This window comes from Corynebacterium sp. 401_CJEI (assembly GCF_001076435.1).
Classification (GTDB): Bacteria; Actinomycetota; Actinomycetes; order Mycobacteriales; family Mycobacteriaceae; genus Corynebacterium; species Corynebacterium jeikeium_D.
Genome location: NZ_JVIP01000041.1, coordinates 1 through 115343 on the forward strand (window position 1 = coordinate 1; position 115343 = coordinate 115343).

The window sequence follows — 115343 nt, forward strand, 5'->3', positions numbered from 1 at the left end:
CATTTCCCCCACATCAGCCAACCAAACACATAAACTGCCTGGCCACGCTGACCTCCGAATACATTACACACACCCGACCCAAAGACACAAAACCCCAGGTAGATAGATCTGATCTAGGGTTTTCCTGTGCAGTAGAGCGACTTGCCAGAAGCTGCCAGTCCTCTCCTTTGATGAAACCCAAGAAGAGCTACAGCTACTGTCCACGAAGTCTTCGGTGATAATCCTCGAAGGCTTCTCTGGAAGAATGTATTCGCTCCTTTCGCTGACTGTCCGTGGTTTTCCTGACAATGACTTCACGGTCGTAAAAATTCCGCTGGAATTCATCCTCCAGTCCGACCATGTCGGAAAGGCCACCGATGAAGGCATCATATTCACGGATAACGATTTCGTTTTGCCTATCTTCAACGGTGTAGAACACATTTGGGTTTTCAACCGTCAATCGGCCTGGCGTGCTCTGCGGGCTCACCCGCCGAGAAGCAACCTCACCCTGAAAATCGTGGGCTTGTTCGGAGCCCGTTTCTGACGCACGCTGAGACTTCTTCGAGAAACGCGCGATAATCCGACCCATCAACGAGCCTCCCCGTCCAGCACGGTTTTCATGTCTTGGACTCATCGCTACCACCTTTGCTTCGGCTTCTACGCTCCCTTTAAAACAACTAAGGCTCCAAGCTGACCAGGAGCAGATGATTCTGAAATCATCAATCCCCTAGCCTGCCCGGAGCCCTAGCCCAGCTACCTAAAAGGAATCAAGCTGCATAAACACCAATTAATCGAGAGATTAGCAGCGCGCCTACACAAAGACCAACCAGCGCCTACACGAACTTCACACCGGCGAAGTTCTTCTTACCGCGGCGCAGCACAATCCACTTGCCGTGCAGCAGGTCCTCGGCAGCCGGCTCCCACGCTTCGTCCTCGATGCGCTGGTTATTGGCGTACGCGCCACCTTCCTTAATGGTGCGGCGTGCCTCGCCCTTCGACTTGGCAAGACCCGCGGCGACGAGAAGGTCGACAACAGTACGCGGCTCGCCCTCAGCAATCTCCGCAACCTCAGTCTCCGAGACGGCACCTGCCAGGGTGGCCTCGTCCAGCTCGGTCAGCTCAGCACGCCCAAACAGGGCCTGCGCTGCCAGCTCAACTGCCTTGGTGGCCTCTTCGCCGTGAACCAGGTTGGTCATCTCCTGAGCCAGACGACGCTGCGCCTCACGCTTGAACGGACGCTCCGCAACAGCGACCTCGTACTCAGCAATCTCTTCCTGAGACAGGAAGGTGAACCAACGCAGGTAGTCAATAACAACCGAGTCACCAGCGTTGAGGAAGTACTGGTACCAGGAGTACGGCGAGGTCTTTTCAGCATCCAGCCACAGTTTGCCGCCACCGGTAGACTTACCGAACTTCTGACCCTGCGCATCGGTCACCAGCGGCACGGTCAGGCCGTGCACCTTGGCGCCGTCGATACGCCTGTTCAAATCGACACCAGAGACGATGTTGCCCCACTGATCACCGCCGCCAATCTGCAGCACGCAATCGTAGTTGCGGCGCAGCTGCACGTAGTCGTTGGACTGCAGCAGCATGTAGGAAAACTCGGTGTAGGAGATACCGTCAGACTCGAGGCGACGCTTCACAGTGTCGCGATCGAGCATGGTGTTGAGGGAGAAGTTCTTGCCGACATCGCGAAGGAAGTCAATGACGGACATGTTCATAGTCCAGTCCGCATTATTGACCATTGTCGCCGGGGCATCGCCCTCAAAGTCAATAAAACGACGCAGCTGGCCCTTGATGGCCTCCAGGTTGTGCTCAATGGCGTCTTGGCTGAGCATCGAACGCTCACCGACATCACGCGGATCGCCGATGAAGCCCGTGGCGCCACCGGCCAGCGCAATTGGGTGGTGACCGGCCAGCTGGAAACGACGCAGCATAATCATCGGAACCAGGTGGCCCGCGTGCAGCGAATCGCCAGTTGGGTCAAAACCGCAATACAGAGTAATGGGGTTTTCGCACGCCTCGCGCAGCGCGTCAACATCGGTGGACTGATTAATCAGGCCACGCCACTGTAGTTCGTCGATAATGTTCTGTTCAGTCACGTCCCCTATCGTAACGTCTCGCTTGCCGACGTTCACCGCGAGGGTGACCTAGAACTCCTCAACGGCCTTCTTGTGGCGACGATAGGCTGAGACGGAATCGTCCGGAAGCCACAGCCGCCACGGCCGATTCGCCGCTCGCCGAACGCCCACACGCGGGCCTGCGTGGACATCTTTATCCGGGTTGATGCTCTCTGGCTGCGCCACGAACACGCGTGACGACGGATCCAGCGCATCTGCCCCATAGTCATTTAAGTCAAGGCCAAGCGCCTGACCAACATTGCCCGGACCACGTCCGAGACCCGCAACTGCTGGCTTTTCACCGCGGCGACGGCGCACCGCATCCAGGCCCTGCTCAATGCGTACGGAACGGACCAATACTCCCCCGCCCGTGCCGTCCGTAGCGCTGGTGATATTGGCACAAAAGTGGATGCCGTAGGAGCGGTAGATATACCAATGTCCCGCCGGGCCAAACATGGCGCGATTGCGTGCGGTTGGCCCCATGAAGCAGTGCGCGGCCGGGTCGGGATAGCGCTGGTCAACTGGGCCACCATAGGCCTCGACCTCCGTGATGGTGGCGATAACATGCTCAGCGGGGATGACAATTACGCGGCCGAGCAGTGTCTTCGCAGCCTCAATGGGAGCTCCCGACAGCACAGTGCGGTCGAGGGCGCTGTAGCCGTCGGGAAGCGGGAAAGGCAATTACTTGTCCCAGGCGATAGCTTCGTCGGAAAGCATGACCGGAATGCCTTCGTCGATGCGGTAGGCGATCTTCAGGCGAGGATTGACCAGCACCTGCTCATCTTCGAGGTATTCAAGCGGCCCCTTGTCACGCGGGCAAGCGAGGATATCAAGGAGTTTCGGATCAAGGCTCATAGTCCACTACCTTACCGAACTGAATTGCCAGGGTGTCACGCTGACCTTCCAAAGCAATCAGGTTGTCCTGACCGATTGCATCCTGGATCTTCTGAACCGCGGAATGCAGCAGGTCGATGGATTCCCGAGCCGGATTCTCGGCTTTGTGACGCAGACGCTCCGGGACCGCGAGGTAGGAGTTGACTGTCTGCGGCAAGTACTCCTGGATAATGCCGCCGATGACCACCTTCTGCTCGGGATAATCTTTGAGATACTTCCACTCGCTCAGGACGGATTCCAGCGTCGCACCCAGGTCATTTGCGGCGTTGCCAAGAGCTTCGCCAGGCTGGGCATCGAAAAGCCTGCCCAATGTCCGGTGAAGATTCCTACGCAGCTCAGATGGATTGAGCGGGCGACGCTGTGGGATCTCAGGCTTCGGCGCCGAGCTAACGGACTTCTGCGCCCCTTTGCTCTGCCTCGGCAACAGCGCAACAGATGCTCCCCACGCCGCAATCGCAACAACCGGCCACAGGAAACCAAGCCCCACGGTCAGGTGCAGCAGCACGACGGCGATGGCAAGGATGAGCCCGACAATGTTGGCGGGACTGTTGAGAAAGCCACCGCCAGAAGAAGTGCCGGAGGATTTACTGGTAGCCACGAATCTCCTTGAACACATCAGCAAGCTCGGTCTCACGGGATTCAAAGACCTTACCACCAGTCAGGTTCGCAAGTTCCTGCATTTCTCCCGGATCCGCCTCTCCATAGCGGATGACGAATACCGGCGGCAGATTCCCGCCCTTGGACTGGTAGAAATCACGGAATTCCGCAAAGCTCTTGCCCGACGTCACCTGACCATCGGTCAACACCACGATAGACGGGATGGAGTTCTTATCCGAGCTGCCGAGAAGGTCGAAGGCCTGAATCAGTGCGTCGTAAAGCGCCGTCTCGCCCTCTGCGTACAGACCATCGACGGCGGCGGTGAGCTGCGCGCGCGATTCCGGGCCGTCAATTGTCGTGGTCGTGGGCTCGCCGACGCTCGTACTGAACGGCAGGATCGTCGCGATCTCACGGTTTCGCAATCCCACGCTTCCCGTTTCGGTGCGTGCACTGCCGTCGACGATTGCGCGCATTGTCGCCTGTAGATCAGCGATGCGCTCCCCGAACATTGAACCGGAAGTGTCGAGAACAAAGACCGACTCTCCGGGCACGCGCAAGTCGTTGTCGTACGCCTCAATGAGACGATCCGTGACTGCGCGATCACCCGGGAAAGGCAGCTCGATGATCACGCTGTTGGTCATGCTTTCCGGCAGGTTGGCGTCATCGGAGACCGGGCGCAGGAAGTGGTCGGCGAGAACCTGCGAGTTTGCTTCCAGCCACTGTCCGAGTGCCTCCGTCTGCCGCGCGGCGAGATCATTAGCGGGCTGTGCTAGTGGCGTCAGCGGGTAATCCGCACTGATGACACCGTCGCTCGGAACAACAACTTCCAGGTCAGCGCCCTCTTTATTCATCTGCTGCAACACAGCTTCATAGTTGATGAGCGCATCGACGGAGTCCGACTCATCCAGGAACTTGTCACGCAGCCACCCCGACGAACCCGAGGTCATCTTCTGCCCCTCGAAGAACTTCTGCAGTTCAGGCGTGGTGCGGTTGATATCCCCCGTAGTCAGCGCCGATCCGGTGTCGGCGAACGCGGTCGCAACCGACACCACACCGGAAAAGCCCGAGTTCGATTCCGCGGGGTTGGTCATGCCGTAGGTCAATTTGCCTGACGACGCAGCCTCCGCGATCTCAGCCCACGTCGGCTGCTTGGTATCCCAACCGAGCTCCCGAGCCTTCGCCGAATGGATACCAAAGGCTACCGGCGAGGTGGCGACTTTCTTGGCTTCGCCCAGCTTGTCAGCCCCACCGAGCAGATCAACGTACCGGTTGGTAGCAAACCAAGTGGCATCAAATTGGTTGTCGAATTCGTCTGCGACAAGGGCGTGGCTGTTCTTCACGGTGCCGTCGACAAGCTCGAGGTTAATCGTAAAACCGAGGTCGTCGGAGGCCTTTTGCATCAGTGGCTGGAGCTCTGCAAGCTCCGTGGCCCCGGCGATACGCATGGTCGAGCCCTTGAGGTCAGAATCGACGTCGACTTTGTTGGTCTTCTCCTCGTCGGAGCCCAGCGGCAGGTTCAGGCCACCGTCGGAGCAGGCCGCGACAGCGAAGATGCCGAGCACACCGACGAGGCCAAGAAGCATTTTGCGGAGGGCAGTTAGTGCCTTATACATGTTCATTCGGCTTTACCCCTCTTCCGTTTCCGGCCTCGGCGGGCTCTGGTATCCACGGGAAACACCCTCAATAAGCTGCTCGAGGATGTCGAAACTCGGCGGATCAATGGAGTCCACAAAATCGGTGGAAACCTCCTGGCCCGTCTTCAACTGCGTCTGGAATTCCTCCATCGCCTCAGGCTGGCTGGAGCGGTAACCGTGCTTGGCCGCCAGCTTCTGAAGCTCAGGGTCTTCGGCGAGGAGCCGTGCGACCGCAGCTCCATTGTCGTTAAAACCCAGCGCCACGTGAGTACTCAGAATCGTCGGCGATGGATACGCCAGGCGCATTTCCGGCTTCAACCGGCTGTTCGGGGCACTGTTCTCCCCCAGGAACTGCGACTCGTAAACCATCACCATTGGCTTCGAACCGACACCCTGCGAGAGGTAGTCCGAAAATGGACCAGCCGACGAGGATTCCGTGTACCCCTGGCCGGTGAACAGAGGGGTGAGCTCCGGCAAGACCGCATTGACCTGCCCACTGTCAGACACAATCCGGCCTTCATTGGTAATCCAAGACATGAGCGACAAGTACATCGCGGCCGAGTTCGACGAACGAATGTCCGTCGTGGACATCTGCACCGTGCGCGGCGACGGATAATCGTTCTCCGCGAAGTCACGCCAGCGGACATTGTCGTGCTGCATCGTGGCCAGCGCTGCCATATCTACCTGCCACGCAGTGCCCTGTTGACGAGCAACATTTTCCCGCGCCAATGCCTGCAAGATGTTGTCGAAAGTAGCGATCGCCATCGGTGTGTAGAAGACGTCGTACCGCTCAGCGCCGCTCATTTTCTCGGCAATTTTCTCCGCTGCCGGTGCCGACGACGGGAATGCCAAGTCGAAGGAATCCAGATCCACATCCGTGGCCATCCGACGCGAACCCGCCGTCTTTACTTCCACCACATAGCCGTGAGAGGCAAGAGCCTTCTGGACCTCTTTGTCTTCGAAGAAGGGCTTTTTCTCAGAGCCAACAATCGCCTTGACGACGGTCTTTTCACCACCGAAGAAATCACGGTTTCCTCCGGAGCTGCCACCAGAAAAACCTGGAATACTACCGCCGCGACCGACATAGACTGCAACAGCCGCGATGACAATCAAAATGACTGCAAGAATTGCCCCCGGGCCCATGCACCCTTTCTTGCTACCACTCTGATTTTTATTTTTATCTCGTGAGCTGCGATTTCCACCGCTCGACCGCGTACTTTCCGCCATGAAATTATGGTAAGAGACCCGGCCAAACCTGGCAACAGATATAGAAATAATCAGTAATCTGCGTCACTTCGGGGGGGGCACCCTGGCATTACAAGGTTACTGGTGGCGTCGGATCGATCCGAGTTACTGACTGCGTTTATGACTGGCGGCGGCGGGTCGAGCCGAGTTACTGACTACGTTTATGACAAAAATGGCCCGAAAAATGGCCTGAAAGTGTCATAAACTTACACAGTTTCACATTTGCAGCCCGTATTCGCACGTGGAGCCCGTAATTTTTCGGGTTGCTAGTTACCGGGTCATCAGTTGTCGGGTTGCTGGTTTTTCTACTCTCCCCCCCCCGGGCTGTAAAAAATCGGCGTGCGGTCGATTGACCGTACACCGATTAATTAGCTGCGTTAGCTGAGCTAGCAGGTTGCCAGCTTTGCCAGTTTTAGCCGCGAACCGGCTTTTCAGCCCACTGCTTTAGCTCAGTGTTCTTCTCGTCGACGCGAGCGAGCTGCTCTGCAACACGGACACCCGCAGTGCCGCCGCGAGTATCGCGGGAAGCCACAGCGCCGTCGATAGTCAGCACTTCACGGACCTTCGGAGTCAGTGCCGGGTGGACACCGGCGAGGTCCTCGTCGGAAAGCTCGTCCAGACCGATACCGCCCTTGGACTCTGCGATGCGGACACACTGGCCGGATGCCTCGTGAGCGTCGCGGAACGGTACGCCCTCGCGGACCAGCCACTCAGCCAAGTCCGTGGCCAGGGTGTAGCCAGCCGGAGCGAGCTCGCGCAGACGGTCTTCGTGGAAGGTCAGCGTTGCCACTAGACCGGTCAAAGCCGGAAGCAGTAGGGTTAGCTGCTCGACCGAGTCCACCAGAGGCTCCTTGTCCTCCTGGAGGTCGCGGTTGTAGGCCAGCGGCTGAGCCTTCAGCGTGGCCATGAGCCCTGCAAGATTACCGATCAGGCGACCGGTCTTACCGCGGGTCAGCTCTGCCACGTCCGGGTTCTTCTTCTGCGGCATGATGGAGGATCCAGTCGACCAGGCATCAGCCAGAGTGACGTAACCGTACTCTGGGGTGGCCCAGTAGATGATTTCCTCTGCCAGGCGAGACATGTCCACGGCAATCTGGGCGAAGACGAATGCCGCCTCAGAGGCGAAGTCACGCGAAGAAGTGCCGTCAATGGAGTTGTCCGTGGCAGAGTCGAAGCCGAGCTCTTCAGCAATGGCTTCCGGATCCAAGTGCAGCGAGGACCCTGCGAGCGCACCAGAACCGTACGGGGACACAGCCAGTCGACGGTCGAGATCGCGGATGCGGTCCAGATCGCGCAGCAGCGGATGCGCGTGAGCCAGCAACTGGTGGGCCAGCAATACCGGCTGCGCTGCCTGGGAGTGGGTCTTGCCCGGCATGATGGCATCCGGATGTGCCTTGGACTGAGCCACCAGGGCGGCAACCAGGTCAGTGACATCCAGTGCAACGCCGCGCACGGCATCGCGCAGCCACATGCGGAACAGAGTTGCCACCTGGTCATTGCGGGAACGACCAGCGCGCAGGCGACCGCCGACCTCCGGGCCGACGCGATCAATCAGACCGCGCTCCATGGCACCGTGGACGTCCTCATCCGTCGGCTCTGGACCAAATTCGCCGGAGGCAACGTCGCGACCGAGCTGATCAAGGCCTTCGATCATGGTGTCAAAGTCGGCATCGCTGAGCAGCCCACGGGCATGCAGAACTCGGGCGTGAGCCTTGGACGCAAGAACGTCGTAAGGCGCGAGCACCCAGTCAAAATGGGTGGACTTGCTCAATGCGGCCATCGCCTCGGACGGGCCACCGGCAAAGCGGCCGCCCCACAGGGAGCCTTCGTTGGTACCGTGCTTTTCGACCATTGTTTTTTCCAATAGGCCTTTCGCTCTAGTCGCTCTGGAGAATCTTTACAGTTTGAAGTCGCGCTTTGCGGCCATCTTCGAGGACAGGCCGTGCAGCTCGACAAAACCGCGAGCCAGGGTCTGGTCGAAGGTGTCGCCCTCGTCGTAGGTAGCCAGGTTGAAGTCGTACAGCGAGGTGTTCGAGCGACGACCGTTGACGTTGCAGTGACCTGCGTGCATGACCATGCGGATGTCACCGGAAACGCCCTTCTGGGACTCCTCGATGAAGGCATCCAGCGCGCGCTTCAGCGGCGAGAACCACAGGCCGTCGTAGACCAGGTTGGCCCACTCGCCCTCGACCTGGCGCTTGTAACGAGCCAGCTCACGCTCAACGGTGACGTCCTCGAGCGCTGCGTGTGCGGTCATGATGGCAATTGCGCCCGGAGCCTCGTAGATCTCGCGGGACTTAATGCCGACCAGGCGGTCTTCAACCATGTCCAGACGACCGATGCCCTGAGCACCAGCGCGGCGGTTCATCTCTTCGATGGCCTCAAGCACGGAAACCTTCTTGCCGTCGATGGCAGTCGGCTTACCGTCCTCGAAGGAGATGATGACCTCGTCCGGGGAGCTGAAGTTCAGGGTCGGATCCTCGGTGTACGCGTAGACATCCTTGGTCGGTGCGTTCCACAGGTCCTCCAGGTAGCCGGTCTCAATGGCGCGACCGAAGAGGTTCTGGTCAATGGAGAACGGAGAGGACTTGGACTGCTCAATTGGCAGACCCTTCTCCTCAGCGAAGGCAATAGCCTTGTCGCGGGTCCAAGCGAAGTCACGAGCCGGTGCAATAATCTTCAGATCCGGGGCGGTGTTAGCGAAACCAACCTCGAAACGGACCTGGTCATTGCCCTTACCGGTGCAGCCGTGTGCGACGTGAGTGCCACCAAACTCCTCTGCGGCCTTCGCCATGTGCTTAACAATCAGCGGGCGAGACAGTGCAGAAACCAGCGGGTACTGCTTCATGTAGAGACCATTGGCCTTAATGGTCGGCAGGCAGTACTCCTCGGCAAACTCGTCCTTAGCGTCGACAACGACAGCTTCGACAGCGCCGGCGTCCAGAGCGCGCTGACGCACGGACTCCATGTCCTCGCCGCCCTGTCCGACATCGATGGAAACTGCGACGACCTCGCCGTCGGTCATTTCCTTGAGGTACGGAATAGCAACGGTGGTGTCGAGGCCACCAGAGTAAGCAAGAATAACCCGGTTGGTCATAGGGTAAGCGCTCCTTTAATCGGTGCTTTAAAGCATTTCGTGGAATAGTTTACTGGTTCGTTCCGGCGGCTAGACGCTGGGCTAGGTCAGCGCCGGAAAGTGGTTCTCTAGCCAGGCACATTACGGTGTCATCTCCCGCAATTGTGCCAACGATTTCTTTGAGTCCCGCACGGTCAATCACACTGGCTAGATACTGTGCGGCTCCCGGTGGTGTACGCACAACCGCGATGGTGCCCGAATGATCAATGGAGACCAGCAGCTCGTCTAAAACGCGCCGCATCCTGGCCACTGCCCCGCTGGAGACAGCGAGTGCATCTTCGACGATGGAATACCGCGAACCGTTGGCTCCATCGCGAATCTTTCGGGCTCCCAGCTCATCGAGGTCTCTGGACAACGTCGCCTGCGCAATCTCAATGCCTTCGTCGGCAAGCAGCTCGACGAGCTGAACCTGACTGGACACGTGATGCTGCGCCAGCAGGTCAGCGATGCGCGTCTGCCTAGCTGTGCGAGAACCTGGTTGTGCTGCGGTCATGACCTTACTGCCTCTCCACCAGCCAGGTCAGCAACGCCTTCTGAGCGTGCATGCGGTTTTCCGCCTCGTCGAAGACTACCGACTGCGGGCCATCGATGACCTCGGCGGTAACTTCGTTGCCGCGGTATGCCGGCAGGCAGTGCAGGAAGATGGCATCCTCATTTGCCTTGGCCATCAGCTCAGCGTTGACCTGGTACGGCAGGAACGGAGTACGCCGATCCAGGCCGTCGTTCTCCTGCCCCATGCTGACCCAGGTATCGGTGATGACAACGTCGGCACCGGCAATGGCCTCATCGACGTCCGCGGTCACGGACACGGCCGCACCGGTCTGCTCCGCGACCTTCTTGGCACGGTCGACGTAGACCTGCTCCGGCTGGAAGTCCTCCGGTGCACAGATGGTGACGTCCAGACCTGCGGTGGCGAAGCCCACGAGGTAGGAGTTGGCCATGTTGTTGGCACCATCGCCGAAGTACACAGCCTTCTTGCCACGCAGTCCCGTCTGGCCTTCCTCCGGGCACTTGTGCTCGATGATGGTCTGCAGGTCAGCGAGAATCTGGCACGGGTGGAACTCGTCGGAAAGCGCGTTGACAATCGGCACCGTCGCGGTTTCAGACATGGCCTCCAAACCGGACTGCGCGTAGGTGCGCCAGACAATTGCCGAGACAAAGCGGCTGAGCACAGCAGCGGTGTCCTGGTAGGTTTCGCCCTTGCCCATCTGCGAGTTACCGGTTTCGACCACAATCGCGTTGCCGCCCAGAGCTGCGATACCAGCGTCGAAGGAGAAACGGGTACGAGTCGACGTCTTGTCGAACAGCACCGCAACCGACTGTGGCCCCTCAAACGGACGTCGGGAGTACGGCGCTACCTTCAGCTCTGCAGCCAACTGCAGCACCTCAGCCTGCTCCTGTGGAGTCAGGTCATCATCGGCGAGAAAATGACGGAGCATCAGTTCCTAATTCCTTCCTTTGTTAGCGACAGCCTCGGCGGCGTCGTTCAGGCAGGCATCAATCAACTCGACGGCGCGGTTGACTTCCTCATCACTGAGGTTCAACGGAGGCACAATACGCAGCACATTCGCCTGCGGAGCGTTCAGAATGACACCACGCTCATAACCGGCGTTAACCGCTTCCTTCGCCAGGTTCTCGCACAGCACCAGTCCAAGCATGAAACCGCGACCACGCACGTGATCGACATGGCTTAACGACGCAAGCTTGCGAGCCAGGACCTTGCCCTTCTCAGTGACTCGGTTGAGCAGCTTTTCCTCTTCCAGCGTCTCGATGACGGCCAGGCCGGCAGCGGCACAGACCGGATTGCCACCAAAGGTGGTGCCGTGCGCACCAGGAGTGAACAGTTCCGCTGCGCGGCCGTTAGCGATGACAGCACCCAGCGGCAGGCCGCCGCCGAGCCCCTTCGCCAGGGTCATAACGTCCGGCACGATGCCATCGTGCTGGTGGGCAAACCACTGGCCGGTACGGCCAATGCCGGTCTGTACTTCGTCGACAATCATGAGAACGTCGAAGCGCTTGGTCAGTTCGCGGACGGCAGCGAGGTACCCCTCTGGCGGTGCGACCACACCGGTCTCACCCTGAATTGGTTCCAGAATCACCGCGGCGACACCCAACGGATCGGATTCGATGGTCTTGGTGAGGAAATCAATGTCACCGTAGGGCACGAACTCGACTCCACCCGGCATCGGTTCGAACGGGGTGCGCTTGTCCGGCTGACCGGTCATGGCAAGTGCGCCCATGGTGCGGCCATGGAACCCGTGGTGGGTCGCGATAATGCGGTTGCGTCCCGTCAAACGTGCCAGCTTGAACGCGGCCTCATTGGCCTCGGTGCCGGAGTTGCAGAACATAATCCGGGTGTCATCAGTGTCCCAGCCAGTGAGCTCAATGAGCTTCTCGCCCAGTGCCAGCGGCGGCTCAGAGGCGAAGATGTTGGACACGTGCCCCATCGTGGAAATCTGCTTGGACACAGCTTCCACGATTGCCGGATGTGCGTGACCCAACGCGTTGACTGCAATACCGGCGAGCAGGTCCAGGTATTCCTTGCCCTCGAAATCCGTGACAATAGCGCCCTTACCCTGCACAAGCTCAATGCGCGGCGTGCCGTAATTGTTCATCATCGTGTGTTGCCACTGCTGCTTGAAGTCGCTCATGTCGTCTTTCGACCTGCCTAACGTGTGTAGCTAAATTCTTGTCAGTCTTTTCTGCCTTATCCGGGCTCTACCATTGTGCCGATACCGCCGGAAGTCATCAGCTCCAGCAGCACCGAGTGTGGCTGGCGGCCGTCGATAACGTGGGCTGCAGGCACTCCCCGATCTACTGCGTTCAGGCAGGACTCCATCTTCGGAATCATTCCGGAATCCAGCGTCGGAAGGATTTCTCGCAGATGCGAAGTGGAAATCTTCGACACCAGCGAATCGCGGTTCGGCCAATCCGTGTAGAGACCCTCGACATTAGTCAGAATCACCAAACGGTTCGCGTTAATTGCCGATGCCAGTGCGCCTGCTGCCGTGTCGGCGTTGATGTTGTAGACCTCTTTGCCATCAGCGGACGGCGCAATCGTAGAGACCACCGGAATACGTCCGGCATCAATCAGGTCCAATAGCGTTTCCGAGTGCACCTCGGTGATATTGCCAACCAGCCCGATATCTGTCTCCTTGCCACCGACATTTACCGTGCGTCGAGTACCGGTGAACAGGCCACCGTCCTCACCAGAGGTACCCACTGCATAGGGGCCGTAGGCGTTGATGAGGTTCACCAGTTCGCGGCCGACCTGCCCGAAGAGCACCATGCGGACAATTTCCATGACCTCCGGAGTCGTGACGCGGAAACCGCCTCGGAACTCTCCTTCCAGCCCCAGGCGCTTGAGCATCGACGAAATTTGGGGGCCGCCACCGTGGACAACCACCGGCTTCACCCCCACGGTGCGCAGAAAAACCATGTCCTGCGCGAAGGCCTTCTTCAGTTTCAGGTCGGTCATCGCGTTACCGCCGTACTTGACCACCACAATCTTGTCGCGGTGGTGCTGCAGCCACGGCAGTGCTTCCGCCAGCACATGTGCCCGCTGTTCGAAGGACAGCCCTTCGGTCAACTGGTGAACCATTGCAGAGTCTCCTCAAAACCTTTACGACGAATATGCCGAGTTGATGTGAACGTAGTCGTGGGAAAGGTCAGTCGTACGAATCGTGGCCTCTTCCGGATTACCAGTACCGAGGTCAACCTCCACGGCAATGTCCTTGCCGGAGAGATCCACTTCACGAGCATCAGGCGTGCCACCGGTATCGCGACAGACTACATGACCGTTGAAGGAAACAGTGATGTGCTCCGGATCCATATCCACCGGTGCAGTGCCGACAGCCGCCAGCACACGACCCCAGTTCGGGTCCGAACCGAACATCGCACACTTGAAGAGGTTGTCGCGGCCGATGATTCGAGCAGCTACCAGGGCATCTTCCGCGCCACCGGTGCCACGCACGGTCACGGACACACGCTTGGTCACACCTTCGGCGTCCGACTGCATCTGGCGTGCGATGGAATCACACACACTGAGCACTGCCTGGTCGAGCTCCTCCTGCGAGGGCTTCACACCAGAGGCGCCGTTAGCCAAGATGATGACGGTGTCATTGGTGGATGTGGAGCCATCAATATCTAGGCGGTTAAACGTAACCTCGCTCGCCTTGGCAATAGCCTCGTGCGCCATTTCTGCGCTTACCGACGCATCCGTCGTAATCACACCGAGCATCGTGGCCATCGACGGGCTAATCATGCCAACACCCTTGCCCATAGCGCCGACAGTGAATCCGTCACCATGCGCAACGGCCTGCTTTGCCACCAAGTCAGTGGTCAAGATGGCTTCTGCTGCAGCCGTACCTGCGGCGGCATCGCTGCCCAGATTCTCACAAAGCTTCGGCACACCTGCCAGAACAATGTCCATCGGCAGCCGGTCACCAATCAAGCCGGTGGAGCAGGTACCAATCTCGGTAACATCGACGCCGAGCTCATCTGCGACCTTCTGGCAGACTTCGAGGGCGTCGGAAATACCCGGCTGACCATTGCAGGCGTTGGCATTGCCCGAGTTCAGCACCACAGCGGACAGCTTGCCGTCAGCGATGTGCTTCTTGGATACCGTCACCGGCGCAGCCTGGACACGGTTGGTAGTAAAGACAGCCGCGGCAGTCTTCTCCGGCCCCTGGTTTACGATGAGCGCCATGTCCGGGTTTCCGCTGACCTTGATGCCTGCAATGACACCACTGGCCACGAACCCCTGAGGTGCACATACGCCGCCTTCGTCACCAGCGACGTTGACGAGACCTTCTTTTTCTTCCTTCATCATGGGGCAACTCCTACCAATGGAAGTCCTGCAGTTTCATTCTGTCCAGTAACCAAATTCATGCACTGAACTGCGGCACCACCGGTGCCCTTTGTCAGATTGTCAATCGCCGAGGTCAGCACCAGACGCTTGGCGCGTTCAGCTACCTCAACCTGAATCTGAACCAAGTTAGAGCCAATTACCGACTGCGTCTGCGGCTGCAGCCCTTCGGCCAACACCTGCACAAACGGCTCACCCTTGTAGAACTCGAGGTAGGCCTCCCGTGCGGTTGCCTCCGTCACCCCGTCGACAAGCGGAGCGGTGATGGTGGTGAGAATGCCGCGCGACGTCGGAGCGAGCACCGGCGTGAAGCTGACGGTGAGAGCCTCTGCGTACGGCTTGAGGTTTTGTAGGAACTCTGCGGTGTGGCGGTGCTTGCCCGCAGTGTTGTAGGCGCGGAGATTGCCCATGACCTCGGACCCGAGCAGGGGCACAGCTGCCTTCTTGCCCGCACCAGAGGTACCGGTGATAGAAACAACGGACAGATCCGGCTCGACCAGGCCCTTTGCAACTGCCGGCAGTGCCGTAATAGTCCCGCCAGTGGGGAAACAACCCGGCACAGCAATACGCTTGGAAGCAGCCACTACTTCCCTGTTGCCCGGCAGCTCCGGAATACCGTAAGTCCAGGTACCGGCGTGCTCCGAGCCGTAGTAGTGCTCCCACTCGTCGGCATCCTGCAGGCGGAAATCCGCGCCGCAGTCAATAATCACCGTGTCATCGCCCAACTGCTCTGCAATCGCAGCCGAATGACCGTGGGGCAGACCGAGGAACACCACGTCATGCCCAGCGAGTGTGTCACCATTAGTCGGCTCAATACGGCGGTCAGCCAAAGGTGCCACATGAGGCATAATATCGCCCACACGAGCACCCGCGTTGGATGCTCCCGTTAGTGCGCCGATGGTCAGTTCGCCGGAAAGATACGCCGGGTGCGACAACAGGAGGCGGAGGATCTCTCCTCCTGCGTAACCGGTCGCACCAGCAATGGCAACGGAAATACTCATGCCAAACATTCAACACTTTTATTCACTGCGTTGCAAGATATTCATAGAATTCGTTGCCAAAGTGCTGGAATTCTATCGATGTGACGTGAGTGAATTATGAATATAACGCCGTCGTCGGTACATACATCTGGTTCGCCGAGCCGGCCATTCAATCAGCGCGCCGGATTACTCAACGCCGGACTATTCAACTACGACGCTTGGCACCTGACTCATCACGCCATCTGCCCACTGCGCCACCGATGACGTCGTGGTGTAGAGATAGTAACCCGACTCCTCCGGTGCCACGCTGCCATCAAAAGCCACCGCGCCCGAGAACACCGCCGCTAGCTGGCCGTCGATAAAAAGCGGTCCGCCCGAATCGCCCACCTGCAACGCCGCGGGGCGCTCCATGCGCGCCAACACGGAGTCTTCCCGCACGCATTGTTGATACTTCACCGGACACATCGAAGCGGTGACGGTCGCCGACGGCAGCGTGCCGTCCGCAACATCGCCGAGCAGCGATCGCCCATAGACCGTGCCTGCCGTTTCTTGCTCCGAAAACGCTTGACGACGTTCCATTGCGGGATACTCCGGAAGAGCTGCGTCGCCCGCAAGGTGAACAAGCGCTACGTCACCGGTGGGTGCAATCTCCCAGCGATCAATCGGTACACGCCGGGCATCCGGACCGAAACCGACCTCGACTTCCCCAACCTGCTGCGGGACATCACGCACGCAGTGGGCTGCGGTCATTACCCACTGCGGGGCGATTGCAGTTCCCGTGCAAAAGTTTCCGGTATGGGGACTGGTCTGGACCATGATTGACACCACGGAGTCCGCCGCCACACTAGGCGCAGCAGCCTCCCCGCCAACCAGCGCAGCCGCACTCGGCACGCCGGTGAGCAACAGACCTGCCGTGACAGCAGCTGCCGCCACAGTCGCCGCAGACTTCGCGCTGCTCACCGCGCACGCCCCAACGCGCTGCTCTCGCACCTCTGCGCTATCCAGCCTGTTGTCGCGGTGCCGCAAGTTGCCAATCATGGGTATCTCTCCCCGGGGTCTCCCCTTTTAGCCGCGCAGCTGAGCGCCGTGACGGGTAGTGGCCAGCTCAATGGCCGCCTCGCGAGCTGCGGAAGCTTCCTCTTCCTTCAGCGTACGGTCCGGCGCGCGGAAACGCAGGGAGTACGCCAGTGAGCGAACGCCTTCGCCCATCTGCTCGGAACGGTAAACATCGAAGATACGAATGGATTCGAGGAGCTCACCGGCACCCTCCACCAGAGTCTTCTCCACCTCTGCGGCGGAGACCTCATCGCTGACAACAAGCGCGACGTCCTGGTGGACAGCCGGGAACGGGCTGAGTACCGGCGCCGGCAGATGCTCAGTAACTGGCAACGCATCGAGATTAATCTCCATCGCGCAGGTGCGCTCCGGCAGACCAGCGTCCTTGCATACCTTCGGGTGCAGCTCACCGGCGTGGCCGACGACGTGACCGTCGACAAGCAGCTCAGCGCAGCGGCCCGGGTGCCACGGCAGCACCTCAGCATTGCGGATCTCCAGCTCGACATTGGCAGCGCGGGCAACAATGCGCGCGGCTTCGATGGCGTCCGCGACGGTGTACGCGGCCTCGTCACCCCACGGGCTATCCAGGCGGATACGACCGCAGGCGACAGTGGCGACGTGCAGCGGCTGCTCCGGCAGCGACTCCAGCAGCTCGGCGCGCTCGGCCTCGCTCGGCAGACCCGCGGTAGACGGCATCGGCGAGACACCGTTACCGCGCTCGATGGAAACCTGCTCCACACCGTAGAGCGACAGGTCGACCTGGCCGCGAGCAACATTGCGCTTCAGCGATTCAAGCATGGACGGCAGCAGAGTCGTGCCCAGCTGAGCGTGGTCGGACTCCAACGGGTTGATGACCTTGACGGTGTTACGACGCGGGTCATCAGCGTCCAGGCCCCAGACGTCGAAGACATCGTTGGCAATGAACGGTGTCGGCAGAATCTCCAGGTAGCCATTGTGAGCCAGCGCGTGACCGACGAAGCGGCGACGCAGCTGACGCTCAGTCAGACCGCGACCGGCCGGGGCGATTGGGAGGATAACCGGAATGTCTTCCAGACCTTCCAGACGCAGGATTTCCTCAACCAGGTCAGCGGACATGGTCAGGTCCGAGCGCCAGGTCGGCGGAGTGACAGCCAGGCGGTCACCGTTGTCGACGACCTCGCAACCGACCTCGCGCAGGCGTCCAATGACGGTCTCACGCGGGTAATCAACGCCCGCAACTTCGCTGGCGCGGTTGACGGCAAAGTCAATAGTCGGCATGGCGGCAACCTCACCGAGCAGGGTGCGACCAGTGTCGATAGTGCCGCCGGCGATGTCAGCGAGCAGCTGGCAGGCCAGATCCAAAGCCGGCTCGACCAGAGCGGTGTCCACGCCGCGCTCGAAACGTCGTGAAGCCTCAGAGCTCAGCTTGTGGCGGCGACCACTGCGGAAGACGTGCAGCGGCGACCAGTTGGCGGCCTCGAAGACAACATCGGTGGTGTCGTCGGCGATCTCGGAGGTGAGACCACCCATGATGCCGGCCAGCGACTGAATACCGTTGTCGTCGCAGATGACAACGTCCGCCGGGTCGAGCTTGCGGTCCACGTGGTCGAGAGTGGTCAGAGTCTCGCCGGCCTTAGCGTTGCGGATGTGCAGGCCACCAGCGATCTTGGAGCCGTCAAAAGCGTGCATCGGCTGACCGAGCAGCAGCATCACGTAGTTGGTGACGTCCGTGGCCACGTTGACCGGACGCTGACCAGCCAGCAGCAGGCGGCGGCGCATCCACCACGGGGTCTCTGCGTTCGGGTCGATGCCGGTGACACGGCGCAGACCAAAGCGGCGGGTGTCGGTGTCCTCGTCGATGGTGACGTTCAGGACCTCTCCTTCCACCGGCAGCTCGTTGACCTTGGCCGGATCGGCGAAGTCGAGGTTGAAGGCGGAGCAAATCTCGCGGCCCAGACCGCGGGCCGACAGCGCGTAACCGCGGTCCGGAGTGATGTTGACCTCGAACTTCTCGTCATCGAGACCGATGAACTCCTTGGCGCACGAACCCAGCTCAGCTGGGGCCGACGGCAGCGTCAGAATACCGGCGGAGGAATCGGTCATACCCAGCTCAGCTTCGGAGCAGAGCATGCCGTTGGAAACCTTGCCGTAAGTCTTCCGTGCGGAAATCTCGAACCCACCCGGCAGCACGCAGCCCGGCAGCGCGACGATAACAATGGAGCCCTCTTCGAAGTTGCGGGCACCACAAATAATCTCCTGCAGCTCGCCGGTGCCATTGGCATCACCGACATTGACCTGACAGAAGCGAATTGGCTTCTTAAAGCCCTCGAGCTCCTCAATGTGGTCGACGCGACCGAAAACCAGCGGCCCCTCGACCTTCTCCAGCGGCTCGTGCCCCTCGGTTTCAAAACCAACGCGGACAAAGCCCTCATCCAACTCGTCCGGGGTAACGGACCAGTCCGGGTTGATGGTGTTCTCTGGGCCGCGAACGATTTCAGTGACCCACGACTGTGGAATGAACATGTAAGTAAAACTCCTATCTGTAGGTCAGTGAATTAGCCGCGGATACCGAACGGCTGCGTGAAGCGGACATCGCCTTCGACCATGTCGCGCATGTCGGTCAGGCCATTGCGGAACTGCAGGGTGCGCTCCAGGCCCATGCCGAACGCGAAGCCCGAGTACACCTCCGGGTCAATACCGGAGGCACGCAGCACGTTCGGGTTGACCATGCCGCAGCCACCCCACTCGATCCAGCCTGCGCCGCCCTTCTTATTCGGGAACCAGACGTCAACCTCAGCGGACGGCTCAGTGAACGGGAAGTAGTTGGTGCGCATGCGGGTCTTGGTCTCCGGACCGAACAGCGCCTTTGCCATGTGATCCAGCGTGCCGCGCAGGTGCCCCATGGTCAGCCCCTTGTCCACAGCGAGTCCCTCCACCTGGTGGAAGACCGGGGTGTGGGTGGCGTCGAGCTCATCGGTGCGGAAGGTACGGCCCGGGCAGATAACGTAAATCGGCAGGTCACGTGACTGCAGAGTGCGAACCTGGACCGGCGAGGTGTGCGTACGCAGTACCTGCTTGGATCCTTCCGGCGCAATGTGGAAAGTATCCTGCAGAGTACGAGCCGGGTGATCCGGCAGGAAGTTCAGCGCGTCAAAGTTGAAGTATTCGGCTTCCACCTCCGGACCCTCGGCAACTTCCCAGCCCATGCCCACGAAGATGTCACCAATCTGCTCGGACAGGATGGTAATTGGGTGCATACCGCCACGCTGACTCTGCGTGGTGTCCACCGACACGTCGATACGCTCCGCGACCAGGCGACGCGCGTTTTCCTCTTCCTCCAGCACTGCAAGACGCTCAGCATAGTGCTTTTCGACGGCTCCGCGAACAACATTTACGCGACGACCAGCATCCTTGCGCTCAGCCTTCGGAATGGAGCCCAGCGCGCGGCGAGCCTGCGGAATGTAGCCTTCATCCCCCAAGTGCTCACGGCGGGCGGCAGAAAGCTCATCCAGGTTGCCGGCAGCATCAAAGGCACCCGTGGCCTTCTGCGCAGCCGCCTGGAGGGCGTCCTCGGAAAGATCGATAGGATTTGGCGAATCGCTCACGTGTCAACCACTTCTATATAGGACTATCAGTTCTTGTGATGGAACAATCATAGTCGAGGATAACTGCACACGTGCACGCACCTCACCATCGAGGTTTCCTACTTACCCCGGACCGTCTCCCACAGGCACATGGCCGCTGCGGTGGCGAGGTTCAACGACTCTGCCTCGCCCTTAATCGGGATGGACACACTTGCCCCCGCCGAGGCCGTAATCTCCTCCGACAGGCCATGGGCTTCGTTGCCGAAAAGCCAGGCGACGGGACCGTCGGGAAGCGCATCAACGCCGAGCGTGAGAGCGCCATCCATCGCCGTGGCGAGGGTGGTAAAGCCCGCTTCCCTAACTTTCTCCATAACGACGTCAATATCGCGCTCGCGTGCGACAGGGGTATGAAAAACAGAACCTGCCGAGGAACGCACGGCCTTAGAATTCAACGGGTCAACCGAATCGCCAGCAAGGATAACCGCGCCAGCGCCGAGAGCATCAGTCATACGCACAATCGTGCCGACATTACCCGGGTCATTGCACTCCACCGGAATCACCAAACAGCCGGACTGCTTTCCAACCTCAATCGCCTCTTCCAACGAAGTGGACACCGCATTGGTGTCGCAGACGGCGAAGAGTCCGGTGGTGGTGACAGTTTCGCTCAAAGAGCGGGCGGCGGCGGCGTCGATAAGCGAAACAGACTTACGCTGCGTCCCCGATTCGAGATACCCCGTGAGCAGCTCGCGGAACTGCTCGGCGGCGGCAGCGGTGACGAAAATTTCTACGACAGCCTCTGAGCGGATAGCCGCATCGACGGAATTGAAGCCCTCGATGAGGAAGCGCCCGGCCTTCTTCCGCTTGGCCGCACGGTGGAGCTGAATAGCCGCCGAGACTCGCGGGGTGCGAGGAGTAAACGGCTCGTCGTTGAAGTACAGCGCAGAGTTCATAGTGATTAATCCTAGTGATGCGGCTCGGGATTCATAACCGCCAGCAGGCCAGTGCGGATACGAAAAACCACCGTCGAGGTTATTCGTTAACCCAATCGACGGTGGTTTTTCAAAGATGTTGGCAGGCGCACTGCCGGTCGCAGGCGCTTGCCGACGCTACGTACGAGTTACCTCGTAGCTGCTTTACTTAGCAGCAGGAGCGTTGACGTCCTCCGGCAGAGCATCCTTAGCGACCTTGACCAGAGCAGCGAATGCCTGTGGGTCGTTGACAGCCATCTCAGCCAGGTTCTTACGGTCAACCTCAACGCCAGCCAGGTTCAGGCCCTGGACGAAGCGGTTGTAGGTGATGTCGTTAGCGCGGGCAGCAGCGTTGATACGCTGAATCCACAGACGACGGAACTGACCCTTACGGTGGCGGCGATCGCGGAACTCGTAGGTCTTGGAGTGGAGCATCTGCTCCTTGGCCTTGCGGTACAGGCGGGAGCGCTGACCACGGTAGCCCTTTGCGGAATCGAGAACTTCGCGACGCTTCTTCTTAGCGTTAACAGACCGCTTCACACGTGCCACGGTGATACTTCCTTTTCGTTGTCTTTAAGAACTAGTGAAATTAAGAGGGCGATTGCCCTGGGACGAGGCTTGAAAAACTAAGCCTTGCCCAGCAGACGCTTGACGCGCTTGACGTCCGACTTAGCAACGTCCGTGGTGCCCTTCAGGCGACGGGTACGAGTGGACGGCTTGCCCTCCAGGAGGTGGCGGCGATTAGCCTGCTCGCGGCGCAGCTTGCCGGAACCGGTAACCTTGATGCGCTTTGCGGTGCCCTTGTGGGTCTTCTGCTTCATGTTAAAACTCTCCCCTACCGATCTTTGACGCTCGTGGCGCAAAAATCTCGTTTACAACCATTTCTGGTCAGGTCGGTTACTTCTTACCCTTATTCCGAACCGGCCCCAGGACCATAGTCATGTTGCGACCGTCCTGCTTCGGGCGAGACTCGACGGTGCCGTACTCTTCGACATCGGCGGCCAGACGCTCCAACAGGCGGAATCCCAGTTCTGGACGAGACTGTTCACGGCCACGGAACATAATCGTGACCTTGACCTTCGAACCCTTCTCCAAGAAACGAACAACGTTGTTCTTCTTGGTTTCGTAGTCGTGGTCATCAATCTTCGGACGGAACTTCTGCTCCTTGACCACAGTCTGCTGCTGGTTCTTTCGAGCCTCGCGTGCCTTCTGGGCTTGTTCGTACTTGAACTTGCCGTAGTCCATAATCTTGGCGACCGGCGGCTTTGCTCGCGGAGCAACCTCAACCAGGTCAAGGTCTGCTTCGTAAGCGAGCTTGAGTGCGTCACCGGTGCGGACAACGCCCACCTGCTCACCATTCGGTCCTACAAGGCGGACTTCCGGTACTCGAATATCCTCGTTAATACGAGCTTCAGCGCTGATGTGGCCTCCTAGGTTGAACCTGAACAATCTTCGTTTCAAACCGCGATAGCAAGCGGGAAAGGAAGAAAAGCCACGCGTCTACAGCGGATTACTACACACTGTATAAGGACGCCTTCCAATCGTGCGATGTGACATCACCGATTAGGGTGGACCCCGGCGCTACCGTAATTCTTTGGCGCACCTAGGGTGGGACTTAAATCCTCTTCGCTGCCGAATGCAACTAAATGCTCCCCGAAGGCAGCAAGCATCGCATTCTGGCGGTCGTAGACGAGATGTTAACACAGCTGTTCTCGCATACCAAAACCGGCTCTCACTCCGGGTTATTCACCATCGGCACCCGACGCGATACCAAGCGTCAAAAAGTGCAATCCGAATTGTAATCAGATTGGTAGATTCTCTCCATAGTTTTTAGGCCAAACACGATTAAAGTCGTCACCATGAATACTGGCTCCAACGGCTTTGGCCCTAAAGCCGAGAACACCGATCCTAATCAGCATTCCGCCCGATACGACAAGCCACCGACCGGCGATTTTGTCCTGACCGGCGACTCCGTCTCAGAGCTTTCCCATGCTCTGGCAGATTTGGAGGCCAGCTCGCTTCGGCTGGCTCAGCTCACCCGTACTTGGCAGGTGCGCCTTTCTCAGGCAAGCGGGCAAGCGCCGACTGGACCGCACGCGCCTCACACTACGGGAGCGGAATCTGCGCCGGTACCTCAAGCGCCGCCCCATGCTGCACCTCAAGGGGCACATCAACACAATCCGCAACCGCCGCCAGCGCCCAGTCCGCCACTAGAGCAGGCACCTCCTCCCCGTTGGGAACCGCAGGCTGAGCAGACGCTCGCCACACCGCAGTATCCCCAGCAGTCTCAGCAGATACAGGTGCCACCACCGCCAACACAAGCGGACTGGCGGAATCAACCGGCTCCCCTGCCACAGAGCGACGCAACTGCGCAGCCGATGTTCGGCTTCCCCTCTGCCCACCAGTGGCGGCGGGATTCGAAGTCGCCGCAGTCTTCTCCCTCGCCGCAGTCTTCCCCAACCGGCTCCGCCCCGCCGCCGAAGCTGCCGGAGGCACCGCGTGAACCTCGCGAGCCCTGGTGGCGCAACGAGAAGGCAATCATCAAGATCATTGCCATCTTCGGTGGTCTCATCACCGCTGCCGGTATCGCGTTCTTCGTCGCGGTTGCAATCCAATCCGGCCTGATTGGACCGGCCGGTCGTGTGGTTCTGGCTTACTTGTTGGCCGCCGTGCTCGCGGTCGCGGCTGTGCGAGCGCACCGTCGTCAAGCACCGCCTGCTGGCGTAACGGCATTGATTGCGACATCGCTAGCCGCTGCGCACCTGACAACGATGTCGATGTCCTACCTCCTCGACTGGATTCCGGTGGCGGCGACGCTGGTCATCATGCTGCCTTTCGCCGCCGTCGGCCTATACGGCGCGCGATGGACAAAGTCGAGCGCAACCGCCGCGTGGGCCATCACAATCAACACCGGATTAATGCTGTGGGCGACGATCGGCCTCAACTTCCACGCCCGCCCGCTGAGCTCTTCGCTCGCGCAAATCACCCTTCAACTGATGGTTATCGCCGCTATCGTCTGCTTCCTGAACATCCCCTTCCGGAAGTACGTAGTCGCATTCCTGCTCGGCGCAAACGTTCTCATCGGCGTAATCACGACCAACAATGCACTGGTGATGCCTGCAATCGCCGCACTCACCATTGCCCTTTTCGTGTTTGCCCAGTTCGGCCCGCTGGCGTTGGCTCGCCAACTCACTCCCGAGCTTGACGACGAGCCTTCGGAGACCAGCACTTGGGAAGACGATCTGGTCACCATCACGTCAGTAGTTGCCTTCTCGACTCCGGTTGTAGCCGCAGTCCCAACGGTCAACGCCACACAGTCCACCTCCAGCCTCTGGTTGCTGTTCTACGGCGGATTCGTGCTGTTCATCGCAATTGCTGCGGTACTTCTTTGGAACCGTGCCATCTTCCGCTATCTCGCCCCAATGGCCTTGGCCACGGCAATTCTGCCCTGGCTTGCACTCGCGGTGGCGGGCCCAGAAGGGGACGCAGGAGCCGGTACTGGACCCCACACCTGGGGTCTCATCCCAATCTCCATCGGTGCCGCGCTCTTTGTCTGGGCGCTGGCCACAGCACCGAAGCACGGTGCGATTGGCGCACGACTACAAGCTCCTGAACCAACGCGGGATGCCGTTGCACCCTATACAAAGATTGCGGCACTGACCTGGCTGCTCGGCGCAACGGTAGTACACCTCTACATCCTGCCCGCAGCGTTGAATGCCGGTGCTGCGGCTGACTACTCGGCAACGTGGGCAGAAATGCTTTCGCTGTTGTTCCTGCTGTGCGCCGACGTCGGCCTGGCCGTGACGGCGGCGAGGTCGCAGCTACCGCCAGCTTTTGCACTGATTGGCCTGGCTGCGCTGGGTATGCCATTTATCGTGCTGCTCACAACTATTGGCGTGAGCTTCAACGCTGCACACATGTTGCTGAGTATTTTCTGGGCCACGATAGCTGGCATGCTGGTGCTATCGAAGAGGTTCCACCACATTCCGGCGCGACTTGCAGCGGGTTTGACGATTGCGGCGCTGTCTATCGTCAAGCTGATCTTCTACGACATGGCAACACTAGATGGCGTTATCCGTGCCTTGGCGTTCCTCGGCTGTGGTCTGATTCTACTGGCCATGGCGGTCTCCGGAGCAAAGCAGAAGAATGCCGAGGAACCAGCGGCATCGGACCGTGACGGCACCGCCAGCGATTCTGACGCTGCCACCGCTGCCGCAGATGCCGATGCTGCCGATGCCGACCCCGCTGCTGACAGACTGGAAGGCATCACCCGCACCGACGGTCCAGGAATTTCCGACGGAAACGACCCGACTACCTAAGCTACTTAAGCAGCGGCTTCAGGTACTGCCCGGTGTGGGAGCCGGAACAGTTCGCGACATCCTCCGGCGTGCCCTCTACAACCACGGTGCCACCGCCGGAGCCGCCTTCCGGCCCCATGTCGATAATCCAATCCGCAGACTTGATGACATCCAAATTGTGCTCAATGACAATGACGGTGTTGCCCTTGTCCACCAGGCCCTGCAACACCAGCATGAGCTTGCGGATATCCTCAAAATGCAGACCCGTCGTTGGCTCATCCAAGATGTAAACGGTGCGGCCCTTAGAGCGCTTCTGCAGCTCACTGGCCAGCTTCACGCGCTGAGCCTCACCACCCGAGAGCGTGGTTGCCGCCTGTCCGAGACGGACATAGCCCAAGCCGACGTCGACAAGCGTATTGAGATAACGCGCAATCGACTGAATCGGCTCAAAGAACTCCGCTGCCTCGGAGATGGGCATGTCCAGCACCTCAGCGATGGTCTTGCCCTTGTAGCGAACCTCCAGCGTTTCGCGGTTGTAGCGCGCACCATGGCAAACCTCGCAAGGCACATAGACGTCCGGCAGGAAGTTCATCTCAATCTTGATGGTGCCGTCGCCCTTACACGCCTCACAGCGACCGCCCTTGACGTTGAAGCTGAACCGACCCGGCTTATAACCGCGAACCTTTGCCTCTTGCGTCTCTGCGAAGAGGTTGCGGATCTTGTCGAACACACCGGTGTACGTCGCTGGGTTGGAACGTGGAGTGCGACCAATCGGCGACTGGTCAACCTGCACCAGCTTGTCCAGGTGATCCAGCCCCTCCACGCGGCTGTGTCGACCCGGCACCTGACGAGCACCGTTGAGCTCGTTGCTCATCACCTTGGCCAGAATTTCGTTGACCAAGGTCGACTTGCCTGATCCGGAAACACCCGTGACACAGGTCAGCACACCGAGAGGGAACTTCACGTCGATCTTCTTCAGGTTGTTTTCGCGAGCCCCCTTGACCGTCACCATGCGCGACTTATCAATCGCACGCCGGTTCTCCGGCACTGCCAATACCCGACGACCCGAGAGATACGCACCTGTCAGTGATTCCTCGCAGTCAACAATGCCCGACGGGTCACCCTGGTAGACGATCTGGCCGCCGTATTCACCGGCCTTTGGCCCAATGTCGACCAGCCAATCGGCCTCGCGAATCGTGTCCTCATCATGCTCGACCACAATCAGGGTATTGCCCAGGTCGCGCAGATTTTTCAGAGTTTTGATTAGACGATTGTTATCGCGCTGGTGAAGACCAATCGACGGCTCATCCAAGACATAGAGCACGCCGGCGAGCCCCGAACCAATCTGGGTGGCCAGACGAATTCGCTGCGCTTCGCCACCGGACAGCGTTCCCGCCGAACGCGACAGGGACAGATAGTCCAGCCCCACATCCAGCAGGAACTTCAGACGAGCCTGCACCTCACGCAGAACGCGACCGGCAATCATTTCCTCGCGCTTGCCCAAAGTCAGCGAATTCAGGAATGCCGAGCCATCGTGGACCGACAGCTCTGTGAGCTCAGCAATATTCTTCTGCCCGAACTCCGCCGAATCCAGCGTCACCGAAAGAATTTCCGGACGCAGACGAGTACCGCTACATGCCGGGCACGGCACTTCACGCATGTACCCTTGGAAACGCTCCTTCTGAGAGTCACTCTCTGCCTGCGACAGCTTGCGGTGCAGGTACGGCATCACACCTTCAAACGGCGCGGTGTACTGGCGAGTACGGCCGTACCTATTGCGGTAACGCACCGTGACCTTGTGGCTGGAACCATGCAGCAGGGCCTTACGCTGCGGCGCTGTGAGATCCTCGAAAGGCGTGGTCGGGTCGAAGCTCATCTCGGTGGCGAGCCCCTCGACCAGCTTTTCAAAGTACTTCTTGTTCAGCGTTTGCCGCCACGGCGCAATCGCCTCAATCGTCGGCAGCGACGGATCTGGAATGACCAGGTCTGTGTCCACCTCCAGCTTTGTGCCGATGCCGTCGCACTCCGGGCAGGCACCATACGGCGAGTTAAAGGAAAACGACCGTGGTTCCAGCTCATCGATAGCAATGCGGTGCCCATTCGGGCAGGCCATTTTCTCCGAGAATCGCTGGGTTCGACGCGGGTCGTCCGCCTCCAGCCCGACTGCGTCGATGACCACGACGCCGTCGGCAAGCAGAAGCGCCGTTTCGACAGAATCGGTGAGCCTGCGCTGCTGCGACTCCTTCACCTGGAGACGGTCAATAACCACGTCAATGTCATGCTTGACCTGCTTCTTCAGCTTCGGCGGATCCGTCAGACGATGCATTTCGCCGTCGACGATGACACGCGCGTAGCCCTCGGATGCGAGGCGTTCAAACAGGTCGACGAATTCGCCCTTGCGCGTACGCACGACGGGTGCGAGGACCTGGAATTTGGTGCCCTCCGGCATCTCCATGACCTGATCGACAATCTGCTGTGGAGTCTGTGAGGAGATTACTTCCCCACAGGTCGGACAGTGCGGAGTACCGGTGCGCGCGTAGAGCAGACGCAGGTAGTCATACACTTCTGTGATGGTTCCGACGGTCGAGCGCGGGTTGCGGTTCGTCGACTTCTGGTCGATCGACACCGCCGGCGAGAGCCCCTCAATCATCTCTACATCGGGTTTTTCCATCTGCCCCAGGAACATGCGCGCATAGGAGCTCAGCGACTCCACGTAACGGCGCTGGCCCTCGGCGAAGATTGTGTCAAATGCCAGTGACGATTTACCCGACCCCGACAGACCGGTGAAAACCACCATCTTGTCTCTGGGCAAATCGATGTCAACACCCTGCAGGTTATGCTCGCGGGCGCCTCTGACCACTAGACGTTCAGCCACAGTGGGAAACCTCAATTCGTCGACGATTCACTGCCGACCAGTCTACAGTCCATAACCAATTTTTCGCACATGTGTTCAGAGACTCGCAGTTAAGTCGCGTTCCTAGCGCACCGACAGACACCTCATTACCCTGGGGCGCATGAACGACGTCATTACAATCAGCCCCTACTCCAACTCGCCGAACACGCGCGGCGTTGAGCGCATTGACTACGGCAATGTCACTATTTATAAGACTTCCGTCGGACCGATGGAAAACAACGTCTACCTTTTGGTCGACTCCCGCGAGCCCGAAAATTCCCTACTTATCGATGCCGCCACCGACGCCGACCACTTAATCCGCCTGGTTGAGCGCGTCGGCGCGCAGGTCCGCACGATTGTCACCACGCACTCCCACGGCGATCACGTTCAGGCGCTCGGCGAGCTCCTGCAGGCATTCCCGGCCCGCCACATCACGTCAAGCCTCGACGCTGCAGACATTCCCGAACCCGCCGACCAGCAACTCGACGGCGGCGAGACCATTACTTTCGGCCAGGGCATCACGCTTCCCACGTTCATCCTGCGCGGGCACACCAAAGGCGGTCTCTGCCTCGACCTGTCCGCCAAGGAAGCCGGCGCGCTTTCCGACGACACCCCGTCACACCACCTCTTCGTCGGTGACAGCATCTTCCCAGGCGGTGTCGGCAAAACGTACTCGCCCGAGGATTTCACGCAGCTTATCGACGATGTCGAGAGCCGCCTCTTTCACGTCTACCCCGCCGACTCGGTGATTCACCCCGGCCACGGCAAAGACACCACAGTTGGTGTCGAGAGCCCCGAGGTCGAGAACTGGCGCCAGCGTGGTTGGTAGCGCTGGATGAGCGTGGTCGGTAGTGCTGGATGAGTGTGGTTGGCAGCGCTGGATGCAGCCGGAGCTTCTGAAAAACTCGTCAATCCCGCGACATAAATAGGCCGGGCTGCGTAGGATTAATAGTGAATTACAGCGACCAGATGGCCAAAAACACGGTTTCACCTGGACGACAAAGGAGATGGAATTTAGATGATTCGCAAGTTTGCCCGACCAATGCTGGCCTCGGTTTTCGTTGCCGACGGTGTCGACACGCTGATGAACCAGAAGGATCATGAAGAGGGCGCACGCGACCTGATTGCCCGCGTCCGCTCCGTAACCCCGAACCAGTACAACAAGTACGTGCCAAATAGCGAGAAGCTGGTTGTCCAGGTCGTCGCTGGCACCAAGGTTGCTGCGGGTTCCCTCTACGCTCTGGGTAAGGCCCCACGCCTGTCCGCCACCGCTCTGGTCGCTGCACAAGTTCCGACGATGCTCGCTCGCCACGCATTCTGGGAAACCCAGGATTCGAAGGAGAAGGCGGCTCGCCGCACTGGTTTCCTGACCGACATCGGTTTGCTGGGCGGCCTCTTCCTGGCTACTGCTGACACCGACGGCAAGCCGGGTGTCGCTTGGCGCGCTGAGAAGGCAGGCAAGCAGCTGAACAAGAAGGTTCAGGCTGCCCTGCCGACCAAGTCTGAAACCGAGCAGCGCACTGAGGAAATCAGCGCAGCCTTCGCTTCCGCCGGCGAGAACGTCCGCGAAAAGGCCGGCCTGCTCCGCGACCGCGCTTCTGAGGCCACCGATGGCGCTCGTGAATACGTCGAGGACAACAAGGACGGCTGGCGCGAGCAGCTCACCGACGCCTTCGACACCGCTAAGAGCTACGTCGAGGACAACAAGGACGACTGGATTGCCAAGGCCACCGAGCTCGCTGAGGACGCGCGCGACTATGCCGAGGACCTGGGCAAGGATCTCAAGAAGGACACTCGCAAGCAGCGCAAGGAACTGCGCAAGCGCGCAGCCAAGGCTTCCAAGGAGGCCAAGAAGTCCGCAAAGAAGGCGCAGAAGCGCCTGCAGTAAGTTTGCTGCCGCAGTTAAAGCGGTATACTTAAACGCTCCCCACGCCACTACGCGTGCGGGAGCGTTTTCATATTTTTATATTCATTCAGCACATCAGTTAGCACTAATTTTGCGATTCGTTGAGGAGACCAGGTTGGCGTCGCGCGCATCCGAGCCCGGGCAGGACCAGACAGGCCGCATTGGCCACACTGGCCAGGCAGGTCTGCCGGACCAGGCAAGTTCAGCACCACAGCGAGAAGAAGAAAGCATCCTTGCTGCCGAACAGGCCTACGTCGACCGTGCGTTCAGCTTCCTCGACCGGGCACGCGAGCGCGACCAAGAGTACCTGCGCCAGGTCATGCTCATCGACGACCCAGACCCGCAAGCCCGCGTTGAACGCGAGGTGGAATACCACCGACTACAGGCTAATCTGGACCGCTACCGCTCAGCCGAGATCGGCCTGGTCTTTGGTCGAATCGATATCGATGACACAGATCCCGACAATCCTTTGGCAGAGGAAGGGCCGGGGGCGACCGTCGATAAGCGATACATCGGGCGAATCGGCCTGTCCGATGAAAACGACGACTACCGCACGGTCATCATGGATTGGCGTGCCGACGGCGCGCGCCCGTTTTACCTGGCCACGACCGCGCATCCCGAGGGAGTCAGCCTGCGCCGACACCTGCGCACGCACGGCCGGAAGGTCCGCAGCATTGACGACGAATGGCTCTCCGGCGAGGAAGCCGACAGCGCACACGAGACCGAAGTTGAAGCGGGCGTCGGTGGCGAATCGGTGCTGCGGGAGGTCATGAATCAAGCGCGCACCGGCCATATGCGCGGCATTGTGGAGACCATTCAGCGCGAGCAGGACCTCATCATCCGCGACTCCACCCGCGGCACCCTGGTCGTCCAGGGCGGTCCCGGCACGGGCAAGACGGCGGTGGCGCTGCATCGCGTCGCGTGGCTTCTCTACACCTACCGCAATCAACTGGCGAAAACCGGTGTCCTCATCATCGGCCCGAACACAACCTTCCTCGACTACATCTCGCGCGTGCTGCCGAGCCTCGGCGAAACGGGCGTGGTACTGACCACCATTGCCGATCTCTACCCCGGCGTGCGCGGTTCCAACGCGCTTATCGACGGACACAACCCCGAACCCCTGGTTGCGCAGGAAGTTAAGGGCTCGATTGAGATGCTCACTATCCTGCGCGAAGCCGTGCGGGCCTACCAGGAGCTCCCCGCGGAACCTCTTGAAGTCCGGAAGGACAACATCACCCTGACGATCACACCTGACATGGTGAAAGCTGCACGCACGCGTGCGCGGCGGACTCGGAAACCCCACAATCTGGCCCGGCCGATTTTCCGCGATCACGTGGTGGAGCTCCTGGCCGCGCAGATGGCCGAGGTCATCGGTGCCGATCCGCTGGGCGGCGAAAACCTCCTGTCCGTGACCGACATTGCCGATCTACGCGACGAAATCGACGAATCCGGAGCAGTTGCCGACATCCTCGATGAGCTGTGGCCTGCGCTTACGCCCGAGCGGGTGCTGTCGGAGCTGCTGAGCTCTCGCGAGGCCATCGACTACGCCGCCACCGATTACGACGAGCTGACGCGCGAGGCTCTCTACCGGCCGGAAGGCACCGACTGGATGCCTTCCGACGCCCCGCTTCTCGACGAGCTGGCGGAACTCCTCGGCCCAGTTGGTGACGCGGAGGCCGATGAAGAGGATTGGCAGGCCCGCGTCGAGGAAGCGCAGGGCGCGTTGGATACCCTGTCCAGTTCTGCGTCCCAGGATCTTGACGACGGCTTCGAGGCCGAGATCTTGTCAGCGTATGACGTCATCGATGCCGAGGCACTGGCCGAACGCCACCGTGAGCGCGACCTGCGATCCACCGCCGAGCGGGCGGCGGCGGATCGCCTGTGGGCCTACGGCCATGTCATCGTCGACGAGGCTCAGGAACTCTCCGCGATGGCCTGGCGAATGCTGCGCCGCCGCAGCCCCAACGGCTGGATGACCCTCGTCGGCGACGTGGCCCAGACGGGCTCCCCCGCAGGTGCCGCGACCTGGGATGATGTGCTGGAACCCATCATCGGCTCGAGGTGGCATCTCCACGAGCTGACCGTCAACTACCGCACCCCAGCTGAGGTGATGGAGGTCGCCGCCAGCGTCCTGGCCGAGATTGATCCGGAGCTGGAGGCACCGCAGTCGATCCGCGCGACCGGCCGCAAGCCTGTCCAGGCTCGCACCGTGACGGAGGCTCTGGCGCATGTGGAGCAGGTTGCGCAGCCGGACCGCCTGGTCGCTGTGATCGCGCCCGCCGAGTTGCTCGAAGCCACGCGCGCGGAGGTGCGGGATTTTCTCGGTGGTGGAGCTGATGGAGATGGTGACCCTGATGGTGCTGGCGGGGCTAGTGCCGCCGATGACGCACCTGCTACTCGCCCCAGCAAACTCACCAACTGCGCGGTCTACGACATCACGACCTCAAAAGGCCTGGAATTCGACGAGGTCATCGTCGTTGCGCCCGACCAGATTGTGGCGCAATCCCCACAGGGGCTACAGGACCTGTACGTTGCACTGACTCGTGCGACCCAGGGGCTAATTGTTGTGGCGCCTCAGCAGTCGGGCGTTTTGCCGGAGCTGCAATGGTTAGAATGACGAGGATAGTGCCGTACAGAATGAGTGAGACATTATGTCCCAAAACTATCTACCTCAGCTAGCTGAACTTCGCGCACGCCGTCTCATTGCCCAGGGGTTAGCTGCAAGTCAAGCACGCAGCGATTGGAATACAAACCTCAACTCGCCTGCATTATCAGCAACGCATGGCATGGTCGCTCTACAAGGGCAGAATTATTCGAACGGTGTTAATGCCATCGCCCTACGCAGTGGCAGCACCACCGACGATGTTTTAGCAGCCATTTCTTCTTACGACATCGTTCGCTGTTGGTCTCAACGAGGCACCCTGCACTTTGTTTCAGCGCAAGACGCGCGAGCAATTATGAGGTTGACGAATCCGCGCATCGAAAAGGCAGCAGCAAGACGTCGTACGACACTCGGGCTTTCTCAAGATGATGTGCAGACCGCAAGGGCAGCATTTCATTCCGAATTGCGCTCACGTGGCCTGTCCGACCCGCTGACTCGGACTGAAGCCTATGAGGTTTTCGCAGATCATGGAATAGACCCCACGGAACAAAGAGGTCCTCACCTACTGCGCACATTCGGCGGCGAAGGCGCTGTCGTCCAAGGGCCACGAAAAGGATCCGAAGATACCTTCGTCCTGCTTGCCGACGTAACTTTCAAAGGCGGCCTCTCAGCAAATACCACGGAGGGCTCCAGCACAGAACACTCAGCTGAATCCACGCTGGCCGACATTGCCTGGCGCTATGTTAATTCCCGCGGACCTATCTGTGTAGCTGACTTCGCGTGGTGGCTGGGGCTGACGAAAACTCAAGCGAAAAAGGCCCTTAAGCTTATCGACCACTTAATAGCTCCTTTCTCCCTCGATTCCTCTGCCTCTCCGCACACGCCAACTGACACAGAATTCATCGGCGAAAATCTCGCGCAAAATGAGTACTTCATGCCGGCATGGCAGCAGAACGTAACTGAAGCCGAGCTTGAAGCCGCGCTTTCACTGACGCTTCGACTGCCCGCTTTTGACGAGTACCTCATGGGCTACGGCAGCCGCACCGAAATTCTTCCTGAATCCCTTCGCAACCAGGTCTTAACCAGAAACGGAATTAGCTGGCCTTTTGTAGTTGAAGAAGGGATTATCACCGGCCGACAATAGAAAAACCGGCACCTCAACTAAGAGATGCCGGTTTAAAACGAAAGCTAAATTGTTAGCTGACGGTCTTACTAGCTCACCGTTTTGTTAGCTCACAGTGTGAACAATCATGACGTCACAGTCCGACTGACGAGCAACATCAGCCGGCACGGAGCCCAGCAGACGACCAGTCAGCGAGTTAATACCGCGGTTGCCAACCACCAGCAGGTCAGCGCGACGGTCAGTGACCAGAGACATCAGAGCCTCAACCGGGGAGCCGGAACGAACCTCGGTCTCAACCTTGGTAGCGCCGACGGCCTCTGCGGCCTCCTTAGCAGCAGCCAGGTTCTTCTGAGCCGGGTCATCACCGAGGACCTGAACCGAATCCTGGCGCAGGGTCTTGGACGCATCCTCTGCAGTCTCGTAGTAAGCGCAGCCGATAACCAGGGTGGCATCGAAAGCCGCGGCAATCGAGGCAGCGCGCTCTACTGCGAGCAGCGACGACTTAGAACCATCCGTGCCGACAACAATGGTCTTGTAATCACTCATGAAAACTATCCCTCACTGTGGAAGTTGCATTAAAACAGTTCATCGTGCGTAACGCCGTCGTTGCCCCGAACCCACTGGCCAGAGGCACTTTCGCGAATACACTGTTTTACTTCCCACAACAGTAGCAAAAAACTACTCGACACCGGCCTCAATCATCCCCTTTAGTTCCTTCTTGAGGTCGAAAATCTCATCGCGCAAGCGCCCCGCGAGCTCGAACTTCAACTCTCGCGCAGCCGCGGCCATCTGCTCCGACAAATCCGCGATAAGCGCCTCGAGCTCCGCCCTCGGCATCTGCTTACCGCTAGCACCACCGGCCGCGCCCGAGCCGTCGGCACGCGAGAGCAGCGCATCAGCGGCCGCACCGGTCTTGCCTTCGTAATCGGTGTCAGCGTTGTCGTAGACCTGATCCAGAATGTCCGCAATCTTCTTGCGCAGCGGCTGCGGATCGATGTCATGCTCAGTGTTGTACGCGATCTGCTTTTCGCGGCGACGCTCCGTCTCATCGATGGCGAACCGCATGGAATCGGTGATCTTGTCGGCGTACATGTGCACCTCGCCGGAGACGTTTCGCGCGGCACGACCAATCGTCTGAATCAACGAGCGCTCCGAACGCAGGAACCCCTCCTTGTCGGCGTCGAGGATTGCCACCAGCGAAACCTCGGGCAAGTCCAGCCCCTCGCGCAGCAGGTTAATACCGACCAGCACGTCGTACTCGCCGAGACGCAACTGCCGCAGCAACTCAACGCGCTTGAGCGTATCAACATCCGAGTGCATGTAGCGCACCTGCACGCCATTTTCGAGCAGGTAGTCGGTCAGATCCTCCGCCATCTTCTTCGTCAGGGTGGTCACAAGAACGCGCTCGTCACGCTCGGTGCGCTTTCGGATCTCGCCGATCAAATCATCGATCTGCCCCTCAGTAGGCTTAACGACGATCTTGGGGTCCACCAGCCCAGTCGGACGAATAACCTGCTCCACATACTCGCCACCGGTCTTTTCGAGCTCATAGTCACCCGGCGTTGCGGACATGAACACGACCTGGCCCACTCTGGCATCGAATTCGTCGAACGTCAGCGGGCGGTTATCCAGCGCCGATGGGAGGCGGAAACCGAAGTCGACGAGGTTGCGCTTACGGGAAGCGTCGCCTTCGAACATGCCGCCAATCTGCGGCACGGTGACGTGCGACTCATCGATGATGGTGAGGAAGTCCTCCGGGAAATAGTCAATGAGCGTCGCGGGGGCCGAGCCCGGCGCGCGACCATCGATGTGGCGCGAGTAGTTCTCAATGCCGGAGCAGAAGCCGACCTGTTCAATCATTTCGAGGTCGTACTCCGTGCGCATGCGCAGACGCTGTGCTTCCAGCAACTTGCCCCGGTTTTCCAGATCCGCCAGGCGTTCGGCGAGTTCGGCCTTGATGTCCGCGACGGCCCGTTCCATCCGCTCCGGGCCTGCGACGTAGTGCGTAGCTGGGAAGATGCGCAGCTCAGGGACTTGGTCGATGACGTCGCCTGTGACTGGATTGAGGTAGTACAGCGAATCAATCTCGTCGCCGAAGAACTCCACCCGCACGGCCTTTTCTTCGTAGGCCGGGATGATATCGACCACGTCACCTTTTACTCGGAAGGTGCCGCGGGTAAAGGCAATGTCATTGCGGGCGTACTGAATGTCCACCAAAAGGCGCAGGAACTGGTCGCGGTCGACTTCCTCGCCCTCCTTCAGCCACACCGAACGGTCGAGGTATGACTGCGGGGTACCCAGGCCATAGATGCAAGAAACAGAGCTGACGACGACTACGTCGCGACGCGACAGCAGCGCTGAAGTAGCCGAGTGGCGCAGGCGCTCCACGTCCTCGTTGATGGAGGAATCCTTTTCAATATAGGTATCGGTCTGCGCGATGTAGGCCTCGGGTTGGTAGTAGTCGTAGTACGAAACGAAGTACTCGACCGCGTTGTTTGGCAGCAGGCTGCGGAGCTCATTGGCCAGCTGGGCCGCAAGCGTCTTGTTCGGTGCCATGACGAGGGTTGGCCGCTGCACCTTTTCGATCAACCACGCTGCGGTGGCTGACTTACCGGTGCCCGTGGCACCCATCAGGACTACCTCGCGCTCGCCTCTATCTAGGCGCTCCGACAGTTCCGCGATTGCCTGCGGCTGGTCGCCCGAGGGCTCGAACTCGCTGATGACCTCGAAGTTTCCCTCAGCGCGCTCGACTTCACCGACGGGACGGAACTCCGAGTGCGCGAGGACGGGTTGCTCTGCTGCAAATGCCATAGTTCCCAGCGTAGCGAAGGCTGTCTTGAAAGCGGCTGGTTACGTTACTTCCTGGGGCTTTGGGCTGTCCAGGGCTAGGGTCCAGAGCCTAGGAGCGGCTGTCGAGTTCCGGACCAACATTAAAATCGGTACAGATTTGGACAAGGCTGGCATAAAGTCGGTGCCAGGCCAGCAAAGGCGGGTTCCGCTTCACCAGCTGGCCCTTAGTGCGCATGGACTGACTCCTGGTGAAGCGCAAGCCGTCTTATCGATGGTCCGCGGCTGCGGCTGCGAGGCTGCAAGGCTGCAAGGCTGCGGGAGGCCTGGGTTATCCACACCCTGAAAGTTGTCCACAGATTGGACGTGGAGCCTCTCTCACAGAAAATCCCCTGGGCCGAAAAAGCTTAGAGTCCCGACCATGGGAAGTTTCACCACGGCCGAGTTGCGTGCACTCGGCATCGGAGAGAAAAAGACCAGAGCCCTCCTACAACAAGGCAGGCTAATTAAATTGGTACGTGGCCTCTACATTGACGACCACTCTCCCGCCTCAGTCGCCCGAGCAATCACGGGGCATTACAAAAGCATTGCGCTAACCGGTAAAAGCGCAGCTCAAATCCACTTGAGACTTCCCCTGACACTTCCTATCCAGGCAGAAGGCGCGGGATCAGTTCAGGCCGAGACCTTCTCCATTAGGCACAGCCGCCTACCGTCCTACACCAGCATCAATGGCCTCCCAGTTGTCGAAGCACTCTGGGCAGCACGAGCTTCAAAAGACTATGCACGCAGAATCCTGGAAACACACTACGCCGGCCGGGACGGCGAGAAGCGACTCAACCACGACCTCAGCCGGATGCGGAAAGTTCCCGCCTGGCTGCGTGAAACCATCGCCACCACGCCAATCGGCTCATGCAGCGAACTCGAGCGCAAGCTGGCCCGTCCACTAATCAAGCGCGGGTACCGCATCCGAATGAACCAGTACATCGGCCCCTACTGCTTCGACATCCTGCTTGACCAGTGGAAAATAGCTATCGAAGTCGACTCAGAGACGTACCACGCTAACGAGGACTCGTTCATCGCAGATCGCTGGAAGGCCAACTCCGGCACGCTGCACGGCTGGATAGTCCTGCGGTTCACAGACTCATGCATCAATTGGAATCTCGACAGTGTCCTCGACGAAATCGAGCAGGCAATTCGATGGGTGCAAAAGCGCCGTCCCCGCGTGGACTATAAACCAGGATGGCCTGCCTGTCAGAAAGTTTGGGAATGGAATCCAACGGTTGGCTACGCCAATAAGCAGCGATAAACAGCCGATATCGCAAAATAAACCGCCATCCATTTGCCGAATTGTTATTTATTTTGTAATGAAAACTGCCCGCACAGCAACTAGCCTGGCGCCTATGAACACCTCGCGCCGCACACCAGTCCACACGCACGCTACGACTCGCCCAGGTTCCACCACTCGAAAAGCAACCTCACACCGAGCCCTTGTGGCCGGTATCCTCGCCACCACCGCATTGGCTTTCACCGCCTGCTCAACACAGGAAACCGAAGCAGCGTCCGAATCTGCTACTCCGGTTGAAACCACCACCGTTACTCAGACCGAGGATGGCGTATCTGACAAGGGTTCGGGCAACACGCCTAACCCAACCGGTTCCGCACCGGACCAGGGAGGCGACACAACGACGGCGGAGACTGGTGGCACGTCGACGTCGTCAAGCGAAAGCGGCGACAACGGCGACGGGAGCGAGCTTCGTCAGGACATGACCGCTGAGATCTACAACAACCCCTCGCCGGGATCCACCTTCATGGCGGCCGGCGAACAGGCAACCACCTGCATCTACGGCGATGGGTACGGCCTCAACCTCATCGCGGCGGGCCCGAATACCAGCTGCGACTTTGCGAAGGCCGTTTTCAACCAGCAGACCGAGGGGCTTAACGCCTCGGAGGACAATATCCGCGACCACCTGCAGCCAAACATCAAGGCCAAGAGTCCCGCGACCGGGAAGACCTACGACCTCAGCTGCAGCACACAAGACGACGTTGTCGTGTGCACCGGCGGCAACAACGCGAAGATTTACATGTACTAGCGCACCAGGTGGCGGTCGGCAGTCGGTGCAACTGCTGGCCGCCAGCCGCGATTCGCCGATGGGGAATCGCAACAAGCCCGCAAACTCCCGCCTACAGTGAAACCATGACTGTTTCCCGCTTGCGCCCCTTCGGCGAGACCATCTTCGCCACCATGTCCCGCCTCGCTACCGAGCACGAGGCAATCAATCTTGGGCAGGGCTTCCCGGATTGGGATGGGCCGGACGAGGTGCTCGCGGAGGCGCGACATCAGATAGCTGGAGGAAACAACCAGTACGGCCCCGGCCGCGGTATGAAGGTGCTCCGCGAGGCTATCGTCGCCGATCGCGCCCGCCGCACGGGGCAGGTCTACGACGCCGACGCCGAATGCCTCGTCACGGTCGGCGCCACGGAGGCGATTGCCGCCACCGCCTTGGGGCATCTCGAACCCGGCAGCCACGTCATCGTCATCGAGCCATACTACGACTCGTACAAAGCCGCCATCGCACTGGCTAACTGCACATATACCGCGGTGCCGCTCATCCCCGCAGCTTCCGGCACGGCACGCTCCTGGTCGCTCGACCGCAGCGCGCTTGCCGATGCCGTCACCGCCAAAACGGCCATGATCATCATCAATTCGCCGCACAACCCCACCGGCACCGTCCTCGCGGACGAGGACTTGCAGGCCATCGCCGATGTCGCCATCGCAAACCATCTACTCGTGCTTGCCGACGAAGTCTACGAACGCCTGTACTTCAACGGATTGTCACACTCTTCCATCAGCGCTCTGCCCGGCATGCGCGAGCGGACCATTGTCGTGTCCAGTGCCGCAAAAACCTTCAACGTCACCGGCTGGAAGATTGGCTGGGCGCTCGCCCCGACTGAGCTACTCGATGGCGTCGTCAAGGCCAAGCAGTTCTTGAGCTATGTCGGCGCCACTCCCCTTCAGCCCGCAGTCGCCCGTGGCCTGCAGGAATGTGCCCCATGGGTGGACGAGCTGGCGGGTCAGCTCGAGGGCAACATGCGGCTCCTCGCCGATGGGTTGGAGGGCCTTGGCGCCGACGTCTTCACGCCGCAGGCAGGGTATTTTGTCGTCGCCGATGTCTCGAGCTGGGGGCTTGGCGACGCCCTGGAGACCTGCACCCGCCTGGTCAAGGAATGCCGCGTCGCAGCCATCCCCGTCACCGCTTTTGTGGATGACCCAGAGTCAGAAAAGTACCGCTACCTGGTGCGGTTCGCTTTCTGCAAGCGCGCCGAGGTGATTGAGGAGGCTATCATCCGGCTGCGGGATTATCTTGCTGCCCGGCCTGCAGCTGACGAATCTGATTCAGCGGCTGAATAATCCGCTCCCAAATCCGGTCGACCTGGCGCACGAGGTCCTCCTCGGTGCCTGAGTTTTCCAGAACTACGTCGGCGAACTGCAGGCGCTTATCATCGCTGATTTGCTTAGCGATGCGCTGCTTCGCATCCTCTCGGTCTACACCGCGGCTTTCCACCAGACGGTCGAGACGGACCTCCACCGGGGTATGCACAACTACGACGAGGTCCTGTGCTTCCGACTGCCCCATTTCAATCAACAGCGGAGAGTCAAAAACAATGATGGCGTCACCTGCCGCGTTGAACTGCTCTTCGGTGCGCTGCTCAATACGCGGATGGGTGATGGAGTTCAGCAGCTCCGTCTTCTCCGCGGATACGAAGGCGCGCTTCGCAAGCTCGCCGCGGTTGAGGGAGCCGTCGTCAAGCAAAATGCCCTCGCCGAAAGCTTCGGCGAGTTCGGCAAGCGTCGGTTCCCCGGGTTCGACGACGTCGCGAGCGATCTGATCAGCGTCGATGATGACGGCACCGAGCTCGGCAAACCTACGGGCGACCGTAGATTTCCCACTGCCCATGCCGCCGGTTAATCCTACTTTGAGCATGTCTCTAAGGGTACGTGGACACGCCCCCGCACGTTAGTGCTTTACGACGAGATCCTCGATGCGGTGACCCTCTTCAACGGGATCTGGGTTGACTGGGACCGGGGCGGTGCCGTTACCGAATGGGCTGCTACCAAGGGCCTCACGGCCGTGCGGCTGGAGCAGGTCAGAGAGCTCCGGCCCCTTCGGGACAATCCCTAAAGGATTGAGGTCGCGATGGACTTCGTAGTAGTGGCGCTTGATATCGACGAAGTCAGTGGTGTCGCCGAAGCCCGGAGTCTGAAAGAGATCACGCAGGTAGTTGTATAGAACCGGCATCTCGGAGATCTTGCTCCGGTTGCACTTGAAGTGGCCGTGGTAGACGGCATCGAAGCGGATGAGGGTTGTGTAAAGGCGAATGTCGGCCTCAGTGATGTGGTCGCCCATGAGGTAACGGCGGGTCTCCAAGCGCTCAGAAACCTTGTCTAGGGCATTGAACAGCCGGTCGTAAGCCTTGTCGTAGGAGTCCTGCGAGCCTGCGAAACCACAGCGGTAGACGCCGTTGTTGATCTCGGTGTAGATGAACTGCATAAGCTCATCCATTTCCTCGCGCATCTCCACCGGGTAAAGATCCGGGGCGCCTTCGCGGTGGAACTCGGTCCACTCGGTAATGAAGTCCAAGGTGATCCAGGGAAAGTCATTGGTCACGACCTCGCCCGACTCGATCTCGACGATGGCCGGAACAGTAATGCCGCGCTGGTAGTCCGGGAAACGCTTGAGGAATGCCTCCTGGAGGCGCTCGTAGCCTAGTACTTCGTCACGGCCACCTGGTCCCTTGTCGAATGCCCAGGAGCGGGCATCGTGCACTGGCCCTGGAATTCCGACTGAAATTGCATCTTCCAGGCCGAGCAGCCTGCGAACGATAAGCGTGCGATGCGCCCACGGGCAGGCGCGAGCTGCAACAAGGCGGTAGCGACCGGCTTCAACGGGCCACGTCTTAATTCCGTCGCCTACCTCGCGACCGTTCTTAACAATGCGGTCGTTGATATAGCGGGTGTCGCGGTTAAAGTCCTTGCCCTCCTGGGAGTACACACCACCGGTGGAGTGGGAGGAATCCTCTACCTGGTTAGCGTTATCTACCTGCTTGGCTTCGTCCTTTGTTGTCATGTCACCAATCATATGGGTAGAAAGATAGGCTGTCAACGGCAGTAAGGACAGCCAGAGCCACCAAAATCGACAGGGCCACCAGGTCATTAGAGCCATTAGGGCCAATAGGAGGGCTTGCGCTTCGCCAGCAGCCGGTTACTGTGCAGCAAACTACTTCTGGTGAAGCGTAAGCCCGCCCTAGACAACAGCGGCACCACCCTCATGGCCCAAAGCCCCATCACCCGGACCAAGGATGCAGCAAGCCCTCAAGCCGCCGATATAAGAACAAGGCCGAGCAGGTGCCCGTCGTAAAGCAAAGAAGGCACGAAAAAGCCCCAGCGAGGAAAACCTCGCCGGGGCGATTTCTCAAAGGGACGTGTAAGCCCTTAGCGGCCTAGCTTAGTTGCCAGCCAGCTTCTCGCGCAGAGCAGCGAGCTGCTCGTCGGAAGCCAGGGTGCCGCCTGCGTTGTCTGCAGCCGGTGCGGCCGGAGCAGCCGGGGCTGCCTCGCCGGACTCGGAGGAGTAGTTCGAAGCGGTCTCTGCAGCCTCGGCAGCTGCAGCGCGGTGACGCTCGATCTGGGCAGCGTGCAGCTGGTGGTGACGCTCTGCCTCTGCGTAGCGAGCCTCCCACTCTGCGCGCTGGGTCTCGAAGCCCTCCATCCACTCGTTGGTCTCCGGGTCGAAGCCCTCCGGGAAGATGTAGTTGCCCTGCTCGTCGTAGGAGTCGCCCATGCCGTACTTGGTCGGGTCGAACTCTTCGGTGAAGTCCTCGTCAGCCTGCTTGAGGGACAGGGAGATACGACGACGCTCGAGGTCGATGTCGATGACCTTGACCATGACCTGCTCGTCGACGGAGACGATCTGGTCCGGAACGTCGATGTGGCGGGAAGCCAGCTCGGAGATGTGAACCAGGCCCTCGATGCCCTCCTCGACGCGGACGAACGCACCGAACGGAACCAGCTTGGTGACCTTGCCCGGAACAATCTGGCCGATTGCGTGAGTGCGGGCGAAGACGCGCCACGGATCTTCCTGAGTAGCCTTCAGGGACAGGGAAACGCGCTCGCGGTTCAGGTCGACCTCGAGAACCTCGACGGTGACCTCGTCGCCAACCTGGACAACCTCGGACGGGTGGTCGATGTGCTTCCAGGACAGCTCGGAAACGTGAACCAGGCCGTCAACACCGCCGAGATCGACGAATGCGCCGAAGTTGACGATGGAGGAAACGACACCCTTGCGGACCTGGCCCTTCTGCAGCTGGTGCAGGAACTCAGAGCGGACCTCAGACTGGGTCTGCTCGAGCCATGCACGGCGGGACAGAACGACGTTGTTGCGGTTCTTGTCGAGCTCGATGATCTTGGCCTCGATCTCCTGGCCGATGTACGGCTGGAGGTCGCGGACACGACGCATCTCGACGAGGGAAGCCGGCAGGAAGCCGCGCAGGCCGATGTCGAGGATCAGGCCGCCCTTGACGACCTCGATGACGGTACCGGTAACCGGTTCGTCGTTCTCCTTGAGCTGCTCGATGGTGCCCCAAGCACGCTCGTACTGAGCGCGCTTCTTGGACAGGATGAGGCGGCCTTCCTTGTCTTCCTTGGTCAGGACCAGCGCGTCGATCTCATCGCCAACTTCGACCACTTCGTCAGGGTCGACATCGTGCTTGATGGACAGTTCGCGGGAAGGAATGACACCTTCAGTCTTGTAGCCGATGTCGAGAAGAACCTCGTCGCGGTCAACCTTAACGACGGTGCCTTCAACGATGTCACCATCGTTGAAGTACTTCATCGTCGAGTCGACAGCGGCCAGGAAATCCTCAGCGGTGCCAATGTCGTTGATGGCAACCTGAGGGACGTTAGAAGTGGACATATAAGATGTGCTCCGAAGCGGATAGAAATCGAAAAACGGACAATTTCGGCCTTGCCCCTCAAAGAAACACCTGGACAACCGGGCCAAATCCGCTTTCGGCGAATCTCGCCATTGGCAATTAGTTAACCCGATGTCCCTGGAGCTCGAGGCTGCAAAGTCGGCACGCTAATGCATACCTAGCGAACAATACCGATTTGAGCTGCGACATTCAAGTCCGCAACACATCCGCGGCAAGCCCGCAACAAGTCCGCCGACCAGCACTACGGCCCGACCTTCGCACCACTAATGCGCAGCAGTATCCCAATTCACACCAGCACCGATAGAAACATCCAACGGCACCAACAATTCAGCCGCCGAGTCCATCTCGCGATGCAACAGCTCCTTGATGGCTCCCTCTTCCCCATCTGCAACTTCAACAACCAGTTCGTCATGAACCTGCAGGAGGACACGTGAGCGCAACCCGCCCCGTCGTAAAGCATCGTCGACCCGGAGCATTGCAATCTTAATAATGTCTGCCGCCGAGCCCTGGATCGGCGAGTTCAATGCCGCGCGTTCCGCGTTATCGCGAGCGATGCGGTTGTCGGCGTTGAGTTCCGGCAGGTAGCGACGACGATCGAACATCGTGGCCGTAAAGCCGTCCTTGCGCGCCCGCTCAACAACCTTGTGCAGATAATCGCGCACACCACCGAAGCGCTCGAAGTAGTCCTCCATGAGCTTCTTCGCCTCGCGCTGCGGAATGTCGAGCTGCTGCGCCAGACCAAAAGCACTCAGACCATAAGCCAGACCGTAACTCATCGCCTTCACACGACGACGCAGCTCGGGCGTAACCTCATCGATGCCGACACCGAAAACCTTCGAACCAACGTAGTTGTGCAGGTCCTCGCCCTGTCGGTAGGCCTCAATCAGCCCCGGATCCTGCGACAGGTGCGCCATCACGCGCATCTCAATCTGCGAGTAGTCCGCGGTGATCAGCTGCTCATAGCCATCGCCGACCACGAACGCCTCACGAATCCGTCGCCCGAACTCCGTGCGCACCGGGATGTTCTGCAGATTCGGCTCCGTCGACGACAGACGCCCCGTCGCCGCGACCGCCTGATTAAAAGTCGTATGAATACGGCCATCATCAGCGACAGCCTTAATCAGCCCCTCCACGGTCGACTTCATCTTCTGCGACTCGCGGAACTTCAACAGGTAATCCAGGAACGGATGCGGGTTGACCTTCGCCAGCCCCTCAATTTCCTTCGCCGCCGTGGAATAGCCCGTCTTCGTCTTCTTTGTCTTGGGCATTCCCAGCTGGTCAAACAGGACCTCTTGCAACTGCTTCGGCGATCCGAGATTCAGCTCAGGCTTATCGACGAGGTTGCGAGCCTCACTCTCCGCCTCATCGGTAGCCGCCTGCGCCTGCTTTCGGAGCTCCTCGAGCGCATCAACATCGACAGCGATACCGGCACGCTCCATCCGACCCAGCACTGGGGCGAGCGGGACTTCCAGGTCGGCGTACACACTGTAGAGCCCGGCCTCGTCGAGTTCGACAGCCAATCGCTCAGCCAGGTCGATGACGGCGGCGACATGGGAAGCGTCTTCGGCCGGGCCATCGAGCAGGGTCATCTGGCCCTCGGCCTGCGAAAGAGTCTGGCCCAGGTGACGCTGGACGACGTTGTCCAAGCTGTAGCTGCGCTGGCTTGGGCGCAGCAGATACGCAGCCAGGAAGGTGTCGTGGATGACCCCGGCCAGCTCGAAGTCGTAGTTCCAGAGTGCATGCATGGCCGTTTTAGAGTCATGCACCAGCTTCGGATGGTCGCCAGCGAGCCACTCGCGCAGTGCGTCGGCATCTTCGGCGGAAAGATCACCCAAGTCGAGAGAAACAGCCTGGCCGGAGGTCTTGCCCTTCTCATCTGCGGAGCCAATCATCAGGGTGTGCTCCCCGACCTGCAACGCGGCCGGCTCGTGCAGATTATCGAGCCAGGCAGCCAGGGCGCCGTCGTCAAGCGAAACAGCCTCGAGCTTTGTCGCACTGTCGCTGGTGGAGGCGGTGACGCCCGCGCCTTCGATGGAAAGGGTGCGGAACACGCGCTCGCGAAGGTTGTCGCCGAATTCGAGGCGGTCGAAGAAGTCGATGATTCCCTGGGCGTCGGCGGGACGGAGCTCGAGCTCGTTCGGACCGTATGGCAAGGGCAGGTCCTTGACCATTTCGGTGATGTCGCGGTTCAGCTGGACGTTTGCGACGCGCTCGCGGAAGTTATCGCCGACTTTGCCGCGGATTTCGTCAGCGTGGTCGATGAGGTTTGCCAGCGTGCCGTACTGAACGATCCACTTCGTCGCGGTCTTCTCGCCGACCCCCGGAATGCCCGGGAGGTTGTCGGAGGGGTCGCCGCGGAGAGCAGCGAAGTCCGGGTACTGAGTCGGCGTCAGACCGTACTTCTTCTCGATAGCAGCAGGCGTGAAGCGATGCAGCGTGGTGACGCCGCGCATTGGATAAAGCACCGTGGTGGTGTCGTTGACCAACTGGAACGAGTCACGGTCACCGGTGACGATGAGCGTTTCGAAGCCCTCAGGCTTGGCTTGGGTAGCCAAAGTCGCGATAATGTCGTCGGCCTCATAGTTGTCCTTTTCCAGCGTGACGATGCCCATCTCTTTCAGCACCTGCTGAATAAGCGGCACCTGACCACGGAATTCCTCAGGAGTCTTCTCACGCTGAGCCTTATACTCCGGGAAGATCTCGTTGCGGAAGGTCTCGCGGGCGACATCGAAGGCGACCGCCACGTGCGTGGGCGTTTCCTCGCTGAGGATATTGGACAGCATAGAAAGGAAGCCGTACACCGCGTTCGTTGTCTGACCACCGGTAGTTGAGAAATTATCCACCGGAAGGGCAAAGAACGCGCGGAAGGCCATGGAATGACCGTCGATAAGCATGAGGGTCTTCTTCATGACATCCCAGTGTAGGAAAATATTGAACAGCGTAGGAAAACTGAGATACGCGCTGAGGAATCGCGAGCTGCGGAGGATGAGCTGTTGGCCAGTCAGCTTCAGTGAACAATAATTACGGTAATCAGGCTGTATTTTGAAACGAGTTCAGCAGCCCCTTAGTCCACCTGAACAGTGATTCGCAAGAGTGAGCCTCTCGAGCGTCGCTTGGCACCTGGTTTCAGTTTCCGAAATGCTGTAATCCAACTTTAATATTCGCCTTATTTTCCTGGAGTTTTTCCATATTTTCCAGCGATTGGTCAACAACATGCACGGAACCTGCCCCAAATGAGGCACCTCGAAATTACCCCCTCTTTGAGGTGGCCGCGAAAACATATCGCCACGTCCTGCGCATGCCTCTGAAATCAATTGGCGTAGTTACGCTTTCATGGCTTTAGACTCTTCAGCATGAGTGAGTTCGATTCGACCGATTTCCAACGGAGCGCCCAGTCCACCCGCGAGCGCATCATCGCGGCTGCAGCTCGGCACTTCGCGCGCAAGCCTTTGCGAAGCGTGCCGCTGAAGGAAATTGCCAGCGATGCGGGCGTTAGCGCGCCGCTCATCATCAAGTACTTCGGCTCCAAAGAAGGTCTCATGGCCGAACTGATTGACTTCAGCCAGTTCAAAGGCACACTCAGCCGAGCTCCCTTCAATGAACTTGGCCAGCGGATGGCCAGCGCTATTTTGACTGGTCAAGGAATGGCCGGACAGTCCATGATTCCGCTGATTGTCGGATCCCTCGACTCCGAGGAAACCGCAAAAGTCATTGCCGAGCGGTTCAATGAAGCTGTTGCAGATGACTTGATTCGCCGCGTCGAAGAGGACGGACCGGAAGACGTTAGCCACGACGCTGCTGTGCACCGCAGCCAGATGGCTATTTCCCTCTGCGTCGGATACCTAGTTCTTTCTGATACTGGTCTGATTGATGAGGCCAACGCGCCGAGGATTTCGGTTGAGGCCCTGGGCAGCTGCCTGCAGCAAATCATCGAGCACGGCTAAGAACTGAGCACGGCCAAGGAAGCAGCTCCACTGCCCACTGCCTACTGCCACCACCCACTGCCACCGACTACTCCTGCGTAACTCACTGAATCAGCAGCGCCACCCCAGGCGCTGCTTTTTGTTTTGTGTCCTTAATCGCACCCCGAAGCCACTAATACACACACGGAAATACGCTTCTTCTCAGGTGGAAGACATACAATGGCCTGCGATGTCTACTGAAAATACGAGCGCTCCTGGCGCAGAGTCGACCACGCTGCCGACCACGAGCCCCTACTCTGAAATCCCGAAGCCGACCCCGCTGGGTGTCATCGCCAACGCAGTTCGCGGTGGCCTCATTGGTCTCGCCGAGACGATTCCGGGGGTCTCCGGCGGCACGCTTGCGCTGATCACGGGCATCTACGGACGCCTGATTGAATCGGCCAAGCGCATCACCGATCTGCCGCGGGCAATGTCGAAGGGCACCTTCAAGGAGGACCTACGCAGGATCGACTGGTGGCTGCTCATTCCGGTGGCTATCGGCATGGTTGCCATGGTCTTCTCCATGGCAGGCGTCATGGAGAACTTCGTCACCAACCAACCAGTCGCTTCCCGAGCACTGTTCATGGGCATGATCGCCGCCTCGATCACCATGCCGCTGAACGAGCTACCGCCAGGCGCTCTGCGTCAGCCGGGCATGCGCGGCAAGGCCATCGCCGTCTTCCTGTTCTTCAGCATCGCCCTGTTCGCGCTTACTTCCCTGCCACAGGCCGCACCGACGCAGCCGCCTCTCTGGCTCGTACTCATCGCCGCCTCGATTGCCGTGTGCGCACTGGTTCTGCCGGGCGTTTCGGGCTCTTTCTTCCTACTGGTCATCGGACTCTACGCACCGACCATGGGCGCAATTCACGACCGTGACTTCGCCTACATCGGCACGTTCTTCGTCGGCGCGCTGATCGGCATCGTCCTGTTCATCCGCCTCCTCGAATGGCTGCTGAGTACGCACCAGGCGCTCACGTTGGTCGCCATGTCCGGCCTCATGCTCGGTTCACTGCGCGCTCTCTGGCCGTGGCAGACCGAAAACAACGAGCTCCAGGGCATCGGCTCCGACTGGGGACTCGCCCTCGGACTGTTCATTCTCGGCGCCGCAATCGTCAGCGTCGTCGCTTATGCGCAGCGCCGTTTTTCTAATTCGGGGTCGATGGACTAAACTAGTCAAAGTCGCTTCGATAGAGCATTTTCGCTTATCGACGGCTTTGCGCCCCTGTAGCCCAATTGGCAGAGGCAACGGATTCAAAACCCGTCCAGTGTGAGTTCGAGTCTCACCGGGGGCACGATTTTAAAACCCGCCTTCACCTGACTTTTAGCCTGGTGGGGGCGGGTTTTTGGTTGGGTTAGTATTCACTATCTTTCACTCTTTTTCACGCACTTTCACGTACTTTCACGGGTATTTTGCACCAAAAATGAGCCAAAAAAGAGCCACGTATTGCCTGCTGAATCCTGCGTTAACTCCTGGGTGAATCTGTTTTTGGGCATAAGAAAACCCCGCCACTACCGATTGAGTGAACGGGGCAGTGCCATGGCGGGGACTCGCACCCCGCGAATGTGGCTACTCCATGGCTTTTGAGTCCGTTGATTTCAACAGGCGAGCATACGCTCTGAAAACTTCTTCATCGCCATCGACGTACTCGGACATCCCACTCAACAAAGCTTGCCGCTGCTCTTCTATGATGGAGACTCGAAACTCAGCGATGTCTTCTGCAAGATAGGTGGCTGCGACTGCGTAGCGGCGCAGTGCCGCGGTTACTTCTGATTTGCCGCCGCGGTCGCCGATGCGGGCGCGGTTGATAAACGGCACGAATTGTACCGCGCCGAAGTTGTGCTGCAGACACTCGCTCAACTGCCCGGTCACGCATTAAAAACTGCCGAGACGGTTTCCGCTTCACCAACAGCCGTTCAGTGTGCAGCAAATGCATTCTGGTGAAGCGGAAGCCGTCCTTCTGCAGCATGCATCCAACTGGACTCTGGCCAATTGGCGTCATCAACAAACGAAGCCCGCTGCTACAGGTTATCCACCGCGTACTGAGCTTCCTCCGGAGTAAACTGCTCGCCGTATTCCGACGTCAGCTGCTCGTAAACCGCATCCGGGGACATCGCCATCGAATCCTGGTAGATTCTCGCCTTTTCCAGTGCGTTCTTATTCCAGTCCGCATCGAGATTGTCCATTGCATACTGGGCTGCCTCCGGTGAGAACTTCTCGCCGTACTCCGAGGTCAGCTGATCATAAATACCGGCCTTCGACATGTGCATGCGATTCGCGTAAATCTCTGCCTTGCGGAGAGCATTCTTGTATTCGGTCGGGACCTTCTCATCCTGCTTTTGCTGCTCCCCCGTCTGACCTTGCTGCTCATCTACACCTGCCTCGGAAGACTCAGCGAAATCGGCATTCTCAACAGTCCCAGAATCAGCCGCAACGGCAGTCTCCGAACCAAAGAGAGATGCAGCTTCAGAATCGGAACCCGACTCAGTGTCACCGCCACCAGTCAAGCTGGCCGCCACAGCGAGGACCACGACAGCGCCCGCGGCAATACCACCCCATTTGAAGCAGCCACCCTTCTTCTTTTCTTTCGGAGCCGGAGGCATCTGCCCCGCTGCCGACGGACCCTGCGGGTAGGGCTGCTGGCCGAGCGGATCCTGCGGGCTGTGCTGGTAGGACTGCTGCCCCAGCGAATCCTGCGGATTCTGGGAGCCGTACGGATTCTGGGAGCCATACGGGTTCTGTGGACTCTGCGGGTTCTGGGGGAAAGTGGAATCGGACATCGTAAGAAGCCTCCTGCGTAGAAGTTGCAATAAACGAACAGCTCTCTGTCGTCAGTTGGAACTATCCCAGGAACTCCGGATTCAACTTTCCGCACTACACAAATATTTTCGATTCGCGAACCATAAGGCACCACTGAAGGTAAGAAAAAACCAGGCCTCTACCCCATAGAACAGGGCTTGGAACTGGTTAATCTCTTTAAAAACTAACCTTCAACCCCGGCCAGCGCTTACTCAATATCGGCAAATAATATCGCCAACATTTTCCAAACCAATAGAAGGCCAAAAGCGGCCAAGGCATGGAGCCCCTCCAACGACAGCCGCCCATATGGAACCCGACAGCACATAGACACCCCACCGAAGGCACTTCCTAACAAAGATGCTTCCGAGCAAGCTCGATGCACACCTTCATCACAAACGACGCAGCTGAGTAGCCCTTAACACAAACGATGCCATGGCAGGACTCGTCGAACTCGGCAAAAGCCGGGGTTCCGGCATCACGCCCGCGGCCGCCAGCCCCACGACACTTCCCAAATCCCCGCTCCCCCAACCGCAAAGATTTTATTTTCCACCCCACTGTCCATATAATGAGATACCAATCCCGCATAGCAAGACTGGTTTAGTTTTTACGCACACCACTACGTATCACCTGCCAAGCTTTGCTCCCGGCTTTACGCACTGCCCACCAGCAGCTCACGCCGCGGTCGAGTTTTCTCAAAGTACAAAGTACTCAGTACTCAACACGTTTTGGACTGTCATCATGCCTGCTGCGAATTCCCCCTCTAGCTCCTCCGCCCACACTGCGAACGCGAACTCCGCTAAGACGCCACTTCACGCAGTACCGGAGGACACCGCCCCCACAGATCCGTCGACCATCACCGATGCGGAAATCTTTGAGGCACACCGAGGCGGCAAGCTCCGCTCCCACTCCACCATGAAGCTCGAGACAATTCGCGACCTCTCCATCGGCTACACCCCAGGTGTCGCTCGCGTCTGTGAGGCCATCCACGAAGATCCGGCTCTGGCCCGCACCTACACCTGGACCGGCCAGAACGTCGCAGTGGTTTCCGACGGCACCGCCGTGCTTGGCCTTGGCGACATCGGGCCCAAGGCCGCGCTACCGGTGATGGAAGGAAAAGCCCAGCTCTTCGAGCAGTTCGCCGGCATCTCCGCTGTGCCAATCGTCCTGGATACCCTCAATACAGAGGAAATCATCCAGACGGTCAAGGCGCTGGCGCCGTCGTTTGGCGGAGTGAACCTCGAAGACATCTCCGCGCCTCGCTGCTTCGAGATCGAGCAGCGTCTCGACCAAGAGCTCGACATCCCCATCTTCCACGACGACCAGCACGGCACCGCCATCGTCATCGCCGCCGGCCTGATCAACGCCTGCAAGCTGACAGGTCGCAGCTTCCAGGATCTCCGCGTGGTCATCTCCGGCGCTGGTGCCGCTGGTGTCGCTGCGACGAAGATGCTGCTGTCCGCTGGCGTGTCCGACATCGTCGTCGTCGATTCGCGCGGCATCATCCACCCGGACCGCGAGCCACTGAGCGACATCAAGCAGTGGGGCGCCGGCATGACTAACCCACGCGGTATCACCGGCTCGATCAACGATGCGCTTGTCGACGCTAACGTGTTCATCGGCGTCTCTGCCGGCCGTATCGGCGAGGATGCGATTAGCCAAATGGCCGCTGACCCGATTCTGTTCTCGCTGGCCAACCCGATTCCGGAGATTCCGATGGAAGTCGCCCGCAAGTACGGAGCCGTCGTGGCCACTGGCCGCTCGGATCATCCGAACCAGATTAATAATGTGCTGGCCTTCCCGGGTCTGTTCCGTGGCGCACTGGAGGCGGGTGCCAAACGGATCACCGAGGCCATGAAGCTGGCTGCTACTCAGGCCATTGCAAATGTTGGCGTAGAAGACCTGAGTGCCGACCGCATTATCCCGTCGGCGCTGGATTCGCGCGTCATGCCGGCCGTGGCGAAGGCTGTCCGCGATGCTGCGCTGAGCGACCCGGCCTCCGGCGCGGTCGGCCCGCTCGACGTCACTGGCAATGGCTTTGCTGCAGCTGAAGCGAACTAGAAAACCGGCGCTGACTATCCAACCCGCGCTGACTATCCCTCGGGAGGTCTGAAAAGTGTGCGCTTTTCCTGCACCAGCCTAAGACGCAGCTGAATAGGGGTACCGAATTTAAGGTATTCCTGTGCCTAGGTAACATATTCAGATATGAAAAGACCCATCGCATTGGCGGCTGCCACGCTGACTGCGACCTTGTTCTTAGGGCTTACAGGCTGTGTCACCAATGACGAAAGCGGTAACCCGGAGGGCTGGTCAGAGATCAAACCGGCAGCGGTCCCCGAACTGGCGAAACAGGTCCCAGCAGATCTTCGTAAGCGCGAAGTATTGCGCATCGGCACCAACCCAACATTCGCCCCGGCAGAGTTTAAGGATTCCGCCGGTTCCATCATCGGTTTCGACATTGACCTTATGCGGGCCATGGCCAGCGTCCTGGATTTGCGGCTGGAAATCCAAGAACAGGATTTCGCACTGATTCTTCCGGCCCTGTCGGCCGGCGCAGTTGATGTTGGCGCCTCCGGCTTCACCTCAAATGAGGAGCGCCGCAAGACCTACGACTTCGTCGACTACCTGGATACCGGCCTGCAGTGGGCACGTCGCCCGGGCAGCGACGCCAGCTCCGACAACTACTGTGGCAAAACTGTCGCTGTTCAGCGCAATACCGTCGCTGACATGGAGGACCTGCCGGTAAAGAATCAGGATTGTCTGGATCGCGGTTTGCCACCAATTAACAAATTGGCCTACCAGGATGCTGGTACCGCAGCTACCACCGTGGTGCTGGGGCGTGCTGACGCGCTGGCAGCTGACTCACCAGTCAGTGCCTACGCGGTCAATCGTTCTGAGGGCAAACTCGAACTTGCCGGAGATATCTACGATGGTGCCCCGTTCGGCTTCGCTATTCCGAAGGATTCAGAACTCGGCCCAGTACTCCAGCAGGCGCTGCAGTACCTCATCGACAACGGCCAGTACAAGCAAATCCTGACCACATGGGGTTTGGAAGACGGTGCTTTGGAACGCGCCACTATTAACGGAGAGGAACTTTAAGTGAGCGACTCATCTGCGTCTGGCGCCCGCTACGAGGCCACACAGGCGGAACTCAACGAAGAAATTAAGGCCAAACCGCTGCCGCACCCGGGTCGCTGGATCACCGCAGCAGTGCTGCTTGTGCTCTTCCTGTGGTTCATCATCGGTGCCGCCCGCAACGAGGCCTACCACTGGGATGTTTACTTCCAGTACCTGTTCGACACACGAATCGCCGCTGCCGCTGGCTGGACCATTGCACTAACGGTCCTGGCCATGCTCATCGGTATCGTCGGCGGTGCCATCGTCGCCGTACTCCGAATGTCGGACAACCCCGTGCTGTCCACTGTTGCTTGGTTCTACCTGTGGGTTTTCCGAGGAACTCCGGTCTACGTGCAGCTGGTCTTTTGGGGCCTCCTCGGCACTATCTACTCGACGATTGACCTGGGCGTTGCCGAGGTTGATCTCAGCACTGTCCTGTCCAATACCTTTGTGTTAGCGTTCGTCGGTCTCGGCTTGAATGAGTCCGCATACATGGCTGAAATTGTCCGTGCCGGCATCCAGGCTGTCCCGGAGGGCCAGACCGAAGCATCGAAGGCACTGGGTATGAGCTGGTGGCAGACTGTCCGCCGCACCATCTTGCCACAGGCTATGCGCATCATCATCCCGCCGACGGGCAACGAGTTCATCTCCCTGCTGAAGACCACTTCGCTGGTCATCGCAGTGCCGTTCTCGCTGGAACTCTACGGCCGCTCCACGGACATCGCCAATGCGCTGTTCCTGCCGGTGCCGATGCTGCTTGTCGCCGCCACCTGGTACTTGGTCATCACATCAATTCTGATGGTCGGACAGTTCTACCTTGAGCGCTACTTCGCCCGCGGCGCTACCCGTCAGCTCACCGCCCGCCAGCTGGCCGCGCTTGCCGACGCCGAAGGTGTGCCGCTTGCAAATGCTCGCGTTGTCGATAAGGACGAAGAGCACTTCTACCGAGAGGATCCGCAGTAAATGACTACCAAAGATTTGATGGTTGAGGCGCAAAAGGTTCGGAAGAACTTCGGCCGTCTCGAGGTCCTCAAGGGCATCGACCTGGAAGTTCCACGCGGTACGGTTACCTGCCTCATTGGGCCTTCGGGCTCCGGTAAGTCCACACTGCTGCGCTGCATCAACCACCTGGAGAAGGTCAATGCCGGCCGTCTCTACGTCGACGGTTCCCTGATTGGCTACCGCGAAAAGAACGGCAGCCTCTACGAAATTTCCGCCGCAGAAGCTGCCCGTCAGCGTCGCGATATCGGCATGGTGTTCCAGAACTTCAACCTGTTCCCGCACCGCACGGTGCTGGGAAATATCACCGAGGCACCAGTGCTGGTAAAGGGCGTCTCTCAGGAGCAGGCTGAAAAGCGTGCCATGGAGCTGCTGGAGACTGTTGGTCTGGCTCACAAGGCCGATGCCTACCCTGTTCAGCTCTCGGGCGGTCAGCAGCAGCGTGTTGCCATTGCTCGAGCCCTGGCCATGGAGCCGAAGCTAATGCTCTTCGATGAGCCGACTTCCGCTCTTGACCCCGAGCTCGTCGGTGAGGTTCTCAACGTCATGCGTGGTCTGGCCGATAAGGGCATGACCATGGTCGTCGTGACGCACGAGATGGGCTTTGCCCGCGAAGTCGCCGACCAGGTCGTGTTTATGGCTGACGGCGTGGTCGTGGAGAAAGGCACCCCGGATGAGGTGCTGGGTAATCCGCAGCACGAGCGCACCCGCAACTTCCTGTCTTCGCTGTTGAAGTAACAGCAAGCCTAAGCGCCAAAAGTTGCGGAGATTCCGCGAAACATAGTGACTGCCGCGCCGGTAGTCGCCAGAATGACCGCGAGCTTTCGGGCTTGCACAATGGGCACTCGTCGGGAAACGCGAGTGCCCAAAAATATACCCACAATCATGGCAACCAAACACAGCGGCCAGAGGATAACCGGTGTGGTGGCGAAGACAGATACGTCACCGCTGATTTCCTTGAACAGCAAGGACAACGCGCCGGAAACAAAGAAGAGCGGTTGCAGGGTGGCTGCAAATGTCTGCGCTGGCCAACGGGAAGCCTGTGCGTAAACGGTAATGGCTGGGCCCGCAATGCCGGCCAGGGTATTCATAAAACCGCCGGCCACGCCTGAGGCAACGGCGTATTGTGGGCCGTCGACACGCATGCGCTGAGGCATAACGGATGTCACTAGCAGCGCGAGTAGCACGAGCCCGCCGACCAGCACCTGGAGTGGACCGCTGGGCGTGTTGTGAACCACCCAAGCGCCGGGGAGCGCGCCGAGAGCCATCACCGGGCCAATCAGCCAGAACTTCTTCCAATCGACGTTTTCTCGCACCGAGATGGTCTGCATGATCGCATTGACCGATGCGAGCACGTTAATAATCAAAATTCCTGCTACGGGACCTGCAACCAGTGAGAGGACCGGACCTCCCAACAGTCCGAGCCCCATACCGGCTATTCGCTGCATCAGGGCCCCGACAAAAATCGTTGCCACGATAAAGACAAAAGCCCACACTGATAACTCCATGGGAGGGAGTTTACAGCGTGGGCTTTTCGGCTATTCGACGGGCGGGGTCGCCGAGGATCCGTCGTAAAGCGGAAACGTTAGCAGACTAGATGACGCCCTGAGCCAGCATTGCGTTAGCGACCTTCTTGAAGCCTGCGATGTTGGCACCGAGCACGTAGTTACCCTCGTGATCGTACTCAGCGGCGGTGGTTTCGCAGTTCTTGAAGATGTTGGTCATGATGCGCTTCAGGCGCTCATCGGTGTAGGAGAAGGACCAGGAATCGCGGGTAGCGTTCTGCTGCATCTCCAGAGCGGAGGTTGCAACACCGCCAGCGTTGGCAGCCTTGCCCGGCGCAAAGTGGACACCGTTGGCCTTGAAGACCTCGATAGCCTCCGGGGTGGACGGCATGTTTGCGCCCTCAGCAACGAAGCGGCAGCCGTTGTCGACCAGCAGCTTGGCGGACTCGCCATTGAGCTCATTCTGAGTTGCACACGGCAGTGCGACATCAGCCTTGAGCTCCCAGATGTTGCCACCCTCGTGGAACTCAGCGCCCTCAGCCTCAGCGACGTACTCGGAGACGCGAGCACGACGAACTTCCTTGATTTCCTTCAGCAGCTCGACGTCGACACCGTTCGGGGTGGAGACGTAACCGGAAGAGTCAGAGAAACCGACGACGGTAGCGCCGAGCTCCTGAGCCTTCTTAATGGCGTAGATGGCGACGTTACCGGAACCGGAAACGATGACCTTGGCACCGTTGATGTCAGCACCGTTGGCCTTCATCATCTCTTCAGTGAAGTAGACACAGCCGTAACCGGTGGCCTCGGTACGAACCAGGGAACCGCCCCAGGTCAGGCCCTTACCGGTGAGAACGCCGGACTCGTGCTGGTTGGCCATACGGCGGTACTGACCGAACAGGTAGCCAATCTCGCGGCCGCCGACGCCGATGTCACCGGCCGGGACGTCACGGTACTCACCGATGTGGCGGTGCAGCTCAGTCATGAACGACTGGCAGAAGCGCATGATTTCTAGCTCGGACTTGCCCTTCGGATCAAAGTCGGAGCCACCCTTGCCGCCACCGATCGGCAGGCCGGTCAGGGAGTTCTTGAAGATCTGCTCGAAGCCCAGGAACTTAATGATGCCGAGGTTCACGCTCGGGTGGAAGCGCAGACCACCCTTGTACGGGCCCAGCACAGAGTTGAATTGAACACGGAAGCCACGGTTGACCTGGACCTTACCCTGGTCGTCGACCCACGGCACGCGGAAAATGATCTGACGCTCCGGCTCACACAAACGCTGAACCAAGCCGTAGTCACCGTAGTGTGGGTCCTTTTCCAGGACGACCTTCAGCGACTCCAGAACTTCTGCCACTGCCTGGTGGAACTCCGGCTCACCGGCGTTTCGGGTGAGAATCTGGTCATAGAGTCCCGAAACCTTCTGCTCGATATTCAAAATAAACCTCTCTGCGAAACCATTATGGCGCCCACGAAGAACAAACCGTCAGCGGTTGTAAACCACTTTCCGGTTGCCGTAACTCGGTGGCACAGGTTGTGTGCACAAGGACTGGGCAACTGTAGATATTGAAGCGGACATAATTATACAACGGCATATTGCTGGGAAAACTCGTAGCGATTCGCGCTACACCCGTTGGCCAAGCCAATCACTGACTCTGTGGAGGCTTACACTTTTCACGAATTAGGTAGGAAATTACCTAAATACGGCAACATTCCAGGGATACGTCGCAACAGATTCGAGCATTTCGTCGAACTCACGCAGCACTGGGTCCGGGGGCAATTCTGCACGCGGAGTCAGTAGCTCAGAGAGGTCCATAGCGAGTTCATTGAGAGAACCACCGTGCTGATCGAAGCTCAAGAGATAACGGAATACCTTCCTATCCCCCAACGGCTCCTTCGGGTTCTCACGCTCCCACTGCTCCACCAACTGCGCGTCCGTGTCCGCCGACGCCACCGAAACATCCACGTCACTAACTCGCCCGGCGCGGTCAAACTCACTCAACTTGGTACGAAATGCCTCGGCCAGCGCCTCCGATTCGGTCGGCTTCACCAGGCAGTGAAAAACAATCTTCGACATAACTTCACAGGCTAAGCCACGCGAGACGGCCAGACAATAGCTAACCGTCGTCAAGCCCTTGTCCCCCTACGTTGGCGCGCCGACCGCCAGCAAAGACGTAGTGTTGGACTTATGCAGGCTTTCAGCAATCCCCTCATCACGCTTGCCGACGGCACGGTGAAGCAAGTTAATCCTTTTTCCGGTACCCAGGTGTGGACAGTCCCAGGTCGTGGAAATCGGCCGTTGGGAATTAAGCACACGGATCCGCAGCCATTGAGCGAGGAGGATTTTGGATCCCGCGACTCCTTTGGCTGGAACAACCTGCTGCAAACCCCGCCGGAGAAGGCCCGTGTTGTCCTCGACGAATCGGTATTCGGCGGCTACAGCACGGTGACCGGAGTACTGCCCGACCAGCTCTTCGACACCACTGCGGAGTTCCGCCGCGTGCCCAACCTGTTCGAGATCGTCTCCTATGACTATTGGTCGGAAAACTACGGCTTCGAGCCCGACCGCGAAACTCAGCAACGCATGGAGGCCTACCTCGATGACCCGAAGGGCCGCGAGCACGTGCTCAACATCATTCGCACGCGCTACCGCGCCGCTGGACGCAGTGAAGAGGAAATCAGCGCGCTTTCCGACGAGGAATTGCTGCGCCGCGCCCCAAGCTATTTCGCCGGCGGCCACGATGTGATTGTTGCCCGTCGCCACTTTGTCGACGCCGCTACCCACGATAACCAGCTGGCTTCTTCTGGCACATTGAGCGTTGCCGAGCACCGCGCACTCATTGCGTTTACCGTCGAGTCGATTGCTGACCTGTACCGACGGAACCGCTACGTGCGTTATGTGGCCGCTTTCCAAAACTGGCTGAAACCGGCAGGCGCAAGCTTCGATCACTTGCACAAGCAGCTTGTGGCCATCGATGAGCACGGCGAGCAGCTCAAGCGCGAAGTGCAGGCGGTGCGCAAGAACCCGAATATCTACAACGAATACGCAGTGGACTATGCGGCCCGCCACAACCTGGTTATTGCGGAAAACGAGCACGCGGTGGCTTTCGCAGGATTCGGACACCGCTACCCGACGCTGGAGATCTTCTCGAAGTCGGATGTCTGCGAACCGTGGCTGCAAACCCGGGCTGAGATAGACGCAATGTCGGACCTGATTCACGCATGTCATGCCGCTGCCGGGCCCACCATTCCGTGTAACGAGGAATGGCACCACCGCCCTGTCGATTTGGATGCCCGCATGCCGTGGCGCGTAATGATTAAGTGGCGCACCTCAAATTTGGCCGGTTTTGAAGGTGGCACCAAGATTTATCTGAACACCATCTCCCCATGGGATCTGCGCGACCGCGTTGTCCCGGAGATGTACCGTTTACGGGAGACCGGAAAGATTTCGGACAGCATTCACATTGCGACCGAGTGCCAGTGCCAGCCAAACTCGCTGAAGTACAACCCGCTCGTCGAAGACGGGTCGCGACTGTAGTTCTCTGGCACAGAGTAGAGAGAAGTTAGGAGTCTTAATCCAGGTGAGCAACAATGAAGCACGACTGAGCCGCATTCGCGACCTCATCGCCACTCATCGAGTGCCATTGGACAGGCAGTGGGAAATCTACCGTTACCTGCACCAGCACCCGGAGCTATCTCAGGCGGAGGAGAAAACTGCCGCGTATCTGGCCGGTGCTCTTCGCGACATGGGCACTTACACGGTGTATGAGGGAATCGGTGGTCACGGCCTCGTTGGTGTCATGGAAAATGGCCCCGGCCCTACCGTGCTGTTCCGCGCTGATATCGATGCGCTTCCGGTGTTCGAGGAAACCGGTGTGGACTTCGCTTCCTCTGCCACCGGTACCGCCCGCGATGGTTCTGCCACCGCCGTCATGCACGCCTGTGGCCATGACATGCACATGACGGCCGGTCTTGGTCTGGCTAGCCTGATGGCAGCAACTAAGTCTGAGTGGTCGGGTACTTTCATTGCCCTGTTCCAGCCCGCCGAGGAACTGGCCTGTGGTGCACAGGCTATGATTGACGACGGCCTGGCAGACCTCATCCCCACCCCAGATGTGTGCTTCGGCCAGCACATTGTTCCCGGCCCCGCAGGTCAGGTAATGACCATGCCCGGCCCGGCACTTGCTGGCTGTGACACCATTAGCATCACGCTGACAGGTCGCTCCGCACATGGATCTATGCCGCACAACGCCATTGACCCGACGTACTTGGCTGCCGCAATCGTTCTGCGCTTGCAAGGAATTGTGGGGCGCGAGATTCCTCCCCACGAGTTTGGTGTTTTGTCCGTCGGCACGCTGCAGTCCGGCAATTCGAATAACACAATCCCCGGTCAGGCCAAGATTGTGCTGAATATTCGCTACTACTCCAACGATGTGCGCGCGAAGCTCATTGCGGGCATTGAGCGCGTTGTTCGTGGCGAGTGCCTGGCTTCCGGCACTGAGGTTGAGCCTGTGATTGAGTACTCCGATCACGGCGAAGTCACTGACAATGATCCGGAGGCGTTTGCCACGATTCGCCCGGTCATGGACGCTGTGCTCGGCGACGATTCCACCGATGCTGTGCCGTGGACCGCATCGGAGGACTTCTCAGACCTGCCGCGTGGACTGAACTGCCCATATGTCTACTGGACCGTTGGCGCCACACCTCGGGATACGTGGGAAGCCGCCGTTGCTGCCGACCGCGTGGTCGAAGACGTACCGTCGAATCACATGCCGACATTCCTGCCGGACTTCGAGCCGACGGCTACCTCCGCGACTTCTGCCGCCGCTGCCGCCGTACTGTCCTACTTGGCAAAGTAAGAGCTGCGTGCCGGCCGCTTGCCACCGCGCACAGCGCAAAGATCCCACCAAACAGCCCGACAGCCCAGGTCGAAAGGCTCCAAGCAAAAAGCCGGTAAGCCCCAAAAGGGCTTACCGGCTTTTCCTAACGCGCCAGAGAGCTAGCGAGCGTCCTCGCCAATAACGTGGACGTGAATCATGTTGGTATTGCCCTCATTTCCTGGAGGGGTACCAGCAACAACGACCAGCGTGTCGCCAGCGTTGTAGTTTTCCATGGTCAAGAGCTGCTCATCGATGACCTGCATGATCTCATCCGTGCTGTTAACCTCGCGCACCAAGAAGGTCTCCGCACCCCACGTCAGCGCAAGCTGCGAACGAACCTGCTGATTCGGAGTGAATACCAGCAGCGGCAGGCGAGAGTGCAAGCGTGCCACACGGCGAGCGGTATCACCCGAGGTGGTGAAAGCAACCATAGCGCGGGCATTCAAGCGCTCACCGATATCGCGAGCTGCGTAGGAAATCACACCACGCTTCGTGCGAGGCATGTGGGTCAGCGCAGGAACTTCCCCCTCGCGCTCAGCGGCGGTGACGATGCGAGCCATGGTCTTAACCGTGGACTGCGGGTACTTACCAACCGAGGTCTCACCCGAGAGCATCACGGCATCTGCGCCATCGAGCACAGCGTTGGCCACGTCGGAGGCCTCCGCACGAGTCGGGCGCGAGTTCGAAATCATGGAGTCGAGCATCTGGGTGGCGACGATGACCGGCTTGGCGTTCTCGCGGGCAATCTGAATAGCGCGCTTCTGAACCAGCGGAACATCTTCCAACGGCACCTCAACACCAAGGTCACCACGGGCGACCATCACGGCATCGAAAGCCAGGATGATGGCCTCGAGAGACTCGACTGCCTCTGGCTTCTCCAGCTTGGCGATAATCGGGACACGACGGCCAACCTCATCCATGACCGCATGGACCAGTTCGACGTCGGAAGGCGAACGGACGAAGGACAGCGCGATGAAGTCGACTCCCAGCTTCAGAGCGAAGCGCAGGTCGGCGATATCCTTCTCTGACAGAGCCGGCACCGAGATGTTCATCCCCGGCAGGGAAACACCCTTGTTGTTCGAGACCGGACCGCCCTCGATGACACGGCACACCACATCGTTGCCATCTACCTCGATGCACTCCAGGCCCACCTTGCCATCGTCGACAAGCAGGCGATCGCCCGGACGGGCATCGTCAGCGAGATTCTTGTACGTGGTGGAGACGCGGTCGTGCGTGCCTTCGACATCGTCGACGGTGATGCGGACAATCTCGCCGTCAGCCCAATACGTCGAGCCTTCCTTAAAACGACCGAGGCGAATCTTTGGTCCCTGCAAGTCGGCGAGAATACCGACGGCATGTCCCGTAGCGTCGGATGCTTCACGCACCCAGTGGTAGTTCTGAGCGTGGTCCTCATGCTCACCGTGAGAGAAATTCAGGCGGGCAACATCCATGCCGGCGTTGACCAGCCCGGTAATCCCCTCCAGCGAAGCAACTGCTGGACCGAGGGTACATACAATCTTCGTTCGTCTAAGCACGGCCTCCAGCCTAGTCCCTTAACGGGCTATGCGTCAGTTGGAAGCACTGTGAGCTTCAGCAGCCTCGCGCTCTCCCCCGACTTCAGCTGCGGTTTCGCGGCTCTTGGACCGCAGAATCCACAAAGCAATGACAGCGCAGAAAAAGACCACGAGCGACGTGATGTTATTAATACGCACACCGAATATCAGCGTTGCGTCATCGACGCGCATGAGTTCAATGAAGAAACGCCCCAAAGTGTAGGCCGCGACATAGAGCGCAAAGACGCGTCCTCCGCCCATCTTGAACTTTCGGTCCGCCCACACAATGACCAGACAGGCGAGGACGTTCCACACCATCTCGTAGAGAAACGTTGGATGCACCACGGCCAGCACTTCGCCTGTCGACGTTCCGGTGACAGGGGCAACCCGGCCAAACTCATCAACTCGTTGGTAAATTTCCAGGCCCCACGGAAGTGACGTTGGGCCACCGTAGAGTTCCTGGTTGAACCAATTGCCCAGACGCCCAATGGCCTGTCCAAGGATGATCGCGGGTGCGGCCGCGTCAAGAACTGGCGCAAACGGCACCTTTCGCCACTTAGCGACCGCCCACGCGGCCAGCACCCCCAGCGCCACCGCTCCCCAGATGCCGAGGCCACCATTGGTGATTTTCAGTGCATCGGCGGGATTGGCGCCGAGGCCGAAGTACTTCTCCCAGTCAGTGGCGACGTGGTAGAGACGGCCGCCGATAATGCCCGCAGGAATAACCGCAATGGCAATGTCGAGGACCAACTCCGGGTCTCCACCCCTGGCCGCGTAGCGGCGCTGCATCCAATAAATGCCGACGAGTACGCCAACCAAGATGGAAATCGCGTAACCGCGCAGTGGTAGCGGTCCTAACTGCCACACCCCCTGCGGCGGAGAGGGAATGTTGGCCAGATACGTCGTTGCAGTTTCAGCGAGAACAAGGGTGGAACTCATAAATGCGCTAGCTCTCTCCTCGTACGCCCGCGGCGAGTTCACGGGCGAGCGTTACCAGGTCATCGGTGCTCTTCATCGCGGCCTTGATCAGTGCCGAGCCAACGATTACGCCATCCGCAAACTCGGCAATCTCCGCGGCCTGTGCCCCATTGGAGACACCCAAACCGACGCACACCGGTGTATCGGTGACCTCGCGCGTGCGGGCAACCAATTTGCCGGCGGCCGAGTCGACGCTAGCCTGGGCACCTGTGACACCCATGTGGCTGGTGGCGTAGACGAAGCCGGTCGACGCGGTGGCAGTTAGCTGCAGACGCTCGTTGGTCGATGACGGGGCCACCAACATGATGTTGGACAGACCATTGGCCTCAGCTGCACGCTGCCATTGGCCGGCCTCCTCGGGGATAAGATCCGGGATGATGGTGCCACGACCACCAGCGGCGGCCAAGTCCTTGGCGAAACGCTCCGGACCATACTGGAGAATCGGATTCCAGTAGCTCATGACCACACAGGTACCGCCGTGCTCGGTGACTTCGCGAACCACCCGCATAATCTCACGGGTACGGAAGCCCGCATCCAGAGCCACGTTGGCGGCATCCTGAATGGTTGGGCCATCCATCATCGGGTCGGAGAAAGGCAGGCCGACCTCGATGATGTCGGCGCCAGCGTCGACAATCGCCTTGATGTTCTCAATCGACTTATCGGTGGTCGGGAAACCCGCTGGGTAGTAGCCGATGAATGCTGCGCGGTTTTCCTCACGGACCTTGTCAAAGACGTCACTCAGACTCATTTAGGACTCCTCCATCAGATCAAACCACTTAGCAGCGGTGTCGACATCCTTGTCACCGCGACCGGAAACATTGACAATAATCAGCGGCTTACGGCCCAGCTCTTCATTCAGTTCACCGCTGATGAGTCGGGCGGCAGCCACCGCGTGTGCGGACTCGATAGCGGGCAGGATGCCCTCCATCCGAGTCAGGTCCTGGAATGCCTGCATCGCCTGGGTATCGGTCACCGGCAGGTAGGACGCGCGATCAATATCAGCCAGGTAAGAGTGCTCCGGGCCCACGCCCGGGTAATCCAGACCCGCGGAAATCGAATGAGACTCTGTAATCTGGCCGTCCTCGTTCTGCATCAGGGCGGCGAAGGAGCCCTGGAACACCCCCGGATTACCGGCGGCCGAAATCGGTGCTGCATGGCGACCGGTCTCAACACCGTCACCGCCAGCTTCAGCGCCAATCAGTCGAACCGATTCATCATCGATGAAGTGGTGGAACGCGCCGATCGCATTAGAACCGCCGCCGACACACGCCACGACAGCGTCGGGAAGCGAGCCGGTCTCCGCGAGGATCTGCTGGCGTGCCTCGGCGCTGATGATGCGCTGGAAGTCGCGCACCATTGTTGGGAACGGGTGCGGGCCGGCTGCAGTGCCGAAGCAGTAGTAGGTGTCATCGGCGTGTGAAACCCAAAAACGCATGGCCTCATTGATCGCGTCCTTGAGAGTCTTCGAACCAATCTCGACCTCGATAACCTCGGCACCAAGCAGGCGCATGCGGGCGATATTGAGGCGCTGGCGGATTGCGTCGACCTTGCCCATGTAGATACGGCAGTTAAGGCCGAGCAGCGCACAGGCAGTCGCGGTTGCGACACCGTGCTGGCCGGCACCGGTCTCGGCAATGATGTTCTTCTTGCCCATGCGCTTAGCAAGCAGAACCTGCCCCAAGACGTTATTAATCTTGTGGCTACCGGTGTGATTCAAATCCTCGCGCTTGAGCCAGACGTCAGCGCCGATATCAGCGGAGAACTTCTCCGCGTAGTACAGCGGCGAGGGACGTCCGACATAAGTACGCTGAAGCCGGTCGAGCTCATCGAGAAAATCCTGATCAACGCGGGCCTTCGCGTAGCCATCGGTGACCTCACCGATAACGGCCATCAGCGCCTCCGGCACAAACTGGCCGCCCCACTTACCCCAGTGCCCAATGGCATCTGATTCGTGGTTCGTTGTCTCCGCGATAACCTCACCCATCGTGGGCAGGCGGTCACCGCGGGCATCATGATTCTTGAAATCTTGGTCACTCACAGTTATCTATTGTGGACTATCCCCACCGGTTGCGGGGACATAAGGCCTAAGAAACTGTGGTGTGCCAGCACAACAGGTGTGACACGCAACCAAACTAGGCGCAGTTCGCAGCGCGGTACAGCTGCTTATCGCAACTGCGGTCTATCACTACTCGCTGCGGAGTGTCGGGTGGACACCGGCGGCAACGAGACGTCGGCAAGCCTCACCCGGCTTGCCCGCGGTAACCAGGCCCTCGCCCACCAGTACCGCGTCGGCGCCGTGGGAGGCGTAGTAGCGCAGTTCCTCCGGCCCCTTGACACCGGACTCTGCCACCTTCACAACATGATCCGGCAACATCGGCGCAAGGCGTTCGTACACGGAGAGATCCACGTCGAGGGTCTTTAGATTGCGGGCGTTGATGCCGAGGATCTTGGCACCAGCGGCCTCGGCACGCTCGACCTCTTCTTCGGTGTGCGCCTCAACCAGAGCGTTCATGCCAAGCGACTCGGTGCGATCCAGCAGGGATTCCAGCGTCGGCTGATCCAAAGCGGAGCACATCAGCAGCACCAGGTCGGCACCGTGTGCGCGGGCCTCATGGACCTGGTACGGAGTGACGATGAAATCCTTGCGCAGCACTGGAATGTTGACCGCGCGGCGCACGGCATCGAGGTCGGCGAGCGAACCGCGGAAGCGGCGCTCCTCAGTCAGACAGGAAATGACAGCCGCGCCACCCTGCTCGTACTCTGCCGCCAAGACCTCCGGCGAAGGGATGTCAGCCAGCTCTCCCTTCGACGGAGAGGCACGCTTGACCTCTGCAATCACCTGCACCCCGGGCTTAGCCAGTGCCGCCACGGCATCAATCGGCGACGGCGCCTTCAGCGAGAGCTCCTTGATTTCACCGTAGGAAATCTTGGCTTCCCGAGCAGCGAGATCTTCCCGCACGCCCTCAATAATCTTGTCCAGAACGTTAGCCACGGCCTTACTCCTTATCCAGATCCGTAGGATCTACACCGGCATCCAAAGCATCCCACAGAACTCGACCCGACTGTGGGTCTTCCTCCAGGTCCTCGGCGATACGCTGACGGCGTACCTCCGGGGTCTCATACGCGCTGGACTTCTGCTTCTTCACAGTACCCGGTCGACGCACCAACAATACCGCCCCGACCAGCGCCAATGCGCAGCACAGCAAGGCCAGGGATGGCCCCATCGCATGCACTTCAATCGCTGAGATCTGCGCCCAGTCTGCCACAGTCACCGCATCACTGGCGCGCTGTGAGGCGCTTCCCGACGTCAACAAATCCAGTGCCCGCTGGGAATCCACCCCGTCTTCTCCGCTGGCAAGCAGAGTCATCGGAGTCCACGACGCCGCAACTGCGAGCAGCGCCGCGAGGCCACCGACAATACGGCGCCCCAGTGAGCCCAAAATGGTGGTGGCAAACAGTGCAGCCACCATTGCCAGCGCAATCGACGTCAACTCTGGAGCCCAGACTGCGCCCACCAAATCTGTGGTCGCTGGACCGGACTTGTCATCAACAGTATCGACCGTCAGCCACGCACTACGGCTGCACAACCACATTCCCGCTGCGGCCACACCAATGAGGCCACCGGAGAGCATCGTTGTCGACTTCATCGAAAACCTAGCTCCTTTCCGCTGGGACTAGTGTCTCAGCTGCCGCGACAGCTCGCAGCACGGCCGCGGCCTTGTTGCGGGTCTCCTCATCCTCTGCCACCGGGTCAGAGTCACTGACAATTCCGCCGCCAGCCTGAACATAGACCGTATCGCCCTTCTTCACACCTGTGCGGATGGCAATTGCCTGATCGGTATTGCCCCGGAAGTCAAAGTATCCAACAGTGCCGCCGTAAACACCCCGACGCGTGTCTTCGAACTTGTCGATAATGCTCAGCGCGGAAGGCTTCGGCGCACCCGACAGCGTTCCCGCTGGGAAGGTGGCCGCGAACGCGTCGACGGCAGTGGCGTCGCTGGAAAGCTCGCCGGTGACCGTAGAGACCAGATGCATAACGTGACTGTAGCGCTCAATATGACGGAAGTCGTGCACAACTACACTGCCCGGGCGGCAGACACGTCCGAGGTCATTGCGGCCAAGATCAACGAGCATCAGATGCTCACTATTTTCCTTCTCGTCTGCCAGCAAATCAGCTTCCAGCGCATTGTCCTGCTCCACCGTGGCACCGCGCGGACGTGTGCCCGCGATGGGATTGGTGATGACCTCACTGCCCTGAACTGCCACGAGTGATTCCGGGGAGGAACCGACAATTTGAAAAGCGGTAGCGGAGAAGTCCTTGGTTGGAACGTTGACCAGGAACATGTAGGGCGACGGATTGGAAACCCGCAGGATGCGGTAGATATCAAAAGCTGACGCCTGCGTGTCCATCTCGAACCGCTGCGAGAGCACAATCTGGAACGCATCACCAGCTCGGATGTGGTCCTTACAACGCTCAATACGATCCATGTGGTCGTCGGCGGCGCGCTGGCGACGAATCACCGGCTCTGGGAAGCTAATTTCCGCCGGACGCAGATCAGAAGGCTCTGACAACCGCTCCACCATCGCATTGACACGGTCACAGGCGGTGTCATACGCCTGGTCAATCCGCTCATCCGAGCCGTCCCAGTTGACAGCATTGGAAATCAGCCACAGCACGCCCTCGTGGTGGTCAAAAGCAGCCAGATCCTCCACCAGCAGCTGCATGAGCTCCGGAATCTGCAAATCATTGTCAGTGGTATCCGGCAGCTGTGGCTCGATGTAGCGGACAATGTCATGCCCGAAGTAGCCAACGAGACCAGAGGTGAGCTTGGGTACCGAGGCATCGTCGGCAAGCGGAAGCTCCGTGTGCAGCAGCTCCAGCGTGCGACGCAGAGCATCCAACGGATTTCCGCCCTCTGGCGCACCCGACGGCGCATTACCAATCCAGGTTGCCTCCCCCGCATCATCCACCGTCAGCGCAGCACGACTGCCGCAACCGATAAATGACCAGCGCGACCACGACTGCCCCACATCGGAGGACTCCAGCAAGAAAGTGCCGGGACGATCGGCCGCGAGCTTGCGGTAGGCCGACAGCGCCGTTTCGCCGTCCGCCAAAACCTTGCGAACCACGGGCACGACCCGATGGTGTGCAGCCAGTTCACGAAAGCGCTCACGCGTGGTCATGGTGATACGAGTCATAGCCGCTATTGTGCCACGCACCCCGGATTGCACATCACTTAACCCCGGACTTCACCGGAGGTGGGCGCGCTTGACGACGAAATCCCCACCTCGGCAACCCGGATCGACTGATTAGCCCTCGAACACGGGATGCACGTCAAAGCAGCTATGCGAGCCAGTGTGGCATGCCGCGCCGTCCTGCACTACCTGCATCAGCACGGTATCGCCATCACAGTCCAACGCCAGCGATGTCACGGTCTGGAAATGGCCACTAGTAAGCCCCTTAATCCAGTACTCGGACCGGGAGCGCGACCAGTAAGTGCCGCGCTTGGTAGCGATGGTGTACGCCAGCGCGTGGGAATCCATCCATGCCATCATGAGCACGCGACCAGTGGATTCTTCCTGCACAATGGCCGGAATCAAGCCGTCAGCGTTGAACTTGGCGATGTTCGCGATATCTGCTGGGAGCGTGTACTCACGCGGATCGTCTCCGGCGCCGTGAGCTGCAGCGCCCGGGGCTAGACCAGTCACTGGCGCACCTCGATCCCCTCGCGGGCCATCTCTTCCTTAACCTCAGCAATGCTGACCTCGCCGAAGTGGAAAATGGATGCGGCCAAAACCGCGTTGGCACCGGCGCGCACTGCCGGGGGGAAGTGCTCTGCCTTGCCCGCACCGCCAGAGGCGATCACCGGGACGTCGACGGCAGCGCGGACTCTCTCCAGCAGCTCCAGGTCGAAGCCATCCTTGGTGCCGTCGCCATCCATGGAGTTCAGCAGAATCTCGCCGACCCCGAGCTCCTCGCCACGGCGTGCCCACTCGACGGCGTCAATCCCGGCCGAGCGTGAACCACCGTGCGTCGTCACCTCGAAGCCCGACGGCTGCGGCGTGCCTCCCTCGGGAACGCGGCGGGCATCCACCGACAGGACGACACACTGCGCACCGAAGCGGCGCGACAGCTCGCTGAGCAGTTCTGGACGTGCGATCGCAGCGGTATTGACACTGACCTTGTCAGCTCCGGCGCGGAGCAGCTGATCGACATCCTCGACGCTGCGCACGCCACCGCCGACCGTCAGCGGAATGAAGACCTCACTTGCGGTGCGACGCACCACGTCGAGCATGGTGCCACGGCCATCCTTGGAAGCCGTGACGTCCAGGAAGGTCAGCTCATCAGCGCCCTCCTCACCATAGCGGCGGGCCAGCTCCACCGGATCGCCGGCATCACGGAGATTCTCAAAGTTGACCCCCTTGACGACCCTCCCATCGTTGACATCCAGGCAAGGAATCACGCGTACTGCCAGAGACATAGTTTTTAAGTTCTCCTCGTGTTAGCTCAAAGTTGTGGCTCGACGGTTTGCGCAACCACCCAGCTCAGGGGCGTCGCCCACGGTTTAGCTCCGGAAAGTCTCCGGACGACCCAGTTGGTCAATAATCGACCGCAGCGTGGCATGAACATCTCGAGTTCCCGCCAGCACGCCTACGGAATCATGCCGCCAGGGATTGCCCGCCAAGTCTGTGACCACGCCACCAGCTTCGGAAATCTGCAGTACACCAGCTGCGTTATCCCACACATGCGGTGAGAAAGTCACCGTGCCACCGAATGCCCCCATCGCGGTGGAGCCCAAGTCCACGCCGACAGAGCCAGTAATTCGAATCGTTGGATAGCGCTCGCCCACCTTTGACAGCAGCAGTTGGCGCCACTTGCGCGGGAGTGTACCGTCGGTACTCGCAATGACGGAGCCGAAGGCAATCGAAACCGGGCGGCCGGCCTCGGCATCGATGTTGACGCGACGGCCGTTGACGAACGTTCCGCCACCTTTAGCTGCGGTGATACGACGGCGCAGCAGAGGCATGGAGGTAATTCCAACCACCGGCTCCCCCTCATGCATGAGCGTGAGCAGCATGGCACACAGCGGAAAGCCGTTGGAATAGTTTGTGGTGCCGTCAATCGGATCGATGACCCAGGCGGTATGTTCCTCGGGAACCTTGCCACCGAATTCCTCGCCGTAGACGGGCAGGCCGGAATACTGCGTGAGGAGCTGGCGCAGACGACGCTCAATTTCCAGGTCGGTCTCCGTCGCGAAATCTCCGCGCGGCTTCATGACAACCGGGTCCGCGCCCACCTGCTGCGTGAACAGGCCTTCGACCTCATCGAGCGCCGCTTCAGCAATAGCGAGCATCGCCCGCGGTTCCAGGGCATCCATACTTTCTAAATCCTTCATCCGCCGTCTCAGCCGGGGTGCCGTTTGCTCGTTAACGCTTTCGCTTGACGACGTCTCCCCGGCCCGGCCACGAAAGTGTTCTCTTTAGCCGCGAGCTACTGCCAGGGCCTCTTCCAGGGTGAAACGCCCTGCGTAGAGCGCCTTACCCACAATTGCGGAGTCAACGCCCTCATCGACCAGTGTGGCAATAGCTGCAATGTCGTCCAGGCTGCTGACACCGCCAGAAGCGACGATTGGAGCATCGGTAGCAGCGGCGACCTCGCGCAGCAGTTCCACATTCGGCCCCTGCAGGGTGCCGTCCTTGGAGACGTCAGTCACCACGAAACGGGATGCACCCTGAGCATCCAGGCGCTCCAGCACCTCCCAGAGGTCACCGCCGTCGGAGACCCAGCCGCGGCCGCGCAGGCGCCACTGCCCCTCTTCGTTAAGAACATCCAGACCAATGGCTACACGGTCGCCGTAGTTGGCGATAACCTCGCGGCACCACTCCGGATTCTCCAGTGCGGCGGTGCCAATATTGACGCGGGCACAGCCGGTGGCCAGCGCAGCCTCGAGCGAAGCGTTGTCACGGATACCGCCGGAGAGCTCCACCTTCACGTCGAGCTTGCCCACCACGTCGGCAAGCAGGTCGTAGTTCGAACCGCGACCGAACGCGGCATCGAGGTCGACCAGGTGGATCCACTCAGCGCCTGCGTTCTGCCAATTCATGGCAGCTTCCAGCGGTGCACCATAGGAAGTCTCGGTTCCAGCAGCACCCTGAACAAGGCGCACAGCCTGGCCATCGGCTACGTCTACAGCGGGCAGCAGGGTCAAACTCATGGGGGCTCTACTCTCTTCGACTTTTGGGCGTTGTGGCGATTGTCACCACGATGCTTGTTGCTAGTTATCTCAGTATAGGTGGTCTAGGTGGCGAAACTCCGTCACCTACCAGGTAGTGCGGTTAGGGCAGATACTACCGATTGGGCAACTACAGCGTGTCCACCCAGTTCTGCAGCAGCTTCAACCCTGCTTCACCAGACTTCTCAGGGTGGAACTGCGTGGCCCACAGCGGACCGTTTTCCACGGCTGCGATAAACCGATCGGATTCGTGGGCAGACCACGTCACCAGCGGCGGAGCGATGCGAGAATCCGTATTAAGGTCCCACTTGCGCACACCGTAGGAGTGGACGAAGTAAAAACGCTGACCCTCCAGTCCCTTAAACATCTTTGAGCCTTCCGGTACTTCAACCGTGTTCCAGCCCATATGCGGCAGAATCGACGCCTCGAGACGCTCGACAGTACCGGGCCATTCACCACAACCCGGGGTGCCGGTGACAGCTGCGGATGCGTCGGTCTCCGCTGCGTGGATGCCGTCGGCGTACTCGACGCCGCGGTCAAAGAGCACCTGCATACCGACGCAGATTCCCATCACTGGTCGACCACCTGCGAGTCGAGAGCCGATTAGGCGCGGCCCTTGTACTCGATGCAAACCCTCCATGCATGCGGCATAGGCGCCGACGCCGGGAACGAGCAGACCATCGGCCTCCATCACGGTCTTCGGATCGGCGGTCACAATAACCTCGGCACCCGTGGTGGCCACAGCGCGCTCAGCTGAACGCAAATTACCGGAGCCGTAATCAAGGATGGCAACGGTCGGGGTCTTCGTCGAAGGTGAGACTTGTTCCATAGTTGGACATTTTAAGGCGCTGGGAATCGATGTTTGCCACTTACCCCAAGAAAACTGCCTGGATAGGCAAAAGCACTGGTATACAACTACCGAATACTTTGGTAAACTCAAGGTTAACAACAGGTTAACTAAGTTATTGATTTATCCCTAATACCCCTGATTACTTTTTACAGAGAGGCTCCGACGCCATGACTACCGCATCCGTTCTTAGTAAATCATTTGCCATTGTCCGCGAGGACCTTCACCGACTCTATGGTGCAGCCTGCGATGCTGCGACTATCGATTCCATCCTCGACGATGTCATTGCAGAGCTGTCCAGCTCTGCGAAGGTGACTAACTTCCTCCCCGTCCTCGCCGAACGCGAGGCCACCGAACGCATCAAGGCCGCGAGCGGATGCAAGGACTGCGCCCCGCGCCAAGAGATTCTCTTTGCCGATAGCCGCGGTTCCGGCCGCAGTCAGATTGCCACTGCCCTGGCCTACCACCTGGTTGGCGACGAAGTCTTTATCCGCACTATCGGCCTCAATCCAGAGGATGGCCTGAACCCTCGCGTCGTCGCGGCTCTTCACGACCGTGGCGTGGACACCTCACGCCTCACCCAAAAGGCGATTACTCCCCGCGTTTCCCACCGCGCCGACGTTGTCGTACTCATGGGCATCGACGAGACACCAGCAGTCCCCGGCGACCGCTACGTGGAATGGGATGTCGCAGATCCGGACAGTCTCACAGACGATGAGCTCCAGTCGCTTATCGACGATATCGAAACCCGCCTGCGGGCTCTCTTCACCGAGATGGACGTCGCCGTCGCGTAAACAGGCACGGCTGACCCCACACCGGGGGTGCATTTATTAACCAAAAAGACTGGCTGCGCAAGAACTTGCGCAGCCAGTCTTTTTCAAACGTCTCTTTGTATGTAGTTACTTCTTCTTGCGGTCCCGAACCGTCAAACGCGTCACTGCATTCTTTGCCGGGCGGGCAACACGCACAGCGGCCTCCGGCGTACGACGCTTGACGGCATCTCCCAGACGACGCAGCGTAGCGCGGGTGTTCTGGTACTCCGCCACGCGGTGCTTTCCGATGATTCGGTCGAGCACCGCACCAATGAGACCAACTGCCAGCAGAGCTGCCGCAAAGGCAAAGACAGCCGGGTACGGACGGAGTGCGGCCGCAGCTACGGCTCCCAGAACGAACGAGCCGATACCAGTGCCCGAGTCAAAGGACATGTTCCAGAAGGCACTGGCCTCAGCAGTACGGTCACGCGGCAGGCGGGCAAACATCAGCAGCAGAGCCTCATTTTGCACTATGCCGAAGCCCGCGCCGTAGAAAACGGCCGCAACCAGCAGCAGCCAGGCCGACAAATCAAAGAGAACCACGCCGGACATCATCAGCAGGCCAATAAAACCACTGATCAATGCCGGAATCAGCAGAATTCCAGCCTCCGACTTCCGGTCGGCGTAGATTCCTGCGAAATAACGGAACACCATCTGCGCGCCACCGAGAACAGACAGCGACAGGCCAGCCACAACCGCACCGGAGACCAGATCAATTTCGCGAGCTGCCGGGGCAAGGAATGCGGAAATACCACCAAAGCCCATCGCAATCGTGCAAATTGCGAGCGCGGGAATGGCCACCAGCTTCCATGTGGCAACGTGCTCAACGGGGCTCGGCTGAGTTGCTGCAGATCCGGGCACAGGATCGCCGACGTCTTCCTTGCCGCCCTTGCCCTCCTTCGGCGCTGGCTTAATCTTCGGGATAAAGAGTGCCATCAACGAACCGACAAGCGAGATGACGGCGCCCAGGACATAAACAGGGGTGTAAGAACCCGTCTTGTCCGCAATGATTAGTCCTAGTGGCAAGAAAATGAGCTCAGATAAACCAACTGCCACACCGAGAACGCCAGAGGCCTTACCCAGAAATTTCATTGGCACTAGCTCGGCAATCAATGCGGACTCGGCGACAGTCAACGCACCGAAGCCCATACCGCGGAGAACCGCAATGATGAGCACCAAAGCAGCATCGGTGCCAAAGATGTGCAGAATCGTCGGCAAGCCCAGAAACAGACCTGAAATCAGCATGGTCATGCCGTAGCCAAGACGGCGACACATACGTGGAGTCTGCGTCTGTGTGAGAACGGTAGCGGCCATAAAAACACCGGTGTAGGCACCGGCGAGCGAGGTTCCACCGCCATCGTCAAGAATTGCCTGCGGAATGACAGGCATGAGGAGTGACCAGCCACCGAAGGCGGCCATCACGGCGACTAGCGTAGGTACTAGTCCGGGCGCTTTCCACATGCTGTCCAGTTCGTCCAACTGCCTGCGGTCCATCACCCGGGACGCCATTTACTCCATCACTCCTATCAACCACAAAATTGCGCCGGCGAGCGCGATCACAGATAAGAGACCAAGGACAATTGTTCCGACCCTCGATCCGGATTTATAGAGTGACCATGTTCCGCCCACCAGCAGACCAGCGACAATGAACAAAAAATAAGTGCTCAGCGTCGATGCGGTAGACACCTGCGCTAAAAGCACGTCTACAGACGTTGTTACCATCGATTCCCCTAAAATGCCAGCTAAGGCGGATTTTCCGGTTTCCTACAGCGGCCGTCTACTTCAGCTGCGACCTACAGAGTGCCCTTGGTCGACGGCACACCGTGGACGCGCGGGTCGTCCTCGACGGCAGCACGCAGGGCACGGGCCACAGCCTTGTACTCAGCCTCGGTGATGTGGTGCGGATCGCGCCCGTAGAGACAGCGAACATGCAGCGCAATACGGGCATTTAGGGCGAAGGACTCAAAGAAATGCTCGTTGATAACCGTTGCGTAGTGACCACCAATGACGGCAGTCAACATCTGCTCTGGTTCGCCAGTGCCAACGAAGTACGGGCGACCAGACACATCAACCACTGCGTGTGCCAGCGTTTCATCCATCGGGATATAGCAGTCACCAAAGCGACGAATACCAGACTTGTCCCCCAACGCCTGGGCGAAGGCCTGCCCCATCACAATGCCGGTATCCTCCACCGTGTGGTGCGCATCGACCTCGGTGTCGCCGTTGGCGTGCACAGTCAGGTCGAAGCTGCCGTGGGAGCCGAAAGCGGTCAACATGTGGTCGAAGAACGGCAGACCGGTCGAAATATCGGCCTTGCCGGTGCCATCGAGATTCACCGAGCAGACGATGCTCGATTCGCGGGTGGCGCGCTCGATACGGCCAACGCGCTCAGTGCGCTCTTCCTTCAGATGGTCCTTATCACTGGCGTGCATAAGTCAGATTTCTCCTTGTAGTGGGATGTACCAGCAGCATTTCGCTTAAGCCAGCGCGGTCGCTGCCAATTTCTTGGCCGCCGCCAGCAGCGCATCATTTTCGCTGGACAGACCAATAGTGGCACGCAAACGACCGGGCACGCCAACATCGCGGATGAGTACTCCCTCGGCCAAGAAGCTCTGCCATGCCGTCGAGGCATCGGCGAAACGCCCGAAGAAGACGAAGTTCGAGTACGAGTCAATAACGTCGTAGCCATAGCTGTTCAGGGCGGCCACGACGCGGTCACGCTCGTCGGCAAGCTTTGCGACGGTCGACAGCGTCGCATCCGAGTGGCGAAGTGCAACTGTGGCTGCGGCCTGCGTCAACGTCGACAGGTGGTATGGCAGACGTACGAGCATCACAGCATCAATAAATGCCGGGTTAGCAACGAAGTAGCCGAGGCGGCCTCCTGCGAAGTCGAAAGCCTTGCTCATCGTGCGGGAGACAACCAGCTTCGACGGGAACTCAGCCAGCAGCGTTGTCGCCGACGGCTCCTCAGTGAACTCGGCGTAGGCCTCATCGACAATGACGATGCCCGGCGCGGCTTCAATAATGCGGCGCAAGTCAGCGAGCGTAGTCAGGTTGCCAGTCGGGTTGTTCGGAGTCGTGATGAAGATGACGTCAGGACGGTGCTCGGCAATTGCCGCGAGCGCACTATCCATGTCGATGTCGAAGGTCTCCGGGTCGCGGTCGATGCCGATAAACTCCGTCTGCGTGCCGGACGAGAGGATTGGGTGCATCGAGTAACTGGGCACAAACCCCATTGCGCTGCGCCCTGGCCCGCCGAATGCCTGCAGCAGCTGCTGGAGAATCTCGTTGGAGCCGTTGGCAGCCCATACCTGGTCAACGGTGATGTCCACGCCGGTCTGGCGGGTGACATAGTCGGCGAGTGCGCTGCGCAGTGCTACTGCGTCACGGTCCGGGTAGCGGTTGAGGTCAGAGGCGACCTTCTCCACTTGCGCCACTAGGTCGGCGATGAGGTCATCGGATGGCGGGTACGGGTTTTCGTTGGTGTTCAGGCGAACATCGACGTCGAGCTGCGGAGCACCGTAGGCTTCCTCGCCGCGCAGTTCGTCGCGCAGTGGCAGATCTGCCAGCGCCAACTTGGCTACCGACGGCTGTGACTGGTTCTCAGGCTGGTTGCTCATTAGTTGTCGTTCCCCTTTTCTGCGCCATTGCTCTCAGAGCCGAGAAGCGTCTCAAAGCGGGCGCGGATGGCCTCGCCGTGCGCTGGCAGTCGTTCTTCGTTCGCCAGGACTACTACGCTGTCGGCAACTTCCTTCAACGCGGCCTCGTTGTAGTCAATCATGTGGACCGACTTGAGGAAGGTGTGCGTTGACAGACCAGAGGCGTGGCGGGCGGTACCGGAGGTCGGCAACACGTGGTTGGAGCCGGCCGAGTAATCGCCCAGCGGCACCGGCGAGAAGCGACCGATGAAGATTGCGCCAGCGTTGGTAATGCGTTCGGCAACGGCCTGCGCGTTTTCGGTGTGGATCTCCAGGTGCTCAGCGGCGTAGGCGTCTGCAACCTGGATGCCGATATTCATGTCGTCGACAAGCACGATGCCAGACTGCTTGCCGGTGAGCGCCTCACGAACGCGGTCGGCGTTCATGGTGACCTCGTAGCGGTTTTCGACCTCGCGGTCGACAGCGGCGGCGAAATCGGCGTCGTCGGTAATAAGTACGCTGGCGGCCATGATGTCGTGCTCTGCCTGGGAAATCAGGTCGTAGGCGACGGAGACAGGATCAGCGGCGTTATCTGCAAGAATGGCGATTTCGGTCGGGCCAGCTTCGGCGTCGATACCGACGACCGAGCGGCACAGACGTTTAGCGGCGGTAACGAAGATGTTGCCCGGACCGGTGACCATGTCGACCGGCTCGAGGCTCTCATTTTCATCGCCGTATGCGAGCAGTGCGACGGCCTGTGCACCGCCGACGGCCCACACCTCGGTCACGCCAAGCAGCTTGCAGGCAGCCAGGATGGTCGGGTGCGGCCAGCCGTCGTTGTCGGCCTGCGGCGGAGAGGCGACGACGAGGGACTCCACACCAGCTTCCTGAGCTGGGATGACGTTCATCAATACAGACGACGGGTAGACGGCATTGCCCCCGGGGACGTAAAGACCGACGCGCGAAACCGGAATCCACTTCTCACGGACAATGCCGCCGGGAAGAATTTCAACAGTCTTGTCATTCGGCTTCTGAGCAGCGTGGAACGCGCGCACGCGCCCGATGGACTCCTGCAGAGCAGAGCGGACGTCCTCTTCCAGCGCGGCTTCCGCGGCATCGATAACCTCCGCTGGAACGCGCATGGATGCCGGACGAATACGGTCGAACTTCTCGGAGTACTCCATCGCCGCTTCCACACCACGGGCTGCCACGTCATCGACAACGGGCTTGACCGTGGGAATCATGGAATCAACGTCTGCCGCACCGCGCGGCAACACTCGACGCAGAGTGGCGGTGGTGGGAGTCTGACCGCGAAGATCAATAGTGGACAACATAATTAATTAGTAACCGCCTATTCGCACGATGGATTCATACGTGAGCACTTCAGAGTGACAAAGAAATGACAACAAAGTATTGAAAATCTCGGTCAAAGCCAAAGACTTTATCCACGGTTTTCGCTACTATTCGCCCTTAAAGGCACCCTTGAGTATGAACTAAGCATATCTTTCGCACGCCCGGTTCATACCGATTGCCCCATTTAACCCCTCATACTGTGGCGCAAGTTAGCTCCGCCACAGTGACCCATTACAGTGTTAAGGAAAGTAGTAACCAGTCGTAGAAAGGTCAGCTGTTGAACCAGGAAGGAAACAGCCCGGATTTGCCGGAGCTCGTCGCAGCCTACGCAGATGCGACCGCAGCCGACAATTCCCTGGCCACGCGCCAACTGGAATCAGTTTTCGCGCATCATTTCTACAACCCACAACTCTTTTCTGCTCCGGAAGCCCACGGCGTTACCGAACACGTCGGCGCGTTTTACCGCATAGTCCGCGAGGTCACCGAATCGCTCGGCATGATGACAGCTGCGCACGATGCCGCCCTGAACTGGATGGTATGGGCATCCGATAACGACAATGTGCCGGAGTACTGGCGCGCCCGGGCACGGCTGGCAGCAGACGAAGCCCGCCGCTACACCACCTTTATCGCCGATGGTCCAACCTCTGCTGCCGCAGAGACCGAAATCCCCCTCATCGCACGCATGAGCAGGGAAATCACCTCGTACCGGGCACTCGTGCTTGCCGACAATCTGGATGCCCCAACCAGCAGTCACAGCGCGGTGACCACGGATGCGGATGGGCTGCGGCCGCAGGAATCGTCGGCAAGCGAAGAAGCGGATGAACCGTTTAGCCCCCGCCAGTGGAAGAAGCGGGCGGCACTGACTGACGCGCTGATTCGGATTGCGAGCGCCTTGCGAAAGGTCAACCGTGAGGACTTGGCACAGGAGCTGCACGAGATGATTCGGGCACTGCCGAATGAGGATAAGTTTGAGTCGATTGCGCTGGCGAAGACTCTAACGGAGGCATCACTGCTGCACCGAGCCGGGAAGGTCGTCGACGCAGCGCGACTTTGCGCCTCACAGCTCAATGCAATCGGTAACCGCTCCGTAATCGCGGGCCTTGAGCTGAGGCAGAATTTGGCACGGTACTCGATAGAGACCGGTAATAGCGATACCGCGTTCCGAATGCTGTCGAACAACGTGGCAGTCGCGGACCAGCACAGACTGGACACTGACTATATTCTCGCGGTTCGTGAGATGGCAGACATCAACTTCGAGGTCGCACACAACAAACCCGATGCCGAGGAGATGCTGAAGCTGACTCAGCGCGCCCAGGACGTGTCAGAAGACTACCCCGACTGTGAAGTCACCATGGAAATCGCGCTGCTGAAGGCAACGGCACTGTACGAGCTCGGAGATTTCCGCCACGCCGGCCAGGAAGCGGAGTCGGTTGCAAAGTGGTCTGAGCCTACCCAGGATTCCGCGCGTACTGATTTTTCCTGTGCTATTGCGGCGGAATCGGCAGTCCAAGAGGGAAATACTGAACATGCGGCAGTGCTCTTCGACGCGCTGGCCGATATTCGTGCCGGATACTCGTCACCGATTTCACCTGCGGAAACTCTGATGAATGCCGCACTATCACTCAGTAACGTGGGCGCCACAAGTGAGTTGACCGACCACCTGATGGAACGCTCACGTGGCTACGTGGTTGGGTCCTGGGAATCGGCCAAGTGGCACGAAGCGCAGGCGCTGCTGTGCTGGTCTGTGTGGGACAACGACGGCGTGTACAAGTACTCCGACGAAGCTGCCGAGCTTTTCTTAGAAGCCCACGCCCCTGCCGACGCGGCCCGCACACTGACTATCGCGGTGCGTGCTGCTGCTAGTGATAACAATGAGGAACGCGCCCGCCGGTTCGCGATTCGCATCGGCGACCTAGTCGGCCCGGATCACCCGGTGCGCGATGAAGTTCGTGAACTAATGCGTAGCTTTTCAAACCCGGATTAACAGCGCATCCGGCTGTACAGGTCTGAAAAGCAAAGCAGTTTTGCATCTTCCCGATGCCACGGGCGAAGATAGTCCAATGGTCTGGTGGGAAGAAGAAAACTCTGAGTCTGAAATTCAAGTTGGCGATTGGGATGCCGGCATCGCTGCCGACCACGTGTCAGTGAATTCGGAAAACGCATCAGCAACGGAGAACTCGTCCGATCCCTTGGACTTTCCTCCCCTGCCCAATCCGCTAAAGGCATTGCCGGACTCCCTCCCGGAGCTGCTGGTTATTTCCCGCAAGGCCGGTGCCACGCTCGACCACGTCACCAGTTGGCGCGCTGTCACCAAGTTCGCCCACACGCACTGGTTGGCCGACGCGCCTACCAACTCCCCCGATGTCATTGGCGAATTCCACGCACTTAGGCATGCAGTTGCCGACCAACTGGAATTGGTAGAAGAAGCCGCTGCTGCACGCGCCGAGTGGCTGCGCTGGGCAACTGAGGCCAACATCCGCCCCGCGATCTTGCACGCACGCTCCTACGGAGCATTCGCCGAGGCAGAGGCCTTCATCGACGCCAACCCAGGTGATGCCATCACCGGCCGGCGCCCCGAGGACTCCGAAATCCCCGAGCTGATCAGGCTTACTAAGGACATCGTCGCCACCACTCCACAGCCCGGGGAGGCCTATTACTACCTGGTCAGCGCGGCTGTTGCTGGTGCCGCAGCATCGCTGGCGCGCCGGGCGGAAATCGCCGGTCAACTCTCTGAATGGTCCGCACGCTGGGCACCAAAGCGAAGCAGTTTTGATGACCGCAAGCTATTGGAGGCGCAGCTCGCGCACAGCCGTGGTGAGCTGCGCAGGGCCGCCCGCATCGCAGCCAGCGTCGCGGCAGCCCCTCAGTCGGAACCCGTCACCACGACGATTGAAGCTCGCCAATTCCTGGCTTTCCTCTCTCTGGAAGCTGGTGAGGAAGCGGAGGCAATCCGCCAGCTACGCCCAATCGTGCAGGCTGGTCTCGATGCAGGACTCACGGTCGCGGTGCTTCGCAGCGTGCGTCTGCTCTGTGCGCTTCTCAACGCCCACGGCGATTTCGCGGAATCCGCCGCAATTGCCCGCCGCGCGCTCGCCAGCGCCGAAGGCATTCCGGTCAACCCCATCACCATGGATATCCAGCTCGTTCTGGCCCGCAGTCTCCTCGACGCCGACGAGGTTGACGAGGCGCTGCGCTTTGCCGAACCAGTTGCGCACTGGTCAGCATTTACCGCCGATGAAGAACGCACCGACGCGGCTTTTTCTATTGCCTCCGCAGCCGCGGGTCTCGGCAATAATCCCCGCCAGGCGGCAAAGCTGCTCATCGAACACGGCGAGCACCTTGAACGCAACGGCGATACCAAGGGCGCTGCCAAGGCCTACCGCCAGGCTGCACGTTCCATCATTCATGTCATTGACCTGGTCATTTCCGAAGAGGGCTCCGAATTCACCGCCGAGATCGTCTCCGAGGACGCTTCCGCCGTCATTGACCACACGCTCAACGAGGCTGAGGACCTTCTGCTGCGTTCTCAGAAGCTCATCTCCGACGACTGGTCACTCGCCGACTGGCACGACGATGCCGCCTACGTCTTCTACTCCGCTGGCCGCGACACTTTGGCCATCAACCATGTGGAAGCCGCCGCGAAGGGCTACCTGCAGTCCGGCGATGGCGAGGAAGCCGCCCGCGCGCTGCTGGCGGGGGTTCGATACCGTCTCGACGCGGGTGATTCCGACGGTGCCGCCGCCTACGCCCGGCGCGTCGAAGAGCTTCTGCCCCGCGACGTGTGGGAAGGCCATCCTGTTCTCGATGCCCTTGACGTCATCATCATTCAATCGCTTGACGACGAATACTAGCGCCCCGCCCACTTCGGTGCTGGCGGTGGCACAAAGTAGAGTGTTAGGTCATGACTACTTCTGGTGATTCCGCGACTTCTAGCCCGCAGCAGCTTTTCGACGCCGCCACGGCATTGGCTGAGGAAAACAACCTCTGGGAAGCAGCCCTAACTCTGATGCAGGGGTTCGAGGAGCTCGGCGACGAGGCGGATGCTCCGCAGACCGACAGTCTGGGGCGCCCCATCCGTGGCTCTGCACCGAAGCTGATGGACAAGGCCGCGGACTGGTTGGATTTGCTGGATAACCTGGAGAAAGACGGCTTCGAGCCGACTGCGGACACCCCTCCGCGCCACTTGCGCTGGGCGATGTGGCACACCTTGAACGGCCAGGCAGAGATTCGTCGAGGACATCAAGGGCGCGCCATTGATCACCTGGAGTTGGCGGCGGGACTTTTCCAGTCCGATAACCTCAATATCCAGGCCGTGCCTCTGCTTGCACAAATTGCACAGTGCCACCTGCATTTGGGCGATGTCGCTGCTGCAGAGAAGGCGCTTTACCGCGCACAGGAAACCTGTGATGAGCAATCGCGGGAGCGCTGGGGGTCGGCACTAAGCGAGATTGGCGCGGAAATCGCCCGTCGCTTGTAGGCGAAGCTGCGAAGCGATACCGGGGGCTGATTCAGCTACTGCTCGTCGAAGTCGAGTCCGACATCGAACACCTTGGCCGAGTGGGTTAGCGCGCCCACAGCCAGGTAATCGACACCACAGGACGCGTACTCACGAGCCACATCGATGGTCAGTCCACCAGAGGACTCAAGCTGCGTGGCCGGAGAAATCTGCGAGCGGCGCTGCACCGCAATCTGGGTCTCCCAGACCTCGAAGTTGTCCAGCATGACGATGTCCGGCTTCATCGGCAGGATCTCATCGAGCTGTGCGAGGGTATCGACTTCCACCTCACACGGCAGCTCCGGGTACTGATCCCGCACCCTCTTCAACGCACCGGACACGGAACCGACAGCCACCACGTGATTGTCCTTAATCAGTGCTTCATCGCCCAAAGCGTAGCGGTGGTTAATTCCGCCGCCGCAGGTCACAGCATACTTTTCCAGGTTGCGCAGCCCCGGCAGCGTCTTTCGGGAATCGCGCACCCGCGCACCGGTGCCGATAATCGCGTCAGCCCACTGGCGCGTCGCAGTAGCTACACCACTGGCGTGCGTGAGGATATTCAGCATTGTCCGCTCAGCAGTCAGCAACCCCCGAGTCGGCGCAGAAATCGTTGCCAGCACTGTGCCAGGACGCACCAGGGTGCCATCTTCAACGTGCTTTTCGACGGTGAACTCACCCGAGATGACCTCCTGCAGCGTCCACTCCACCGCATCGATTGCCGCGATAACGCCCTCTTGCCGGGCCACCAGGCGGGCGAGTGCCTGCGCAGATGCCGAGACTGTCGACAGCGAGGTCACATCCGGCCCGAAGCTCATGTCTTCCTGTAGTGCCGTCCGAATGAGGCCACGGGTGATGTTTTCGTTCAGCACCCCGCGCAGAGTGTCCTTCTCAAGAGTCATGGTTAGCTAATCCCCATCCTTTTCAAACCAAGTGTGGCACCCCAAAGTATATGGTCGTGCCAATGCTGCTTCGACGACTTTCCTTGCGGCCACGACCTGAACCGATTGCGGGAGCCGATCGATAACCGCCAACGCCTGCCGCAAGCTCTGCTCATTACGCGTTACACCAGCGCCTTCCTGCATCGCCGTCTGCAACCGGAAAAGCTGCCGTGGTTCCAGTTCTGACCGTGGCTGAGGCAGGCTTTCAACGGCCGCTGCGAATTCCTCGTCCCCGACCGGCACAGCGTGTGTTTCAGCGACTTTTTCGACCACCCGCTTGCCGACGACCAGGCCCTCCAGCAACGAATTGGAGGCCAACCTGTTGGCACCGTGGAGCCCTGTTGCGGAGCATTCGCCGGCCGCATAGAGGCCCGGCACACTAGTTGCACCGAATGGGTCGACGGCAATACCACCACAGGTGTAGTGGACCGCCGGGGCCACGGGAATGAGGTCCTTGGTCGGATCAATCTCCGCTGCGGTCAGGCCCGCTGTGATCGTCGGAAAGCGGGCGGCGAAGTTGTCGATGTGACGTGCGTCGAGGAAGACGTGGTCCTCGCCGAGCTCGCGCATGCGAGTCGCGATGGCGCGCGAGACGATATCGCGCGGAGCCAGGTCCCCGCGAGGGTCAACGCCGGCGGTCACACTGTTGCCCCGGGAGTCGACGAGAATGGCTCCTTCACCACGGACAGCCTCGCTGATGAGATGGCGTCGGCCGGTGCCATCTGATGCCGAGCGCTCGTCATAGAGCACCGTCGGGTGAAACTGGATAAACTCCATGTCCCGAATCTCCGCGCCAGCATCGGAGGCCATGCCGATAGCCTCACCGCGGGCACCCGAGGGGGCCGTGGTCGCGCGGTAAATATGGCCCACGCCGCCGGTAGCCAGCAGAGTGGCGCCTGCTCGAATAGCTCCACCCCCACGGGGATCCGCTACCAGCGCCCCCAGCACGCGGCCGTCTTTGCCAACGATGAGCTGGCGCGCTGTGGCGTTTTGTAGTACTCGCACGCCGGTAACTGAGGCTTCTAGGGCGCGCTCGATTTCAGCACCAGTGGCGTCACCGCCGGCATGAATGATGCGCCGCGCGTGGTGTCCGCCCTCTTTGGTGCGGGAATATACGGCCGGGTTATCCCGCGCCGGGTCGAATGTAGCGCCTAGCCCTATCAGCCACTCGGTCGCCGCAGCGCCAGCACGGATGATAGAAGCCACGGCCCCTTCATCGCAGTGGCCGGCACCGGCATCGAGAGTATCCGCGATGTGGGAATCAGTGGTGTCATCGAACCCATTGGCCACATGGCCGCTGGGGTCGTCGTCAAGCCCGACGACCGCGAGCCCGCCCTGTGCGAGATTCGTGGCCGCATCGGCGAAACGTAGCTGTTTGCGGGCACCGACGCGCCACTCGACGCTGTCGATAACCAGCACGTCGAGGCCGAGCTCAAGGGCCCGACGCGCAGCACTGAGCCCTGCGACTCCCCCGCCGATGACGAGGAAGTCACACGTCAGTGTCCAACTGTCGAATGATGGGCGCAGACCAAACGTGTTACTCGCCTCCGCCTGGGTTACCGATGGCGATCATGCGCTCGACAGAAGCGCGCGCCTTGTCGGCGACATCCGGCTCGACATCGACTTCATCAGTGCCCTCAACGAGGCAGCGCAGCAGAGCCGCCGGAGTGATGAGCTTCATGTACGAGCAGGAAGCGCGGTCGTTGACCGGCTCAAAGTCGACATCCGGTGCGGCCTTGCGCAGCTGGTGGAGCATGCCCACCTCAGTGGCCACGAGCACCTTGCCGTTGGGCTTGTTCTCCTTCAGCTTCTGCGCCTCGGTCAGCATCTCGCCGGTGGAGAGCATCTGCACGCGCTCGGGCTCGATGGTGCCTTCACCTGCGAGGTAAATCGCAGAGTTCGCGCAACCGCACTCCGGGTGAATGAACAGCTGCGAATCGGCGTTCTCTTCCGCGCGGTGCGCGAGTTCCTCACCATTGATGTTGGCGTGGACGTGGCACTCACCAGCCCATACCTTGATGTTGTCGCGGCCGGTCTCACGGCGGACGTGTGCGCCGAGGAACTGATCCGGGTTGAACAGGATCTCCTGGTCTTCCGGGATGGACTTGACCACGTCGACGGCGTTGGAGGAAGTACAGCAGATGTCGGTCAGAGCCTTTACGTCTGCCGTGGTGTTGACGTAGCTGACCACCAGTGCGCCGGGATTCTCAGCCTTCCACTCGGCCAGTTCGTCTGCAGTGATGGAGTCCGCCAGGGAGCAGCCGGCGCGCTCATCCGGGATGAGGACGGTCTTCTCTGGGCTCAGAATTTTGGCGGTTTCCGCCATGAAGTGGACACCACAGAAGACGATGACGTCAGCATCGGTTTCCGCAGCGATGCGGGAAAGTCCGAGGGAGTCGCCGGTGTAATCGGCAATATCCTGAATCTCCGGCAGCTGGTAGTTGTGCGCAAGAATTACGGCATTGCGTTCGCGGGCGAGGCGCCTAATCTCCTGGGCCCAGCGCTCATCTGCAATTACGCCACCGTAGCGGCCATCTTTATCGACTACCGATTCGTACAGATCCGATTCAAGGCGCGGCAGGCTGGAAGCATTGGCCGCAAGGCTGGTATTCACGGAAAACTACGTCCTTACTTCAATGGGCTGTGGCTACGACCGGAAAAAACGCCGTCACCGTTACCGGCAACGGTCCCCGGAGGCATTCGCAGCGGACTCAAACGGGCAAGTGCAAGAGACCTAAGCTCGCCACACAATATCGAAAAAGCCCCTAAATCGGGGCGAATACTGACATCGAAGACGAACCTATTTCCCAAAATTGTAAGGCTTGTATAAGCCTATTTCCCAATAACTACCCCTGTTCAGTAGGAAATAGTGCTTTACGACGGCCCCCGCGCAGAACCTCACTGCCTCACTTAGTGACCGAATCTGCGTCCGCAACATTGTCCGCAGCGCTCTCGTTACCTTCCGTGAAGTCCGTTTGGAACAACACCCGGGACCACAGTGCGAGCATGGCAACCAGTGGCGCGACGAGCAGTGCTACATAGGTTTTGAAGTCTGGAATCACCGAGAACTTATCGCCCGGCTGCATGCCCGCCAGATCCGGCTGGAGCAATGCCGCAACCGACTGACCGACGAGGTACGTCACTGCTGCGCTCATCAACGCGGAGAAACCTGCCCAGCCAATTGCTGTGAGCATCTGCACAGGCGTCGTGATGGCACGGTTTCGGAAGGTAGTAATTCCCAGCACCAGGCCGCTGATGGCAGTGACAGCAACAAACCAGAGCAGCCCAATAAAACCAGCGTCAACGGTTTCCTGAATAATCGCTAGTTGGTTATCCGGGAGCATTTGCACTTGCTGCTTGGGGCGTAAGAATGCCCAGGCCACTCCGGCTATCGTTCCCGTTACAACGGAAAAGAGAACAATACCCGAGGCCATTGCCACGCTCTGCTTTTCAACGTGTGGGACTCGGGTATTTTTCATAGTCATAGTTGACTAACTTACCTCACGGCGCACATCCAGTACTAGCGTGCCCGAATGGCGCACTAGCACAACCAGCGCCTTTTATCGCTGCTCCAACATAACGGAGTCCACTTCGCCGTGGCGCGAGCACTTTGCAGTCCAGCCGTCCGGACGCACCTGCACCACCATCCGGCGCCCACAGAGCTGGCAGAACCGAGGCGCCTCCAGTCCAGCTTTTGCACCATAGGAGCGTTCGCGCACTTCACCAGCTTCGAGGTCGGCGCCGGTAAAAGGATCGAACTTGGGCTCATCTCCCAGCACCATGGCCTGGAGCAGCTCTGTGGAGTCGACTTTCTTACTCCGCGGCGAGCGCGGGCTAGATGTCCGAGGCTTAGACAGTTGCATTGAGAGCCTTAATTGGGAGTCGTACCTTGCCAAGCATGTCTAGATCCTGCTCCGCCGGACGGCCCAGAGTGGTCAGGTAATTACCGACAATGACAGCGTTGATACCGCCGAGCAGCCCCTTTTCTGCGCCCAGGTCTCCCAGGGTGAGCTCACGACCACCAGCAAAACGCAAGATAGTCTTCGGCAGTGCCAAACGGAAGGCACCGATGGCACGCAGTGCATCCTTAGCTGGCATCGGCTCGCGACCGGCGAACGGAGTGCCCGGGCGCGGGTCGAGGAAGTTCATCGGCACCTCGGTCGGGTTGAGCGCCGCCAGGTCCTGAGCAAACTCAGCACGCTGCTCAAGGGTCTCGCCCATACCCAGGATGCCGCCACAGCAGACTTCCATGCCAGCTTCGCCGACCATGCGCAGGGTGTCATGGCGCTCTTCCCAAGTGTGGGTGGTCACGACCTGCGGGAAGTAGCTCTTGGCGGTCTCAAGGTTGTGGTTGTAGCGGTGAATACCAGCCTTGGCCAGGCGATCCACCTGTTCCTGCGTCAGAATGCCCATCGATGCGGCCACATTAATGTCAACCTCTGCCTGAATGGCGGCGACGGCCTGTTCCATCTGGCTGAGCAGTCGCTCATCCGGCCCCTTTACTGCAGCAACGATGCAGAACTCAGTCGCACCAGACTTTGCAGTCTGCTTGGCGGCGTCCACCAGAGCCGGGATATCCAGCCATGCCGAACGTACCGGAGACTCGAACAGACCCGACTGCGAACAGAAGTGGCAATCCTCTGGGCAGCCGCCAGTCTTCAACGAGATAATGCCTTCAACCTCGACCTCTTCGCCGCACCACTTCAAGCGCACCTCATGAGCCAGCGCCAGCAGTTTCTCGATGCTGTCGTCGTCGAGGTTGAGAACCGCCAGGGTCTCCTCGTAGTTCAGCCCCTCTCCGCGGGCGAGCACCTTTTCGCGGGCGAGTTCCAAAATGTCCTGCTGCTGTTGAGTCATGGGGGGTGACGCTCCTTGAGGCTGGGGATAAAACTTGAACACCGTTTCAGAAGTTGTACAGTTATCAAACTTAATACCGCAGCTACAGAATGTCGAACAGGGTTCAATTCCCGTCGTGTCGCGGATTTACGCTCCCCATTTCAGCCTTGAGACATCTTCCAGATGATTCTTCTTTCGTCTACGGTAGGCAGTGTGCAATTGACCAAGGACATCATTGTCGACGCAGCTCTCACCATTCTCAACGAGTACGGACTCGGCGATCTCACGATCCGCCGCCTGACTCGCCACTTGGGTACCGCCGCTGGCGCAATGTACTGGCACTACCCTTCCAAGCAGGCACTGCTGGGCGCCGTCGCTGACCGCATCTTGGCTCCCTGCACAGAGTTTTCCGCCACAGGCGATTGGCGTGCCGACATCGAAGCCGTCGCCGAGCTGCTCTACTCCTGCCTCACCGCTCATCGGGATGGCGCCGAGGTCGTCTCGGCCGCGCTCGCTACGGGCACCGCCACGATTCGCCCCGAACAACTGCTTGCCGACGTCCTGGAGAACGCATCCGAAACCTCCATCAGCACCCCATCAGCGGCTGATACCGCGTCTGTCCTCGTGTACTTCATTCTCGGTGCGACAGTCGACCAGCAGACAGCCATCGCGCTTAATCTAAATGGCGCCAAGGGCGTTTCCGACAATGGTGATGCCAGTGGCGAGAACACCGCCGGTAAGGACGCTGAGGTCGAGATTTCCTCTGAAGATACGGCTACACAGACAAAAGAGCTCGGCCGCCAGCGCATTGCACTGGGAACCGAGCTCTTTATCGCCGGAATTGCGGGGGTTGCGGAGACTAAGGGGATTGCAGGTCAGTAAGCCCCGCTGAAACAATCACGCTCACGGTCAAGCCCCGGCGCTAGAGCACCAGAGCTGCTACCCAACCAGCTGCCAGCAGCGGCAGGTTGAAGTGCAGGAAGGTCGGAATAACCGAATCGCGAATGTGGTCGTGCTGCCCGTCGGCATTGAGACCCATCGTCGGGCCGAGCGTCGAGTCCGATGCCGGCGAACCAGCATCACCTAGAGCACCTGCAGTACCAATGATGGCGACGGTAGCCATCGGCGAGAAGCCCAGCGACAGACACAACGGCACATAGATGATGGCGATAATCGGCAACGTCGAGAAGGACGAACCAATACCCATCGTGACCACCAGACCAACGACCAGCATGGCGAATGCAGCGGCAGGCTTGTTGCCCGCAAACAGCTCTGCAGTAGCGGTCACCAGCGGCTCGATCTGGCCGGACTCCGACATCACCGAGGCGAAGCCCTGTGCAGAAATCATGATGAAACCAATCAGGGCCATCATCTTCATACCGGCGGTGAACACGTCGTCCGCCTCACGCCAGCGCACGGCGCCGGTGAACATGAAGATTGCCAGACCAGTGAGTGCACCAATCAGCAACGGATCGGCATCGGTCTCCATAGAATTCATCACAATCTGGACGACGAAAGTCACCACGATTGCAACGAGAGCAACGATAACTCGGTACTTCGACACCGGTTCGTCAGACTGGGTTTCTGCGTGTGAGGACTGGGCAATCGGCCGATCTTCGTAATGCCGTGGCTTCCGGTAGGAGAAAAATACGGCAATGGCCAGACCGGCCAGCATGCCGAGAGCCGGGATGCCCATCGTCATCATGATGTTGATATTGGAAACATCAAGGCCAGCATTCTCGATGTTCCCCAGCAGGATGTCGTTCAGGAAGATAGAACCGAATCCGACCGGAACCCACATGTAGGTGGTGACCAAACCGAAGGTCATCACACTGGTAATCATTCGACGGTCGATGTTGAGGCGGTTAAATACCGGCAACAGCGGCGGAATAATCAGCGGGATAAACGCAATGTGAACTGGGATGAGGTTCTGCGACATGATCGCCATGGCCAAAATGCCGGCGACCATGCCCCACTTGGTCCATGCCTCTGCCTTAGATTTAGCGCCTTCATCCTCCGTGCCGATCTTGGCAATCAGCCAATCGGCCAGCAGTTTGGGCAGCCCGGAGGATGCCACTGCCATGGCAAAGGCACCCAGCATGGCATAGCTCAGGGCAATCTTCGCACCACCAGAGAGGCCTTCCTGGAAGGCAACCATTGTGGCATCGAGCCCCATACCGGCGGAAAGACCACCGACTAAGGCGCCAATAAACAGCGCTAGCACAACGTGTACCCGGCAGACCGCCAGGATTAGCATCACCAAAACGGCGAGAAGAACGGCATTCATAAGGAAAATATTAAGGCAACCTTAAGTATTTCCAGCAACCGGGGCTAGAAAGATTTCACCCCAAAATCTTTACACCCCGGCTAATGCGGCTAATCAATCGAGACGAGTCCCTGGCCGCCCTGCACTGCGTCGCCGACTTCAACATGAATAGAGCCGACGGTGCCTGCAGCCGGGGCCGTAATCTCGGTTTCCATCTTCATTGCCTCGAGAATGAGCAGCACCTCCCCAGCCTCAATCTTCTGGCCTTCCTCGACCAAAATCTTGCTGACCGAACCTGCCAGTGGCGCCACCACCGAATTGGCGGAGACACCCGAGACACTAGCGGTGGCCGGCTCAACGGAAGCGCTCGACGATCCACCCAACACGATGGGCGAAAGACGCTTGGGCTCCTCAACTACTTCAACGTCGACATCGTAGGCAATGCCGCCGACAGTCACTTTCAATTTCATGGCTCAACAATCCTCACGTAACAAAAGTCAATGAGTCAGACTCAATTAAGTCGGTTATCGAAAATTTCCAACTAACGCAGGTTGTGCTGCTGCTGGATCTGGCGTCCCTGCGCAGCCCACGTCTTATGGCGGTTGTATCGAATTGCCTTCACCTTGCCGCGATTGCCCAGGTACGCAGACACCGCTGCCGAAATGGCGATGACAGTATCCTCGGGGATATCTGCGTCCACGCGTTTGCGCAGTTCAGCCAACTCGCTCTCTGCCTGATTCAGTCGTGCCGTGGCCTTCTGCAAGCTTGTCGAGGTCGCATCCAACCGGTCGGTCAGTTCAGCGACGAGCGCTCGCAGCTCCTTAATCTCACCGATGCCGTCAGACATTACTGTGGCCCCAATCCGTGCTTCTTGGCCGGGCGAACCTCGCGCTTGTTACGCAGAACCGACAGTGCGTCAGCCACACGCAGGCGGGTTTCCGCCGGGTCAATCACGTCGTCGACCAGTCCGCGCGAGGCGGCGACATACGGCGTCGAGAAGCGTGTCTTGTATTCGGCGATACGCTCGTCGCGCACGCGCGCCTGCTCTTCCTCGTCGCCCGCGGCGGCAATTTCCTTTCGGAAGACCACGTTGACCGCACCCTCTGCGCCCATCACCGCAATTTCCGCGGTCGGCCATGCGAATACATAGTCCGCGCCGAGGTCCTTCGAGCACATCGCCAGGTACGCACCGCCGTAGGCCTTACGCATGACGACGGTCACCTTGGGCACAGACGCTGCGGAGTATGCGTAGAGCATCTTTGCGCCGTGGCGGATGATGCCGCCATGCTCCTGGGTGACGCCCGGCATGAAGCCAGGAACGTCAACCAGGGTGACCAGCGGGATGTTAAAGGCATTGCAGAAGCGGATGAACTTTGCGCCCTTGTCCGAGGAATTGATGTCCAGCACACCGGACATCACGTTCGGTTGGTTGGCGACAAAGCCCACGGTACGACCCAAAACTCGACCAAAACCAACGACTAGGTTGGTGGCAAAACCCGCCTGGCACTCGAGGAAGTCGCCATTGTCGGCGATACGGATTATGACCTCGCGGACGTCGTAGCCCTTCTTGCCATCGACGGGGACGATGTCGCGGAGCTCTGGATCCGGCTCGGCGTCGAATACCGGATCCACGATTGGTGGCTCTTCCGTGTTGTTCTGTGGCAGGAAGCTTAAGAGCTTCTGCGCAATCAGGATGGCCTGCTCGTCATCGTCGGCAACGAAGTCAATATTGCCGGCCTTGGCCATGTGCGCATCAGCGCCACCGAGCTGCTCGGAGGTGACTTCCTCGCCGGTCACCGACTTAATAACGCCCGGGCCGGTGATGAACATCTGTGCCTTGCGAGTCTGAATAATGAAGTCGGTCAGCGCTGGCGAGTAGGCAGCGCCTCCAGCACATGGGCCTGCAATGATGGAAATCTGCGGCACCAGACCGGAAAGCCAGACATTGTTGTAGAAGACCTGGCCGTAGCCCGACAGAGAGTCAATCCCCTCTTGAATGCGAGCACCACCGGAGTCGTTGATAAACACGAACGGAGTGCCGTTGTCGGCAGCAGCGCGCATGGTGGCCGCAACCTTGCGGGACTGCGTTTCACCAGCGGAGCCACCCATGACCGTGAAGTCCTGGGAGGCCACGTGCACTGCCCGGCCGAGAACCGCGGCAGTGCCGGTGACCACACCGTCGGCAGGCGCGTCGGCAGTATCCATGCCGAAGTCGGTGGTGCGGTGAGTCATGAACATGCCGGTTTCACGGAAAGTGCCCTCGTCGACGAAGTTGTCGATACGCTCGCGGGCAGTCATCTTCCCACGTTCGTGCTGCTTGGCCTGGCGGGCTTCACCGCCACCGGCCTCAACACGGCGACGCTGAGCATCCAAATAATCCAGGCGCTCCGCCATCGAGGCGTCGACGCCCGGCGCGACGGCATCCGCCGAATTCGGCTGGTTTGCTGAACTTTGCGACATTGCTATCTCTTCTCCCGATGTTCCTAGGCGGGTTCCACCTGGACGGTCTGTGAGCGACCGCCAACGGTGACCTTGTAGCGAATTGGCTCGCGAATGGCATTGGCAGCACCTGAGGCTTGCTCCGCCTCGCGCTTGAGCTGTTCGGCAGTCTTACCGACGTTCTTCGGCCCTTCGCCGCGCGTGGTGAAGAATCCCGGTGCGACGGATGGGAACAGTGCGTTGGTCAGGACGTCCTCGGCGGTGCCGTTGTAACCGTCGAGCTCCTTGGCCTGCTTGACCAGGTCGTCCCACTCTGGTTCGAGGAGATCAGCCGGGCGAACCGTGATTTCTTCCTTCTTGGTCTGTTCCGCTGCCTGCTTAATCAGCTCTGGGTTGCGCTCACCAGGACACTGCCCGTAATAGCCGAGCATGAGGTCGGCGAACTCAGCCGTCATAACCTTGTAGCGTCCCATCAGCACGTTAAACACAGCTTGCGTGCCGACGATCTGCGAGCTCGGAGTCACCAGCGGCGGGTAACCGGCGTCCTTTCGGACAATCGGTACTTCACGCATGACCTCTTCGACGCGGTCACCCGCGCCCTGGGCCTTGAGCTGGTTTTCCATGTTCGACAACATGCCACCAGGAATCTGCGACATGAAAATGTCGGTATTGACCAGGGTTTTCGACTCGAACTCTGCGTACTTCGGACGCACCTTGCGGAAGTGGTCACGAATGGTGATGAGGTTATCCATGTTCAGGTCGGTGGTGTAGTCGGTTCCCTCCAACATTTCCACCAGCGACTCGGTCGGGTTGTGCCCCGGGCCCAGCGACATCGACGAAATTGCCGTGTCCACGACATCCGCACCAGCTTCGATGGCCTTCATCAAAGTCACCATCGTGACACCGGTGGTCGAGTGACAGTGGACGTTAATCTGGGTGTCCTCGCCGTAAGTTTCCTTGATGCCGCGGATGATGTCGTAAGCCGGCTGGGGTTTCAGCAGCGCTGCCATGTCCTTCAACGCAATGGAGTCCGCCCCCATATCCAGTAGACGACCAGCGAGCTTCACGTACCCGTCGACGTCGTGAAGCGGAGACGTCGTATAGCAGATCGTGCCCTGCGCATGCTTGTCGACGTTCTTGACCGCGCGCATGGCGTGCTCGAGATTGCGTGGGTCGTTGAGCGCGTCGAAAACACGGAATACGTCCATACCGTTTTCAGCGGACTTCTCGACGAACTTGTCAACCACCATGTCCTCGTAGTGGCGGTAACCGAGAAGATTCTGGCCGCGCAGCAGCATCTGCAGGCGACTATTCGGCATCAGCTTGCGGAATGTCCGCAGGCGCTCCCAGGGATCTTCATTAAGGAAGCGGATGCAGGCGTCAAAGGTTGCGCCGCCCCAGCACTCCACACTCCAAAAACCGGCCTTGTCCATTTCTTCACAGACATCGACCATGTCTTCCATAGCCATTCGCGTTGCCATGAGGCTCTGATGAGCGTCTCGGAACGCTACTTCCGTTACACCAATGGTTCGTGGACTCATAACTCCAAAAGTAAAGGCCTTTGGGGATCTTCGCGCGTTGGTGACCGCGAATATTGGGGATTCGGCGCCCGCCAAGGTGCGTTTAGAGTGTCAAATTGCCCACTTGCAGGGTTAAATACTTATTTTCACGCGAAGTTTATGCTCTTAATCGTTCGACTCGAATTTTTCCTTGGGGGTCGTTTTTGCGAAGTGCGCTCGACAGATGGGACGGATGGCGCGCCCACACGGGACCGAAAAAGGCTCATGTTTTTTACAAAACGGTTAAGGTAGTCACATGAACCAAGCAAATACAGTCGGCGATTATCAAGTATGGCCGGGTGAGCCTTACCCGCTCGGATCTACCTACGACGGCGCTGGCACCAACTTTGCACTCTTTTCCGACGTTGCGGAAAAGGTTGAGCTTTGTCTGATTAGCGCCGAAGGCGAAGAAACACGCATTGAGTTGGAAGAAGTCGATGCGCATATCTGGCACTGCTACATCCCGTCTATCATGCCGGGCCAGCGCTACGCCTACCGCGTACACGGCCCATTCGATCCGGCCAACGGTAAGCGTTGCGACCCCAACAAGCTGCTGGTCGACCCATACGCCAAGGCTTTCGACGGCGAATTCGACGGTCACCCATCACTGTTCAACTATGACATTCATGACCACTCGAAGCGCAACACCGAGGACAGCCTGGGACACACCATGACCTCCGTGGTCATCAACCCATTCTTCGACTGGGGCGCTGACCGCGCACCTCGCACGCCGTACAACGAGACCGTGATTTACGAAGCCCACGTCAAGGGCATGACCATGACGCACCCGGATATCCCGGAGGAGCTACGTGGTACCTATGCCGGTCTCGCGCATCCGGCGATTATTGACTACCTCAAGGACCTTGGTGTCACGGCTATCGAACTGATGCCGGTCCACCAGTTCCTCCAGGACGACCACCTGCGCGAAAAGGGGCTGCGCAACTACTGGGGCTACAACACCTTCGGTTTCCTAGCACCACATCAGGACTACTCGGCTTCCCAAAAGCCAGGCGGAGCAGTCAGCGAGTTCAAGGGCATGGTGCGCGCATTTCACGATGCCGGCATTGAGGTCATCCTCGACGTGGTCTACAACCACACCGCCGAGGGCAACCACATGGGCCCAACCATCTGCTTCCGAGGCATCGACAACGAGGCCTACTACCGCCTGGTCGAAGGCGATCGCCAGCACTACATGGACTACACCGGCACCGGTAACTCCCTGAATGTGCGCCACCCACACTCGCTGCAGCTGATTATGGATTCGCTGCGCTACTGGGTCTCCGAGATGCATGTCGACGGCTTCCGCTTCGATTTGGCATCCACCCTGGCTCGAGAATTCCACGATGTGGATCGCCTCTCCGCCTTCTTTGACTTGGTGCAGCAGGATCCGATTGTCAGCCAGGTCAAGCTCATCGCAGAACCGTGGGATGTCGGCGAAGGTGGCTACCAGGTCGGTAACTTCCCACCGCAGTGGACTGAATGGAACGGTAAGTACCGCGACACCATCCGCGACTTCTGGCGCGGTGAGCCATCCACGCTCGGCGAGTTCGCTTCACGTATCACCGGCTCCTCGGACCTGTATGCAAACAATGACCGCCGCCCAACTGCGTCGATTAACTTCGTGACCGCGCATGACGGTTTCACCCTCAACGACTTGGTCAGCTACAACGAGAAGCACAATATGGCCAACGGCGAGGACAACCGCGATGGCGAGTCCCACAACCGTTCGTGGAACTGCGGTGTGGAAGGCCCGACCGACGACGAGCGCATCATTTCGCTGCGCGCCCGCCAGCGTCGTAACTTCCTGACCACTCTCCTGCTGTCCCAGGGCACTCCGATGATTAGCCACGGTGACGAAATGGGACGTGGCCAGAAGGGCAACAACAACGTCTACTGCCAGGACAACCGTTTGGCCTGGGTCGACTGGAATCAGACGCGTACCAACTCTGAACTGGTCGAATACACCCAGTTCCTGACTGAGCTGCGTGCGGAACACCCAGTCTTCCGACGCCGCCGCTTCCTGCGCGGTGGCCCGCTCGGTGCGGAAACCGACGATCGTGACATTGCCTGGCTGACCTATGAGGGTCGCGTCATGACTACCGATGACTGGAACTTCGACTTCGGCAAGTCGTTGATGGTCTGGCTCAACGGTGATGCCATCACCGAGCCTGACCGCCGAGGTCACAGGATTGAAGATGACTCCTTCCTGTTGTGCTTCAACGCTCACCACGAGGACATCATGTTCCAAATTCCGGGCACCGAATACGCACACAGCTGGGAAGTCATCATCGACACCACAGAGATCACGGGTCGCCCGACCCGCGAGCGCATCGTTGAGCCAGAAGGCGAGCTCCGCGTGCCAGCCCGTTCTACCATCGTGCTGATCGAGCGGCACTAGCCGCGTCCGCGTTGGGTGTAGGGGCCTGGGCCTGGGTTGGAGCTGGGTTGGCTTCTGCACCGGGGCCTGGGGTTGGTTCCTACACAAAAATCCCCTGTCGGCGGAAGACTTTTCTTCCACCGACAGGGGATTTTCGGCTCTGAGTTCAACTCAAAACAGGGTTTGGGTCAACACAGCACTGCGGGAGCCGAGCTGGCGTGAAGTCTTCTTACGCAGATGCGCGCATATTGAACTCCGCCTGAGAGTTCAACCAGTACTCCGGCTCGGTGTCAAAGTAGTCGGACAGTCGATTTGCGAGGTCAGTAGTGACCGCAGTGCGGCCGGTGCGAAAGCGCTCCAGAGTTGAGCTTGGCACGCCGATGGCAAGAGCCAGTCGGTAGATAGAGAGGTGTCGCGGCTCGAGGAAATTATCGTTCAAGATAGAACCAGGGTGCACAGGATGCGTGCTCAAAATGTTTACTCCTTATTTCATCGCTTCACTGGCATACGTTGTTTCCGCTTTGCCTTTCGCTTGAGCTCGAAAGCTCGAACGACCAGTTACCGCCGTTCGTCGAAAAGTATAAGGAGCGCCCGCTCAAAATGCATCCGGACATTTAACCCCCCAAAACATGTGGTTTTCAGGGGTACAGACACCCCCACTGTCCGAACGCTCCATAAATATTCCTATTTTTGTGGGCATTTCCACATTCTCGGAAGCCACATGTACTCGGCGCGAGCCGCAGGTACCGCAGCCTCTATGGGGCTCAATCCGCCATCGGCGCTACCATCTAGTGCATGACTACGACCACGCCATCCTCCGAGCCCGCCGTCGTCTTCGAGCTCACCGGCGACACGGTGACTATTACCGCAGATGGGCTCCGCCTTACCCACACCATCAACACGGCTAGCACCGCCCCCGCGAAGCCCCTCCCGCTTGCCGACGTTGCGGAGGTCGCATCGGCAAGTAAAAACGGTGTCTACACTCCGGCCAACCGCTTCTTCCCCGGCACGGTAGACCTCGGGGTAGCTTTGCCAAAGGCCCGTGTGATGTCTCATCGTCAGGCAGCAGCGCAGTTGCTGGCAGACCTCATCGCGGAGATGGCCAAGAGTCCGGAGTTCTACAACTCAGCAGATGCTTTTACTTCCACGTTGATGCCGTGGGTGGCACAGCGCGCGGCAGTCACCGAAGGCGTGAGTGTGGTTGAGGGCGCGGGCGACGTCGTAAAGCAGTCTGTGCCTTTTGCACCGCTTCCTACGGGGGATGAGGTTGCGGCGTCGGACATCGCACCGTTTGCGGCGTTCGATGTAGAGACAGCGAACGAAGACACCGGCTCGATTATTCAGCTTGGCGTTGCGGTCGTGCGTGGCGGGAAGGTGACGGAGCGTTATTCCTGGATGTGCCGTCCGCCAAAGGGGCTGGAGTATTTTGATGAAGCCAATGTCGCGATTCATGGCATCACGGCGGCGGATGTGGCCGGTGAGCCGTCATTTCCGGAGCAGCTGGCGAAGTTTGTTGACGTCGTTGGGGATTTGGACGTAGTTGCTCACAATGCGCGGTTTGATTTCACAGCCCTGTCGCGGGCGTGCCGGGCGGAAGGCATTCCAGCACCGAAGTTGAATTTTGCGTGTACTTATATGTGGGCTCGGCAGATGCAGTTGGGGCTGCCCAATTTGAAGCTGCCGACATTGGCGGAGGCCGCGGGGGCGTCGCTGGAGAATCATCATGATGCGACGGCAGATGCGGTCGCATGTGCTGAGGTAGCGCTGTGGTTGATGGAGCAGCAGCGCGCAACATCGGTGGCTGATTTGAGCCAGAAGGTCTCGCTGAGCTTGGGCCAGATTGGCAGTGGACGAGTGCGGATGGTGCGCTATGACCCGGCTGGTGTCGCCAGCACTGGCGCCGGGACCAACGCGGGAACTGGTACTGGTGCTGGTGCGCAGTCCGGCAGTTCCGCGCCGTCACGTCGGCCGCGTCGCAATGCGAAGTGGGATGCGGCCAAGACACCGGACACCATTCCAGACCCGAATCCGGACGCGGATCCAAGCGGCCTGCTGTACCAGCAGCGGGTGACGCTGACCGGCGATTTTGCCCCGTATGACAAGGGCTTTCTGTGGGATAAGATCGCCTTTGCAGGTGCGAATATCAATAAGGGTGTCACGAAGAAGACGACAATTTTGGTCGCCGGTCCGTGGGATTCGGTGACGTCGAAGGAGAAGAGGGCTCGACAGCTGCAGGCCGAAGGCCAGGAAATCCAGATTTGGACTGAGAAGGAGCTCTTCACCGCACTCGGGCTGAATCCGGAAGAGGATGGCGCGTCCGAAGCAGGAGACACTGCGGAAGGGACACCTAGCGCCAGCGCCGGAAACAACTCCAGTGAGTCGGTTCCGTTGTTCGGTTCTACTTCCCTGCCCGGCGATGACGGAATGCCACCCTTCTAGGCCACGTTCACGAGAAGAAATTCGCATTCGGACGGCAGGCGCAGACTCTGGGGCTAGCTGCTGCCACAGCGGTCAGGCAGCAGCTTTTCCTGGTGGGCGGTATAAAGGGGAACATGAGTCGCCGACCAATTACGTCCACCTACCGTCTCCAACTCCGTGGCCCCAAGGCCGACCCAAACGGGCGCGCTTTCACGTTCGCTGACGCGGCTGAACAGGTCGGCTACTTGGCAGACCTCGGAATTTCACACCTGTATCTGTCGCCTATCCTCACCGCCGTACCGGAGTCTAACCATGGCTACGATGTCATCGATCCGACGACGGTGAACCCGGAGCTCGGCGGCATGGAAGAGCTGCAGAAGCTCGCGCAGGTGGCGCACAAGGCCGGTCTGGGCATCATTATCGACCTGGTACCGAACCACCTCGGTGTTGAGGAGCCCAAGCTCAATGCCTGGTGGTGGGACGTTCTGACCTATGGCAAGGATTCTCAGTTCGAGCCATACTTCGATATCGACTGGCACGAGGACAACGGTGCCAACGGCAAGATGGGGTTGCCGATTCTGGGCTCCCCGGAGGATATCGACAAGCTGGAGCTCGACACGTCTGGTGACGAGCCACTTCTGCGTTACTACGACAACACATTCCCGGTGCGCCCCGGCACCGAGGACGGAACCCCGCAGGAAGTACATGATCGCCAGGCCTATCGCCTGATGTACTGGAAGGACGGGGTCATTGGCTACCGTCGATTCTTCAGCGTCAACGGTCTGGCCGGCATCCGCCAGGAAAACCCGGTGGTATTCGAGCACACACACCGCATCATCCGCGAGCTGCTGGCAGCGGACATCATTGACGGTGTCCGCATTGACCACCCGGATGGCCTCAGCAACCCATTCGGATACCTCAGTGAGCTGCGCCGTCTACTCGGCGATGACAAGTGGCTGGTTATCGAGAAGATTCTGGGTGCCGAAGAGCCACTGGATCCGAGGCTCCAGGTTGACGGCACCACGGGTTACGATGCCCTGCGTGAGTTCGACAATGTCTTCGTCAACCGCGACTCCCGAGACGCCATGAGTATGTTGGCTCTGCAGCAGTCGGGCTCAACCTGGGACAAAACTGCCGTGCAGGCAACTGCGCAGGCCCTCAAGCACGATGTCGCGGCTCACGAGCTGGCTGCGGAGGTCCGTCGTCTAGCACGTGCTCTGCGCCGCGATAACTGGTCTATCAGCGGTACCAGCGTCAGCGATGAGGTACTTATCGACACCATCTGCAAGCTGGTCGCTGCCATGCCTGTCTACCGTTCGGACTATGTCTCCCTGTCACGAGTGGCTTCCACGGTCATTGGTGAAATGGCAGCGCGTTTCCCCTCGCGTGTCTTTGCTCTCGACCTCATTTCGGCAGGTTTGGTAGCCGGTGGTGAGGCCGCCACGCGGTTCGCGCAGGTCTGTGGTGCGGTCATGGCAAAGGGTGTCGAAGACACCACCTTCTACCGCGCCTGCCGCCTGATCAGCCTGAACGAAGTCGGCGGTGATCTCGGTCGCTACGGCATGTCGGCGGCGGAGTTCCACCTGTTGCAGTCGGAACGTGCTCGCCTCTGGCCACGAACCATGACCACGCTGTCCACGCACGACACCAAGCGCGGCGAAGATGTCCGAGCCCGCATTCTCCAGCTCTCCGATGTCTCCGGCGACTGGGCTGAAAATGTTCGCAACTGGATGGCCATCACCCCCGCCCCGGACGATGCCACCGGCTACTTCCTGCTGCAGAACATCATCGGAGTCTGGCCGACCGACGGCGTAATTACCGATGAACTGCGCGAACGCCTCCACGACTACGCCATCAAGGCTATCCGCGAGGCAGATGTGCACACCTCCTGGACGGAGCCGGTCGAGGAGTTCGAACTCGGCATCCGCAGCTGGATTGACGCGCTTCTCGACGGCCCCCTGACCGACTCCATCACAGAGTTCGTCCGCTCCATTGCGCCCGCTGCCCTGACCACGTCTCTGTCGCGCAAGCTCCTCCAGCTTGTCGGCCCCGGCATCCCCGATACCTACCAGGGGACGGAGTTCACCGAGGACTCCCTGGTTGATCCCGACAACCGCCGCTTCGTCGACTATGATGCGCGCGTCGCGGCGCTGGATAAGGTTGCCCGCGATGAGGTCACGTCGGTGACTAAGAGTCCAGAGCACCCAGCTGAGCTGCCGGAGGACTTTACGGATGCCGATGCGGACGTCGCAAAGCTGATGGTGACTCACCACGGCGTGAAGCTGCGTGCGGAACGCCCGGAGTCCTTCGTTGGCGGTGCCTACCAGCCAGTATTCGCCGTTGGTGTGGGCGAGCGTCATCTGGTCGGCGCGGCGCGTGGACCGAAGGGCGAGCCCGAAGATGTTATCGCGCTGGTGACGCGCCGTCCGCTGGGACTGCAGCGCGAAGGCGGTTGGGGCGACACTACAGTGACACTTCCCAAGGGATTTTGGACCGACCGTTTCACCGGCCATACCTGGTCGGGCACCATCGCCGTGGCTTCTCTGTTCAGCTCCTTCCCAGTAGCACTGCTGGTACGCGAGGACGATGACGACTAATCGAATGAAGGATTCGCTTGCCGACGGTTCCCGCGATCAGACCCGCAAGGCTCAGTTGGCGGAGGATCGAGAGGTTACACGTGCGCTGCAGTCGAAGTACGACTCGTGGGCAACTCGGCACCCCACCGCCGCGCAGGACTTTGTCGATGCGATTAAAGAGATTCTCTCCGATGCCGGTTTGGCGTTTGACAATGTCACGGCGCGGGTGAAGTCTTTCCGCTCATTGCGGCAGAAGGCCCTGCGTCGTGAAGCGGATGGCAGCTACGTCTACCCTGACCCGTGGCACGGTATCCACGACATCATCGGTGTGCGTGTAACCACGTACCATTCGACGGAGATTCCCGCGATTATGGATGCGCTGGGAGATTCGCTGACTGTGCTGCGTAGGATTGACAAAACCGCGGAGACACGAATCAGCGGCCGGTTGGGATACGGCTCCCAGCACTTGATCTGCAAGGTGTCGACGGCGGCGCCGTCAGAGCTAGCTCCATATGCGGATATGCAGTTTGAGGTGCAACTGCGCACTGTGCTGCAGCATGCGTGGGCGGAATTTGAGCACGATATTCGCTATAAGGCCCCTGAGGGAGCGACAGACCCGCGGATTGATCGAGCTTTTGCGCTGGCCGCTGGCCTTATTGAGCTCGCGGATCAGCAGTTCGACCAAGTCGTTGCCGTGCTGGAGGAATCCACGCCGGACGATTCCGCGCAGGGAGAGGGCAAACAGCCCTCAGCTCCGGCAAAGACCACAGCCGATGACATTGTGGTGACTGAGGAAACCCTACCCGGCGTGCTGACGATGCTGCTTCCCGATGCGCCCCGATCGAAATCAGAACATTACGGCTGGGCAGAAGAACTGCTGGAACGCAATGGCATCCGCACTGTCGGGCAGCTGCGAGAGCTACTTAATCCGCAGCGCCTCAGCGCCGTAAGCAAGGCCATGAAGTACCGCTTTAACCCAGGCCATGTGCGTGTTATTGATGACCTACTACTAGCGGCTCGCGGTGAAAAGCACATCAAGGCCACTGCGGATACCAGCCATAACCCGAAGCGTCGACCAGCCCGTTTGCGCGCACGGTTGCAGCAACTAGCGGAGGCCGGGATGCCTATGAGCGACGTCCCCGAAGACGATCGAGCTGACGGCGATCGCGCTTCGTAGGCCGCCCGGCACCGCGGTCGCGCGTCGGCATCGATGCGAGAATCTCCCTCGGGGGCGGTGGCGGAGAGTGGTCGATATAGCACTGCCTGGCCACCGGAGCTCCGACCCGCTTCTTCACCGTCTTGGTGACCTCAACAATGTGTTCGCGGTGGTTTGCCCACAGTCGCACTCTGTCCCCTGGGACGACTAGAACTGAGGGTTTCACGGCTTCGCCGTTGACTTTGACGTGGCCGCCACGGCACGCATCTGCGGCCAATGAGCGAGTTTTCAGCAACCTGACCGCCCAAATCCAGGCATCAATACGCACTGGCTCGGTAGACAATTGCTGCTGAGCAGGCATTTACTGCGGATCCTTGTAGTTCACAATCCGCTGAACCTTTTGCCAATTGAGAAAACCACCGACCAGGCCGACTACTGCCAGGATGAGGAATAGAGACATGCTTCCGGCTAGAAGTCCGAGCACTGCACCGCCGACGACACCACTGCCTGCCCATACAACGGCATTGCGGGAGTACTTTCGCACCGCGTTCTGGTCGCCCTGACGCATCGCATAGGTCGATAGGGCGTACAATTCGGGAAAAATTTCTACAGCTATAGCAAACCTGCTAGATATTCCTATTTGGGTAGGTAATTAACACAATGGCGTAGGTTGATTGCTAGTGTTAGTCCTATGACAGAAACTGTCCGCCCCCGCCACCGCATGGTCGACCGCGTTGCGGCGATCCTCGAACTCGTTGCGCGCTCTAACGAAGGTCTAACCCTCACTGACATCGCCCACACGCTGAACTATCCGCTCAGTACCACGCAGGGCCTTGTCAACGGTCTGACTGTGACAGGTTACCTTGACGAGTCCAACAAGCGTTACACGCTCGGCATGGCGCCGTTTCTGCTCAATGTCATGGCCGGTCGTCGCATGGTCAACGTTCCGACGGCTGAGCTCGAGGCGATTCACAACGAAACTGGCTTGATTACCGTGCTGGCACTGCCGGTTGGTGGCAAGCTTTTCTACCTCAAAACCGTCGGTGAATCCATGCGCTACCAGTACCTGACGGAGAACTTCCTGCCGCGCTCGCTGTTGCGCACCTCTGCAGGTTGGGTTTTGATGAGTCGGTTTGAAAAGCGCGAACTGTGGTCCTACCTGAACTCCGCGCGGCCGGAAGACCAGGTCTATGTGGATGATTTCCTCCGCCAGGCCGGGGAAATCGCAGAGACCGGCGTCTGTGCTGCCCCGGGTATTGCCGAAGGCGGTGGCGTTGACGGTGTCTCTATCGCAGTGGAGGAAGACGGTGCTACTGTCGCGGCAGTCTGCGTCTTCGGTCGGCCAGAAAAGATTGCGGAAAATAAGGACGAGCTGGTGGAAATTCTCAAGCGCCATCGCGGCGCACACAACGGCGAGGAATCCCCGAACCAGGGTTAGTGGCTGTTAAGCGCGCAGCTCCCACCAGATTTCGCCACCGTCCGTAGACGGCTCGCTAGCTCCCTTAGTCAGCGCCTGCATTTCGCCGTCAAGCTGGGCAATCCCATCGGCAGTCACCGCGATGGAAAACTCCACGTTCTGGCCCCACCGCGTTTCCACGATCTCATAACCACGAGCACGCAATTCCGCTTCGATGCGACCGGCATCTGCGGCGGAGACACTCACTACCCTCAAGGCTCTTTGCACGCGCCGCATGCGCGTGACTTTTTCTAGACACTCTAAGACCGAATCCGAATAGGCCCTCACAAGCCCACCCGTGCCCAATTTGATGCCGCCAAAATAGCGGATCACTACGGCGGTGACATTCGTCATTCCAGAGCCCTGGAGCACATCGAGCATCGGGCGCCCTGCCGTGCCACCAGGTTCACCGTCATCTGAAGATCGCTCCACCCGATTCCCTCCGACGACCTCATGAATGTATGCGCTGCAGTGGTGACGAGCATCCGGGTACTCCGCCTTGGCCAAATTGATGACCTCTCGGGCGCTGTCTTCGTCGTCGGCACGCGCGATCCACGTAATGAAGCGAGATTTCTTAATCTCGATTTCATTCGTGACGATGTCACCGCCGGCGGGGACAATCAGCTCGATGTCACGCTGATTCTGCGTCGCTTCGGTCGAAGTGGATGGCTCGGTGGTCATAGTGTCCATTGTTGCCTATGGGCTTAGTGCACACCCAATCACCGCCGCTCGGTACTTTTCTCGACCTCACCTTTGACTCCCCTCGAATCCGCGGTGTTCGAAAACGGTTCCCCTGTGCCCATCCGCTGACTGACCTACCATGGTGCCCATGAGCAACTACCGAGTCTGGGCCCCGTACGCTTCCGAAGTCCGTCTGCTGTTGGGCAATCCTGACGCGCCAGCGATTTTGGATATGCATCCCATCGCTGACGCGACCGATGACTACGGCGCCAACTCTGGTTGGTTTGAAGCTGATGTGGCTCGCACACCGGGGGATCGCTACGCATTTTCGCTGCGGGCACATGCGGGATACGGCGCGCCTGACGACGAATCGGGGGACCACTCCTCCCCCGCTGTCGGTGACTGGACAATACCGCTGCCAGATCCGCGTTCCCAGTCGCAGCCGGATGGTCCGCATGGTTTCTCCGAGGTCGTTGACCTGGGTGCCTATAAGTGGAAGGACTCGGCCTGGTCGGGCCGGATTCTGCCAGGAGGTCTGATTTATGAGCTGCATGTGGGCACCTTCAGCGATTCTGGTGATTTCGAAGGTTTGGTGGAACATCTAGACCACCTGATTGAGCTGGGGGTAACACACATTGAGCTGATGCCAGTGCAGCCTTTCGGCGGTGACCGCAATTGGGGCTATGACGGTGTGTCCTGGCACAGCGTGCACGAGGGCTACGGTGGCCCGCGGGGTCTACAGAAGCTAGTTGATACGTGCCACCGAAAGGGTTTGGCTGTCATCTTGGATGTGGTCTTTAACCACTTTGGCCCAGACGGCAACTATGTGGGGTTTTTCGGTCCCTACACCGCTGGTGGTTCGACGGGTTGGGGTGAGGTTGTCAATCTCACTGGCGACAACTCTGATGAGGTGCGTGCGTATATTTTGGATGCAGTGCGCCAATGGCTGGTGGATTACCACGTCGACGGTCTTCGTCTGGACGCAGTCCATGCCCTGCATGACGAGGGCGCATTCCACATTCTGGAGCAGATGCAGGTTGTCGCAGACACTGTCGCAGCCGAGACTGGTATTCCGCGTTCTTTGATTGCAGAGTCCGACCAGAATGATCCGCGTTTGGTCCGTCCGCGCGCCGCTGGTGGCTTTGGCCTCAACGCTCAGTGGGATGATGACGTCCACCATGCACTGCACACGCTAGTATCTGGCGAGGACCACGCCTACTACTCAGACTTTGGGTCGGTGGAAGCGCTAGCTAGTGCTTTGGAAACTGGCTTCTGGCATACGGGCACAATGTCGACGTTCCGTGGTCGCACTCATGGTCGTCTCTTCGACCTGTCTGTACAGCCCATGCATGCTTTCGTAACGTACACGACCACACATGATCAAACGGGAAACCGCGCTGTCGGTGACCGTCCGTCGATGAACCTCACTCCGGCGCAGCAGGTTTTAAAGGCAGCAGTTATCGCCTGCAGTCCTTTCACCCCGATGCTTTTCCAAGGTGAGGAATGGGGCGCCTCTACCCCGTTTGCTTTCTTCTGTTCCCATGAAGATCCGGAGCTGCAGCGGCTCACGCGCGAGGGACGCCTACGTGAGTTTGCCCGTGCCGGGTGGGATCCGAAGGAGGTATCCGACCCATCCGATCCAGAGACCTTTAACCGCTCGAAGCTCAATTGGCAGGAGGTCTCGGAGGGCTCGCACGCCACTATTCTGGCGGCCTACCGCGATCTCTTCGCGCTGCGGAAGTCACACCCGTCGCTTCGCACTCCGTGGTCGGCATCTGTAGTGACTGAGTATGACGAGGACAATCGTTGCCTCGTCGTTGTGCGCAGCCAGGATGAGCGCGAAATGGGTGCCCGAAACTCGGATGCCTTTGAAACTGTCGCTTTGGTTGCGAATTTCTCCGACGCCGAAACCAGCGTCAGCCTGGATTCCGAGTTCGGTTCCGCCCACCTGCTACACACTTTTGAGGACGCAGCAGCCAGCATCGTCAATGACGAAGCTGCTGGTCCCGAAATCTCGCTTCCAGCGTGGGGCTACGCTGTCGTCTCGCTCAGCTAGTCAGCCGGATTTTCAGCCTCGGTGTCGGACTCTTCCTCATCCGCCGCACCCGACTCGGGTGCTGGCCACGGCAACTCGGTGACATCACCGTGGAGGACGTGAGCCACCAACGCGTCTGCGATGAGAATATCGCTCATCACCAACGTCGGAACCAGGTCCGCCAGCTGAGCCCACATCGGAATCAGCTCACGGACAGCGGCGACACTGGCATCAGAGTTCTCAGCCTGAGTACGAGCCAATACGCGGGCAGCCACTGCAATAAGCAGTGACGTTCCCGGCACCAGAGTCCAGTGCAGCGAAGGATCATCCGCATCGATGCCGTCGAGCTTGTGGAAGCGCACATTGACCGCCTTGCGCAGTCGTGGAGACGCCTTCGATACCGTCTTAAACAACACCCGAGAGGCGGCGGCAAGCTGGGTCATGACACCGGATTCCACAATCTCAGCACGATTGCGTACCACTTCGTAGATTGCGGTGAAGCGAGCGTCATCGTCGGTCAGCGGACCCGGGACCATGCGGTAAGGATCAAAGACCTGCGACAGAATAGCGCTGGCCTGTGCTTCCGGCAGCGAGGTAATCTGCACCGAGCTCTGGTCGATAGTAGCGGACTCCAGGGTGGTGTCCTGGCCGCTGGCAGCAATGTCCAGCAGTCCCTGGCCACCAGTTGTGCGCAGGTAATCCAGCTGACGAGAACGGTCCACGCTCTCATCAGTGAGATCCGCCAATGCTGCCAATGCACCGAGCCACGGCACACGGCGACGCCCCGGCACTGGCTTAGTAGCGCTGAAGTCTCCCAGCACGAGTCCGGAGGCGATAAACATACCCGGCTGATCGTCGAGCGCGATGACTGAACGGTTCAACGCTGCCAGACCGGCGCGTGGTTCGGCACACAAGATCGCACCCAACCTAGGTGCGGCCAGCAGCGGATTCGCCTGCGCCATGTCGGTTGCACGACCAGCCCGCAAGGTCGCCAGTAGTGTCCACAAACGTGCGAGCTGATCCTGATTTAGCTCGCCCCACAGTTCCTGCGCGCGAGCAACGGGATCGGTGTCCTCGCCATCGAGGTCGATAGCCTCTGCATCATCGACATGATTCAGAATGGTCGACCCGGCCGCCGGCCACTGCGGGTGGCGTTCCTTTTCCACACCGAGAGTCACCTGCGCGACAAATGGGCCGAGGCCGCGGAGCTCGTCGGGAAGCTCGCATTCGCCCTCCACGACTTCGAGGGCGACGGGTTCGCGCCACGGCTGACCGGCGGCCCAGAGCCACAGGGTCATCGGCAAGTGCGAAACGTCGTCAGCGACATCAACCTCGATGATGTCAGTGGCTTCATCGTTGAAGGCAATCTGGCGGATGGCATCGCGGGAGGAAGCCTCCACCAGTGGTACAGACAGGCGCTTCCGTCCCGTCACACGTGTCCAGTCCAAACTGATGCGCAGAGCCTTCAGCAGGGAGATACGGTCTGCAAACTTGCCGAACTCCGCGTAGCCAGTATCGCCGAAACGCTTGATGGGGACACGACAGATGTCGCGCTCACCGCTGGAAACTGCAACATGCGCATGGCGCAACTCGCCCGGGGCATTGACGACAATCTTGCCGAAGGCATCGACACGCTTCGGGCGGGTGACCAATGTAGTGGTGCGGCGGGCGACGGATTCGTCGGCAAGCGGAACCTCAAACTGCAGCGTGCCTGGCGTGACCTGCAACTGCAGCCATGCGCCCTCGTCGGTGGAAAGCTCGACGGTACCTGTGACTTCGTCCGCCCCGAGGCGCACGATAGCGGGCTCGGCGTCAAGCGGCTTGTCGCCGGAGACAACGCGGATGTCGGCGGGGCTCAGACCGTCGATGGTTGGGATGCGGAATCCGTCACCACCACCGCTGTAAGTGATCGTGAGGTCTGCCTGCTCCGCAATGGCGAAGTGCTTCTGGAAGCTGCGGCCACGCGGATTGACCAGGCGAACCACGAACTCGCCGACCCACGGGTAATCATCATCGGTAAGGATCTCAACCTCGCCACCCGCGGCGGGCACCTCGAGGTCATAGACCATGACGGAATCCGTGGTAAACGCACCATAGCCACCAAAATCGGTGACGATGGCGCGCCAGGACTCGTCCTTACCGGACAGCGTCGGCGGGAACACAGCGACCGGACCACCGGCGTAAACCGGGGTGCCGTAGGCAGACACCGTGCCGTCGAGACGCGCGTGGGGCATGGTCATTCGCGGTTGACGCTGCGGTGATGCCGAGCGAACCTCGCCAGCCGCCCCAGACCGACGAACCTGAACTGCATGAACATCGCGAAGATCGATCTCAGCGACTTGCCACAACTCCCAGTTAAATGGGCGCGGGTCCGATAGCAATGGCACCTCAGCACCCGTAACGGGGTCAACGAGTGTGGCATCAACCGGGTAGACCACCGTAGCGGACGTCGAGTGTAGCGAGACCTTGTCTGTGACTGACTGACCGTCGGCACCGAAAATGAGAATTGGGTCCTCAGTGCTAATCGCGGGGACTCGCCAGTGCTTCTCATCGCCGATTTCCACCAGCACATCGCGCACCGGCTCATCGATGGTCACCACTGGACGCGGCAGCGAATCCTGCAGGCCCACCACCGGCGTCGTTGCTACCGTGCCGCCGAAGGTGACACGCCAGGTCCGTCCCGCCGGATCCAGCGGCGTCGGTAGCTGTACGCCAACGGTCTGCGTCAGCTCATCGAAGTACAGCTGCGGGCGCCCGGTCGTTGCCACCACGCCCACCGCTTCACGACGATTCGCAGTACCCGCCGGACGCATACGCAGCTCTTCACGCGCAGCGGCCACCAGAATAGGCGGCAGCCCCGCATCGAGCTGGCCGAGTTCTTCCCGGGCCTCCCAGTTGGCCGGATCGGCAGCGGTGGCAATGGCGTAGCCGAGGGTTGCCTTAAACAACTTGTGTGCCTGACGAGGTGCCGTCCTGGCCAGCTGACGCAGCGCCAGCGGGTAGACACCATCTTCCGCCTCTGCGATTTCGGTCAGCAGCTCCTCGAGCAGCGGATGAACCTTCGAAAGCGCCTGTACCAGGTCATTTGATGAAGGGTCGGATAGCTCCGCTACCCCGGCAAGTTCCTCGCAGCGCTCGATAATCAGTGGCATCACTGACAGCTGCACTCCCGCGTGCAGCAGAAGCACCTGCGCTGCCCGCTGCAGCGGATCCGCGTCGGCTTGGTTGCTGTCGACGTCGTTAGGCAAACCAGCGTTGGCCAGCATTGTCGGCACTGCGGCGGCGAGGTGCTCGATGAGCGCGCCGGTAGTGTCAGCGTCTGGATCCAGCTGCAGAGCGGCTGGCCAGTCCAGCCACATTTCGCTTGCCGACGCAACACGCGCGGCGCGTCCTACCAGCGAGGCAAGGGTGACCAGCGGGTGATTGTCAACGACACTCTTCGCAGCTTCGATATCGGCGGCAGTACCGCCCGCCAGATGATGGGCCAGGAGCGTTCCCAGGAAGCGGTCGATACGCTCAACCTCGTCCATCGCCAGCCCTGACCAGACAAACAGTGGCTCAACTTTGGCCTGTGTGGCAGATTCCAACAGCCCTGGAATCCGGGTGGCCAGGTCCTGCTCTGCGGCAGCCAGCCACATTTCGACAGTCACGGTATTTTCCACTCGGACACCCTGGTCGACACTGCTTGCCCCAGTCATAGTGGGTGGACGCTCCCCTTCGCTACAAAGCTTGCTCGAAAAGATTCATTTAATTAACGGAGCTGGGAGGACTTCCTCGGAGGTTTCCCAGCTGGACCCAGCAAGTCTAGGTCAAAAAGTCATACTCTGGTGTGCCGGGTACCAGTCGGCGGCACTTCAGCGGCGAGGCATCCATGCGTGCCAGCAATTCCTCGAGGTCAGAGGCACGACGTAGCTCAATACCGACAAGAGCCGCGCCAGTTTCGCGGTTGTTGCGCTTGAGGTACTCGAACTGCGAGATGTCGTCATCCGGGCCGAGAACATCGCTGAGGAACATACGCAGCTGGCCGGGCTTCTGCGGGAAGTTGACCAGGAAGTAGTGCTTGAGGCCGCGGTAGACCAGCGAGCGCTCCATGATCTCGGCATAGCGCAGCACGTCGTTATTACCGCCCGAGATGATGCAGACAACAACCTCGTCCGGTTCAAACTGCATCTGCTCCAGAGCTGCCACAGACAGCGCACCGGCCGGCTCAGCGATGATCCCTTCGTTCTGATAGAGATCCAGCTGCGCCTCACAGACCGCGCCCTCCGGCGCAATCATCGGATGAACGCGGTTGCGGTTGGCCTCCAGGATGTGCCATGGCAGGTCACCGAAACGGGCCACCGCGGCGCCATCGACGAACGGATCGGTGTGCCCCAGCGTAATCGGGCCGTTGTTCTCCAGGGCTGCGCGCATGCAGGCCGCACCCGCAGGTTCCACACCCATGACCTGGGTGTTCGGCGACATATCCGACAGGTAAGAGGTGACACCGCTGAGCAGACCACCGCCACCGACCGGTGCGCAGATGGTATCCAGAGTCAACCCCTGGCCGGAGAGCTGCGCAATAATTTCAGCTGCGACAGTGCCTTGTCCGACAATGGTGTTGAAGGAGTCGAATGGCTCCACCATGGTGGCACCAGTGCGCTGTGCGTCAGCACGCGCCGCAGCGGCGGCCTCATCGAAGGAGTCCCCGACAACGACAATCTCAACGGCATCGCGGCCGTGGTAAGCGATACGGTCGCGCTTCTGCTTCGGCGTGGCATTGGGCACATAGATGCGCCCCTTAATACCCAGCTGGCGGCAGGCATATGCCACGCCTTGAGCGTGGTTTCCTGCAGATGCCGCAACGACGCCTGCTGCTCGCTCTTCGTCGGTAACCTGAACCATGGCGTTGTAGGCACCGCGAATCTTGTACGAGCGCACGTCCTGGAGGTCTTCCCGCTTGAGGAATACCTTTGCACCGGTGATTTCGGAAAGACGTGGGCTGAACTGCAGCGGAGTGGCCGCAATAACCGAAGAAATTCGTGCCTGCGCAATCTGAATATCGGCCGCGTGAACAAGTCGGCGTTCGGTCTGGGAAGCAGGCACAGAATTCTCACTCATGAGCTATGACTCTACTCGGTCATACAACCGGTTGCGACAATCAGGGCCGCGATAAGCTACCCCAAAATGCTGGCCCCAATCGTCGCCTTCAGATCACCAATCAAGCTGGCGTCCCGGTCGACCCGCAAGTGCTCGCCGAGAACCAAAGTGGTGTGGGAATCGCCGTCGACAAGCTTGAGGTAAACGTCGGAGTCGCCTGGGTTGTCCAGCAGTACTGACTTCAGCTTGGCAATCATCTCCGGAGTGCACTGATCAGTGCGCATGGTCAGACGCAGCGGCGCCGAAGTGGAGCCATTACGGCCAAGATCCGGCAGCTTCAGGTCATCACAGACCACACTCATGCGGTCATCGCGGTACTGAACGCGAGCACGAATAAGCACAATGGCGTCTTCAGCAATGCTGGTGGCAATCATTGCGTAGGTCCTCGCAAAAGCCATGACTTCCACGCGCGCGCCGTTGTGGTCCTCAATGCCAATAATCGCCCAGGGCTGACCGTTCTTATTCACGCGACGGTCAACACTGGAGACAATGCCACCAATAGTGATTTCGGTGTTGTTGGCGACTTCCCCACCGACGACCGTGGTCAAAGCGGTATCGGTCTGCGCGGCCAGCGATTCTTCGAACCCATCGAGTGGATGACCGGAGACATAGAGGCCCAGCATTTCTCGTTCCAGGGTCAGCTCGTGCTTGCGATCCCACTTTTCATCCGGCACACGGATTTCAAAGATGCTCTCCGATCCGGTGTCCTCTTCCCCACCGAAGCCCGCAAACAGGTCGAACTGTCCCTTGTCTGCAGCCTTCTTGGTCGACAGCACCGAGTCAATGGCTTCTTCGTGAATGAGCGCAAGGCCCTTTCGTGGGTGCCCCAGCGAGTCGAAAGCGCCGGCCTTAATCAGCGACTCGGTGATGCGCTTGTTACACGGCAGCGTCTCAATCTTGTCCAGGTAGTCCGAGAACGACGTGAACTTGCCCTTCTCCTCGCGCGTCTTCACAATCGACGCGACCACATCATGGCCGACGTTGCGGATAGCGCCAAGGCCGAAGCGAATATCCTCACCGACCGGCTCGAAGTCCATACCCGACTCATTGACATCCGGCGGCAGCACCTTAATGCCAAGGTGGCGACAGTCCGACAGATAAATAGCCAGCTTGTTCTTATCATCCGCCACCGAGGTCAACAGCGCCGCCATGTACTCAGCGGTGTAGTTGGCCTTCAGATACGCGGTCCAGTAGGACACCAGGCCGTAGCCCGCCGCGTGAGACTTGTTAAACGCGTACGAGGCGAAGGGCAGAATAATATCCCACAGCTTCTGGACAGCATCCTTGGAGAAACCATTCTCCAACATGCCGCCTTCGAAGTTCACGAACTCCTTGGCCAGCACCTCGGGCTTCTTCTTACCCATGGCCTTACGGAAACCATCTGCTTGGCCCGCGGTGTAATTCGCCAGCTTCTGCGAGATCTTCATGATCTGCTCCTGGTACACGATCAGGCCGTGTGTTTCTTCCAGGATTTCTTTCAGCTGCTCATCCAGTTCCGCGTGGATGGCGTTATAAGGCTTGCGACCATTCTTAATATCCGCGTAGTCAAAGTGCGCGTTCACACCCATCGGCCCCGGACGGTACAGCGCCAGCGATGCCACGATGTCGTCGAAGCCCGTTGGCTGCATGCGTTTGAGCAGCTCACGCATTCCGCCACCATCGAGCTGGAACACACCGAGGGTGTCACCGCGCGACAGCAGCTCATAGACCTTCGGATCATCGGTCTGAAGGTCATCGAGCAGAACTGTCTCGCCTCGGTTGGACTTGATGTGCTCAATACAGTCACCGATAACCGTCAGGTTTCGAAGACCCAGGAAGTCCATCTTCAACAGACCGATGGCCTCACACGCCGGATAGTCCCAGCCAGTGATAATCGCACCGTCAGCCTGTCGCTTCCACATCGGGATGTGATCCAAGAGCGGCACCGACGCCATCACCACGGCACAGGCGTGCACGCCGGTCTGCCTAACGACGCCCTCGAGACCACGAGCTGTCTCGTAAATTCGAGCCACATCCGGGTCGGTTTCAATAAGCTGTCGGACCTCGGCTGCCTCGCCGTAGCGTGGGTGCTCCGGGTCGACAATACCACTCAGCGGAATATCCTTAGCCATAATCGCAGGCGGCAGCGCCTTAGTAATGCGGTCTGCGATCTGGTAACCCGGCTGACCGAACTGCACACGCGCCGAGTCCTTCAAAGCCTGCTTGGTCTTCACCGTACCGAAGGTGACCACCTGCGCCACCTTGTCTTCGCCCCAGCGATCGGCCGCGTAGCGAATCATTTCATCGCGGCGGCGGTCGTCGAAGTCGATATCGATATCCGGTGCGGACGGACGTTCTGGGTTCAGGAATCGCTCGAAGAGCAAACCGTGTTCAATCGGGTCAATATTCGTAATCCACGTCGCATACGCGACCAGGGAACCGGCAGCGGAACCACGCCCCGGACCGACCTTGATGCCCACCTCGCGGGCATGGCGGATCAACTCCGCCACGATGAGGAAGTACGACGGGTAGCCCTTACCGTCAATAACCTCAATTTCATACTCCGCGCGCCGGATGTACTCCTCCGGTACTTCGCGCCCCTCAAAGCGCTTGCGCAGCCCCTCCATCACGTTGTGATGCAGCCATGTCGTCGGCGTTTCCCCTTCCGGAACGTCCGCCTTCGGCATGCGAT

At 59.5% G+C, this 115343-nt stretch carries 95 protein-coding genes and 1 tRNA gene (1 of these 96 running past the window's edge); 28 read left to right on the forward strand and 68 right to left on the reverse strand.

The annotated features are described in order from the left end of the window. Positions 1–193 precede the first annotated feature (193 nt). The 22 genes from ADM64_RS10955 to infC form a co-directional block, all read right to left on the reverse strand. Positions 194–568: a hypothetical protein gene (locus ADM64_RS10955; protein WP_126108062.1), complete on the reverse strand. Its 375-nt coding sequence runs from the start codon at positions 566–568 to the stop codon at positions 194–196. Positions 569–812: 244 nt separating this feature from the next. Next, on the reverse strand, positions 813–2081 hold the full coding sequence (gene tyrS / locus ADM64_RS08885; RefSeq protein WP_126108063.1) for a tyrosine--tRNA ligase: 1269 nt from the start codon (positions 2079–2081) through the stop codon (positions 813–815). A 48-nt stretch (positions 2082–2129) separates the two neighbouring features. Continuing rightward, positions 2130–2780: a DNA-3-methyladenine glycosylase gene (locus ADM64_RS08890; protein ID WP_049193935.1), complete on the reverse strand. Its 651-nt coding sequence runs from the start codon at positions 2778–2780 to the stop codon at positions 2130–2132. Then, complete coding sequence (locus ADM64_RS08895; RefSeq protein WP_005511714.1) at positions 2781–2954, reverse strand: Trm112 family protein; 174 nt, start codon at positions 2952–2954, stop codon at positions 2781–2783. After that, positions 2944–3591, reverse strand: a complete 648-nt coding sequence (locus ADM64_RS08900) for a hypothetical protein (RefSeq protein ID WP_049193936.1) — start codon at positions 3589–3591, stop codon at positions 2944–2946. Before ADM64_RS08900 ends, ADM64_RS08895 begins: the two co-directional genes overlap by 11 nt. Then, positions 3578–5209, reverse strand: coding sequence for a VWA domain-containing protein (locus ADM64_RS08905; protein WP_049193937.1), 1632 nt, complete (start codon positions 5207–5209; stop codon positions 3578–3580). Before ADM64_RS08905 ends, ADM64_RS08900 begins: the two co-directional genes overlap by 14 nt. Before the next feature lie 6 nt (positions 5210–5215). Further along, complete coding sequence (locus ADM64_RS08910; RefSeq protein ID WP_049193938.1) at positions 5216–6367, reverse strand: hypothetical protein; 1152 nt, start codon at positions 6365–6367, stop codon at positions 5216–5218. Positions 6368–6881: 514 nt separating this feature from the next. Beyond that, positions 6882–8321: an argininosuccinate lyase gene (gene argH, locus ADM64_RS08915; RefSeq protein WP_016422893.1), complete on the reverse strand. Its 1440-nt coding sequence runs from the start codon at positions 8319–8321 to the stop codon at positions 6882–6884. Positions 8322–8366: 45 nt separating this feature from the next. After that, positions 8367–9566, reverse strand: a complete 1200-nt coding sequence (locus tag ADM64_RS08920; protein WP_016422894.1) for an argininosuccinate synthase — start codon at positions 9564–9566, stop codon at positions 8367–8369. Positions 9567–9615: 49 nt separating this feature from the next. Continuing rightward, positions 9616–10098, reverse strand: coding sequence for an arginine repressor (locus tag ADM64_RS08925; RefSeq protein WP_005511719.1), 483 nt, complete (start codon positions 10096–10098; stop codon positions 9616–9618). A 4-nt stretch (positions 10099–10102) separates the two neighbouring features. Continuing rightward, positions 10103–11044: an ornithine carbamoyltransferase gene (argF, locus tag ADM64_RS11045; RefSeq protein ID WP_049189988.1), complete on the reverse strand. Its 942-nt coding sequence runs from the start codon at positions 11042–11044 to the stop codon at positions 10103–10105. Between the two features lie 6 nt (positions 11045–11050). Further along, the gene (locus ADM64_RS11050; protein WP_049193939.1) at positions 11051–12256 is read right to left on the reverse strand and encodes an acetylornithine transaminase; all 1206 of its coding nucleotides are present in this window, start codon (positions 12254–12256) and stop codon (positions 11051–11053) included. 56 nt (positions 12257–12312) lie between these two features. Beyond that, complete coding sequence (argB, locus tag ADM64_RS08940; RefSeq protein ID WP_049193940.1) at positions 12313–13206, reverse strand: acetylglutamate kinase; 894 nt, start codon at positions 13204–13206, stop codon at positions 12313–12315. 21 nt (positions 13207–13227) lie between these two features. Beyond that, complete coding sequence (argJ, locus tag ADM64_RS08945) at positions 13228–14436, reverse strand: bifunctional glutamate N-acetyltransferase/amino-acid acetyltransferase ArgJ (RefSeq protein WP_016422898.1); 1209 nt, start codon at positions 14434–14436, stop codon at positions 13228–13230. Then, positions 14433–15473 (reverse strand): N-acetyl-gamma-glutamyl-phosphate reductase, encoded by a 1041-nt coding sequence (argC, locus tag ADM64_RS08950; RefSeq protein ID WP_193390816.1) that lies wholly within the window; start codon positions 15471–15473, stop codon positions 14433–14435. The genes argJ and argC overlap by 4 nt, the downstream gene beginning before the upstream one ends. 180 nt (positions 15474–15653) lie before the next feature. Then, entirely contained in the window at positions 15654–16490 is an 837-nt protein-coding gene (locus ADM64_RS08955; RefSeq protein WP_049193942.1) for a trypsin-like serine protease, read from the reverse strand. 27 nt (positions 16491–16517) lie between these two features. Beyond that, complete coding sequence (gene pheT, locus ADM64_RS08960; RefSeq protein WP_049193945.1) at positions 16518–19010, reverse strand: phenylalanine--tRNA ligase subunit beta; 2493 nt, start codon at positions 19008–19010, stop codon at positions 16518–16520. Between the two features lie 32 nt (positions 19011–19042). Then, positions 19043–20092: a phenylalanine--tRNA ligase subunit alpha gene (pheS, locus tag ADM64_RS08965; RefSeq protein ID WP_049193946.1), complete on the reverse strand. Its 1050-nt coding sequence runs from the start codon at positions 20090–20092 to the stop codon at positions 19043–19045. 98 nt (positions 20093–20190) lie between these two features. Continuing rightward, the gene (locus ADM64_RS08970) at positions 20191–21021 is read right to left on the reverse strand and encodes a TrmH family RNA methyltransferase (protein ID WP_049193947.1); all 831 of its coding nucleotides are present in this window, start codon (positions 21019–21021) and stop codon (positions 20191–20193) included. 183 nt (positions 21022–21204) lie between these two features. Continuing rightward, entirely contained in the window at positions 21205–21588 is a 384-nt protein-coding gene (gene rplT, locus ADM64_RS08975) for a 50S ribosomal protein L20 (protein ID WP_016422904.1), read from the reverse strand. A gap of 77 nt (positions 21589–21665) precedes the next feature. Continuing rightward, a complete protein-coding gene (gene rpmI, locus ADM64_RS08980) occupies positions 21666–21860 on the reverse strand; it encodes a 50S ribosomal protein L35 (RefSeq protein WP_005511726.1) in 195 nt (64 codons plus the stop codon). 76 nt (positions 21861–21936) lie between these two features. Next, positions 21937–22488, reverse strand: coding sequence for a translation initiation factor IF-3 (infC, locus tag ADM64_RS08985; protein WP_005511730.1), 552 nt, complete (start codon positions 22486–22488; stop codon positions 21937–21939). Positions 22489–22898: 410 nt separating this feature from the next. Between infC and ADM64_RS08990 the strand changes: the two genes are divergently transcribed. Beyond that, a complete protein-coding gene (locus ADM64_RS08990) occupies positions 22899–25358 on the forward strand; it encodes a DUF2339 domain-containing protein (RefSeq protein ID WP_049193948.1) in 2460 nt (819 codons plus the stop codon). A gap of 1 nt (position 25359) precedes the next feature. Here the strand turns inward: ADM64_RS08990 and uvrA are convergent, their stop codons facing one another. Further along, positions 25360–28212, reverse strand: a complete 2853-nt coding sequence (gene uvrA, locus ADM64_RS08995) for an excinuclease ABC subunit UvrA (RefSeq protein ID WP_049193949.1) — start codon at positions 28210–28212, stop codon at positions 25360–25362. Between the two features lie 139 nt (positions 28213–28351). Between uvrA and ADM64_RS09000 the strand changes: the two genes are divergently transcribed. The 4 genes from ADM64_RS09000 to ADM64_RS09015 all read left to right on the forward strand — a co-directional run bounded on the left by ADM64_RS09000 (position 28352) and on the right by ADM64_RS09015 (position 33882). Further along, positions 28352–29059, forward strand: a complete 708-nt coding sequence (locus ADM64_RS09000) for an MBL fold metallo-hydrolase (protein WP_049193951.1) — start codon at positions 28352–28354, stop codon at positions 29057–29059. 189 nt (positions 29060–29248) lie between these two features. Continuing rightward, on the forward strand, positions 29249–30118 hold the full coding sequence (locus ADM64_RS09005; RefSeq protein ID WP_016422909.1) for a DoxX family protein: 870 nt from the start codon (positions 29249–29251) through the stop codon (positions 30116–30118). 133 nt (positions 30119–30251) lie between these two features. Continuing rightward, positions 30252–32753 (forward strand): HelD family protein, encoded by a 2502-nt coding sequence (locus ADM64_RS09010; protein ID WP_053093007.1) that lies wholly within the window; start codon positions 30252–30254, stop codon positions 32751–32753. Between the two features lie 34 nt (positions 32754–32787). After that, positions 32788–33882, forward strand: a complete 1095-nt coding sequence (locus tag ADM64_RS09015; protein WP_065428900.1) for a DNA glycosylase AlkZ-like family protein — start codon at positions 32788–32790, stop codon at positions 33880–33882. Between the two features lie 84 nt (positions 33883–33966). Here ADM64_RS09015 and ADM64_RS09020 read toward each other — a convergent pair whose 3' ends face one another. Together ADM64_RS09020 and uvrB are read right to left on the reverse strand one after the other, a co-directional pair. Then, positions 33967–34407 (reverse strand): universal stress protein, encoded by a 441-nt coding sequence (locus ADM64_RS09020; RefSeq protein WP_005511992.1) that lies wholly within the window; start codon positions 34405–34407, stop codon positions 33967–33969. 132 nt (positions 34408–34539) lie between these two features. Continuing rightward, the gene (gene uvrB / locus ADM64_RS09025; protein WP_049193953.1) at positions 34540–36672 is read right to left on the reverse strand and encodes an excinuclease ABC subunit UvrB; all 2133 of its coding nucleotides are present in this window, start codon (positions 36670–36672) and stop codon (positions 34540–34542) included. 397 nt (positions 36673–37069) lie between these two features. Here uvrB and ADM64_RS09030 point away from each other — a divergent pair, with 397 nt between their 5' ends. From ADM64_RS09030 to ADM64_RS09040, 3 genes are all read left to right on the forward strand, one after another. Then, on the forward strand, positions 37070–37954 hold the full coding sequence (locus ADM64_RS09030) for a DUF559 domain-containing protein (protein ID WP_049193954.1): 885 nt from the start codon (positions 37070–37072) through the stop codon (positions 37952–37954). Between the two features lie 94 nt (positions 37955–38048). Then, complete coding sequence (locus ADM64_RS09035; RefSeq protein WP_241486355.1) at positions 38049–38738, forward strand: hypothetical protein; 690 nt, start codon at positions 38049–38051, stop codon at positions 38736–38738. A 104-nt stretch (positions 38739–38842) separates the two neighbouring features. After that, complete coding sequence (locus ADM64_RS09040; protein ID WP_049193955.1) at positions 38843–40057, forward strand: aminotransferase class I/II-fold pyridoxal phosphate-dependent enzyme; 1215 nt, start codon at positions 38843–38845, stop codon at positions 40055–40057. Here the strand turns inward: ADM64_RS09040 and coaE are convergent. The 4 genes from coaE to polA all read right to left on the reverse strand — a co-directional run bounded on the left by coaE (position 39990) and on the right by polA (position 46529). Further along, positions 39990–40631, reverse strand: coding sequence for a dephospho-CoA kinase (gene coaE / locus ADM64_RS09045; RefSeq protein WP_049190004.1), 642 nt, complete (start codon positions 40629–40631; stop codon positions 39990–39992). The two genes, ADM64_RS09040 and coaE, sit on opposite strands and share 68 nt — an antisense overlap. 33 nt (positions 40632–40664) lie before the next feature. Next, complete coding sequence (locus tag ADM64_RS09050) at positions 40665–41774, reverse strand: glutathione S-transferase family protein (protein WP_414630318.1); 1110 nt, start codon at positions 41772–41774, stop codon at positions 40665–40667. A gap of 378 nt (positions 41775–42152) precedes the next feature. Then, positions 42153–43616, reverse strand: a complete 1464-nt coding sequence (rpsA, locus tag ADM64_RS09055; protein ID WP_005510285.1) for a 30S ribosomal protein S1 — start codon at positions 43614–43616, stop codon at positions 42153–42155. A gap of 282 nt (positions 43617–43898) precedes the next feature. Then, a complete protein-coding gene (gene polA, locus ADM64_RS09060) occupies positions 43899–46529 on the reverse strand; it encodes a DNA polymerase I (protein WP_065428901.1) in 2631 nt (876 codons plus the stop codon). Positions 46530–46988: 459 nt separating this feature from the next. Here polA and ADM64_RS09065 point away from each other — a divergent pair, with 459 nt between their 5' ends. From ADM64_RS09065 to ADM64_RS09075, 3 genes are all read left to right on the forward strand, one after another. Then, complete coding sequence (locus ADM64_RS09065; protein WP_049193961.1) at positions 46989–47579, forward strand: TetR/AcrR family transcriptional regulator; 591 nt, start codon at positions 46989–46991, stop codon at positions 47577–47579. A 208-nt stretch (positions 47580–47787) separates the two neighbouring features. Beyond that, entirely contained in the window at positions 47788–48765 is a 978-nt protein-coding gene (locus tag ADM64_RS09070) for a DUF368 domain-containing protein (protein WP_049193963.1), read from the forward strand. Positions 48766–48815: 50 nt separating this feature from the next. Then, a tRNA-Leu gene (locus tag ADM64_RS09075) sits at positions 48816–48889 on the forward strand. 275 nt (positions 48890–49164) lie between these two features. On the opposite strand, the gene ADM64_RS09080 is transcribed toward ADM64_RS09075, so the two are convergent. Beyond that, positions 49165–49467, reverse strand: coding sequence for a hypothetical protein (locus ADM64_RS09080; RefSeq protein ID WP_053087298.1), 303 nt, complete (start codon positions 49465–49467; stop codon positions 49165–49167). Positions 49468–49616: 149 nt separating this feature from the next. Then, positions 49617–50375: an Ltp family lipoprotein gene (locus ADM64_RS09085; protein WP_080969583.1), complete on the reverse strand. Its 759-nt coding sequence runs from the start codon at positions 50373–50375 to the stop codon at positions 49617–49619. A 757-nt stretch (positions 50376–51132) separates the two neighbouring features. Between ADM64_RS09085 and ADM64_RS09090 the strand changes: the two genes are divergently transcribed. The 4 genes from ADM64_RS09090 (at position 51133) to ehuA (ending at position 55245) form a co-directional block, all read left to right on the forward strand. After that, on the forward strand, positions 51133–52452 hold the full coding sequence (locus ADM64_RS09090) for an NAD(P)-dependent malic enzyme (protein WP_049193964.1): 1320 nt from the start codon (positions 51133–51135) through the stop codon (positions 52450–52452). Positions 52453–52596: 144 nt separating this feature from the next. Continuing rightward, on the forward strand, positions 52597–53490 hold the full coding sequence (locus ADM64_RS09095) for an ABC transporter substrate-binding protein (protein WP_016422930.1): 894 nt from the start codon (positions 52597–52599) through the stop codon (positions 53488–53490). 63 nt (positions 53491–53553) lie between these two features. Continuing rightward, positions 53554–54471, forward strand: a complete 918-nt coding sequence (locus ADM64_RS09100) for an amino acid ABC transporter permease (protein WP_369707174.1) — start codon at positions 53554–53556, stop codon at positions 54469–54471. Then, positions 54472–55245, forward strand: a complete 774-nt coding sequence (gene ehuA / locus ADM64_RS09105; protein ID WP_016422932.1) for an ectoine/hydroxyectoine ABC transporter ATP-binding protein EhuA — start codon at positions 54472–54474, stop codon at positions 55243–55245. Between the two features lie 8 nt (positions 55246–55253). Here ehuA and ADM64_RS09110 read toward each other — a convergent pair whose 3' ends face one another. The 3 genes from ADM64_RS09110 to ADM64_RS09120 all read right to left on the reverse strand — a co-directional run bounded on the left by ADM64_RS09110 (position 55254) and on the right by ADM64_RS09120 (position 58083). Beyond that, positions 55254–56015, reverse strand: a complete 762-nt coding sequence (locus tag ADM64_RS09110; RefSeq protein WP_049170334.1) for a sulfite exporter TauE/SafE family protein — start codon at positions 56013–56015, stop codon at positions 55254–55256. Between the two features lie 85 nt (positions 56016–56100). Further along, positions 56101–57444 (reverse strand): NADP-specific glutamate dehydrogenase, encoded by a 1344-nt coding sequence (gene gdhA / locus ADM64_RS09115; protein WP_016422934.1) that lies wholly within the window; start codon positions 57442–57444, stop codon positions 56101–56103. A 255-nt stretch (positions 57445–57699) separates the two neighbouring features. Continuing rightward, complete coding sequence (locus ADM64_RS09120; protein ID WP_049193965.1) at positions 57700–58083, reverse strand: hypothetical protein; 384 nt, start codon at positions 58081–58083, stop codon at positions 57700–57702. A 111-nt stretch (positions 58084–58194) separates the two neighbouring features. Between ADM64_RS09120 and ADM64_RS09125 the strand changes: the two genes are divergently transcribed. Both ADM64_RS09125 and ADM64_RS09130 read left to right on the forward strand, forming a co-directional pair. Then, positions 58195–59544, forward strand: a complete 1350-nt coding sequence (locus ADM64_RS09125) for a DUF4921 family protein (RefSeq protein WP_049193966.1) — start codon at positions 58195–58197, stop codon at positions 59542–59544. A gap of 43 nt (positions 59545–59587) precedes the next feature. Then, positions 59588–60865 (forward strand): amidohydrolase, encoded by a 1278-nt coding sequence (locus ADM64_RS09130; RefSeq protein WP_049193967.1) that lies wholly within the window; start codon positions 59588–59590, stop codon positions 60863–60865. 140 nt (positions 60866–61005) lie between these two features. On the opposite strand, the gene pyk is transcribed toward ADM64_RS09130, so the two are convergent. The 12 genes from pyk to hisH all read right to left on the reverse strand — a co-directional run bounded on the left by pyk (position 61006) and on the right by hisH (position 72480). Next, the gene (gene pyk, locus ADM64_RS09135; RefSeq protein WP_016422938.1) at positions 61006–62421 is read right to left on the reverse strand and encodes a pyruvate kinase; all 1416 of its coding nucleotides are present in this window, start codon (positions 62419–62421) and stop codon (positions 61006–61008) included. A gap of 33 nt (positions 62422–62454) precedes the next feature. Continuing rightward, positions 62455–63378, reverse strand: coding sequence for a prolipoprotein diacylglyceryl transferase (gene lgt, locus ADM64_RS09140; protein WP_016422939.1), 924 nt, complete (start codon positions 63376–63378; stop codon positions 62455–62457). A gap of 7 nt (positions 63379–63385) precedes the next feature. Then, a complete protein-coding gene (trpA, locus tag ADM64_RS09145; RefSeq protein WP_049193968.1) occupies positions 63386–64165 on the reverse strand; it encodes a tryptophan synthase subunit alpha in 780 nt (259 codons plus the stop codon). Beyond that, positions 64166–65455, reverse strand: a complete 1290-nt coding sequence (gene trpB, locus ADM64_RS09150; RefSeq protein WP_080985634.1) for a tryptophan synthase subunit beta — start codon at positions 65453–65455, stop codon at positions 64166–64168. It abuts the gene before it with no gap. A 147-nt stretch (positions 65456–65602) separates the two neighbouring features. Further along, positions 65603–66409, reverse strand: coding sequence for an indole-3-glycerol phosphate synthase TrpC (gene trpC, locus ADM64_RS09155; RefSeq protein ID WP_016422942.1), 807 nt, complete (start codon positions 66407–66409; stop codon positions 65603–65605). Between the two features lie 4 nt (positions 66410–66413). Further along, positions 66414–67064 carry a TIGR02234 family membrane protein gene (locus tag ADM64_RS09160; RefSeq protein ID WP_049182100.1) on the reverse strand — a complete coding sequence of 217 codons (651 nt, stop codon included), beginning with the start codon at positions 67062–67064 and terminating at the stop codon, positions 66414–66416. A 7-nt stretch (positions 67065–67071) separates the two neighbouring features. After that, positions 67072–68616, reverse strand: a complete 1545-nt coding sequence (locus ADM64_RS09165; protein WP_049193970.1) for an anthranilate synthase component I — start codon at positions 68614–68616, stop codon at positions 67072–67074. Positions 68617–68727: 111 nt separating this feature from the next. Further along, positions 68728–69126, reverse strand: coding sequence for a phosphoribosyl-AMP cyclohydrolase (hisI, locus tag ADM64_RS09170; protein WP_048734633.1), 399 nt, complete (start codon positions 69124–69126; stop codon positions 68728–68730). After that, positions 69123–69899, reverse strand: a complete 777-nt coding sequence (hisF, locus tag ADM64_RS09175; RefSeq protein WP_016422945.1) for an imidazole glycerol phosphate synthase subunit HisF — start codon at positions 69897–69899, stop codon at positions 69123–69125. Before hisF ends, hisI begins: the two co-directional genes overlap by 4 nt. A gap of 84 nt (positions 69900–69983) precedes the next feature. Next, on the reverse strand, positions 69984–70796 hold the full coding sequence (locus ADM64_RS09180; protein ID WP_005510274.1) for an inositol monophosphatase family protein: 813 nt from the start codon (positions 70794–70796) through the stop codon (positions 69984–69986). Between the two features lie 102 nt (positions 70797–70898). Next, entirely contained in the window at positions 70899–71633 is a 735-nt protein-coding gene (gene priA / locus ADM64_RS09185; protein WP_016422946.1) for a bifunctional 1-(5-phosphoribosyl)-5-((5-phosphoribosylamino)methylideneamino)imidazole-4-carboxamide isomerase/phosphoribosylanthranilate isomerase PriA, read from the reverse strand. A 148-nt stretch (positions 71634–71781) separates the two neighbouring features. Beyond that, positions 71782–72480: an imidazole glycerol phosphate synthase subunit HisH gene (gene hisH / locus ADM64_RS09190; protein WP_049193971.1), complete on the reverse strand. Its 699-nt coding sequence runs from the start codon at positions 72478–72480 to the stop codon at positions 71782–71784. A gap of 188 nt (positions 72481–72668) precedes the next feature. On the opposite strand from hisH, the gene ADM64_RS09195 reads away from it, so the two are divergent. Further along, positions 72669–73292, forward strand: a complete 624-nt coding sequence (locus ADM64_RS09195; protein WP_049193972.1) for a low molecular weight phosphatase family protein — start codon at positions 72669–72671, stop codon at positions 73290–73292. 105 nt (positions 73293–73397) lie between these two features. Here the strand turns inward: ADM64_RS09195 and ADM64_RS09200 are convergent, their stop codons facing one another. The 4 genes from ADM64_RS09200 to hisD form a co-directional block, all read right to left on the reverse strand. Continuing rightward, a complete protein-coding gene (locus ADM64_RS09200) occupies positions 73398–74819 on the reverse strand; it encodes an MFS transporter (protein WP_016422949.1) in 1422 nt (473 codons plus the stop codon). Positions 74820–75103: 284 nt separating this feature from the next. Further along, positions 75104–75742, reverse strand: coding sequence for an imidazoleglycerol-phosphate dehydratase HisB (gene hisB, locus ADM64_RS09210; RefSeq protein WP_049193974.1), 639 nt, complete (start codon positions 75740–75742; stop codon positions 75104–75106). Between the two features lie 45 nt (positions 75743–75787). Further along, positions 75788–76930 carry a histidinol-phosphate transaminase gene (locus ADM64_RS09215; RefSeq protein ID WP_049193975.1) on the reverse strand — a complete coding sequence of 381 codons (1143 nt, stop codon included), beginning with the start codon at positions 76928–76930 and terminating at the stop codon, positions 75788–75790. Further along, positions 76930–78282 (reverse strand): histidinol dehydrogenase, encoded by a 1353-nt coding sequence (gene hisD, locus ADM64_RS09220; protein ID WP_049190028.1) that lies wholly within the window; start codon positions 78280–78282, stop codon positions 76930–76932. Before hisD ends, ADM64_RS09215 begins: the two co-directional genes overlap by 1 nt. Positions 78283–78578: 296 nt before the next feature. Between hisD and ADM64_RS09225 the strand changes: the two genes are divergently transcribed. The 3 genes from ADM64_RS09225 to ADM64_RS09235 are packed head-to-tail and all read left to right on the forward strand — an operon-like array spanning position 78579 to position 82778. Then, positions 78579–80285: a hypothetical protein gene (locus ADM64_RS09225; protein ID WP_049193976.1), complete on the forward strand. Its 1707-nt coding sequence runs from the start codon at positions 78579–78581 to the stop codon at positions 80283–80285. A 40-nt stretch (positions 80286–80325) separates the two neighbouring features. After that, entirely contained in the window at positions 80326–82152 is a 1827-nt protein-coding gene (locus ADM64_RS09230) for a hypothetical protein (RefSeq protein ID WP_241486356.1), read from the forward strand. Between the two features lie 50 nt (positions 82153–82202). Next, positions 82203–82778, forward strand: coding sequence for a hypothetical protein (locus ADM64_RS09235; RefSeq protein WP_016422955.1), 576 nt, complete (start codon positions 82203–82205; stop codon positions 82776–82778). A gap of 35 nt (positions 82779–82813) precedes the next feature. On the opposite strand, the gene nadC is transcribed toward ADM64_RS09235, so the two are convergent. The 6 genes from nadC to bioB form a co-directional block, all read right to left on the reverse strand. Then, the gene (nadC, locus tag ADM64_RS09240) at positions 82814–83695 is read right to left on the reverse strand and encodes a carboxylating nicotinate-nucleotide diphosphorylase (protein ID WP_016422956.1); all 882 of its coding nucleotides are present in this window, start codon (positions 83693–83695) and stop codon (positions 82814–82816) included. A 6-nt stretch (positions 83696–83701) separates the two neighbouring features. Further along, on the reverse strand, positions 83702–85261 hold the full coding sequence (gene nadB, locus ADM64_RS09245) for an L-aspartate oxidase (RefSeq protein ID WP_049170299.1): 1560 nt from the start codon (positions 85259–85261) through the stop codon (positions 83702–83704). 10 nt (positions 85262–85271) lie between these two features. Further along, the gene (nadA, locus tag ADM64_RS09250) at positions 85272–86348 is read right to left on the reverse strand and encodes a quinolinate synthase NadA (protein ID WP_049193980.1); all 1077 of its coding nucleotides are present in this window, start codon (positions 86346–86348) and stop codon (positions 85272–85274) included. 292 nt (positions 86349–86640) lie between these two features. Next, the gene (locus tag ADM64_RS09255) at positions 86641–87219 is read right to left on the reverse strand and encodes a hypothetical protein (RefSeq protein ID WP_049193981.1); all 579 of its coding nucleotides are present in this window, start codon (positions 87217–87219) and stop codon (positions 86641–86643) included. Positions 87220–87294: 75 nt separating this feature from the next. Next, entirely contained in the window at positions 87295–87597 is a 303-nt protein-coding gene (locus tag ADM64_RS09260; RefSeq protein WP_016422960.1) for a hypothetical protein, read from the reverse strand. After that, positions 87584–88591 carry a biotin synthase BioB gene (gene bioB / locus ADM64_RS09265; RefSeq protein WP_049193982.1) on the reverse strand — a complete coding sequence of 336 codons (1008 nt, stop codon included), beginning with the start codon at positions 88589–88591 and terminating at the stop codon, positions 87584–87586. Before bioB ends, ADM64_RS09260 begins: the two co-directional genes overlap by 14 nt. Before the next feature lie 192 nt (positions 88592–88783). On the opposite strand from bioB, the gene ADM64_RS09270 reads away from it, so the two are divergent. Then, on the forward strand, positions 88784–89452 hold the full coding sequence (locus ADM64_RS09270; RefSeq protein WP_224783712.1) for a TetR family transcriptional regulator: 669 nt from the start codon (positions 88784–88786) through the stop codon (positions 89450–89452). A gap of 40 nt (positions 89453–89492) precedes the next feature. On the opposite strand, the gene ADM64_RS09275 is transcribed toward ADM64_RS09270, so the two are convergent. The 5 genes from ADM64_RS09275 to ADM64_RS09295 all read right to left on the reverse strand — a co-directional run bounded on the left by ADM64_RS09275 (position 89493) and on the right by ADM64_RS09295 (position 94816). Beyond that, positions 89493–90857 (reverse strand): Na+/H+ antiporter family protein, encoded by a 1365-nt coding sequence (locus ADM64_RS09275; RefSeq protein WP_049193985.1) that lies wholly within the window; start codon positions 90855–90857, stop codon positions 89493–89495. Between the two features lie 89 nt (positions 90858–90946). Further along, positions 90947–91306, reverse strand: coding sequence for a biotin/lipoyl-containing protein (locus tag ADM64_RS09280; RefSeq protein WP_016422964.1), 360 nt, complete (start codon positions 91304–91306; stop codon positions 90947–90949). Between the two features lie 71 nt (positions 91307–91377). Further along, complete coding sequence (locus ADM64_RS09285; protein ID WP_048734709.1) at positions 91378–91683, reverse strand: hypothetical protein; 306 nt, start codon at positions 91681–91683, stop codon at positions 91378–91380. After that, positions 91683–93296, reverse strand: a complete 1614-nt coding sequence (locus ADM64_RS09290; protein ID WP_049193986.1) for an acyl-CoA carboxylase subunit beta — start codon at positions 93294–93296, stop codon at positions 91683–91685. Before ADM64_RS09290 ends, ADM64_RS09285 begins: the two co-directional genes overlap by 1 nt. Before the next feature lie 23 nt (positions 93297–93319). Beyond that, the gene (locus ADM64_RS09295; RefSeq protein ID WP_049170291.1) at positions 93320–94816 is read right to left on the reverse strand and encodes a methylmalonyl-CoA carboxytransferase subunit 5S; all 1497 of its coding nucleotides are present in this window, start codon (positions 94814–94816) and stop codon (positions 93320–93322) included. A gap of 274 nt (positions 94817–95090) precedes the next feature. Here ADM64_RS09295 and glgX point away from each other — a divergent pair, with 274 nt between their 5' ends. Further along, positions 95091–97232 carry a glycogen debranching protein GlgX gene (glgX, locus tag ADM64_RS09300; protein WP_049193987.1) on the forward strand — a complete coding sequence of 714 codons (2142 nt, stop codon included), beginning with the start codon at positions 95091–95093 and terminating at the stop codon, positions 97230–97232. Between the two features lie 208 nt (positions 97233–97440). Here glgX and ADM64_RS09305 read toward each other — a convergent pair whose 3' ends face one another. Continuing rightward, a complete protein-coding gene (locus tag ADM64_RS09305; RefSeq protein WP_005510305.1) occupies positions 97441–97683 on the reverse strand; it encodes a HigA family addiction module antitoxin in 243 nt (80 codons plus the stop codon). Positions 97684–98006: 323 nt separating this feature from the next. Between ADM64_RS09305 and ADM64_RS09310 the strand changes: the two genes are divergently transcribed. From ADM64_RS09310 to ADM64_RS09320, 3 genes are all read left to right on the forward strand, one after another. Next, the gene (locus ADM64_RS09310) at positions 98007–99650 is read left to right on the forward strand and encodes an exonuclease domain-containing protein (protein ID WP_049193988.1); all 1644 of its coding nucleotides are present in this window, start codon (positions 98007–98009) and stop codon (positions 99648–99650) included. A 113-nt stretch (positions 99651–99763) separates the two neighbouring features. Beyond that, positions 99764–102226 (forward strand): malto-oligosyltrehalose synthase, encoded by a 2463-nt coding sequence (gene treY / locus ADM64_RS09315; protein ID WP_016422970.1) that lies wholly within the window; start codon positions 99764–99766, stop codon positions 102224–102226. Beyond that, positions 102216–103382, forward strand: coding sequence for a GTP pyrophosphokinase (locus tag ADM64_RS09320; RefSeq protein ID WP_049193989.1), 1167 nt, complete (start codon positions 102216–102218; stop codon positions 103380–103382). The genes treY and ADM64_RS09320 overlap by 11 nt, the downstream gene beginning before the upstream one ends. Here the strand turns inward: ADM64_RS09320 and ADM64_RS10845 are convergent. Together ADM64_RS10845 and ADM64_RS09325 are read right to left on the reverse strand one after the other, a co-directional pair. Then, a complete protein-coding gene (locus tag ADM64_RS10845) occupies positions 103330–103722 on the reverse strand; it encodes an RNA-binding S4 domain-containing protein (protein WP_080969602.1) in 393 nt (130 codons plus the stop codon). The genes ADM64_RS09320 and ADM64_RS10845 overlap by 53 nt on opposite strands. Beyond that, positions 103723–103929: a hypothetical protein gene (locus tag ADM64_RS09325; protein WP_049193990.1), complete on the reverse strand. Its 207-nt coding sequence runs from the start codon at positions 103927–103929 to the stop codon at positions 103723–103725. A gap of 123 nt (positions 103930–104052) precedes the next feature. Here ADM64_RS09325 and ADM64_RS09330 point away from each other — a divergent pair, with 123 nt between their 5' ends. Continuing rightward, on the forward strand, positions 104053–104799 hold the full coding sequence (locus ADM64_RS09330) for a helix-turn-helix domain-containing protein (RefSeq protein WP_016422973.1): 747 nt from the start codon (positions 104053–104055) through the stop codon (positions 104797–104799). 6 nt (positions 104800–104805) lie between these two features. On the opposite strand, the gene ADM64_RS09335 is transcribed toward ADM64_RS09330, so the two are convergent. Continuing rightward, a complete protein-coding gene (locus tag ADM64_RS09335; protein ID WP_193390817.1) occupies positions 104806–105507 on the reverse strand; it encodes a YigZ family protein in 702 nt (233 codons plus the stop codon). Positions 105508–105637: 130 nt separating this feature from the next. On the opposite strand from ADM64_RS09335, the gene treZ reads away from it, so the two are divergent. Then, the gene (gene treZ / locus ADM64_RS09340; RefSeq protein WP_049193991.1) at positions 105638–107554 is read left to right on the forward strand and encodes a malto-oligosyltrehalose trehalohydrolase; all 1917 of its coding nucleotides are present in this window, start codon (positions 105638–105640) and stop codon (positions 107552–107554) included. Here the strand turns inward: treZ and ADM64_RS09345 are convergent. The 3 genes from ADM64_RS09345 to dnaE all read right to left on the reverse strand — a co-directional run. Then, positions 107551–111231 carry a hypothetical protein gene (locus tag ADM64_RS09345; protein WP_049170286.1) on the reverse strand — a complete coding sequence of 1227 codons (3681 nt, stop codon included), beginning with the start codon at positions 111229–111231 and terminating at the stop codon, positions 107551–107553. The genes treZ and ADM64_RS09345 overlap by 4 nt on opposite strands. A gap of 106 nt (positions 111232–111337) precedes the next feature. Beyond that, positions 111338–112633: a threonine ammonia-lyase IlvA gene (gene ilvA / locus ADM64_RS09350; protein WP_016422977.1), complete on the reverse strand. Its 1296-nt coding sequence runs from the start codon at positions 112631–112633 to the stop codon at positions 111338–111340. 56 nt (positions 112634–112689) lie between these two features. Further along, positions 112690–115343 carry the 3' portion of a DNA polymerase III subunit alpha gene (gene dnaE, locus ADM64_RS09355; protein WP_038625760.1) on the reverse strand. The gene runs 904 nt beyond the window's last position, so 2654 of the gene's 3558 nt are visible here — the last part of the coding sequence; its start codon lies beyond the right edge, outside the window — the gene reads right to left on this strand; the stop codon is at positions 112690–112692.

Bases quoted from the DNA above. Each gene is read 5' to 3' on its own strand.
- ADM64_RS10955 (WP_126108062.1), bottom strand. From the start codon at position 568: ATGGGTCGGATTATCGCGCGTTTCTCGAAGAAGTCTCAGCGTGCGTCA.
- ADM64_RS08895 (WP_005511714.1), bottom strand. From the start codon at position 2,954: ATGAGCCTTGATCCGAAACTCCTTGATATCCTCGCTTGCCCGCGTGAC.
- ADM64_RS08905 (WP_049193937.1), bottom strand. From the start codon at position 5,209: ATGAACATGTATAAGGCACTAACTGCCCTCCGCAAAATGCTTCTTGGC.
- ADM64_RS08910 (WP_049193938.1), bottom strand. From the start codon at position 6,367: ATGGGCCCGGGGGCAATTCTTGCAGTCATTTTGATTGTCATCGCGGCT.
- argH (WP_016422893.1), bottom strand. From the start codon at position 8,321: ATGGTCGAAAAGCACGGTACCAACGAAGGCTCCCTGTGGGGCGGCCGC.
- ADM64_RS08920 (WP_016422894.1), bottom strand. From the start codon at position 9,566: ATGACCAACCGGGTTATTCTTGCTTACTCTGGTGGCCTCGACACCACC.
- ADM64_RS08925 (WP_005511719.1), bottom strand. From the start codon at position 10,098: ATGACCGCAGCACAACCAGGTTCTCGCACAGCTAGGCAGACGCGCATC.
- argF (WP_049189988.1), bottom strand. From the start codon at position 11,044: ATGCTCCGTCATTTTCTCGCCGATGATGACCTGACTCCACAGGAGCAG.
- ADM64_RS11050 (WP_049193939.1), bottom strand. From the start codon at position 12,256: ATGAGCGACTTCAAGCAGCAGTGGCAACACACGATGATGAACAATTAC.
- argB (WP_049193940.1), bottom strand. From the start codon at position 13,206: ATGGTTCACCAGTTGACCGAAGGGCTGTCCTTCGAACAGCGGGCACAT.
- argJ (WP_016422898.1), bottom strand. From the start codon at position 14,436: ATGATGAAGGAAGAAAAAGAAGGTCTCGTCAACGTCGCTGGTGACGAA.
- argC (WP_193390816.1), bottom strand. From the start codon at position 15,473: ATGAGTATTTCCGTTGCCATTGCTGGTGCGACCGGTTACGCAGGAGGA.
- ADM64_RS08955 (WP_049193942.1), bottom strand. From the start codon at position 16,490: ATGATTGGCAACTTGCGGCACCGCGACAACAGGCTGGATAGCGCAGAG.
- pheT (WP_049193945.1), bottom strand. From the start codon at position 19,010: ATGTTCATTCCACAGTCGTGGGTCACTGAAATCGTTCGCGGCCCAGAG.
- ADM64_RS08970 (WP_049193947.1), bottom strand. From the start codon at position 21,021: ATGAACTCTGCGCTGTACTTCAACGACGAGCCGTTTACTCCTCGCACC.
- rpmI (WP_005511726.1), bottom strand. From the start codon at position 21,860: ATGAAGCAGAAGACCCACAAGGGCACCGCAAAGCGCATCAAGGTTACC.
- ADM64_RS08990 (WP_049193948.1), top strand. From the start codon at position 22,899: ATGAATACTGGCTCCAACGGCTTTGGCCCTAAAGCCGAGAACACCGAT.
- ADM64_RS09000 (WP_049193951.1), top strand. From the start codon at position 28,352: ATGAACGACGTCATTACAATCAGCCCCTACTCCAACTCGCCGAACACG.
- ADM64_RS09005 (WP_016422909.1), top strand. From the start codon at position 29,249: ATGATTCGCAAGTTTGCCCGACCAATGCTGGCCTCGGTTTTCGTTGCC.
- ADM64_RS09015 (WP_065428900.1), top strand. From the start codon at position 32,788: ATGTCCCAAAACTATCTACCTCAGCTAGCTGAACTTCGCGCACGCCGT.
- ADM64_RS09020 (WP_005511992.1), bottom strand. From the start codon at position 34,407: ATGAGTGATTACAAGACCATTGTTGTCGGCACGGATGGTTCTAAGTCG.
- uvrB (WP_049193953.1), bottom strand. From the start codon at position 36,672: ATGGCATTTGCAGCAGAGCAACCCGTCCTCGCGCACTCGGAGTTCCGT.
- ADM64_RS09030 (WP_049193954.1), top strand. From the start codon at position 37,070: ATGGGAAGTTTCACCACGGCCGAGTTGCGTGCACTCGGCATCGGAGAG.
- ADM64_RS09035 (WP_241486355.1), top strand. From the start codon at position 38,049: ATGAACACCTCGCGCCGCACACCAGTCCACACGCACGCTACGACTCGC.
- ADM64_RS09040 (WP_049193955.1), top strand. From the start codon at position 38,843: ATGACTGTTTCCCGCTTGCGCCCCTTCGGCGAGACCATCTTCGCCACC.
- coaE (WP_049190004.1), bottom strand. From the start codon at position 40,631: ATGCTCAAAGTAGGATTAACCGGCGGCATGGGCAGTGGGAAATCTACG.
- ADM64_RS09050 (WP_414630318.1), bottom strand. From the start codon at position 41,774: ATGACAACAAAGGACGAAGCCAAGCAGGTAGATAACGCTAACCAGGTA.
- rpsA (WP_005510285.1), bottom strand. From the start codon at position 43,616: ATGTCCACTTCTAACGTCCCTCAGGTTGCCATCAACGACATTGGCACC.
- polA (WP_065428901.1), bottom strand. From the start codon at position 46,529: ATGCTTATCGACGGTCATTCCATGGCCTTCCGCGCGTTCTTTGCCCTT.
- ADM64_RS09065 (WP_049193961.1), top strand. From the start codon at position 46,989: ATGAGTGAGTTCGATTCGACCGATTTCCAACGGAGCGCCCAGTCCACC.
- ADM64_RS09070 (WP_049193963.1), top strand. From the start codon at position 47,788: ATGTCTACTGAAAATACGAGCGCTCCTGGCGCAGAGTCGACCACGCTG.
- ADM64_RS09085 (WP_080969583.1), bottom strand. From the start codon at position 50,375: ATGTCCGATTCCACTTTCCCCCAGAACCCGCAGAGTCCACAGAACCCG.
- ADM64_RS09090 (WP_049193964.1), top strand. From the start codon at position 51,133: ATGCCTGCTGCGAATTCCCCCTCTAGCTCCTCCGCCCACACTGCGAAC.
- ADM64_RS09095 (WP_016422930.1), top strand. From the start codon at position 52,597: ATGAAAAGACCCATCGCATTGGCGGCTGCCACGCTGACTGCGACCTTG.
- ehuA (WP_016422932.1), top strand. From the start codon at position 54,472: ATGACTACCAAAGATTTGATGGTTGAGGCGCAAAAGGTTCGGAAGAAC.
- ADM64_RS09110 (WP_049170334.1), bottom strand. From the start codon at position 56,015: ATGGAGTTATCAGTGTGGGCTTTTGTCTTTATCGTGGCAACGATTTTT.
- ADM64_RS09120 (WP_049193965.1), bottom strand. From the start codon at position 58,083: ATGTCGAAGATTGTTTTTCACTGCCTGGTGAAGCCGACCGAATCGGAG.
- ADM64_RS09125 (WP_049193966.1), top strand. From the start codon at position 58,195: ATGCAGGCTTTCAGCAATCCCCTCATCACGCTTGCCGACGGCACGGTG.
- lgt (WP_016422939.1), bottom strand. From the start codon at position 63,378: ATGAGTTCCACCCTTGTTCTCGCTGAAACTGCAACGACGTATCTGGCC.
- trpA (WP_049193968.1), bottom strand. From the start codon at position 64,165: ATGAGTCTGAGTGACGTCTTTGACAAGGTCCGTGAGGAAAACCGCGCA.
- ADM64_RS09160 (WP_049182100.1), bottom strand. From the start codon at position 67,064: ATGAAGTCGACAACGATGCTCTCCGGTGGCCTCATTGGTGTGGCCGCA.
- ADM64_RS09165 (WP_049193970.1), bottom strand. From the start codon at position 68,616: ATGACTCGTATCACCATGACCACGCGTGAGCGCTTTCGTGAACTGGCT.
- hisF (WP_016422945.1), bottom strand. From the start codon at position 69,899: ATGTCTCTGGCAGTACGCGTGATTCCTTGCCTGGATGTCAACGATGGG.
- ADM64_RS09180 (WP_005510274.1), bottom strand. From the start codon at position 70,796: ATGGATGCCCTGGAACCGCGGGCGATGCTCGCTATTGCTGAAGCGGCG.
- priA (WP_016422946.1), bottom strand. From the start codon at position 71,633: ATGAGTTTGACCCTGCTGCCCGCTGTAGACGTAGCCGATGGCCAGGCT.
- hisH (WP_049193971.1), bottom strand. From the start codon at position 72,480: ATGGAACAAGTCTCACCTTCGACGAAGACCCCGACCGTTGCCATCCTT.
- ADM64_RS09195 (WP_049193972.1), top strand. From the start codon at position 72,669: ATGACTACCGCATCCGTTCTTAGTAAATCATTTGCCATTGTCCGCGAG.
- ADM64_RS09200 (WP_016422949.1), bottom strand. From the start codon at position 74,819: ATGGCGTCCCGGGTGATGGACCGCAGGCAGTTGGACGAACTGGACAGC.
- hisB (WP_049193974.1), bottom strand. From the start codon at position 75,742: ATGCACGCCAGTGATAAGGACCATCTGAAGGAAGAGCGCACTGAGCGC.
- ADM64_RS09215 (WP_049193975.1), bottom strand. From the start codon at position 76,930: ATGAGCAACCAGCCTGAGAACCAGTCACAGCCGTCGGTAGCCAAGTTG.
- hisD (WP_049190028.1), bottom strand. From the start codon at position 78,282: ATGTTGTCCACTATTGATCTTCGCGGTCAGACTCCCACCACCGCCACT.
- ADM64_RS09235 (WP_016422955.1), top strand. From the start codon at position 82,203: ATGACTACTTCTGGTGATTCCGCGACTTCTAGCCCGCAGCAGCTTTTC.
- nadC (WP_016422956.1), bottom strand. From the start codon at position 83,695: ATGACTCTTGAGAAGGACACTCTGCGCGGGGTGCTGAACGAAAACATC.
- ADM64_RS09255 (WP_049193981.1), bottom strand. From the start codon at position 87,219: ATGACTATGAAAAATACCCGAGTCCCACACGTTGAAAAGCAGAGCGTG.
- ADM64_RS09260 (WP_016422960.1), bottom strand. From the start codon at position 87,597: ATGCAACTGTCTAAGCCTCGGACATCTAGCCCGCGCTCGCCGCGGAGT.
- bioB (WP_049193982.1), bottom strand. From the start codon at position 88,591: ATGACTCAACAGCAGCAGGACATTTTGGAACTCGCCCGCGAAAAGGTG.
- ADM64_RS09275 (WP_049193985.1), bottom strand. From the start codon at position 90,857: ATGAATGCCGTTCTTCTCGCCGTTTTGGTGATGCTAATCCTGGCGGTC.
- ADM64_RS09280 (WP_016422964.1), bottom strand. From the start codon at position 91,306: ATGAAATTGAAAGTGACTGTCGGCGGCATTGCCTACGATGTCGACGTT.
- ADM64_RS09285 (WP_048734709.1), bottom strand. From the start codon at position 91,683: ATGTCTGACGGCATCGGTGAGATTAAGGAGCTGCGAGCGCTCGTCGCT.
- ADM64_RS09290 (WP_049193986.1), bottom strand. From the start codon at position 93,296: ATGTCGCAAAGTTCAGCAAACCAGCCGAATTCGGCGGATGCCGTCGCG.
- ADM64_RS09295 (WP_049170291.1), bottom strand. From the start codon at position 94,816: ATGAGTCCACGAACCATTGGTGTAACGGAAGTAGCGTTCCGAGACGCT.
- glgX (WP_049193987.1), top strand. From the start codon at position 95,091: ATGAACCAAGCAAATACAGTCGGCGATTATCAAGTATGGCCGGGTGAG.
- ADM64_RS09310 (WP_049193988.1), top strand. From the start codon at position 98,007: ATGACTACGACCACGCCATCCTCCGAGCCCGCCGTCGTCTTCGAGCTC.
- treY (WP_016422970.1), top strand. From the start codon at position 99,764: ATGAGTCGCCGACCAATTACGTCCACCTACCGTCTCCAACTCCGTGGC.
- ADM64_RS09320 (WP_049193989.1), top strand. From the start codon at position 102,216: ATGACGACTAATCGAATGAAGGATTCGCTTGCCGACGGTTCCCGCGAT.
- ADM64_RS10845 (WP_080969602.1), bottom strand. From the start codon at position 103,722: ATGCCTGCTCAGCAGCAATTGTCTACCGAGCCAGTGCGTATTGATGCC.
- ADM64_RS09325 (WP_049193990.1), bottom strand. From the start codon at position 103,929: ATGCGTCAGGGCGACCAGAACGCGGTGCGAAAGTACTCCCGCAATGCC.
- ADM64_RS09330 (WP_016422973.1), top strand. From the start codon at position 104,053: ATGACAGAAACTGTCCGCCCCCGCCACCGCATGGTCGACCGCGTTGCG.
- ADM64_RS09335 (WP_193390817.1), bottom strand. From the start codon at position 105,507: ATGGACACTATGACCACCGAGCCATCCACTTCGACCGAAGCGACGCAG.
- treZ (WP_049193991.1), top strand. From the start codon at position 105,638: ATGGTGCCCATGAGCAACTACCGAGTCTGGGCCCCGTACGCTTCCGAA.
- ADM64_RS09345 (WP_049170286.1), bottom strand. From the start codon at position 111,231: ATGACTGGGGCAAGCAGTGTCGACCAGGGTGTCCGAGTGGAAAATACC.
- ilvA (WP_016422977.1), bottom strand. From the start codon at position 112,633: ATGAGTGAGAATTCTGTGCCTGCTTCCCAGACCGAACGCCGACTTGTT.